We start from the raw sequence: 114,388 nt of genomic DNA on the forward strand, positions 1-114,388 counted from the left end.
CGTACTCCAGCTCGTAGCTCTCGGCGATGGTTTCACGCGGCAGTTTGCGCGGCTTACGCACCGGCACAAAACCCACGCCCATCTCCAGCGCAACCGGTGCGCCAAACAGGAAGCCGCGGGCTTCGGTACCTACTACTTTGGTGATCCCGGCGTTTTTATAACGTTCGACCAGCAGTTCAATGCTGAGCGCGTACGCTTTCGGGTCTTCCAGCAAGCTGGTGACATCACGGAAAAGAATGCCAGGCTTTGGATAGTCCTGGATACTTTTGATGCTATTTTTCAGATATTCAAGCTGCTGTGCAGTTGCGGTCATCGGTTTGTGCCTAAATGAAACAGTGTTACTCACGGCGCGCGACGAGTCGGTCAAAGTAACAGTTGTTTAACCTTTGACCAGGCGCACCTGTGCTCGAAAACGGTCGAATTTACTGGCTGCGCGCCATAATTGCAACCGCCATGATGAGGCTTCAGTGCTTTTGTTGCTTTTCATCAACCACGGGGATCCGCCACATGAAGATCAGCAGGCAGGCCAGGATCGCCAGCAGCAGAATACGCACCCACATCATGTTCACCAGCCATAACGAAATGGCGAAGGTGATCAGGATAAAGGCAATGGCGCGCGGCTTGGCCCCGGGCGGCATGGCCCGGTGTTTTTGCCAGTGCCGCAGGTAGCCGCCAAACCACGAGCGGTACAGCAGCCAGTGGTGAAAACGCGGCGACGAGCGGGCGAAGCACCAGGCGGCCAGCAGGATAAACGGGGTGGTCGGCAGCAAGGGCAAAACCACACCTAGCGTACCCAGCACTACCGCGAGCCAGCCAATGATGATTAAAATAGTACGCTGCATAATGCGAATCGTTATCAAACTGAACGGCTACTTTACCACTGGAGAGCGCATTGAAAACAGCACTGCTTCTTGAGAAGCTGCAAAATCAGCTGATCGCTCTGCGGGCGCAGGCCACGCCGCTGATGGGACACGCCACGCTGAAACCGCGCTTTGACCGGCAGCTTTTCCGCACCCGCAGCACCGTCATTCAGGATTACCTTGCTGAGATGCAGACCAACCTCGATGAGCTTCGCCACGCGGTTGAGAGTGAACAGCAGGAACAGGTGGTGTGGCTTGCGGAGCATCTTACCGAGCAGATCACCGCCCTGCACCGCGAAATCGCCGCCTGGCCGCTACGGGCGTGGGACAGCGCCTCACCTGGGCTGGGAAAATGGCAGCGCAAGCGGCTGGAGAATCAGGAGTTTGAGCGGCGTCTGTTTGAGATGAAGCGCGAGCGCGAAGCCCGCCTGAACAATAGCGAAACGCTGGAAGAGCAGCAGCTATTGATGCGCGAGATTAGCGCGCTGGAAGGCCGCATCGTCCGCTGCCGTCAGGCGCTGGATGAGATTGAACGCGTGATTGCACGCCTGACCCGTTAACTGGAGCCACATCTATGTCACTGGAAAATGCACCCGACGAGGTCAAGCTGGCCGTCGATTTAATTATGCTGCTGGAGAATCATGAGATCCCGGCCGAGACGGTGCTTAAAGCGCTGGAGATTGTGCGGCGGGATTTTGAGGGGAAACTTCCCCCTCACCCTAACCCTCTCCCTGTGGGAGAGGGTAAATAGATTAAGCCGGAGTCGGGTCGTCGCCCTTAATGTCGCGCTTCACTTCCGTATGCTCATCACCTTTCTCATTATGCAGGTGAACCTCAAGCTGGTTGAAGGCGATGTTAATGTTGTTTTCACGGCACAGGCGGTCGATCGCGCGGTTCAGTTCATCAACGGTGTAGCTGCGATCGCGCAGTTCACGCACGTATAAACGCAGCTCGTGATCCAGCGTGCTTGGCCCGAAGGTGGTGAAGAAGACATCTGGCGCAGGATCGTGCATGACTTTTGGATGCGATTTAGCGGCTTTAAGCAATACCTCTTTCACTTTATCCAGATCGGAACCGTAGGCCACGCCGAGGCGAATCACCACGCGCGTGGTGGTATCCGAGAGCGACCAGTTGATCAGACGCTCGGTCACGAACGCTTTGTTCGGGATGATCACCTCTTTACGATCGAAGTCAGTGATGGTGGTCGCACGAATTCGGATCTTGCTGACGGTCCCGGAGAACGTACCGATGGTAACGGTATCGCCGATACGCACCGGACGTTCGAAGAGGATAATCAGGCCGGAGACAAAGTTACCGAAGATCTCCTGCAGGCCAAAACCAAGACCGACCGAGAGGGCCGCCGCCAGCCACTGCAGTTTATCCCACGAGACGCCCAGCGAGCCGAATACCGTCATCGCCCCGACGATGATGATGACGTAATTCAGGATGGTGGTGATGGCGTAAGACGCCCCCTGGCGCAGGTTCAGCCTTGAGAGCACCAGCACTTCCAGCAGACCCGGCAGGTTACGAATCAGCGCCCAGGCCACCACCGACGACACCAGCGCAAACAGCAGGCTGCCCATGGTGACGCTTTTCATCACCGCCGCGCCGGCTTCGGTACCGTTGTACTGCCAGAGGGTAATACTGTCGAGATAGGCGAAGACGGTAATTAAATCAGACCAGATCGCCCAGAACATCACCGCGAACAGCGCGATCATCACCAGCATGGTGATACGCAGCGTCTGCTGGTTAACCTGCTCCAGCGCGATGGTCGGCTCTTCCTGCGGCTCCGCGCCTTCAGCCCCCTCTTTCACCTGATGCTGACGACGCGCAATGGCACGACGGTAAGCAATGCGGCGGGCCGCGACGCTTAAGCCGCGCAGCACGGTCTGATAGAGCAGGTTCCAGACGATCACCAGATAGACCGTCTCGATCCAGCGCCCGGACAGGCGCAGCGTGGTGTAGAAGTAGCCCGTTGCCGTAAGCACCATCAGCGCCAGCGGAATGATCGCCAGCACCGTCACGGTGGCCAGACGGATATTGTGGGACTCTTTATCACGCCAGCTGTCGCGGCACATCGGCCACATCAGGATCGCAATCAGCAGCAGGTTGAGCAGAATGACCAGTTGACCCAGCACATCATCCATCAGATGCAGCGGGGAAAGCTCGGAGACTACCGACCAGAAGTGCAGCGGCAGGAGCGCCAGGCTGACGCGCACAATCTGGCGACGCCAGTGGCTGGTCAGCTGCGCAGGCATGTTGAAGTGACGCACCGCCACGCCGTCTTTTTCGAGCACCTTCCAGCACACGCCAAATACCAGCCAGAACAGCGCCAGTTTTTTACTGAACGCCCAGAGCAGATCGCTGACGTTAAGCTGCATCGTGAGCAGGATCAGGCCCACGGCCAGAATAATCAGGCACACCGGCAGCGCGCGAATGAGATCGATCAGAATCGCTTTTGGCGTATGGAGCTGGCTGTCGTTACGCAGTTGCCCCACTTCCGAGGCCAGCTTCGCCTGGTACTGTTTCAGCCATTTCAAACGCCAGCGGATCAGACCGGCAATCAGCAGCAGCGGTAAGCCCGCCAGGAAAGCAATCATTACCGCAGGCCAGGCTTTCTCCCAGTTCACGGTGATTTTCATGCTCTTAATCTGCGTTTTCAGGGTCTCCGGGAAGGACTTAATCCAGTCCCAGTCCATCGGCTTGTTGCTGTTCACCCAGAAAATCTGCTGCGTCAAAATCTCCTGCAGGCTTTTTGACACGCTGACCAGCTGCTGCTGGTTGATCTGCAGGTTAATTGCCATCATCAGCTGGTTGCCCAGCTGTTTATTGAGCTGGTCCAGCAGTTCACGGCGCATATCCACCACCTGGAGCAGCGCGTCATGCACTTCCGGATTTACGTCACTGGAGTGCCCCTCTTCGATTTTGGCGACGAAAGCATCACTCTGGAAAAGGGCATCGCGCTGCTGGTTGACGTCAAACTGTTCCAGACGTAAATCCGCAATGCGGTTGGTCATGTCCTCCAGCTCGTCGGCAGACGGCAGCGTCTGCTGCTGCTGGTAGAGAATACGCGACAGCAGGAGGCTGCCCTTCAAGACCGCGATCTGCTCTTTGATGTTGCGCTCCGCCTGCAGCGCGCGATCCAGCCAGTTCTTCACTTTGATATTTTGCTGAACCAGCGAGTTGCCGCTTTCCGTCGCCAGTATCAGGCGCTGGCTGAGCTGGTGGTTAGCCTCAAGCTCCTGTTTCACCAGCGGGTTGGCCTGAATGCGGGCAGTTTCGTCCGGCGAGACGGCTTCCTGAGCGGTTTTTTCCGTCAGGGTCAGGCGTTTGCTGTTTACCGCCTCCTGCAACAGCTGAAGCTGATGCTCCAGACGATTAATATTCGCCGTCACGTAATCACGCTGTTTCTGGAGCGTGTCCTGCAGCACCGTATTCCCTTCCAGGCTTTTACGCTGCTGTTCGATTTGCGCATTGAGCAGCGACTGCTGAACCAGCAGCAGGGTTTGCTGGGTCGGGCGCAGTGTGCCCTCCCCTACCGTCGTGCCGTTCAGGCGGTTGCGGATCTGCTGCAGCTGCTGAGACGCGGCGTACATCGCGTTTTGCACGCGCTCGGGCTGGGTTTGCAGGGAGACGAGCTGACTGTTGTAGGTCGCGAGGTCAGACTGTGCGGTTTGCAGATCGTCAAGCAATTGCGCGACGCGCGATTCCAGCTGGCGTAAGGAGAGCGTGGAGAGCGTTTTGCGCGTTTCATCGTCGTTATCGACGTCGCTCAGCGCGCTCAGCGCTTCCGTGGCCTTACGCATGTTCTCCGGAGCCTGCGCCACCTTCTGACGAAGCTGGGTGGTTTCAGCTTTAACGCGCTCAATCTTATCGATGTTTTCCAGCGTTTCCGTCAGATCCTGCTGGGTGAGTTTCTCCTGAGGAGAGAGCTCTTTTTGTTTGTTCAGGGTGTCGAGCTGCGACTGAATTTCACTGCGCGAGGGAATATCAGTGCTGTTGTCTGCGCGGGCCCAGGTAAGCGGCGCGGTGGAGAAGAAAAACAGCATAGCAAAGAGCAATGCAAATACAGGATGTTGCGAGCGATTGATGGGCAGCATAGTTGTGAATGATGTCAGCAGATGACCGAAAATAGTCCGGCGTGAAGAATATCACGCTCGTCGGAAGCAGAATAGCGAGAACGCAAGCCTCTGAGATAAATCCTGGAAGGGCTCAGGCCGTGAGCGAAGGCGCGTCGCTGCGCAGCGTCGGGCAGAGCTGTAGCATTTCCAGTAAAATCGCCACGTAGCTGCGGGCTTCCTCTTTGAGGTCAAAGGATTGCGGCGCAAACAGCCAGTTTTCCATAAGACCTGAAATGTAGCTGCGCATCAGGATGGCCGCCCGGCGGGTGAGTAAATTGGCCGGTAACAGCTTTGCCTGCATACACAGGTTCAGGTTCTGTTCGATACGATCGTAGCTCTCCAGACTGAGGCTGCGCTGCGCCTGTTGCACCACCGCCATTTCGCCCACGAACTCACATTTATGAAAGATAATTTCCATCATTAATCTGCGACGCTCTTCAACTACCGTTGCTTCAAGGATATATACTAATATTTCTCTTAATACTGAGAGTGGATCGTCAGGGAATTTTGCCCGATACTCACTCTCGAGATCGCTAATGCTGGACTCTGAAAGCTCCCAGATTTCACTGAACAGATCTGACTTGTCTTTAAAATGCCAGTAAATCGCTCCCCGCGTCACACCGGCAGCCTGAGCAATTTGCGCCAGCGAGGTAGAAGAAACACCCTGCTGAGAGAACAAACGTATTGCCACATCCAGAATGTGTTGTCGGGTTTCCAGCGCTTGTTGTTTAGTTTTTCGTGCCATAGGTGGGTGAATTTACAGGAGTCAGATTTACATACATTTGTGAATGTATGTACCATAGCATGACGATAATATAAACGCAGCAATGGGTTTTTAGACTCAGGACCCTTGATCAATTTGAAATCGGACACTCGAGGTTTACATATGAACAAAAACAGAGGGTTAACGCCTCTGGCGGTCGTTCTGATGCTCTCAGGCAGCTTAGCGCTTACAGGATGTGACGACAAACCGGCTCAACAAGGAGCTCAGCAGGCGCCAGAAGTCGGCGTTGTGACACTCAAATCTGAACCTCTGCAGATCACCACAGAATTACCAGGCCGTACAAACGCTTACCGCATTGCGGAAGTGCGTCCTCAGGTTAGCGGCATTATCCTGAAACGTAACTTTACCGAAGGCGGCGATGTGAAGGCCGGTGAGTCCCTGTATCAGATTGATCCCGCGACCTATCAGGCTTCTTATGAAAGCGCGAAAGGTGACCTGGCTAAAGCACAAGCGGCGGCGAAAATCGCTCAGCTGACGCTGAACCGCTATCAGAAACTGCTCGGCACGAAGTACATCAGTCAACAGGATTACGATACCGCGCTGGCAGATGCCCAGCAGGCTAACGCGGCCGTGGTAGCAGCCAAAGCGGCTGTCGAAACTGCACGCATTAACCTGGCCTATACCAAAGTGACCTCCCCTATCAGCGGTCGTATTGGTAAATCTTCCGTGACGGAAGGGGCGCTGGTGCAGAACGGGCAGACCACTGCGCTGGCTACCGTGCAGCAGCTTGATCCGATCTACGTTGACGTGACGCAGTCCAGCAACGATTTCCTGCGCCTGAAACAGGAGCTGGCTAACGGCACCCTGAAACAGGAAAACGGCAAAGCCAAAGTGGAGCTGGTTACCAACGACGGTATCAAGTTCCCGCAGGAAGGTACTCTGGAATTCTCTGATGTGACGGTCGACCAGACCACCGGTTCCATCACCTTACGTGCGATTTTCCCGAACCCTGACAAAAATCTGCTGCCAGGTATGTTCGTTCGCGCGCGTCTGGAAGAAGGAACGAATCCAACCGCACTTCTTGTTCCACAGCAGGGTGTGACCCGTACGCCACGCGGCGATGCGAGCGCACTGGTTGTTGGGGCAGATAACAAAGTCGAAACGCGCAATATCACCGCCACGCAGGCGATTGGCGATAAATGGCTGGTGACGGAAGGTCTGAAAGATGGCGATCGCGTGATTGTTACTGGTTTGCAAAAAGTACGTCCTGGCGCGCAGGTAAAAGCACAGGAAGTGACATCTGACGATAAACAACAAGCTTCGGCCGCTGGCCAGTCAGAACAAACCAAGTCTTAACTTAAACAGGAGCCGTTAAGACATGCCTAATTTCTTTATCGATCGCCCCATATTTGCGTGGGTGATCGCCATTATCATCATGCTGGCCGGGGGACTTGCGATCCTGAAGCTGCCTGTGGCGCAATATCCAACGATTGCGCCACCGGCGGTAACGATCTCCGCAACCTACCCGGGGGCTGATGCGAAAACGGTGCAGGATACCGTGACTCAGGTTATCGAACAGAACATGAACGGTATCGATAACCTGATGTACATGTCCTCAAACAGTGACTCCACCGGTACGGTTCAGATCACCCTGACCTTTGAATCCGGTACGGATGCGGACATTGCGCAGGTTCAGGTGCAGAACAAACTGCAGCTGGCAATGCCTCTTCTGCCGCAGGAAGTGCAACAGCAGGGTGTGAGCGTCGAGAAATCGTCCAGCAGCTTCCTGATGGTTGTCGGCGTTATTAACACCAACGGCACCATGACGCAGGAGGATATTTCCGACTACGTGGGCGCCAACATGAAGGACGCCATCAGCCGTACGTCCGGTGTGGGTGACGTTCAGCTGTTCGGTTCCCAGTACGCGATGCGTATCTGGATGGATCCGAACAAACTGAACAACTTCCAGCTGACGCCGGTTGACGTGATTAACGCGATTAAAGCCCAGAACGCCCAGGTGGCAGCCGGTCAGCTAGGCGGTACGCCGCCGGTGAAAGGCCAGCAGCTTAACGCGTCCATTATCGCGCAAACCCGTCTGACCTCCGCCGATGAGTTCAGCAAAATTCTGCTGAAGGTGAACCAGGACGGTTCGCAGGTTCGTCTGCGCGACGTGGCCAGGGTTGAGCTGGGTGGTGAGAACTACGACATCATCGCGAAGTTTAACGGTAAACCGGCGTCCGGTCTGGGTATCAAACTGGCGACAGGCGCGAACGCCCTGGACACCGCGACGGCGATCCGTGCGGAACTGAAGAAGATGGAACCGTTCTTCCCGTCAGGTCTGAAAATCGTTTATCCGTACGACACTACGCCGTTCGTTAAAATTTCGATTCACGAAGTGGTTAAAACGCTGGTAGAAGCGATCATCCTGGTGTTCCTGGTGATGTATCTGTTCCTGCAAAACTTCCGCGCGACGCTGATCCCAACCATCGCCGTGCCGGTCGTTCTGCTGGGGACCTTTGCCATCCTTGCAGCCTTTGGGTTCTCGATAAACACCCTGACGATGTTCGGGATGGTGCTCGCCATCGGCCTGCTGGTGGATGACGCCATCGTAGTAGTAGAGAACGTCGAGCGCGTGATGGCGGAAGAAGGTCTGCCGCCGAAGGAAGCCACCCGTAAATCCATGGGCCAGATCCAGGGCGCACTGGTCGGTATTGCGATGGTGCTGTCCGCGGTATTTATCCCGATGGCCTTCTTCGGAGGCTCTACGGGTGCGATTTACCGCCAGTTCTCCATTACCATCGTCTCCGCGATGGCGCTGTCGGTACTGGTAGCGTTAATCCTGACGCCAGCGCTGTGTGCCACCATGCTGAAGCCGGTTCAGAAAGGTGGTCACGGCGAGCATAAAGGGTTCTTCGGCTGGTTTAACCGCATGTTTGATAAGAGCACACACCACTACACCGACAGCGTGGGCAATATCCTGCGCAGCACCGGTCGTTATCTGCTGCTCTATATCATCATCGTAGTGGGGATGGCGTTCCTGTTCGTTCGTCTGCCAAGCTCGTTCCTGCCAGATGAAGACCAGGGCGTGTTCCTGACGATGGCACAGCTTCCGGCAGGGGCGTCGCAAGAGCGAACCCAGAAGGTGCTGGACGAAGTGACGGACTACTATCTCACCAAAGAGAAAGCGAACGTTGAATCCGTGTTTGCGGTTAACGGCTTTGGCTTTGCGGGTCGTGGTCAGAACACCGGTATCGCCTTCGTTTCTCTGAAAGACTGGGCGGATCGTCCGGGCGATGAGAATAAAGTTGAAGCGATCACGGGCCGTGCCATGGGCACCTTCTCGCAGATTAAAGATGCGATGGTCTTCGCCTTTAACCTGCCAGCGATTGTTGAACTGGGTACGGCGACCGGCTTCGACTTCCAGCTGATCGACCAGGGCGGTCTGGGTCACGAGAAACTGACGCAGGCGCGTAACCAGCTGTTCGGCGAAGTGGCTAAACACCCTGACCTGCTGGTCGGCGTACGTCCAAACGGACTGGAAGATACGCCGCAGTATAAGATCAACATCGATCAGGAAAAAGCGCAGGCGCTGGGCGTGTCCATCAGCGACATCAATACCACGCTGGGTGCGGCCTGGGGCGGTAGCTACGTCAACGACTTCATCGACCGTGGTCGCGTGAAGAAAGTGTACGTCATGTCCGAAGCGCAGTACCGTATGTTGCCGAACGATATTAACAACTGGTACGTTCGCGGCAGCAACGGTCAGATGGTGCCGTTCTCATCCTTCTCAACGTCACACTGGGAATACGGCTCTCCGCGTCTGGAACGTTACAACGGTCTGCCGTCGATGGAAATCCTGGGTCAGGCCGCACCGGGCCGAAGCACCGGTGAAGCCATGAACCTGATGGAAGAGCTGGCCAGCAAACTGCCTGCGGGTATCGGCTATGACTGGACCGGTATGTCCTATCAGGAACGTCTGTCCGGTAACCAGGCCCCTGCCCTGTACGCCATTTCACTGATTGTGGTCTTCCTGTGTCTGGCGGCGCTGTACGAGAGCTGGTCAATTCCGTTCTCCGTTATGCTGGTGGTTCCACTCGGGGTTATTGGTGCGCTGCTTGCGGCAACGTTCCGTGGATTGACCAACGACGTGTACTTCCAGGTAGGCCTGCTGACAACCATTGGCTTGTCGGCGAAGAACGCGATACTTATCGTTGAATTCGCCAAAGATCTGATGGAGAAAGAGGGTAAAGGCCTTATTGAGGCGACGCTGGAAGCGGTGCGTATGCGTCTGCGTCCAATCCTGATGACCTCTCTGGCGTTCATCCTCGGCGTAATGCCGCTGGTTATTAGCTCCGGTGCAGGCTCCGGTGCGCAGAACGCGGTCGGTACAGGTGTAATGGGCGGTATGATCACCGCGACCGTACTGGCTATCTTCTTCGTCCCGGTGTTCTTCGTGGTGGTGCGCCGCCGCTTCAGCCGGAAGAATGAAGATGTTGAGCACAGTCATTCGGTAGAACCTCACTGATACCGGTTTCATATAATAAAAAGGCCGCATTTGCGGCCTTTTTCATTTTCAGAAAAAATCATAAAATAAGCTTATTGAGGTCCTATTTATTTTCTGTCATCTTAAACAGACATATCATATTTAACTGATAACTTAATAGGTGAACTCAGGATTTTTTTAAATCTATTTCCCTGCTTAAGTTGTTAGGAATATTCCTAATTAAAAGTTAAGACAAACGGAACTCCGGATGTGAACTTTTCTTATGGCTGTAAGCTAAGCCAATGAAATGTAAGGAAGCGAAAAAACTATCGTTAATCCTGATAAAAAAGTTCAGTTTCGGATGAACATTTGCGTAGACGCTCGCAGCCTGCGGTTTTATTTGTAATTTTTCGTAATAGCGCGGTGAAATCCAGGAAGGAGTGGCTTATAGTTAGGTTATCAGGAACACAGCGCTCATGTAGCTAAGTCAGATGTATCCATCCCGACAATGATGTTCGGTGAGTAAGAAATCACTCAGAAGGGGATGCGCTATGGACGAGTACTCGCCAAAAAGGCATGATATCGCGCAGTTGAAATTTCTCTGCGAATCCTTGTACCATGACTGCCTTGCCAATCTTGATGAAAGCAACCATGGCTGGGTAAATGACCCAACGTCTGCCATCAATTTACAATTGAATGAGCTGATAGAGCATATCGCTACCTTCGCACTTAATTATAAAATTAAGTACAATGAAGATAATAAGCTCATTGAGCAAATTGATGAATACCTGGACGACACCTTTATGTTGTTCAGCAGTTACGGCATTAACACTCAGGATTTGCAAAAATGGCGTAAATCGGGAAACCGGCTATTCCGCTGTTTCGTCAACGTGAGCAGAGCTAACCCGGTTAGTCTTTCCTGTTAAAATTATTACAATTACTAAGGTGAATTTATGTCTGATAAACCACTCACAAAAATCGATTATTTGATGCGCTTACGACGTTGTCAATCAATTGACACCCTTGAACGCGTCATTGAAAAGAATAAATACGAGCTTTCTGATAATGAACTGGCGGTATTTTATTCAGCCGCTGACCATCGCCTTGCAGAGCTAACGATGAATAAGCTGTATGACAAAATCCCTACTTCTGTATGGAAATTTGTCCGTTAATCTTTGAAGTGTGTCTGTAGAGTTTCTACGCCACGTTATAAGCTGTATTCACCTGTCCCGTTATGCTCCCTGCGCGAAAGCCAGGTCTCCGTGTTAAACGCGCTCATCAGCAACAATGTTGTGACTGTGGTCACATCGGCCTTCCGGGAACGTTCCCCTTAACGCCTGTTGCGATTACCCTTCAGGAATAACATCCAGAGAGGTTTCCGATGAGCATAGAAAAACAGAAGATGATTTCAGGTGAACATTACCGCCCTGGTGATGAGACGTTACGCGCCGACCGGCTTCGGGCGCGCCATCTGCTTCACCGCTATAACCACACCGCGCCTGACGAAAAAACAGAACGCCAGAACATTCTGGCGGAACTGCTGGGACAAAGCGAAGGGGCGTATATTGAGCCGAGCTTCCGCTGTGACTATGGATATAACATTTATCTGGGCAAAGACTTTTACGCCAACTTCGATTGCGTAATGCTGGATGTCTGCCCTGTACATATTGGCGACAACTGCATGCTCGCGCCGGGCGTTCATATTTATACGGCCACCCATCCGCTGGATGCGCAAGAACGTAACAGCGGAGTGGAGTTTGGTAAGCCCGTCACCATTGGCAATAATGTCTGGATTGGTGGACGTGCGGTCATTAACCCAGGCGTCACCATCGGGGATAATGTGGTTGTGGCTTCCGGTGCCGTCGTGACGAAAGACGTGCCGGCTAACGTCGTCGTGGGCGGCAACCCGGCGAAAATCATCAAAACGCTGTAACGATCCGGGGAGCCAACTGTTATGGTCTTTTAGCGCCCGACTGTTACTTTTTTCAGCCGGATGGCTCCCCTAAAATTGGCAGATACCCTGTATTGTCAACTCTCAAAAGGCCAAAAATGACCGAGATACAGCGCCTGCTTACCGCTACAATCGACGATCTTAACCACCGCGAAAAGCGAGACAATCGCCCGCGCTTTAGCATTAGCTTTATCCGCAAACATCCCGGGCTGTTTGTTGCCATGTATGCCGCCTGGCTGGCGACGCTGATTGTCATGCTGAAGTCCGAAACGCTGGTGGACTCCGTCTGGCTGCTGGTGGTGCTGTTTGTCGTGTTTAACGCCTTTTTCTTTTTCGACGTGAATCCCCGCTACCGTTACGAAGATATCGACGTCCTCGATTTCCGGGTCTGCTACAACGGCGAATGGTACAACACGCGTTTTGTGCCAAATGAGCTTATCGACAGCATCCTGCACTCTCCGGCTGTCGAAACCGTGCACAAAGAGAAGCTGCAGAAAATGATCGCAACGAAAGGCCAGCTCTCTTTTTATGATGTTTTTACCCTTTCCCGCCCTGCTGCTGCGTAATTAACGCCTGCAGGCGTCGGATACCCGGCGCAAACTGCGAAGCAGAGGTGTTGCCGTAACCTAAAACCAGGCCGGTTTGCCCCTGCTTCGTCTCCAGGTAATAGCCGCTCAGCGCAGCGGGTGCCAGCTGAAATGCCCTCGCTTTGTCCACCAGCCGCTGGTCGTCGATACCGTCAATCGCCAATGTCAGGTGCATTCCCCCTTCACCGGCAAGAACACGGTGCGGAGTATAAAGCTCTGCGCTCAGCACCTCCCGCAGCTGGCGGTAACGCTTACGATACAGGCGACGCATGGCGGCAAGATGACGGGCATAGTGCCCCTCCTCGATAAACAGCGCCAGGGTGCGCTGTTCTGCGCGATGCCCGCCGCGCAGCAGCGAGCCGATGGCCGGACGCGCCGCTTTCGCCAGCGCTGGCGGTAACACCATGAACCCCATTCGGAGCGACGGAAACAGCGTTTTACTGAACGTCCCCAGATACACAACGGGCGCGTTGTTGACCATGCCCAGCATCGCCGGTACGGGCTCGCCGACATAGCGGAACTCGCTGTCATAATCGTCCTCAATGATCCACGCCTTGTGCTGGCGGGCCAGTTCCAGCAGCGCCAGACGCCGCCGCGCGCTGAGCACGCTCCCGTAAGGAAACTGATGCGACGGCGAAGTGAAAATGAGCGCAGGTGAAGGCGCATGCAGCCCTTCCCAGCACATTCCCTCGTCATCCACCGGTATGCCGGTCATCGCAAGGCCGGTTTTGACGAAGGCGCTTTTGGCCCCGCTGTAGCCGGGATTTTCCACCCAGGCGACATCCCCCGGCTCGCTTAACAGCATCGTGCACAGATTGACGCCCTCCAGCGCCCCTTCGGTTATCACAATCTGGCTGGCGTCGCAGTCAATGCCGCGAGAAAGCGCAAGGTGACGGGCGATGGCTGCCCGCAGCGACGGCTCACCGGCCGGGTCGCCATAGCCCAGCAGAGCGCTCCCCTCCTCCCGCAGGACGCGATCGTACAATCGCCGCCACAGCGGCAAGGGGAAATAGTTGATGGCGGGCGTTCCCGGCGTAAAGGCCATCACCGGGGTGTCGCGCGGCACAGGCGCAGGCAGCTGGACGACACGTTTTGCCAGCCTGACCTCAGGATCGGTCAGAACCCGCGGGCTGGCACGATGGGCGAATTGCGCCACCCGCGTCCCCTGACGGTTACGCAGCAAATAGCCTTCGAGCGTGAGCTGGTCCAGCGCCGCATTGACGGTGTTCCGTGAAACGGAAAGCTGCTGCGCCAGCGTTCGCGAGCCGGACAGCTGGCTGCCGGACCGAAGCCTTCCGCCCAGTATGGCCTCCCGCAAAGCGAGATAGAGCGCGCGCTGGAGCGTCTCTTCCCCACGCGTTTTAAGCGCAGCATGGAGCAAGGTATAAAGTTCATCGCCCGGTATGTTCATCTCATCTCCTTGTGGTACCACCAAAACATAGCCGAGTGGTTCTTTTTAAGGAACCAGTAATTTTCTAATCTGGAACTCTTCTCAACGTCACGGAAATAAAGATGAAGACATTCAATGAGTTTGGACAACCTGTGGGCGAAGCCCTTACCGACTGGCAGCCTCGCCCTCATCCGTCCCGGGTGGTACTGCAGGGGCATTATTGTCGGCTTGAACCGCTGCGCGTGGAGCATGCCGGGGCGCTGTTCTCCGCCTATGCTCTGGCCGGAGACACCCGGAGCTGGACGTGGCTACTGCGTGAACCCGATGCCACGGCCGCTGAGTTTGCCAAATGGGTGGCAAGCGTGTGTGAGTTATCTGACCCGATACACTTTACCGTTATAGATAATCAGACCCAGGCTCCGGTCGGGACGCTGGCCCTGATGCGGATCGATCCTAAAAACGGCGTTGTGGAAGTGGGACACGTTCACTTCTCCGTGCTGTTAAGCCGCACGCCCATGTCAACAGAAGCGCAATATCTGCTGATGCGGTACGCGTTCGATACCCTGGGCTACCGGCGATATGAATGGAAGTGCAACAGCCTGAACGAACCATCACGCAAAGCGGCACTGCGTCTGGGCTTTCAGTTTGAAGGCCGTTTTCGCCAGGCGCTGGTCATAAAAGGCCGTAACCGGGATACCGACTGGTTTTCGATTCTCGACAAAGAGTGGCCGGCGCTGGCGAGCGCCTTTGAAGGCTGGCTTGCCACCGACAATTTTACTGCCGATGGCAAACAGAAAAGATCCCTGGAAAGCTGGCGAGAAACGCGCGTCTAGCGTCTTTTTTTACGTCCCTGCACCGCCTTAAAGCGCGGATTGGATTTGCAAATCACGTATAAGCGTCCCTTGCGTTTGACTATCTGGCAATCCGGGTGACGCTGTTTTGCGCTGCGCAATGAGTTAAGCACCTGCATGGTTAGCCCCGCTTCGCATTAAGAAAACCGCCAAAACGCTTGCGGAAGCGCGCTGCGCTGCCATCCGTGGAAAACGTTTTTTGCTTACCGGTATAAAACGGATGCGATTTTGAAGAAACCTCGATAGTGATGTACGGATACGTTTCACCGTCGAGCTCAATTTCGCGGTCGGTTTTAATGGTTGAACCCACTTTAAAGTATTCATTGGCACTGGTGTCGTGGAATACCACGGTGCGATACGCTGGATGGATGTTTGGTTTCATCATAAACCCTTTGTGTTTTGTTATAACATAACAAAATAATATCCAGGCAAGGTTGAAAAAACAACCCTCTCTCTCCTGAGGATATTTTCTAATTTGCTTTAGATAACATGAAAGCCCTGCCCCCACGTGCTATAACTATTTCATTTCGCGGTAAAATTTTTCTCTTCAGGCAGGAAACTCAGCGTCCGGATTCGGGCATATGAGAAAGGAAACGACAGCATGAAAACCCGACATCTGGTCAGTCTGGTGACTGGCGTACTTATCTTTTCCGTGCTGGTTCCCATTTGCCTCAGCATCTGGCTTGCCCATCGCCAGGCGGAAGAGAAATTTGTTGATGCGCTGGATAGCTATGCTTCCCGGGTGCTGATGCGCACCGACAGGGTCGTGGATCAGGCTAAAGAAGCGTTAAATCACCTGCAGGGATTTAAGGGCGTTCCCTGTAGTCCGCTGCATTTGAGGGAAATACGTCGGGTCGCGTTCTCGTGGCGCTATATCCAGGAGGTGATCTATATCGACAACCTTAAACCCCTCTGCTCTTCGCTTGAGCAGGCGAGTAAATCCGCCGCTTATCCTCCTCCCATGCGTATCACCGAAGATGGCTACAGCGCGTGGCTTACCGCACAGAACGATCTTGGTTTTCACCGCTATATGGCCGTGCTCGGGAAGGGCCATTACCTTGTTCTGGTCGATCCTGCCTCGCTTGTGGATGTGATCCCTTTCGGGGCGATTGCCATTGATGCCGCTCTGGTGGGAAGCGCAACGCATCTTATTTTCGCCAGCAGTAACACGCTTGATCCGCATATCCGCGATCGGATCAACGATCGAGGCGTCTCCAGCGTTCAGTACAAGGGCTCCATGTACGTGATGAAGCCGGTACCTGAGCTTGGATTTACTGTCGTCACGTGGGCGGCGCTCACCCCCCTGGCTGAAAGCTGGCACCGACAGCTGCTTTTCTGGCTGCCGTTTGGCGTCCTGATAAGCCTGCTGGCGGCACTGTTTGTCCTGCGGATCCTGCGACGTATCCAGTCGCCGCGCAATCGCCTGCTGGACGCCATTAACAGCCGCGATTTTGTGGTTCACTATCAGCCCATCGTGGCGCTGTGCAGTGGAAAAATCGTGGGTGCGGAAGCGCTTGCGCGCTGGCCCCAGCCAGACGGAAGCAGTCTCTCGCCTGATATATTTGTGCCGCTTGCCGAGCAAACCGGCCTCATCTCGCAGCTGACGCAGTTAGTTATGGAAAAAGTGTTTGAAGATATGGGCCACTGGCTGCAGCTCCACCCCGATCAGCATATCTCCATCAACCTCGCCCCGGCCGATTTGACCTCCGGTAATCTGCCGCCTTTACTGAGTCAACTCCTGAATAAGTGGCAGATTCATCCCCGACAAATCGCCCTTGAGTTAACCGAGCGTGGCTTTGCCGACCCCAAAATCAGCGCGCCGGCTATCGCCGCGTTTCGCCGTTCGGGCCACCCTGTCTACATTGATGATTTTGGCACGGGCTATTCCAGCCTCAGCTATCTGCAGCATCTCGATGTCGACACGCTAAAAATTGACAAATCGTTCGTGGATGCACTGGAGTACAAAAACGTAACGCCGCACATTATCGAAATGGCGAAGTCGCTGCAGCTGGCAATGGTGGCGGAAGGCGTGGAGACCGAAGGGCAGCTTACCTGGCTGCACCGCCATGGCGTGCAGTATGGGCAGGGGTGGTTCTACAGTAAGGCGCTGCCCAGGACGGAATTTATCCTTTGGGCAGAGAACAACCTCGCCACGCGCTCTACTTAAGATAGGATTTGATCACCTGCAGCACGACGCCAAGATCGGCTTCACGCTGCGCCTCTTCGGGCTCTTTCACGACATGATCGGTAAGATGCCCTTCAATCACCTGCATCATCATGCCATTGACCGCGCCACGGATCGCCGCCAGCTGCTGCAACACCTCGGCACATTCGTGATCGCTGTTGAGCATCTTCTCCAGCGCGGTGCTCTGCCCCTGAATTTTCTTCAGGCGAGTCAATAACATCTTCTTATCGCGAACGGTATGTGACATCTCTGTCTCCCTCAGTTTTGGCTTTTAAAGCATATCACGCTCTACTCCCCCTGAGTATTTTTCTACTGGGGGGTAGTATTAACCTACTGGGGGGGAGTACTATTTGCGCACGCTTTCCATACTGGAAATTTCAATGAACGATTTTGCTTCACTCCTGCAGCAGGGTAATGCCTGGCTGTTTGTTCCCAGCGCTATCCTGCTCGGTGCGCTGCATGGCCTGGAGCCGGGCCACTCAAAAACAATGATGGCTGCCTTTATCGTGGCTATCCGCGGCACGCTGAAGCAGGCGGTATTGCTCGGTCTGGCGGCTACGCTTTCCCATACGGCGGTAGTCTGGATCATTGCCATGGCAGGACTATGGTTTGGCCGCGGCTGGGACGTACATACGTCCGAACCCTGGTTCCAGCTGATCTCCGGGGTGTTGATCGTTGCAATCGGCCTGTGGATGGCTTGGCGAACCTGGAAAGAGGGCCAGCCGCACGATCATCATCATCATCACGATCATGACCACCATCATGATCATCACCATGCACACCCACTGGTTGAAGAGGAGTGGCAGGACGCCCACCAGCGCGCGCACGCGCAGGATATCAACCGGCGTTTTAACGGACAAAACGTGACGACAGGACAGATCGCGATGTTTGGCCTGACCGGCGGGCTTATCCCCTGCCCGGCGTCCATCACCGTTCTGCTGATCTGCCTGCAGCTGAAGCATTTTGCGCTCGGCGCGACGCTGGTATTCAGCTTCAGCATCGGTCTGGCGTTAACGCTGGTCGCTTCCGGCGCGATTGCCGCCTTAAGCCTCAAGCACGCGACAAAACGCTGGCCCGGATTTAGCGAACTTTCCCGCAAAGCGCCGTGGATCTCCGCTGCGTTGATTATCGTGGTAGGGATTTACATGAGCCTGCATGGCCTGAGCGGCATTCTGGCGTAAGCAGGCGGCCACGCCCAGTGGCCGCCTCTCTGGTCAGGTAAGAGTCTGCTGCCAGCTAAAGGTATAACGAAGCTGGCGTGTCTGCAGGATAAATTCCGGCGAAACGCTGGGGCTCCAGGAGTCATCGCCGCCCACCCCCATATGAAACGCATCGAGGTTGAGCCAGCACCCCGGCTCTTCCCGCAGCAGATGATGATGGGTTGTCTCACGCAGTTGCTGCTGGCTATAGCGGCCCACTGAGAAATGGAACGCGCCATTCAGCTGATGCGCCCCCAGCACAAGTTTGCGGGTATCGCAGCGCAAACCATTTTCCGTCGGGAAGATATACGGCGTGTGCATGTCTGCCAGGGGCAGTGTCCAGCGCCCCTGCTGCGCCGCCAGCTTTCTGTCCGGGTAGTTTTCATGCGGCCCCAGCCCCAGCCAGTCAACCTTTTCTGGCGTTTCAGCGAGATGAACGCTCAGGCCAATGCGCGCGGGCTCCGGGATATCAGATGCAATATCGACCTGAATGTCGCCATGCAGAACCCCCTGCTCGTCCAGCCGCCAGATTTTACGGCTCAGGAACAGCGCCCTGCCGCGATGCTCCAGGACATTAAGCGTGGTAACCACCACCTCACGCGCATGCTGCTCTGCCTCACAGTGCAGCATGCGCGAGGTGAGATCGTACATGCCCGCCGCTTTCCAGCGTTCAACCCACGCGTTTGGATCGATGCGCGTCGCTTCGCTCACCCCAATGTCGTTGTCCAGCGGCGCGCGGCTGACGTTATCCGTCACGGGTGAGAACAGCGTTTCAACGCCATTTCGCCACCATTGAGTCAGGTATCCGGATGCGCGATCGAACTGCCATCGCTGTTGACGATGCGTAACCTCCAGGATGCGATCGTTTTGTGTTAAAACCGGCGGCTCGCCCGTAGAGGCTGGTGGTGCAATAAAGAGTGGGGCCGGAAGCGGCCACTGCTCCCACGCGCAGCGATGGCCTGCCGGTGACCACGGCGTTGCCCGCGGCTGGCGAACCTCAACGTTCAGCCAGACTTCCCCCGGCTCGGCTTTCAATTCCGGCAGAGCGATCTCCAGACGCTGAACGCCTTCAGGGGCTATCGCCAGCGTGACCTCGCCCGAAGCCAGTACCTTCCCATCCCGGACAACCGTCCAGCTCAGCACCTCGTTATCGGTAGGGCGGAACAGGTAGCCGCTTTGCACCTCAATCACCAGCGGAGAGGTGCTGACCAGCGTAAAGGTAAAGAACTGCTGGGCGCGCTGCGCCTCGTACAGCGCCGGGTGCGGCGTGCGATCGGGGAAGACCAGGCCATTGAGGCAGAACTGCCGATCGTTCGGCGTATCGCCAAAGTCCCCGCCGTAGGCCCAGAACGCGTTGCCCTTTTCGTCTTTCTTCGTCAACGCCTGATCGACCCAGTCCCAGACAAACCCACCCTGCAGGCGAGGATGGCTGCGAAACGCCTGCCAGTATTTCGCAAACCCGCCGAAGCTGTTTCCCATCGCGTGGGCGTATTCACAGAGGATCAGCGGACGCGTTTCGTCGGGCATGCCGATCCATTTCTTGATTGACCATTTAGGCACCGCCGGGAAAGGCTGATCCCAATCGACCCGGGCGTACATCGGGCAAACAATATCGGTCGCCGCCGTATTCGCCCCGCCGCCTTCGTACTGTACCGGGCGCGTGGGATCGGTGGTTATCAGCCAGCGGTACAGCGCATCATGATTCGCGCCGTGGCCGGACTCGTTACCCAGCGACCAGATGATAATTGAGGGATGATTGCGATCGCGCTGCACCATGCGGGTTACGCGCTCGCTCATGGCGGGCAGCCAGCGCGGATCGTCAGCGAGGCGGCTCATCGGCACCATGCCGTGGGTTTCAATATTGGCTTCGTCAACGACGTACAGCCCGTAGCGATCGCAAAGGCTGTACCACAGCGGATGGTTCGGGTAGTGCGAGCAACGAACGGCGTTGAAGTTATGCTGCTTCATGATTTCGATGTCGCGACGCATGGTCGCCTCGTCCATCACCTGACCGTTTTCCGGGTGATGCTCGTGTCGGTTAACCCCGCGGATCAGCAGCGGCTTACCGTTGAGCTTCAGCAGGCCGTTGCTGATGTCAACGCGGCGGAAGCCCACATCGCACGCCTCAACCTCAAGCACCTCACCCTGCGGGCCGAGAAGCGCCATCGTCAGGCGATACAGTTCCGGCGTTTCAGCACTCCAGAGCGCGGGGCGGTCAATGGGGATCGCCACCGTTAAGCGTTCGTCCCAGCTGCCACGCTCGTCCACAACGGCAGACCCCGGACGCCGGGAAACGCTGGCGCATTTTTCACCCTTGCGCCACAGGGTAAAGACCACCTCGCAGTCTGCAAAGCCCGCCCCTGCCAGCGCGACATCTGCCTTAAGCACCGCGCGGTCCAGCTCCGCATTCAGGTCCGTCACCACGCGATAATCGGCAATCTGCGTTTCGGGTTTATGCAGTAGCGTCACATCGCGGAAAATACCGCTCATGCGCCACATGTCCTGATCTTCCAGATAGCTACCGTCGCACCAGCGCAACACCATGACCGCCAGGCGGTTCTCACCGGGCCGCAGGACCGTCGAGAGATCGAATTCGGCAGGCAGCCTGCTGTCCTGGGAATAGCCCATCCAGCGCCCGTTGCACCACAGATGAAACGCAGAGTTCACGCCGTCAAAGATGATGCGGGTCTGCCCGCTCTGAAGCCACGCGTCATCCACATCAAATGTGAGCGAGTAACAGCCGGTTGGGTTTTCCTGCGGCACAAAAGGCGGATTAACGGGGATAGGATAGGTGACGTTGGTGTAGATGGGCGTGTCAAACCCCTGCATCTGCCAGTTCGACGGCACGGGCATCGCAACGGCATCCGCACAGTCTTCGGTTACCCACGCCTCCGGGATTTGCTCGGGTGCAGGAAAGTAGTTAAATCGCCACACCCCATTGAGGGAGCGTCTGCTGGCGGATGCAGCATCATCCAGGGAAGGCTGTTCAAGACGCCAGCTGTGTAACGGCGCATGTGCCTCCAGACTGTTCCACTGGGTGACACCCGGGTTTTCCCAGTCCCGTCGGGCCAGAATGGCGCTGAGAGTCAGCGATAAAGTGTTGGGCATATTAACCTCTTTGCGAAGCGCTCACAATTTTGGTTAACATGCCCTGGCACCCGGCGACGGTAAAGCACGCAATCGCGGGGTAGCGAGTCCGATCACAAAGTTTTATTTGCGGGCAAGCTGCCCGGCAAGGAGGGCCAGGCTTCTGAGCTGCTGCGCCAGATCCTCGCGTTCGGCCTGCTGCGGGGTACGGCGCGCGCTGGAATGGCGGGTCACCAGCGTTACCGGCAGCTGAACCTGCCAGCATTCCTCCCCCCCGCTGGGGGACAGAAGCCACTCCACGCTGCGCTCGCCAGCCTCGCGAAACGCCTGACGAATGGTCGTCAGCGGCGGAGAAAACCAGGCGCTGTCGGCCGTATCGTCAAACCCGACCACCGATATCTGGCCAGGAACAGCTATCCCTTTTTCCGCACAGGCGCGCATTACCCCAAGCGCCATCTGATCGTTCGCCACCAGAATGGCATCCGGCAGTACCGCCCCCGAGAGCAGCACATGTCCCTTCTCATAGCCGCTGGCCGCGCTCCAGTCGCCGTAGGCCACCGCAGCCGCGTCAAGACCCGCCTGCGCCAGCGTCGATTTCCATCCCGCCAGACGCGCGCGCGCAGAGACAGAGCTTTCCGGCCCGCTCAGCAGGGCAATATGCTGATGCCCCAGCGAAAGCAGATGCTCAACGCCCAGGCGTGCCCCCTCTTCGGCGTTAAACACGAGGCTATTTACCTGCGCTGACGGTGACACGTCGAGGAACAGCACCGGGACGGGCGTCGCCAGCGACCTGAGCGCTTCGGCGTGCGGATCGTCAAGCGGCACATTGACCAGCAGCGCGTCTACCCGCTGCGCCAGCAGCGCCTGAAGCGCCGCCTGACACTGCTGCGGCTGCTCCACCATGGAAATCAGGACGCTCGCCCCCTGCCCTGCAGCCCGGGATTTTACCGCCGAGACAATTTGCGAAGGCGCGTGCAGCGCCAGATCGGTAGTGATGAGCCCCAGCGTACGGGTGCGTTTCCCCGCCAGCTGCTGCGCCCGCAGGTTGGGAACGTAATGCAGCTCCGCCATTGCCTGCTGCACCTTTTCCCGCGTGCGGGCAGAGACGTGCTCCGCGTCGTTAATCACGCGGGAAACGGTCTGATAAGAAACCCCCGCAAGGAGGGCGACATCATAAAGAGTGATTGCTTTCATGCGTTCTGGCATCGCGATTTTCGAAGCGTCTATTCTGGCACAGCGACGCCGTTAAAACATGTGAGCGCTTCGCAAATTAAACAACGCGCTCCGGCTGCGTCATTTTCTCACCGCGCGGCTTCTGGCGGAACCAGGGCAAACAGAGCTGAATAAGCGGGCCAATGGTCAGAGCATACGCCACGGTTCCCACCCCAAACGAGCCACCCAGCACGCACCCAATCAGCAGGACGGACACTTCGATGGAGGTACGCACGCTGCGAATGGACCACCCCAGCCGGGCGTGCATGCCGGTCATCAGGCCGTCGCGCGGACCAGGCCCGAAACCGGCCCCGATGTACATGCTGGTGGCGATCGCGTTCATCACGATGCCCGACACCAGGAAAGCGATGCGCACGGATAACGAACTCAGTTCGGGGATAAGCGCCATGCTGGCGTCCGCCGCCAGACCGATACAAATCACGTTGCTGATCGTGCCAAGACCGGGCATCTGACGCAGTGGGATCCACAGTAAGAGCACCGCAGCACCGGTCAAAATGATCACCGTCCCGATGCTCATCCCCAGCTGTATTCCTACGCCAAGGTGAAACACATCCCACGGATCGACCCCCAGATCCGCACGAATAAACATCGCGGTGGAAAGCCCATACAGCCCTAAACCGACATAAAGTTGTAGCAGACGACGTACCATTTTTATCTTCTCCAGTGAACCCGACTTTCATCCTGACCTAAAATGGCACTAAGATTAATGTCCAGTTTTTAAATAGTGGACTGCTTATGTCATCACGCCGCTTCGGAAGCCAGTCTTTGGTACGCCTTTTAGGGCACTGGCAGCCAACTTCATCCCGCACTCCGCTCTGGCGCCAGCTGGCCGACGCGCTGCGCTTATTAATCCTTGATGGTCGGCTGGCACTGCATACGCGCCTGCCGGGTGAGCGTGAGCTGGCGACGGCGCTGAACGTCAGCCGAACCACCGTCAGCAGCGCCCTCGCCCACCTGCGTGAAGAGGGTTATCTTGAAAGCCGCCACGGCAGCGGGTCGCGCGTCATCCTCCCGGATGCACGCGCCGTTCCCACCCTTTCCGCAGCGAGCGTCGCCCTGGATCTTTCCACTGCCGCCCTCAGCGCCGGGCCGGAGATCCACCAGGCTTACACCCATGCACTTACGGCTATTACTCAACACCTCTCGCTGACGGGCTACGAGCAGCTTGGGCTGCCGGCGCTACGGGAGGCCATCGCTGCACGCTATACCGCGCGAGGTCTTCCAACCCGGGCAGACGAGGTGATGGTGGTCAACGGTGCCGTCAGCGGGTTCGCGCTGGTGCTGCGGATGATGGCCGGACCGGGGGATCGCGTCGTGGTCGATCACCCCACCTATCCGCTGGCGATTGCCGCTATTCAGGGAGCACAGTGTCGGCCAGTAGGAGTGTCGTTACCGGAAACGGGCTGGGATACGGATGGCTTTGCGGCTACGCTTGCCCAGACCGCGCCGCGCCTGGCCTATCTGATGCCCGATTTTCACAACCCAACCGGTCGATGCATGGATATCGCCACCCGTCAGGCAATCGCTGATATAGCAGCCCAGACCCGCACGGCGCTGGTCGTGGATGAAACGATGGTCGATCTCTGGTTTGATTCGCCACCGCCGCCACCGCTGGCATCGTTTAACCCGCAGGCCAGCGTGATTACGCTAGGCTCTGCCGGAAAAAGCTTCTGGGGCGGGCTGCGTCTCGGCTGGATCCGCGCCTCCTCGCGGACTATCGCCACGCTCGCCCAGACGCGCGATACGCTGGATTTAGGCTCGCCGCTGCTAGAGCAGCTGGCAACGCTGTGGCTTATCGACAATAGCGAGCGTTTTCTGCCCGCTCGCCGCAAGATGCTGGCGGAACGGCGCGATCGATGCAGTAACCTGCTGCGAGAACATTTCCCGGAGTGGAAGTTTCATGAGGCGGAGGGCGGACTCTCTTACTGGATCGAACTTCCTGGCATGCTGGCGACACAGCTTGCCGCACGAGCAGAAATCATCGGGATTAACCTGGGAACCGGGACGCGGTTTGGCTTATCGGGGGCGTTTGACCGCTTTTTACGTATGCCCTTTTCGCTGGAGCCAGCGGAGCTGGAAGCGGCATTGCTGCGGATTAAACCGTTATGGCTCGCGCTAAATTCAAATACGCCAGTAGTCAAACGCCGCCTGGTTTAATATTAAAATTTTGAACTGGATCATAAAATAAAAACTGCTGACTGTAATATATGCAGTCAGCAGTTTTCACTGGTCAGGATTTAGTGCTGAGGAGGAATGGGGAAACCTTTCAGGGAAATAACGAAATTATCACCGTCTTTCTTTATTTTTGCACCGGTATCACACCAGTCAGACGCAATACGAAAGAACTCATCGCTTCCAACATTCCAGCCAAGACGTACATGCTTCACGTAGCCTGAACGCAACAGAGCGCAGGCCTCGTTGTAGTCACTGGCAGTTGACAGTTGTTGTTTCATTTTCTCTTCTTCAGAAGTTTACGTAGAGCCTTGATTTCTTTAGGAGTAAAAGGAGAAACACTCTCTTCTTCCGTATGCTGATTATCAATATCCTCTTCCGATACTCCCGCCTCTTCTACTGCTTCAAACGCCAGCAGCAGCAGTTTCTCTGTGGTCACGCTTAAATTTTCGTTATTTACTTCCGCATAGTGGCGGAGTCTTTCTTTTAGCGCTTCGTCAATTTTAACATTTAAAACTGCAGTAGCCATGTTTGTCACTTCCCTTCGGAATAAGTACTTTATTTAATACACGAAGTTATCACTGTTATCCAGATCTATATTTTTTTGAATTTTGACGAAAATAGACGTCCAATTATAAAATGCCAGTCTATTATTACAGGTTTATGACAGTAATATTTCAGAGCAATGAAATATATATTACACGGTATAGGCATTATATTATTGTGGAATAAAGTCTAAAAAGAGATGGGAACAGGAAAGATGGATGAGGCCACAAATGGGTGGGGGCCCTGCCAGCTACATCCCGGCACCCACGTCGTCTGCCCTGGCTGCTTCCTTCCGGACCTGACCTGGTGAACAGAGTAGCGTTGCGGGAGAACCAACAGAGCCCCCATTGAGAGCGTTGATAACCAACGCGCTGGCGCATTATCCCTGTGCGAAGAGCCAATTGCAAGCGACCAGGAACCGGATGCTGGTTTCTTGCGCAAACAGGCGCAGCAATCAGGGCGATCTTCGTTTACCATGACGGTCCAAACATCCCCACAGGTGAAGGTATGGACGAAAACGACTCCTTTCCCCAGCGCGTATGGCAAATCGTGGCCTCGATTCCGGAAGGCTATGTCACCACCTACGGTGATGTGGCAAGGCTGGCAGGCTCTCCACGCGCGGCGCGACAGGTCGGTGGCGTCCTGAAGCGGCTGCCGGAAGGCAGTACGCTGCCCTGGCATCGGGTGGTAAACCGTCATGGCGCTATCTCGCTGACCGGGCCGGATCTCCAGCGTCAGCGTCAGGCATTGCTTTCAGAGGGTGTGCAGGTGTCGGGCGCAGGACAGATTGATTTGCAGAAATACCGCTGGGTGTACTAAACCCTCCCCCGAAGGAGAGGGTAAGAGCAACAGTTACATCTGGGTCGGTGGGGTTGGCAGGGACGGCTGATTGGTCTGTGGAGCAACCGGGACTTCGGTTTGCTGCACCGGCACCAGATTCAGGTCGATTTTGGTTCCACCGTGGTTAATCGCTTCCTGGACCGTATCGGTGATAAAGACCAGCTTGCCGTTAATGGTTACTGCTGCGCTCAGCAGAATACGGGCATTTGGCTGCACGTCTGATGGGTTATACGGCAACACGAAGCTAAACGGAGCCTGCTTACCTTCAGTACGGACCGCGCGCTGAGCCAGCACCTTCGACGGCGCGTCCGCCAGGGAAGCATCAGACAGCGTGACCGTTAATACCGCATCCGGCGGCAGAGCGACTCTCTGTTTAATCCAGATTGTACCGGAAACGTTAGGCTGCTGAATGGATTGCTGTGAAAGGGTATTAATCCCGTTCGGATCTGCAGCTGGTACCGGCACCTGGGCGCTCTTACCGGCACAGGCGGACAACGCCACCGCAATAGCTACACCACTTAGCATGGGCACGAGTTTCATTGAAGTCTCCTTATCATCAATGCACCAGCGGGATCGATCCCATCCGATGTCGTTTCAATCACATAACGTTTTTAAGTGTGGCACAGATCACCGATTAATGCCTAAAAACGTGCCGACATTCAGATTATTCTACCCATCGGACCACTTTCATTTCTGCGTTATACTCTGCCTATCTTTCGCTACGGCGTTTATTGAGGATAATTATGAGTCAGGCACTGAACAATCTGCTGACATTACTGAATCTGGAAAAAATTGAGGAAGGACTCTATCGCGGGCAGAGCGAAGACCTCGGCTTACGTCAGGTTTTCGGCGGCCAGGTCGTTGGACAAGCGCTGTACGCTGCAAAGGAGACCGTCCCTGCAGACCGTCTGGTACACTCATTCCACAGCTATTTCTTACGCCCTGGCGACAGCGCAAAACCGATCGTGTATGACGTTGAAGTCCTGAGAGACGGTAACAGCTTCAGCGCACGCCGCGTGGCGGCCGTTCAGAACGGTAAGCCTATCTTTTATATGACCGCCTCTTTCCAGGCACCGGAACCGGGGTATGAACATCAGAAAGTGATGCCGCCAGCACCGTCGCCGGACGAACTCAAATCAGAGACCGATATCGCCCGCGCGCTGGCGCATCTGCTTCCGCCGCAGGTCAAAGAGAAGTTTCTCTGCGATAAACCGCTGGAGATCCGCCCGGTTGAGTTCCACAACCCCATGAAAGGCCACACCGCCGAGCCGAAACGTCAGGTCTGGATCCGCGCCAATGGCACCGTGCCGGAAGATTTCCGCGTGCATCAGTATCTGCTGGGCTACGCGTCTGACTTTAACTTTCTGCCGGTTGCGCTACAGCCGCACGGCGTTGGTTTCCTTGAAAAAGGGATGCAGGTCGCAACCATCGATCACTCCATGTGGTTCCACCGTCCGTTCAATATGAATGAGTGGCTACTTTACAGCGTGGAGAGTACGTCAGCGTCGAGCGCTCGCGGTTTTGTGCGTGGAGAGTTTTACACCCAGGACGGCGTGCTGGTCGCTTCTACGGTGCAGGAAGGGGTAATGCGTAATCGCGGGTGATGGTGTGCGGCCTGATGCCCTCACCCTGACCCTCTCCCATGGGAGAGGGAATAAACATTAAAAACGGCAACCGAAGTTGTAATGCCGATCAGTTAAGGATCGGTTGACCGATCCAGTGGCTGTGTAAGAATCCGGAAATGTTTACCTTTTTTATGCACATTGGACAGGCTCTTGAGCTGGTATCACGTTACGATTCTCTGCGTAACCCTCTGACTTCTCTGGGCGACTATCTTGACCCGGAACTGATTTCCCGCTGCCTTGAAGAATCCGGCACCGTCACGTTACGCAAACGGCGCCTTCCTCTGGAAATGATGGTCTGGTGCATTATCGGTATGGCCCTTGAGCGTAAGGAGCCGCTTCATCAGATAGTTAACCGGCTGGATATCATGTTACCCGGCAACCGTGCGTTCGTTGCCCCCAGTGCCGTGATCCAGGCCCGTCAGCGGCTGGGAAGCGAAGCCGTCCGCCGCGTGTTCACGCAAACAGCGCAGCTCTGGCATAACGCCACACCGCATCCGCACTGGTGCGGCCTGACACTGCTGGCCATCGATGGCGTGTTCTGGCGCACACCGGATACGCCGGAAAACGATAGCGCCTTTCCCCGCCAGACGCATGGCGGAAACCCGGCACTCTACCCGCAGGTAAAAATGGTCTGCCAGATGGAACTGACCAGCCATCTGCTGACGTCGATGACGGACGCCATGCGCTATCCCGGAGGAGAAATGGCAGACCTGTACAGCCATCGCTGGGAAATAGAGCTGGGGTACAGGGAGATAAAACAAACGATGCAACTGAGCAGGCTGACGCTGAGGAGTAAAAAGCCGGAGCTTGTGGAGCAGGAGTTATGGGGCGTGTTACTGGCGTATAATCTGGTGCGATATCAGATGATTAAAATGGCGGGCCATCTGAAAGGATACTGGCCGAATCAGCTGAGCTTCTCAGAATCATGCGGCATGGTCATGAGAATGCTGATGACGCTGCAGGGCGCTTCACCAGGGCGTATCCCGGAGCTGATGCGTGATCTTGAAAGCATGGCGCAACGGGTAAAGTTGCCGACAAGAAGGGAAAGGGCCTTCCCGAGGGTGGTAAAGGAAAGGCCCTGGAGATACTCCACAGCCCCGAAAAAAAGCCAGTCAGTTGCTTAACTGACTGGCATTACAACCGAAGTTGCCGTTTTGCTTTTATTAGGCGTTATACGCATTCTCGCCGTGGCTGTTGACGTCCAGACCTTCGCGCTCCTGCTCTTCCGGTACGCGCAGCCCAACGGTCATATCCGCCAGCTTATAGCCAATGAAGGCGACAACAGCAGACCACACCACGGTGATAGCGATACTTTCCAGCTGCACCAGCACCTGATGAACCATGGTGACACCTTCTGCGTAGCCCACGCCACCCAGTGATTTCGCGGCGAAGATGCCGGTCATGATACAGCCGACGATGCCGCACACGCCGTGGACGCCGAACACATCGCAAGGGTCATCCACGCGCAGCACGCGTTTCAGTGCGGTGACGCCCCACAGACCTGCCAGACCCGCGACCAGTCCCACCAGCAGCGCACCACCGACACCCACATAGCCACACGCCGGGGTGATACCGACCAGACCGGCAATCGCCCCTGAACAGGCACCCAGCAGGGAAGGTTTACCGCGTACCGCCCACTCGCCGAATACCCAGGAGAGAATTGCACCCGCCGTCGCCACAACGGTGTTCACGAAGGCCAGCGCGGCGATTTCGTTTGCGGCACTTGCGGAGCCGGCGTTGAAGCCGAACCAGCCAAAGTAGAGGATAGCCGTACCGGTAAACACCATCGGCAGGTTATGCGGTTTGAACGCCTCTTTACCGAAGCCCACGCGTTTGCCAATCAGGTATGCGCCCACCAGACCCGCTACCGCGGCGTTGATATGTACAACGGTACCGCCCGCAAAGTCTAGCGCGCCGTGCGTTGCCAGCAGACCACCGCCCCAGACCATGTGCGCAATCGGCACATAGGAGAGGGTCAGCCAGACCACCACGAAGATCAGAACGGCAGAGAAACGGATGCGCTCCGCCAGCGCGCCCACAATCAGCCCGACGGTAATGCAGGCGAACGAGCCCTGGAACGCGACGTGGATGTACTGGTAGAAGCTGCCCATCAGCGCGGTCAGTTCAATATTTTTCAGCATTACCCAGTCGAAGTTACCAAAGAAGGCGTTGCCGGTACCGAAGGCCAGCGAGTAACCGTAAACCACCCACAGCACGCAGACCAGCGCGAACGTCACGGCAACCTGCGTCAGCATGGAGAGAACGTTTTTGCCGCGGATCAGGCCGCCGTAGAACAGCGCAATGCCCGGGATAGACATGAACAGCACCAGCGCGGTGCTGATCATCATAAAGGCGTTATCGGCTTTGTCTGCCACGGCAGGAGCAGCCAGCGCCAGGCCCGGCAGCAGTGCCAGCGAACCCAGACCCGTTTTAAGTGTTGCTATCTTCATTTTCTCGATCCCTATCACTGTGTGCCAGGCGTTATTTACAGTGCCGCTTCGTCAGATTCGCCGGTACGAATGCGAATGACGCGCTGCAGTTCGGCAACGAAAATTTTGCCGTCGCCAATTTTGCCGGTGTAGGCCGCTTTGCTAATCACATCAATCACTTCATCAAGCTGATCGTCAGCAATCGCGACATCAATTTTTACTTTTGGCAGAAAGTTAACGCTGTATTCCGCCCCGCGATAAAGCTCGGCATGACCCTTCTGACGACCAAAGCCTTTCACTTCGGTGACAGTCAGTCCCTGAATACCCATTGAGGACAATGCTTCACGCACGTCTTCCAGTTTGAATGGTTTGATTACCACCGTAACCAGCTTCATAGATCCCCTCCAGTCAGAATTCGGTAATGGCCGCAGCTCACGCAGAAGGTATTGCAAGGGGTGTGCCAGAAATGAAATGGAGGGAGAAAAGCGGTGCGACGAGCGTTATGCCGTCTTCCTTAATGAACCGGCGAAAAAAAACGCACCATGTCGGTGCACGGTGCGTTTCAGTATTGCACCAACAGGAATGACTGTTAGCGCGTTGCTTTGTTTTGGTGCATCAGGCGCTGAGCGACTCTTCCTCGCGCACGCTGGCCGCGAGCTCTTCACCCGCCAGTTGAAGCTGATACATCTGCCAGTAGCGCCCTTTGGCTTCCAGCAATTCACGGTGCGTCCCGCGCTCCACGGCTTGTCCGCGATGCAGCACCAGAATGGTATCGGCATCGACAATGGTGGAAAGGCGATGGGCAATCACCACCAGCGTCGTATGGTCGCGTACCGCGGCCAGCGCCTGCTGGATGGCCTGCTCGGTGCCGGAGTCAATGCTGGCCGTCGCTTCATCCAGAATCAGCACCTGCGGGGTTTCAATCAGCACCCGCGCCAGCGCGAGAAGCTGCTTTTGCCCAACGGAGAGGTTGTTTCCCTGCTCGCCCAGCCGGGTATTAATCCCGTCGCTAAACCCGCGCGCAAGGTCTGCCAGCTGCACTTTTTCCAGCACCTCCCATACCTGCTCCTGAGAGTAGTCTCGCCCCAGGGTCACGTTGGCGTAGAAGGTATCGGCCAGGACGACCGGATCCTGCTGCACCATCGCGACGCCTTTACGCAACACGTTGTGGCTGAGAGACGCGAGCGGGCGTCCGTCGAGGCGGATTTCGCCTTGCGTGACCGGGTAGTAGCCCATCAACAGGCTGGCGAGCGTGCTCTTGCCGCTTCCCGTATGTCCCACCAGCGCCACGAAACCGCGCGACGGGACATCCAGCGTAATGTCCTGCAACACCAGCCGGTCTTCGCGATAGGCAAACGAGACGTTATCAAAGGCAATGGCGCCGCTTTGCAGAGGTCGCTCGTCACGACCGTAGGCCTGGCGCGGCCTGTCCATCAACTCAAACACGCGCTCGCCGGCGACGACCGCCTGCTGCAGCATCGATTGCTGGGTCGTGAGCTCGATCAGCGGCTCGTTAAGGCGCCCCAGATAGCTAATAAAAGCGTACAGCACGCCCACTTCAATCGTACCGCTTGAGCTCAGGCCAAAGAGCATCAGTAAACCGCAAAGCACCAGCGCAGAGAAAAGGCTGAGCAGCGGACGCAGCAGGAAGCCGTCAAGGCGCAGCGTCTGCATACGCGCCATATAGTGCGATCGGCTGGCTTCGCCCATCCGCTCGCCAAAGCGCGCCTGCTGGCGGAACTGCTGGATGACGCTCATGCCGTTAATCACTTCGTTGAAGCCATCGTTAATGTCGGCCAGATAGGCGCGCACCCGACGCACGATTGGCGTGCTGTAGCGCTGGTAGATGATCATCACGATCAGCACCGCCGGGAAGATGGTAATCGCCACCAGCGCCATGCGCCAGTCGAGGCTGAACATCGCCACCAGCATCGCGCCGATCAGCGCCGCGCTGCGTAACACCGTCGCGACCACGGTGACGTACAGGTCGCGGATCACTTCGGTATCGTTGGTCACGCGCGAAATCACCTGCCCGACCGGCTGGATATCAAACTCGCTGAGCGGCTGGCGAAGCGCCGCGTCCATTACATCCGTGCGCAGCTGCTGAACCACGCCCACGGCGGCACGGTTAAACAGCAGCGACTGCGCATAATGCAGCCCTGCCGCCGCCAGCTGCAACCCAACGTAGGCCACACCTAAGCCCGCCACCAGCCCCAGCGGCAGGTAGCTTTTTGCGACCATATTGTCGATGAAGTAGCTGATGAGCAGCGGCCCGCTCACCTCAGCAATCGCCGCTATCCAGAGTAAAAGCACGGCCACGGAGAGCGGTTTGCGCCACGGCGCGCCGTAGGCCAGCAGACGTTTGAGCGTCGGCCACATCGTTCCGAGCTTACGCATTGGTGGCCTCCTGATCCTGTTCCGGCGCATCGTCCAGCGCCGCCTCAAGCTGTTGATAGCGGTACATATCGCGATACCAGCCCGGCTGCTCGGCAAGCGTTTCATGCTGCCCGCGCTGGGCAATGTGTCCGTGCTGTAAGACCAGAATTTCGCTGGCCTCGGTGAGCGCTGACAAACGGTGGGCGCTGATAATCACCGTGCGTCCGTCGCCCCACTGGCGCAGGTTGTGCAGAATCTGATGCTCGGTACGACCATCCACAGCGGAGAGCGCATCATCCAGAATGAGGATTTCAGCATTCAGCAGCAGCGCGCGGGCAATCGAGATTCGCTGTTTCTGCCCGCCGGACAGCATGACGCCACGTTCCCCGACTTCCGTTTCGTAGCCCTGCGGCAGACGCAAAATATCGTCATGTACGCTGGCTAAGCGCGCCACGTGTTCGATCTCTTCCTGCGTCGCCGACGGGTGACCAAGCGCAATGTTATTCGCCACGGTGTCCGAAAATAAAAACGGCGTCTGGCTGACTACCGCCAGACGGCCACGCCACTCGTCCAGCAGCAGGTTCGCCAGGGGGATATCATGGAAACGGATATCGCCCTCGGTGACGTCAAAGTGGCGCTGAAGCAGAGAGAGCACGGTACTTTTTCCGGACCCCGTCGGGCCGCAGATGCCCAGCATCTGGCCCGGCCGCAGCGTAAAGCTAACGTTCTCCAGCACCGGATGTTCCGTTTGCGGATAGACAAATTTGCGAACGTCGACGTTCATAACGCCGCGCCCTTCCGGCACCGCTTCGCTGCCGTCATTGACCACCGGCGCTTCGGCCAGCATGGCGCGGATGCGGCTGTAGGCGGCGCTGCCGCGCTCTACGATATTAAACATCCAGGCCAGCGCCAGCATCGGCCAGATCATCAGCCCCAGATACATCGCAAAGCTGGTCAATTGCCCCAGGGTCAATGTGCCCTGCACCACCATCCAGCTCCCGCCGCCAATCGCAAGCAGGTTTGCCATGCCGATTGCGACATAAATCGTTGGATCAAATCGCGCATCAATACGCGCGACGCGCATGTTTTTCGCCCCCGTGTCTGCCGCATCGGCCGCAAACAGCGCGGACTGCCGATCTTCCAGGCCAAACGCTTTGATCATGCGGATGCTGGTCATGCTCTCCTGGGTGCGATCGTTCAGAGAAGAAAACGCCGCCTGCGCCAGCTTGAAGCGCTCGTGCAGCTGTTCGCCGTAGCGATTGATCGCCAGCGCCATGATCGGCATCGGCAGCAGGGCGAGCAGGGTTAATTGCCAGCTGATCTGCGTGGACATGACGATCAGCACCGCACAGCCCATCACCAGCGAATCCACCAGCGTCAGCACCCCTTCCCCGGCGGCAAAGACCACGCGATCGACGTCGTTCGTCGCGCGGGCAATGAGATCCCCGGTGCGATGACGCAGATAAAATTCGGGATGCTGTCGGCTCAGCTGGCGGTAAAAATCTTCACGCAGCTCAACGGCCAGCTGATAGGACGCACCAAACAGCAGCACGCGCCAGACGTAGCGCAGGAGATAAACAATGACCGCCGTCAGCACCAGCGTGCCGACCCACATCAACACCCGTGCGGTGGTGTAATGCTGTTCAGTGACGCCATCCACGACGTAGCCCACCACCTTCGGCGGGATCAGCTGCAAAATGGCAATGATAATAAGCAGGGCGACTGCACCGAGGTAGCGTTGCCACTCCCGACGAAAGTACCAGCTTAATTGGGCAAATAATCGCACGCGGTTTGTTCCTGAAGGTATTTTACGAAGTTATTCAATGGGTAAGGCTGTGGTGTACTTAATCTGTTCCATGGCGAAGCTTGAGGTGACGTCCGACAAGCCCGGGACGCTGTTCACCAGCCGCTTGTAGAAATCATCATAGCGCTTCATGTCAGCCACCTGGACGCGCATCAGGTAATCGTACTCGCCGGCCATACGCCAGAAGCCGAGCACCTCGGGCATCTCAGACACCTGAGTGACGAAGCGGCAATACCACTCGCTGCTGTGGTGTTGGGTTTTTATCAGCACAAATGCCGTCAGCCCAAGCCCCAGTTTTTCGGGATCGAGTAATGCGACGCGCCCCAGAAGAATGCCGTCATCTTCCAGCTTTTTTAGGCGCTTCCAGCACGGTGTGGTGGTCAGATTAACGGCATCTGCCAGCGCCTGCAAAGAGAGGGTACAGTCACTTTGCAGCAATGAAAGGAGCTTGCGGTCAATTTTATCTAGCATACCCACCTCATAGAGAAAATTTTTCTCCCTTCATTCTATTTTAAAGGCCAGATAGCAACAATTTTTTCTGTGCTTTTCGCTATGCTGGGCACAAAATGACAAACGGATAACTACGATGAATAGCACCTGGGTTAAACATGCCATCAGCGAAATCAATGCCGACTACCAGCGCTCGGCGGATACCCACCTGATTCGCCTCCCCCTGCCGGGATTTGACGGTATTCAGCTCTACCTGAAGGATGAAAGCACCCATCCTACCGGTAGCCTGAAGCATCGCCTGGCGCGCTCTCTGTTTTTATACGGTTTGTGCAACGGCTGGATCAAAGAAGGCACGACCATTATTGAATCCTCATCCGGTTCAACGGCGGTGTCTGAAGCCTATTTCGCTCGTCTGCTGGGCCTGCCGTTTATCGCCGTGATGCCCTCCTGCACCGCAAAACGCAAAATCGAGCAGATCGAATTTTACGGCGGACGCTGCCATTTTGTGGAAAGCGCCTGCGAAATCTACGCTGCCTCTGAAATGCTCGCCCGCGAGCTAAACGGCCACTATATGGACCAGTTCACCTTTGCCGAGCGCGCAACGGACTGGCGCGGCAATAACAACATTGCCGACAGTATTTTCCGCCAGATGACCCACGAACCGCATCCGGTTCCGTCGTACATTGTGATGAGCGCCGGTACGGGCGGCACGTCAGCCACTATCGGACGCTACATTCGCTGTCAGGGCTACGATACCCAGTTGATGGTGGTTGACCCCCAGAACTCCGTGTTCCTCGACTACTGGCAAAGCCGCGATGCCGGCCTGCGCAGTCCGGTGGGCAGTAAAATTGAAGGAATTGGCCGCCCGCGCGTGGAACCGTCGTTCATTCCTGACGTTGTCGACGAAATGCTCCGCGTGCCGGACGCCGCCAGCGTCGCCACCGCGCACTGGCTGGAGACGCAGCTCGGCCGCAAGGTGGGCGCATCAACGGGCACCAACATGTGGGGCGCACTGCAGCTTGCGGCACGCATGCGCGAGGAAGGCCGTACCGGCTCCATCGTCACGCTGCTGTGCGACAGCGGCGAGCGCTACCTTGAGACCTACTACAATGCGGAGTGGGTACAGGCCAACATCGGCGACATCACCCCGTGGAAAGCGCAGATTGCGCAGCTGCTGGAATAAAAAAAGCCAGACCGAAGTCTGGCTTGCTGGAAGGGTCTCACTATTCGGGGGAATATGGGAGGTTGTTGTTGTCCAGCCAATGCGTCAAAAAATGGGACACCGCTTCGTTGCCGCAGTGTCCGATAACCGGTAGATGAGGAAGCTCTGCGATCAGTTGCGGCATCGCATTCCCCATAATCAGGCCGCGCCCCACGCTGCCCAGCATTTCACGGTCATTCATGGCGTCGCCAAACGCCATACACTCCTGCAGCGTTAAGCCCAGGTGGTCGCTGAGCACCGCCAGGGCTGAACCTTTGTTACAGCCCACCGGCAGGACTTCAAGACAATCCACCGCCGAGAAGGTCAGGTGCGCCCGGTCGCCCAGCGCCTCATTTAATTGAATGCGTAAGCGGCAAAGATCGTCGTGATCGCCACAGAAGCAAATCTTGGTCACCGCGTGGGCAGGGATCCGGCGCAGATCGATAAGCTGGTATTTGAAGCCGCTATAAACATGCGCGTGCAACAATTCGGGGATTTCGCTTCCGGTAAACCAGCCTTGATCGTTGAATACGTGGATACTGGCCTGCGTGTCCCACGTGCTGTGCAGAACAATATCCGCCACTTCCGGGTTGAGATCCTGGCGGTGCAGCACCTCTCCTTCAACGGTGTGAATGCGCGTTCCGTTACCCGTGATTAAAAACGCATCCAGGGAAAACGTGCCCAGCAGATGACGCATCTCCAGCACGTGGCGGCCAGTGGCAAACGTCAGGGTGACATCACGCTCGCGCAGACGCTTCAGGGTACTCAGCGTTTTCTCCCCCAGACGGTGATCCGGCATTAACAACGTACCGTCCATATCAAATGCAGCGAGGCGGGCCATGATTACTCCTGAAATGTGATGCGATTAACTTGTGCATCAGTATCGTGTGAGATATACGGAAGTAATAGTGAATAGATGAAAATTATTGTTCCGGGTTTCTTATGCGCCAGCTTAACCGTCTTAACCAGTATCAACGCCTGTGGCAACCTTCCGCTGGCGCTCCACAGCAGGTCACCATAAGTGAGCTTGCCAGCCGCTGTTTTTGTAGCGAGCGGCATGTCCGCACCCTGCTGCGTCAGGCTCAGGAGGCGGGCTGGCTCAGCTGGCACGCGCGGTCTGGTCGCGGCAAGCGCGGTGAGCTGACGTTCCATGCCAGCCCGGAGTCACTGCGCAATGCGATGATGGAAGAGGCGCTGAAGAGCGGGCAGCAGCATAACGCGCTGGAGCTGGCCCAGCTTGCTCCTGAAGCACTGAGATCGTTGTTGCATCCGTTTTTAGGCGGACAGTGGCAAAACGACACGCCGACGCTGCGCATCCCCTACTATCGCTCGCTGGAGCCGCTTCAGCCGGGCTTTTTGCCTGGCCGGGCGGAGCAGCATCTGGCGGGACAGGTATTTTCAGGCTTGACGCGTTTTAACGGTAACAGCAGTGAACCCACGGGCGATCTCGCGCATCACTGGGAGGTCTCTGCTGACGGGCTGCGCTGGCATTTCTACATTCGCTCCACCCTGCACTGGCATAACGGCGATAAAATAGAAACGGCGCAGCTCCAGCGAAGCCTGACGGCACTGTTGACGCTTCCCGCCCTGCGCACCCTGTTCAGGAGCGTTTTACGTCTCGAAACAACGCATCCACAGTGTCTGACATTTATGCTGCATCAACCGGACTATTGGCTGGCGCACAGGCTGGCAACCTACTGCAGCCGTCTGGCGCATCCCGACTATCCTGAACTTGGCTGCGGCCCCTTCCGGCTGGCCGCCTTTGAGCCCGACCTGGTTCGTCTGGAAAGCCATGAGCAATACCACCTGAGCCATCCGCTGCTCAAAGCCATCGAATACTGGATCACCCCCCAGCTGTTTGATTACAGGCTGGGCACCAGCTGTCGTCACCCGGTGCAAATCGCGATTGGCGAGGCCGATGAGCTTGAAACCCTGAGGCTGGTCAGCAGCAGCACCAGCCTGGGCTTCTGTTACCTCACGCTGAAACAGAGCGCGCGTCTGAGTGAGATCCAGGCGAAGCGGCTTATCAATATCATCCATCTCTCCAGGCTTCTGCACACGCTTCCGCTCAACGAAGGACTCATTACGCCCACCGAGGAACTGCTTCCCGGCTGGACAATCCCCGAATGGCCTGACTTAACGGACGTTGCCCTGCCTGAGGCGCTGACGCTGGTTTACCATCTTCCCGTTGAGCTTCACACCATGGCCAGCCAGTTAAAGGCGTACCTGGCGCGACAGGGTTGTGACCTGACCGTCATCTTCCACGACGCCAAGACGTGGGACGGATGCCAGCAGCTTGCCGATGCAGACATCATGATGGGGGACAGGCTGATTGGCGAAGCGCCAGCGTATACGCTTGAGCAGTGGCTGCGCTGCGATGCCCTGTGGCCGCACGTGTTAAGCGCACCGGCCTACGCCCATCTGCAAGCCACGCTGGATGCGGTGCAGTCTCAGGCCGAAGCTCGGGACCGACACGCCGGTCTGCAAGCCATTTTCAACCGCCTGATGGAGAATGCGGTGCTGACGCCGCTTTTTAACTATCAATATCAAATCAGCGCCCCGCCGGGAGTCAACGGCATACGCCTCAACACCCGCGGCTGGTTTGATTTTACCGAAGCCTGGCTTCCCGCCCCCAAATCGTGAAGAAGCTGGTCGCCGCCGTAGCCAGACGGTAACATAACGTTTTTACCGTAACAGTCGAGATGATTTATGAAACGTGCCGTCGTCGTGTTCAGCGGAGGACAAGACTCTACAACCTGCCTGGTTCAGGCCCTTCATCAGTATGATGAAGTTCACTGTGTGACTTTCGATTATGGCCAGCGTCACCGCGCTGAAATCGACGTTGCCCGTGAACTGGCCCTTAAACTGGGGGCACGCGCGCACAAGGTGCTGGACGTTACGCTGTTAAATGAACTGGCCGTCAGCAGCCTCACCCGGGACAGTATTCCTGTACCGGACTACGAACCCGATGCCAGCGGCATTCCGAACACGTTTGTGCCGGGGCGTAATATTCTGTTCCTGACCCTGACGGCGATTTATGCCTATCAGGTAAAAGCCGAAGCGGTAATTACGGGCGTATGCGAGACCGACTTCTCAGGATACCCGGACTGCCGCGATGAGTTTGTCAAAGCGCTCAACCACGCCGTCAATCTGGGGATGGCGAAAGAGACGCGCTTTGAAACCCCGCTCATGTGGCTGGATAAAGCCGAAACCTGGGCGCTGGCCGACTACTGGGGCAAGCTGGATTTGGTTCGCAGCGAAACCCTCACCTGCTATAACGGCATCAAAGGCGACGGTTGCGGGCAGTGCGCCGCCTGTAATCTGCGCGCGAATGGGCTGAACCACTATCTGGCCGATAAAGCCGGCGTGATGGCCGCTATGCAGAAAAAAACCGGGCTTAAATAGGGCTACTTAACCGTGCTGTCGAACAGTTTCACGCCGGCAGCACGGGTGACTTTCATCAGCGTTGTCAGCGTTGGGTTGCCGTTGTCTGATAAGGTTCGGTATAGCTGCTGACGGGACAGACCGGATTTGGCAGCAATTTCACCTATGCCACCGCGGGATTCGATAACACGTCTTAACGCGATTAGGTATGCAGGGATTCCCTGGTCTTCATAAATCTCATCCAACGCAACCTGCAGATATAGCTGAGCGTAGGAAGGGTTTTCGCGAAGCATTTTTACGACGGCTTCATCGTGGCTGACGGAACTAGAGAATTTTCGTTCGCTTTTGCTCATCAGATTTCTCCTTTTGATGGTCATTCCAGTAATCAATTGCCAGTTTCACATCGGTCCTTTGACTCTTTTTGTTACCCCCAATCAGCAACAATAGAATCTCCCGATGTTGTACTGCAAAATAGATTCGATATCCGGGACCACAATCAATTTTCAATTCCCAGATACCTTCTCTGAGATACCGGTAATCGCCGAAATTCCCTTTCTCTGCACGGTCAATTCGCAAAAGAATCCGAAACACTGATTCCGGATCCTTTCGCTTCATCTTCGCTACCCACTCCTCAAACGGCACTTTCCCGTCACGGGTACGGTAACGTTCAACAACGTAGTCCCTGTCCATTATTCTATCCCTGAAAATTCCTTTTGTCTTTTATAAAAGACAAAATATCTAAACGATCATCAACTCCAGCTTTTCGCGCAACTCCCCTTCCAGCGGCAGCGCTTTCTGAGTTTTCAGATCGATACAGACAAAGGTGATCAGTGCATCAGCCACCACCTGCCCTTCTGGATCGAGCGTCACCACCTGGCTTAACACGCCGCTCTTGCCGTTTAGCTGTTGTACCTGGCTGGTCACGGTGAGCACATCGCCCAGCACGGCCGGACGGCGATAGTTAATGTTGATATTGACGACCACGAACGCGATGTTGTGCGCGGTCAGCCACTGAAAGCTTTCGCTGTTTTCCAGCCCGTCCCAGCGCGCTTCTTCAAGAAACTCGAGATAGCGAGCGTTATTGACGTGCTGATAAACATCAAGATGGAAACCGCGTACTTTGATTTTTGTCTGCATAGCGCAATAGCCTTTCATTGTTATAGGATCAGAGGTCATAACTGGTATGACCTCTTTATCCTGGCAAACTTTTGCCGCAGTGCAAGAAATTGCGTTATTACAGTGTCAGGTGTGAGAGGTTGCGCTCAACCAGCGCGCTGCCCATGCCCGGAACCTGTTTGAGATCGTCGACCGTTTTGAATGGGCCGTACTCTTCACGATAGCTGACGATAGCCTGCGCTTTTTTCAGGCCCACGCCATTCATTGCGCGGGCGAGATCCTCTGCCGAGGCCGAGTTAATGCTGACCCGCGTACCGTCATCATCCGCATTTTTACCGACGTCAGCCGCTTTGGTCTGCCCTTGTATCGGCGCGGCCGCGTCAGACTTGCTCTGCGTAGCCTGTGGTTTGGCGGCGGTCGCCGCCGCCTGCGCGCCCGCGCTCATCCCGGTGGTGGCAATAGCCAGCGTAATTAACAGTGCTTTGATTCCACATTTCATGCTGTTATCTCCTTGTTTGTTGACAGCCACGCAACGATAGCCGCCTGTGAAAACAGGCACAAACAGCAGATTGCAGAAATGGAAAAGGCCGCGAAAGCGGCCTTTAGTTTTTGCAGAGCGTTACGAAAATCTGCGAGCAGACACGTAATTACTGCTGCTGGGTCATGACATCGCCCAGCTTGATTTTGGCGTCTTTACGCAGGTTGCTCATCATGGCTTCGAAAGCAATCTGAGCATTGTTCTGAGTAATGCCCTGAACCATCGCCTTCTTCTGCGCTTCTGGCAGAGTGCCGGCTTTCACGTCGTCCAGCGCCAGCAGAACAACGTTACCCTGCATATCGGTGGTGGTACCGAAGCTTGGCTTGTCTTTTGCCGGCAGCGTCAGGCTAAACGCGGCCTGACTGATTGGGTCCTGACCGGTGCGGCTAAGCGTTTTTGCCTCACCGAAGCTCAGACCTGCCGCTTTCAGCGCGTCCTGTTTACCCGCTTTCAGATCGGCCAGAATCTTCTCAGCGTCCAGTTTAGCCTGCTGTTCTGCTTTGTTATGCTTAACCTGAGCGACGACCTGATCCTTCACTTCCGCCAGCGGTTTGACCGCTTCTGGCTTGTGCTCGCTGACGCGCAGAACAAAGGCGCGATCGCCGTCAACGGTAATGATGTCAGAGTTGCTGCCCGGCGTGCCGTTCTCGCCCACCAGACCACCGTTAAAGATGGCATCAGAAACCGGTTTGAAGTTCAGCTCTTCCGGCAGGTTGTCGCGACCAAACCAGCCGGTCTCAACCGCTTTCACACCCGCCGCCTGCTCTGCACCTGCCAGAGATTCGTTGTCGTTGCTGGCAGCATCGCTCACCTTCTGCTGCAGCGCGTAGTAGGCATCCAGGGCTTTTTCCTGTTTCACTTTCGCAGCGATATCATCACGAACCTCAGCCAGCGGCTTGGTTTTCGCCGGGGTGATGTCGTCCAGACGCACGACCAGGAAACCAACGGATGATTTAATCACACCAGACAGCTGGCCTTTCTCTTTCAGACCGGCATTTTTCAGCTCGTCGGGCGTGGTTGCGTCTTCCAGCCAGCCCATATCACCGCCGTTTTTCGCAGAGATAATGTCGGTGGATTTCGCTTTCGCAAGGGTGGCGAAATCAGCGCCTTTGTTCAGCTCATCCAATACCGCCTTAGCATCTGCTTCAGTTTTGGTCTGAATCACGCTGTAGCGGTTACGCTGCGGCTGAGTGAACTGATCCTGATGCTGGTCGTAGTAAGACTGGATCTCGGCATCAGACGCGCTTTCCTGCAGCGCAGCTGCATCCAGCTTGATGTAGCTGACGCGGAACTGCTCCGGAGAAACAAAGGCGTTTTTATTCTGCTCGTAGTAAGCATTAACGTCTGCGTCGCTCACCTGCTGTTTCGCCGCCAGGGCGTTCACATCAATGGTCGCTTCACGGACCACGCGCTGCTGGGCCACCAGCGCGGCCAGTTCGTCGGTTTCACCTTTAAGCATGAAATCGGTACCCACGACAGCGTTAATGAGCTGCTGGGTTGTCAGCTGGTTACGCAGCGCCTGCGCGTACTGATCCGCCGTCATGCCCATCTGGTTAACGATACTGTTGTAACGCGCGTTGTCGAATTTACCGTTAGACTGGAATGCCTGAGTGGCGAAGATCGCTTTTTTGACCTGCTCGTCGCTGATGCCAAGGCCCAGCTTTTTGGCATACTGATCCAGCAGCGCTTCATCGATAAGACGGTTCAGTGTCTGTTGGCGCAGGGTTTTCATGTACCCTTCATTCGCCGCCAGTTCAGAGAATTGGTCGCCCAGCTGTTGCTGCATACGGTTACGCTCACCGGCAAAAGCATTCTCGAACTGACCACGGCTGATTTCCTGGCCATTCACTTTTGCGGCATAGTTCGCGCCACCGCCAATAAGGTAACTGCTCACGCCGGTCAATATGAACGACACGATAATGATACCGAAAATAATCTTGAGCACGAGACTGTTAGCAGCCGTGCGTAAGCTGTCCATCATGGTGTAACAACACTCCGCTGTAGGTGACTGGTTACCTGACGCTGACGGAAAATCCTGCCCGTCGCGCGTGAAGGCGTATTGTGACAAGAAAACGGGGCGATTGTCAGCCCACAACTCGCATAAACTCGCACAAATCAGGTCTGGACAAACAAAAAAGGCACATCAAACGATGCGCCCTTGTACTATCCGGCTTCCCTGAAACGGGAAAGCAATCAGTTTACTGCGTCTTTCAGCGCTTTACCTGCACGGAAACCCGGCACTTTAGCAGCAGCAATGGTGATCTCTTTACCGGTCTGAGGGTTGCGGCCAGTACGGGCAGCACGCTCTTTAACAGCAAAAGTACCGAAGCCTACCAGTGCAACGTCGTCCCCAGCCTGCAGAGATTCAGTAACAGAAGCAATTAATGCATCTAACGCACGTCCAGCTGCAGCTTTAGAAATATCAGCACCAGCAGCAATTTTGTCAATCAGTTGAGATTTATTCACTGTTCTCTTCCTCTCTTTATAATTTATATCGCGCCTGAGTCCTTCACAACGCGACCGCGCAGCAGTTATATCAGGCCTGCCATGACCTTACAACACCCGTTGTTGATGGCTGACCTAATCAGCAATCTAAATTAGCTATACAAAAAAAGGCTGGCAAGTGCGAAATGACTTACCAGCCTTGTTTTTATTGACGCTCTTTGCGCGAGGTCACTATTTTGCGGTTACAACCTGCATTCCGGAGGGTTCATTCTGCAGTGCGAGACTGAGAACTTCCTCAATTCGCTTAACAGGATGGATCTGCAGATCGGCAATCACGTTGTCCGGAATCTCTTCCAGATCGCGTTTATTTTCGTAAGGGATCAATACGGTTTTGATCCCACCGCGGTGTGCCGCCAGCAGTTTTTCTTTTAACCCGCCGATTGGCAGGACCTGACCGCGCAGGGTGATTTCACCGGTCATTGCCACATCGGCACGTACCGGGTTGCCCGTCAGACAGGAAACCAGAGCGGTACACATGGCAATACCCGCGCTTGGGCCATCTTTCGGCGTCGCCCCTTCAGGAACGTGAACGTGAATGTCGCGTTTTTCGTAGAAATCCGGGTTGATACCCAGTTTTTCCGCGCGCGCGCGCACCACGGTCAGCGCAGCCTGAATGGACTCCTGCATCACTTCACCCAGCGAGCCGGTGTAGGTCAGCTTGCCTTTGCCCGGCACACAGGCGGTTTCGATGGTCAGCAGATCGCCGCCCACTTCCGTCCATGCCAGACCGGTCACCTGACCCACGCGGTTTTCGTTATCCGCGCGGCCATAGTCGAAGCGCTGAACGCCCAGGTAGGCATGCAGATTGTCACCATTAATCACGATGTGCTTCAGGCTCTTATCCAGCAGCAGCTGTTTTACCGCCTTACGGCACAGCTTAGATATTTCGCGTTCAAGGCTACGCACGCCCGCTTCACGGGTGTAGTAGCGAATGATGCCGATAATCGCGCTGTCCTCGACGGTCAGCTCGTTGGCTTTCAGCGCGTTACGCTCAATCTGCTTCGGCAGCAGGTGCTGTTTAGCGATGTTCAGCTTTTCGTCTTCGGTATAACCGGAAAGGCGGATCACTTCCATACGGTCCAGCAGCGGTGCCGGTATGTTCATGGAGTTAGAGGTCGCCACGAACATTACATCGCTGAGGTCGTAGTCCACTTCCAGATAGTGATCGCTGAACGCCACGTTCTGTTCTGGATCAAGCACTTCCAGCAGAGCAGACGCCGGGTCGCCGCGCATGTCCGACGACATTTTGTCGATCTCATCAAGCAGGAACAGCGGGTTTTTAACGCCCACTTTCGCCATTTTCTGGATCAGTTTACCCGGCATAGAACCGATGTAGGTACGGCGGTGACCACGGATTTCCGCTTCATCACGCACGCCGCCCAGCGCCATACGGATGTACTTACGTCCGGTCGCTTTGGCGATGGACTGGCCCAGAGAGGTTTTACCCACCCCCGGCGGTCCGACCAGGCACAGAATTGGGCCTTTAATTTTGTTTACACGACTCTGTACCGCGAGGTACTCAAGGATGCGGTCTTTCACGCGTTCCAGGCCGTAGTGGTCAGTATCGAGGATCTCCTGGGCCTGACGCAGGTCTTTCTTGACCTTGCTGCGAGCGTTCCACGGAACCTGCACCATCCACTCAATGTAGCCGCGCACGACGGTTGCTTCAGCCGACATCGGAGACATCATTTTCAGCTTCTGCAGTTCTGCTTCGGCTTTCTCTTTCGCCTCTTTCGGCATCTTCGCCGCGTCGATCTTACGCTTCAGCGCTTCGTTTTCGTCCGGTGCGTCGTCCATCTCGCCCAGCTCTTTCTGAATGGCCTTCATTTGCTCATTCAGATAGTACTCACGCTGAGATTTTTCCATCTGCTTTTTCACGCGGTTACGAATGCGCTTCTCAACCTGCAGCAGATCGATTTCAGACTCCATCATCGCCATCAGGTATTCCAGACGTTCGTTAACGTCGGACATCTCCAGCACGGACTGTTTGTCAGCCAGCTTCAGCGGCATGTGTGCAGCGATGGTGTCCGCCAGACGCGCAGGATCGTCGATGCTGTTCAGCGACGTCAGCACTTCTGGTGGGATTTTCTTGTTCAGCTTGATATAGCCTTCGAACTGGCTAATCGCGGTACGTACCAGCACTTCCTGCTCGCGCTCATCAAGTTCAGGCGAATCAAGGTACTCTGCCTTGGCAGAGAAGTGTTCGCCATCGTCTGACAGCGTGGTAATACGCGCACGCTGCAGGCCTTCGACCAGCACCTTCACGGTGCCGTCCGGCAGCTTCAGCATTTGTAAAATAGAGGCCACGGTCCCGACGGTGAAAAGATCGTTTACACCCGGCTCATCCGTTGATGCTTCTTTCTGGGCCACCAGCATGATTTTTTTATCATGATCCATGGCGGCTTCGAGGCAACGGATAGATTTTTCCCGCCCTACAAATAAGGGTATGACCATGTGCGGATAAACCACCACATCGCGCAACGGCAATACGGGGATTTCAATGCGTTCAGAACGCTCAGGATTCATAGAGCTCTCTCTTAGTTTAGTGTCCGCCAGGTAAGCTGGTCATGTCACAGTGCTTCACATAACCATTAACATGTATCCAGTATATGGGGATGTTTCCCACACATTCAACGCTATGAATACGGAAAAAGTAAAGGGGAGATAAAATCCCCCCTTTTTGATTAACTGCTTGTATGATTTGGTGAATTATTCGCCAGATGCCTGCTGGGCTTCCGGTTTACCGTAAATCAGCAGCGGCTTGGATTGGCCGCCGATCACGGACTCGTCGATAACCACTTTTTCGACGTCTTCCATCGACGGCAAATCATACATGGTGTCGAGCAATGCCGCTTCAACGATAGAGCGCAAACCACGCGCACCGGTTTTACGGGCCATCGCTTTCTTGGCAATCGCGTCCAGCGCTTCGTCGCGGAATTCCAGCTCAACGCCTTCCAGATTGAACAGCGCCTGATACTGCTTGGTCAGCGCATTTTTCGGCTCTTTCAGAATCTGAATCAGCGCGTCTTCGCTCAGCTCATTCAGCGTTGCCACAACCGGCAGACGGCCAATGAATTCAGGGATCAGACCAAATTTGATCAGATCTTCAGGCTCAACCTGCGAAAGCAGTTCACCTTCGTTGGCTTTCTCGGACTTCGCCTTCACCGTTGCGCCAAAACCGATGCCGGAGCCGGTTTCAACACGGTGGGAAATGACTTTATCCAGACCAGCAAACGCGCCGCCGCAAATGAACAGGATCTTGGAGGTATCAACCTGCAGGAACTCCTGCTGCGGATGTTTGCGTCCACCCTGCGGCGGAACGGCCGCAACCGTACCTTCGATCAGCTTCAGCAGGGCCTGCTGCACGCCTTCACCCGACACGTCACGGGTGATGGACGGGTTGTCTGATTTACGGGAGATCTTGTCGATCTCATCAATATAAACAATCCCGCGCTGTGCTTTCTGAACGTCGTAATCGCACTTCTGCAGCAGCTTCTGAATGATGTTCTCAACGTCTTCACCCACATAACCGGCTTCGGTCAGGGTGGTGGCATCCGCCATGGTAAACGGAACATCCAGCAGGCGCGCCAGGGTTTCCGCCAGCAGCGTTTTACCGGAGCCGGTTGGCCCGATCAGCAGAATGTTACTTTTGCCCAGTTCTACACCATTGCTGGTGTCGCCGTTACGCAGACGTTTGTAGTGGTTGTATACCGCCACCGCCAGCACTTTCTTGGCCTGCTCCTGACCGATGACATAGTCGTCAAGGTGATGACGAATCTCATGCGGCGTTGGCAATGCGCTACGCTCACGGTGCGGCGCAACTTCTTTAATCTCTTCGCGAATGATGTCGTTACATAAATCGACGCATTCGTCGCAGATATACACGGACGGCCCGGCAATCAGTTTACGCACTTCATGCTGGCTTTTGCCGCAAAAAGAGCAGTACAGCAGTTTGCCCGAACCATCTTTGCGTTTATCTGTCATGAGTCCAAACCTCTTTTTAAGTTCTTTGTGCCGCACATGACGACGCAAATGCCATTCTAAGACGCGTGTGCTTTAAGCAGCGTGCCGCCCTACCTTAGTATAGCGGCACACTCGCGTCGCGGGCATCAATTACGATGGGTCAATACGGAGTCGACTAAGCCGTACTCAACTGCCTCTGGAGCAGAGAGGAAGCGATCGCGCTCGGTATCGCGCTCGATCTGCTCAAGAGATTGACCTGTATGCTGCGCCATAAGTTCATTCATGCGCGCTTTTACTTTCAGAATTTCGCGGGCGTGGATTTCGATATCCGTCGCCTGCCCCTGGTAACCCCCCAGCGGCTGGTGAATCATCACGCGGGAGTTAGGCAGGCAGAAACGCTTACCTTTCGCCCCTGCGGTTAACAGGAAGGCCCCCATGGATGCAGCCTGCCCCATACAGATAGTGCTGACATCTGGCTTGATGAACTGCATGGTGTCATAAATAGACATGCCCGCCGTAATCACACCGCCAGGCGAGTTGATGTACAGGTAAATGTCTTTTTCCGGGTTTTCCGCTTCCAGGAACAGCATCTGCGCCACGATCAGGTTAGCCATATGGTCTTCTACCTGGCCGGTCAGAAAGATAACGCGTTCCTTGAGCAGACGGGAATAGATATCGAAAGAACGCTCACCGCGTGAGGTCTGTTCAATAACCATTGGCACCAGCGCCATATGGGGTGCAAAGTTATCTCGTTCGCCACTGTATGACATTTCCGTCTCCTGGTTCAAAATTGAAAACACCTGCTGTACTGATTGTAACCTTATGGACGGATTATCAGCCAGTCTCAATCATCGTGATTACATACTTATGGGGTTCGCCACGCCCTATTTCAAGCATAACAACCTTTTGTTGTAACGCTAACACTGAAAGGGCGTTTTAGCACCCTTCCAGAACCCATGCAGCGATAAAAAAAACCCGTCGCCGGAAGGCAACGGGTTTTTTGTTCAAACTTTAAACCGTTAGAGCGAAATTACGCCTGCTGGTTCATCAGTTCGTTGAAAGAGGTCGCTTTTTCGGTCACTTTAGCTTTCGCCAGTACCGCTTCAACAGCCTGCTCTTCCAGTGCGACGTTGCGCATGTTGTCCATCAGCTCTTTGTTCTTACCGTAGAACTCGATCACTTCTGATGGATCTTCGTATGCAGACGCCATCTCTTCGATCAGGCCCTTCACACGTTCTTCGTCAGCTTTCAGCTCGTGGGTGCGAATCACTTCGCCCAGCAGCAGGCCAACAACAACGCGGCGTTTCGCTTGCTCTTCGAACAGCTCGCGCGGCAGTTCCATCGCTTGCTGCTGGTTGCCACCGAAGCGCTGTGCAGCCTGACGGCGCAGCACGTCGATTTCGCTGTCGATCAGGGCAGCAGGAACGTCGATTTCGTTCGCTTTTACCAGACCTTCAATCGCCTGAGATTTCACGCGGTTACGCACAGCACCGTTCAGCTCGCGCTCCATGTTCTTACGCACTTCGGTACGCAGGCCAGCAACAGAACCATCTTCCACGCCGAAACGCTTGATGAACTCTTCAGTCAGTTCTGGCAGTTCGCGCTCTTCAACTTTCTTCAGGTTGATGACGAACTTCGCTGCTTTACCTTTCAGGTTTTCAGCGTGGTACTCTTCAGGGAAGGTCACGTCGATGGTGAACTCTTCGCCCGCTTTGTGGCCTTTGATGCCGTCTTCGAAGCCTGGGATCATACGACCCTGGCCCATTGCCAGTACGAAGTCAGACGCTTTGCCGCCTTCGAACTCTTCGCCGTCTACAGAACCGGTGAAGTCGATGGTTACGCGGTCTTCCGCGTCAACAGCGCCTTCTTTCTCTTTCCAGTTCGCCTGCTGCTTACGCAGGGTGTCCAGCATGCCGTCAACGTCTTCGTCGGTCACGGAAACGATCGGTTTTTCAACTTCGATAGATTCCAGGCCTTTCAGCTCAACTTCCGGGTACACTTCGAACTCTACGGAGTAGGTGAAGTCTTCGCCCAGTTTGTATTCGCCTGGCACGTAGTTTGGCGCGCCGGCTGGATTGATTTTTTCTTTGATGATCGCGTCGATAAAGTTGCGGCTCATCAGTTCACCCAGCACATCCTGACGCACGGAAGCGCCATAACGCTGAGCAACAACATTCATTGGTACTTTGCCCTTACGGAAGCCGTCAATACGTACTTTTTTTGCTACGTTGACCAGCTCGCTTTTCACAGCAGTTTCGATGCTGTCAGCAGCGATAGTAATCGTTACACGGCGGCCAAGGCCTTGAGTGGTTTCAACTGAAACTTGCATCTTGTTACCTCAAAAAAATCACAGTGCTCGGTCAACTCTGAATCTGTCTGTTATACCGGGATGCTCTCTTAGTGCAGATTCACATTCCCTGTCGCCAGAATCATCCCGAAGACATTCAATAAGACGCGGCATTATAGCGGCATCACTTAGGTGAGTCGAGAACGGTTGGAGCATGTTGCTGCGGCTTTTTTCACACTTTAAGGCTATTTTTAGCCTTAAAATCGCACCATCCGCTCAAAACTCAGACAAAACAAAACGGCCCGGAGGCCGTTTTGAGGAAATCTGTAAGCAACATACTGGAAAAGCTCCAGCCGTTGCAAATCCGATTTATCAGGCGATGGTGCCTGCACCGCGACAAGGCGGCGACGCAAAAACCGTATCCTGCAAGCCTTCCCATTCCTTAATGGTGTAGGTATGCAGTGCCAGCGCATGCACGGTCGTGGAGAGTTCTTCCGTCAAGGTGCTGTAGATCAGGCGATGTCGGTTCAGGAAACGTTCTCCCGTGAAGCGATCGCTAACCAGAACCACTTTAAAGTGGCTTTCAGAACCTGCCGGCACGTTATGACGATAGCTTTCGTCGACGACTTCGAGGAACACAGGGTTGAACGCTGCCCTTAATTTTTCTTCTATCTGTTCACGTATCATCATGAAATTACTCCTCCGACAACGCTAAGATGTCACCCATCCCTTTAAATGTTAGCCGCTTTTACCGTTTCCATTACACCTTGACAACAAATATTTAGCTTTCGTCTGATTTTCTCATTCAAATGGATGAAGTTCACTGTGAGACTCATACCTGTCGTCTCTCGCGGGAGGAGAAAAAGGATGAGCTGGTCAGTTTTCAGACAAGACGATGAATTTACATGCGTTGACCACTTCCCCTGGCCGTAGTCGATGATATGATGACGGCAATTTTTCTCTCTTTAATGCTTACGATTCGTTGAGAACCTGAAAATGTTTAAAAAACTCTTCTTTCCGTTGGTAGCCCTTTTTATGCTGGCAGGCTGTGCGACTCCGCCTACCACTATTGATGTCTCACCAAAAATCACCCTGCCTCAGCAGGACCCAAGCCTGATGGGCGTCACCGTGAGCATTAACGGTGCCGATCAGCGTCAGGACCAGGCGCTGGCAAAAGTGACCCGCGACAACCAGCAGGTGACGCTGACCGCGTCCCGCGACCTGCGCTTCCTGCTGCAGGAAGTGCTTGAGAAGCAAATGACCGCTCGCGGCTACATGATTGGCCCAAGCGGCGCGGTTGATCTGCAGATTATCGTCAACAACCTGTACGCAGACGTCTCTCAGGGCAACGTGCGCTACAACATTGCGACCAAAGCGGATATCGCCATCATTGCCACCGCGAAGAACGGCAACAAGATGACCAAAAACTACCGCGCCAGCTACTCTGTTGAAGGCGCGTTCCAGGCCTCTAACAAGAATATTGCTAACGCCGTTAACAGCGTGCTGACGGACACCATCGCCGATATGGCGCAGGACACCAGCATTCACGACTTTATCAAGCAGAACGCACGTTAATCCTGCTCACTGACCCGGTGCTTCACCGGGTCAGTTCATAAGAACATGTCCAGTCACTACTTACGCATTTTCCAGCAACCGAAATCAGCGATTCTGCTGATCCTCGGCTTTGCCTCCGGTTTACCCCTCGCGCTCACCTCCGGCACGCTTCAGGCGTGGATGACGGTTGAGAACATCGATCTCAAAACCATTGGTTTCTTCTCGCTTGTCGGTCAGGCGTATGTCTTTAAGTTCCTGTGGTCGCCGGTGATGGATCGCTATACGCCGCCGTTTCTGGGGCGTCGTCGCGGCTGGTTAGTGATGACACAGGTCCTGCTGCTGCTGGCGATTGCGGCGATGGGCTTTCTTGAGCCGACCACACAGCTCCGCTGGATGGCCGCGCTTGCGGTGGTGATAGCCTTCTGTTCCGCCTCTCAGGATATCGTGTTCGACGCCTGGAAGACGGACGTGTTACCTGCGGAAGAGCGCGGTGCCGGTGCGGCGATCAGCGTGCTGGGCTATCGCCTCGGGATGCTGGTCTCCGGCGGGCTGGCGTTGTGGCTGGCCGACCGTTATCTCGGCTGGCAGGGTATGTACTGGCTGATGGCTGCCCTGCTCATCCCCTGCATTATCGCTACGCTATTTGCACCCGAACCGAGCGACGTCATTCCGGTTCCCCGCTCGCTGGAACAGGCCGTGGCCGAACCGCTGCGTGACTTTTTTGGCCGCAACAATGCCTGGCTGATCCTGCTGCTCATTGTCCTTTATAAGCTTGGCGATGCCTTTGCCATGAGCCTGACCACCACTTTCCTGATCCGCGGCGTCGGTTTTGATGCCGGTGAAGTGGGCGTGGTGAATAAAACGCTGGGGCTGTTTGCGACCATCGTCGGTGCGCTTTATGGCGGCGTATTGATGCAGCGCCTGACGCTGTTCCGCGCGCTGCTGATCTTCGGCATCCTGCAGGGCGCATCTAACGCGGGCTACTGGCTGCTGTCGGTGACTGACAAGCATATGTTCAGCATGGCCGCGGCGGTGTTCTTTGAAAATCTCTGTGGCGGCATGGGAACGGCGGCGTTTGTCGCCCTGCTGATGACCCTGTGCAATAAATCGTTTTCCGCCACGCAGTTTGCGCTGCTCTCGGCGCTCTCGGCCGTTGGGCGCGTGTACGTAGGTCCGATTGCCGGCTGGTTTGTAGAAGCCCACGGCTGGCCAACGTTTTATCTCTTCTCGGTCGCGGCTGCCGTGCCGGGGATTTTATTATTGCTGGTGTGTCGCCAGACGCTGGAATATACCCAGCGGACCGAACACTTTATGCCGCGCATTGAATATCACCGCGCCTACCGACTTGCGTTACGTCTGCTAATGGCGGGCTGCGGCGCGCTGGCGCTATGGCTTGTGGTACTTATCGTTAACGCCAGTACGTCTCTGGCGCTCCCCCTCGAAGCTCTTCTGCTGGACGCAGGAGCCCTGCTGGCCATCGCCGGGATCCTGACGGGCGGTCTGCTCGATTTTATGGCATTGCGTAAAACGCAGATGACCTGAAGAAAAAGTGAAAGGTTATTTCCCGTTGTAATCACTAACCGAAATTATAACGGTGAAATAGCCAACAGCCGCTAAAAAAATATTTGTTGTTTTGTGCGGGATAGGATTTGGAAATTATTGGAGCCAATTCCAAAACGCTATTTTTCATTAAACGATTCAGCATTTGAAAGTTTGATTTTTCGTTTTTTAGATGTCTTTTTATTGATAATTAATTGTTAATTTTTTGTATATTTTTAACAATGGTTATACCAATTGCCCCTTTTAGGGTATGCTTGGGGGTCCTTTCGTTATAAAGCCCATATCATGCGGCTTCGGTCATAAAAACCGACATAATCTGCAACACTTGTGACATGTGCGGCAGAACCCGGTAACACCTTCCTGACACAGGCCTAATGATGTTTACAGTAATGTAACCTTCCCGTAAAATGCCCGCACACTTTAAACGCCACCAGACTCCCGTGGAATTGAGGTCGTTAAATGAGACTCAGGAAATACAATAAAAGTTTGGGATGGTTGTCATTATTCGCAGGTACTGTATTACTCAGTGGCTGTGATTCTGCACTACTAGACCCCAAAGGACAGATTGGACTGGAACAACGTTCACTGATATTGACGGCTTTTGGCCTGATGTTGATTGTGGTTATTCCTGCCATTTTGATGGCTGTTGGTTTCGCCTGGAAGTATCGTGCGAGCAATAAAGATGCGAAGTATAGCCCGAACTGGTCACACTCCAACAAAGTTGAAGCTGTGGTCTGGACGGTACCTATCCTGATCATCCTGTTCCTTGCCGTACTGACCTGGAAAACCACTCACGCACTTGAGCCAAGCAAGCCGCTGGTTCACGATGAAAAACCTATTACCATTGAAGTGGTCTCCATGGACTGGAAATGGTTCTTCATCTATCCAGAGCAGGGCATTGCTACCGTGAATGAAATCGCCTTCCCGGCGAACACTCCGGTTCAGTTCAAAGTGACCTCCAACTCCGTAATGAACTCCTTCTTCATCCCGCGTCTGGGTAGCCAGATTTACGCGATGGCCGGTATGCAGACGAACCTGCATCTGATCGCGAATGAAGCAGGCACCTACGATGGTATCTCCGCCAGCTATAGCGGCCCGGGCTTCTCAGGTATGAAGTTCAAAGCTATTGCGACGCCGGACCGTGCCGCTTTCGACCAGTGGGTTGAAAAAGCGAAGCAGTCTCCAAACACCATGTCTGACATGGCGGCGTTCGAAAAAGTGGCTGCACCTAGCGAATACAACAAGGTGGAGTACTTCTCTAACGTGAAACCAGATTTGTTCAAAGACGTTATTGGCAAATTTATGGATCACGGTAAGAGCATGGACATGACCCAGCCAGAAGGCGAGCACAGCGCGCACGAAGGTATGGAAGGTATGGACATGAGCCACGCGGAAACCGCTCACTAAGGGGCCGAGGAAGAAAATGTTCGGAAAATTGACACTGGATGCAGTGCCCTACCATGAACCGATTATCATGGTTACGGTGGCTGCAATTATCATTGGTGGCGCGGCCTTAGTTGGCCTGATCACTTACTTCGGTAAGTGGAGCTACCTGTGGAATGAGTGGCTGACTTCGGTTGACCACAAAAAACTCGGTATCATGTACTGCATCGTCGGTATCGTCATGTTAATTCGTGGCTTTGCGGATGCAATCATGATGCGTAGCCAGCAGGCACTCGCGTCTGCGGGCGAAGCCGGCTTCCTGCCACCGCACCACTACGATCAGATCTTTACCGCCCACGGCGTTATCATGATCTTCTTCGTGGCGATGCCGCTGGTAATCGGTCTGATGAACGTTGTCGTTCCGCTGCAAATTGGCGCGCGCGACGTAGCGTTCCCGTTCCTGAACAACCTGAGCTTCTGGTTCACGGTTGTCGGTGTAATCCTGGTTAACCTGTCACTGGGCGTGGGCGAATTCGCACAGACCGGCTGGCTGGCTTACCCGCCGCTTTCGGGAATTGAGTACAGTCCGGGTGTAGGCGTTGACTACTGGATTTGGGCGCTTCAGCTCTCCGGTGTCGGTACTACCCTGACCGGTATCAACTTCTTCGTGACCATCCTGAAGATGCGTGCACCAGGTATGACGATGTTCAAGATGCCAGTATTTACCTGGGCATCTCTGTGCGCCAACGTACTGATTATCGCGTCGTTCCCAATTCTGACCGTCACCATCGCGCTGCTGACCCTGGACCGCTACCTGGGCACCCATTTCTTCACGAATGATATGGGTGGCAACATGATGATGTACATCAACCTGATTTGGGCCTGGGGTCACCCGGAAGTGTACATTCTGGTTCTGCCTGTTTTCGGTGTGTTCTCCGAAATCGCGGCAACCTTCTCGCGTAAGCGTCTGTTTGGTTACACCTCTCTGGTGTGGGCAACCGTGTGTATTACCGTTCTGTCGTTCATCGTTTGGCTGCACCACTTCTTTACCATGGGTGCGGGCGCGAACGTAAACGCCTTCTTCGGTATCACCACCATGATTATCGCCATCCCTACCGGGGTGAAGATCTTCAACTGGCTGTTCACCATGTACCAGGGCCGTATCGTGTTCCACTCAGCAATGCTGTGGACCATCGGCTTCATCGTGACCTTCTCCGTAGGTGGGATGACCGGCGTACTGCTGGCGGTGCCAGGTGCTGACTTCGTTCTGCACAACAGCCTGTTCCTGATTGCGCACTTCCATAACGTTATCATCGGCGGCGTAGTCTTCGGCTGCTTCGCAGGTGTGACTTACTGGTGGCCTAAGGCGTTTGGCTTCACGCTGAACGAAACCTGGGGTAAACGCGCGTTCTGGTTCTGGATCATTGGCTTCTTCGTGGCGTTTATGCCGCTGTACGTGCTGGGCTTCATGGGTATGACCCGTCGTCTGAGCCAGCAGATCGATCCGCAGTTCCACCCAATGCTGATGGTTGCAGCGGGCGGTGCAGCGCTGATTGCCTGCGGTATTCTGTGCCAGCTGATTCAGTACTACGTGTCCATCCGCGACCGTAACCTGAACCGCGACCTGACCGGTGCCCCTTGGGGTGGCCGTACGCTGGAGTGGGCAACCTCTTCTCCACCACCGTTCTATAACTTTGCCGTAGTGCCGCACATTCACGAGCGTGACGCATTCTGGGAAATGAAAGAAAAAGGTGAAGCGTACAAGCAACCTGAGCATTACGAAGAGATCCATATGCCGAAAAACAGCGCTGCGGGCATCGTGATTGCCGCTTTCGCAACGGTATTTGGTTTCGCAATGATCTGGCACATCTGGTGGATGGCGATTGTTGGCTTCGCTGGCATCGTAATCAGCTGGATTGTGAAGAGCTTTGACGAGGACGTGGACTACTACGTACCAGTCCGTGAAGTTGAAAAGCTGGAAAATCAGCATTTCGACGAGATTTCTAAAGCGGGGCTGAAAAATGGCAACTGATACTCTGGCGCACTCAACTGCCCACGCGCATGAACATGCGCACCATGATACAGGACCGACCAAAGTCTTCGGTTTCTGGATCTACCTGATGAGCGACTGCATTCTGTTCTGCTGTCTGTTCGCGACCTATGCCGTTCTGGTGAACGGCACAGCGGGCGGCCCGACCGGCAAGGACATTTTTGAACTGCCGTTCGTTCTGGTTGAAACCGCACTGCTGTTATTCAGCTCCATCACCTACGGCATGGCGGCTATCGCCATGTACAAAAACAACAAGAGCCAGGTTGTCTCCTGGCTGGCGTTGACCTGGCTGTTTGGTGCTGGCTTTATCGGGATGGAAATCTATGAATTCCACCACCTGATTATGGAAGGCTTCGGTCCGGATCGCAGTGGCTTCCTGTCCGCGTTCTTCGCGCTGGTGGGTACCCACGGTCTGCACGTGACCTCGGGTCTGATCTGGATGGCAGTACTGATGTTCCAGATCTCCCGCCGCGGCCTGACCAGCACTAACCGTACCCGTATCATGTGCCTGAGCCTGTTCTGGCACTTCCTGGACGTGGTATGGATCTGCGTGTTCTCTGTTGTCTATTTGATGGGGGCGATGTAATGAGTCATTCTAACGATCATGGCGCTTCCCACGGCAGCGTAAAAACCTACATGACAGGTTTCATCCTGTCGATCATCCTGACGGTGATCCCGTTCTGGATGGTGATGAGCGGTTCTGCGTCCAAGCCGGTTATCCTGGGAGCAATCCTGGTGACCGCGGTGATTCAGATTCTGGTGCATCTGGTTTGCTTCCTGCACATGAACACCAAGTCCGATGAAGGCTGGAATATGACTGCCTTTATCTTTACCGTGATTATCATCGCTATCCTGGTAGTCGGTTCCATCTGGATTATGTGGAACCTCAACTACAACATGATGGTTCACTAAGAGCGGCGAGTATGTTTAAGCAATACCTGCAAGTCACGAAACCAGGCATCATCTTTGGCAACCTGATCTCCGTAATCGGAGGGTTCCTGCTGGCCTCTAAAGGCAGCATTGATTACACCCTCTTTATTTACACGCTGGTCGGTGTGTCACTGGTGGTTGCGTCCGGTTGTGTATTTAACAACTACATCGACATGGATATCGACAAGAAGATGGAAAGGACCAAGAATCGGGTGCTGGTTAAAGGCCTGATTGCCCCTTCCGTCTCGCTGGTGTACGCCACCTTGCTGGGTATTGCTGGCTTTATGCTGCTGTGGTTTGGTGCTAACCCGCTGGCCTGCTGGCTGGGGGTGATGGGGTTCGTGGTGTATGTAGGCGTCTACAGCCTGTATATGAAGCGTCACTCCGTCTACGGCACGCTGATTGGTTCTCTCTCCGGCGCTGCGCCGCCGGTGATTGGCTACTGCGCCGTCACGAACGAGTTCGACAGCGGTGCGCTCATCCTGCTGGCTATCTTTAGCCTGTGGCAGATGCCGCACTCCTATGCCATCGCGATTTTCCGCTTCAAGGATTATCAGGCAGCGAATATTCCGGTTCTGCCGGTCGTGAAGGGCATTTCAGTTGCCAAGAACCACATCACGCTCTACATCATCGCTTTTGCCGTGGCAACGCTGATGCTTTCTCTGGGCGGTTACGCCGGATATAAATATCTGGTGGTAGCAGCCGCGGTGAGCGTCTGGTGGCTCGGCATGGCCCTGCGCGGCTACAAGGTGGAAGATGACAAAGTCTGGGCACGCAAGCTGTTTGTGTTCTCGATTGTCGCCATCACCTCCCTGTCCGTGATGATGTCCGTAGACTTCATGGTGCCGGACTCGCAAAACCTGCTGACTTACGTCTGGTAAGTTTATGTGATGATGAAAAGGGTGCTTCGGCACCCTTTTTTATTCACGAAACCTATTAATTACGCATGTAATATTTGTTAAATAAGCCTTTATTTACCCCGCCCCTTCCCCGCACTACACTATGGCCTGCTTTTAAACTGAGGTGGTAATGAACGATTATAAAATGACGCCGGGCGAGCTGCGTGCGACCTGGGGTTTAGGGACTGTTTTCTCGCTGCGGATGCTTGGCATGTTTATGGTCCTGCCCGTTCTGACCACGTACGGCATGGCGTTACAGGGTGCCAGCGAAGCGCTGATTGGTCTGGCGATCGGTATCTACGGCCTGGCGCAGGCAATTTTTCAGATCCCCTTTGGCCTGCTCTCTGATCGGGTGGGCCGCAAGCCGCTGATTGTCGGCGGGCTGCTGGTCTTTGTACTCGGGAGCGTTATTGCCGCCCTCTCCCACTCCATCTGGGGCATTATTTTGGGCCGCGCCCTGCAGGGCTCCGGGGCGATTGCCGCCGCGGTGATGGCGCTACTGTCAGATTTAACCCGCGAGCAAAACCGCACCAAAGCGATGGCGTTCATCGGCGTGAGCTTTGGCGTGACGTTTGCGATTGCGATGGTGCTCGGTCCCATCATTACGCACAAACTGGGTCTGCACGCCCTGTTCTGGATGATTGCGGTGCTGGCGACCATCGGGATCGCACTCACCCTGTGGGTTGTGCCAGACAGTAAAAATCATGTCCTTAACCGTGAATCCGGGATGGTTAAAGGCTGCTTTAGCAAAGTCATCGCCGAGCCGCGTCTGCTAAAGCTTAACTTCGGCATTATGTGCCTGCATATTCTGCTGATGTCCACCTTTGTCGCCCTGCCCGGTCAGCTTGCCGCAGCAGGTTTCCCGGCGGCCGAGCACTGGAAAATTTATCTGGTCACGATGCTGATTTCGTTTGTCTCTGTCGTGCCGTTCATCATCTACGCCGAAGTGAAGCGCAAAATGAAACGCGTCTTCGTGGGCTGCGTGGCGTTACTGCTGATTGCCGAGATTGTGCTCTGGGGCGCTGGCCCGCACTTCTGGGAGCTGATCGCAGGCGTGCAGCTGTTCTTCCTGGCGTTTAATCTGATGGAAGCGCTGCTGCCGTCACTAATCAGCAAAGAGTCCCCCGCTGGTTACAAAGGCACGGCAATGGGCATTTACTCCACCAGCCAGTTCCTCGGCGTGGCGATCGGCGGGTCGCTCGGCGGCTGGGTGGACGGTCTGTTTGATTCACAAACCGTGTTTCTCGCGGGCGCGCTGCTAGCAACAGTCTGGCTGCTGGTTGCCAGCACCATGAAAGAGCCACGCTACGTGAGTAGCCTGCGGGTAGAAATCCCGGATGACGTGGAGATTAGCGACGCGCTGAAGCAGCGTCTGGAAGGAAAAGAAGGGGTCACAGAGGTGCTGATTGTTCCCGAAGAGCGCAGCGCTTATGTCAAAATTGACAGCAAAATGACGAACCGCTTTGAGGTGGAGCAGGCGCTGAAGGCCTGAAAAAAAGCCCGGTTTAACCGGGCTTTTTTGTCTTAATCGCGGAAGTTTTTAAACTGGAAAGGTTGACCCAAATCCCCGCCGCGCACCAGCGCCATCACGGACTGGAGGTCATCGCGAGATTTACCGGTCACGCGAATTTCTTCGCCCTGGATCTGCGCCTGCACCTTCAGCTTGCTGTCTTTGATAAGCTTCACGATCCTCTTCTGCACCGCGCTCTCGATGCCCTGCTTCAGTTTGGCTTCTACAAACCAGTTCTTACCGCTGTGGACAAACTCGTCCGGCACGTCCAGAGACGTTCCTTCGATGCCACGTTTTAACAGCTTGGCGCGCAGAATGTCGAGCAGCTGATTCACCTGGAAATCAGACTCGCTCAGCACCTTAATGGTCTTATTTGCGTCGTTCAGCTCAAACGACGCCTCAACGCCACGAAAATCGAAACGTGACTCAACTTCGCGGGTTGCGTTCTCAACGCCGTTGCGAACTTCCTGGATATCAACTTCGGAAACAATATCGAAAGATGGCATCTTTTCTTCTCCCTTCACTTTTGTTGCGTTGCATAATACCCGCTACGAGGCATAACTCAACAGAAGCTTAGCTGTATAATTAAGCTGTAACACCTGGCGCAGTTGCAGGTGAGGAGGAACAATGAAAATTACGGTGCTCGGATGCGGAGCGCTCGGCCAGCTGTGGCTGACCGCGCTGTGCAAGCACGGACATGAGGTTCAGGGCTGGCTGCGCGTGCCCCAGCCCTATTGCAGTGTCAACCTGATTGGTGAAGACGGAAGCATTTTTAACGAATCCCTCACCGCAAACGATCCTGATTTCCTGGCGCAAAGCGACCTGTTGCTGGTGACGCTCAAGGCGTGGCAGGTCTCAGATGCGGTTAAGACTCTGGCCGCGCAGCTCCCCCCCACGTCCCCCATTCTGCTGCTGCATAACGGTATGGGAACCCTTGATGAGCTGAAAAGCGTCCCGCAGCCTCTGCTAATGGCGACCACCACCCACGCTGCGCGTCGCGACGGGACTATTATCGTGCATGTCGCCAGCGGCGTGACGCACATCGGCCCGGCCAGAACACAGGATGGCGACTACAGCTATCTGGCCGATGTTCTGCAAAAGGTCTTGCCGGACGTCGCCTGGCACAACAACATCCGCCCTCAGCTGTGGCGCAAGCTGGCCGTAAACTGCGTGATCAATCCGCTGACGGCGCTGTGGAACTGCCCGAACGGGGAGCTGAAAAACCATCCGCAGGAGGTGGCGTCCCTGTGTGCAGAAGTCGCGTCGGTCATTGAGCGAGAAGGCCTGCACACCTCAGCAGAGGATTTACGCTGTTATGTCGAGCAGGTTATTGAGAGTACGGCTGAGAATATCTCCTCGATGCTGCAGGACGTTCGGGCATTACGCCATACGGAGATAGATTACATTACCGGCTATCTGCTAAAGCGCGCCCGCTCGCACGGCATCGCCGTGCCGGAAAACGCCCGTCTGTATGACCTGGTTAAACGTAAGGAGAGTGAATATGAGCGCGTCGGCACTGATTTGCCTCGCTCCTGGTAGCGAAGAGATGGAAGCGGTCACCACCATTGATTTACTGGTACGTGGCGGCATTAAGGTAACAACCGCCAGCGTAGCCAGCGACGGCAATCTGGCAATCACCTGTTCACGAGGGGTGAAAATACTGGCAGACGCACCGCTTGTCCAGGTTGCTGACGGCGACTACGACATCATCGTCCTGCCCGGCGGCTTAAAAGGCGCGGAATGTTTCCGCGACAGCCCGCTGCTGGTTGAAACCGTGCGTCAGTTTCATCTGTCGGGTCGTATCGTCGCGGCAATCTGTGCCGCCGCTGGAACAGTTCTGATTCCGCACGACATCTTCCCCATCGGCAATATGACCGGCTTCCCGGGGCTTAAGGATACGATCCCGGAGGAGCATTGGGTGGATAAACGCGTTGTCTGGGATCCGCGCGTCAACCTGCTAACCAGCCAGGGACCCGGCACCGCGATTGATTTTGGCTTAAAGATTATTGATCTGCTGGTCGGGCGGGAGAAGGCCTACGAAGTGGCGTCGTCGCTGGTGATGCCGGCGGGGATTTATAATTACTATGAAGAGTAGTGCATAAAAAAAGCCGGGTGGCGCGAGGTAAAAGCAAAACGGCAACCTTTGGTTGCGCCCTCTCCCTGTGGGCTGAGGGATCCCCACAAAATAATACCTGCACGGACAACCCCCTCTCCCTTTAGGGAGAGGGCTGGGGTGAGAGGGAACATACGGCTCTGGTGGCCATTCCGTTCACTTTATGTTCCTTGCTACTCTGTAAGGACATGGCCGGTGAACGTGCCAGGGCGGCTCAATCGCCGCCGCCCTGGCGACCCGGGCTCCCGGCGGTAAATCGCCGCTTCGCGGTGCCTTCGGCTTATTCCTTTCGGCTTGTCGGGGACGGGCGGAGGTAACGTCCCTGTAAAGCCCGCCCTCTCGGCGCATCCATGCGCCTCGCCCCGGCCTACAGGAAACGCCTCAGCGATTTACAGCCGGACCAGGACATCGCTGTAAGTTATTCATTTCTCTGAAGCAATGTTCATCGCTTCAGGTATAAAATTACTGGGGATTTCTCACCCCTGTGGGAGAGGGTCGGGGTGAGGGCACCAGGCCGCACGCTACGGACGATACACCTTCACATTCGCGAATCCCTGCTCGCGCAGGTACAGCGCCTGCAGGCGGCTCATCACCCCGCGCTCACACCACAGCAGATACGTTTTGCTCTGATCGAGGTCGCCAAACTTAGTGCTCAGCTTGTAGAACGGCAGAGAAACTACCTCCACGCCTTCCACCTTCAGCGGCTTGTCATCCTGCTCGTCAATGGAGCGGATATCCAGAATCGCATCGTTCGCACCGAAACCGCTCACGGTTTCCACTTCAACCACTTCCTGCTCGGTCTGCTGGGCAATCTCGCGGATGTCGATGTTGGACGCTTCTGCCACTACTCTTTCCAGGATGCTGAAATCGAAGTTCTCTTCTTCCGCTTCGATCTTCGCCTTCACTGCCTTGACGGTCGGGCTTTTTGAGATCACGCCGCAGTATTCCGGCATGGTGCGGGCAAAGTCTTCGGTGCCGATTTCGCGCGCCAGGTCGATGATGTGCTCTTTATCGTGGGAGATCAGCGGACGCAGGATCAGCGTGTCTGATACGTTGTCGATCAGACGCAGGTTAGTCAGCGTCTGGCTGGAGACCTGGCCCAGCGCTTCGCCGGTGACCAGCGCCTGCACGCCGTAACGTTCGGCGACTTTGGACGCAGCGCGAACCATCATACGTTTGAGGATCACGCCCATCTGGCCGTCATCCACTTTTTCAAGGATTTCGCCCACTACCGACTCAAAGTTGATCGCCACAAAACGCACGCGGTGGGAACTGCCGAAGCGGTTCCAAAGGTAATGCGCCACCTGACGAACGCCAATTTCATGCGCCGCGCCGCCGAGGTTGAAGAAGCAGTAGTGCACGCGGCAGCCGCGACGCATCAGCATGTAGCTGGAGACGCCGGAGTCGAAGCCGCCTGAGATCAGCGACAGCACATCTTCCTGCGTGCCGATCGGGAAACCGCCAATACCTTCATAACGGCCCTTAACCAGCAGCAGACGATCGTTCTCGATCTCAAGGTTAACGGTGACGTCCGGGTTAGTCAGACGCACGCGCGCCGTCTCAACATGCTGGTTCAAACCGCCGCCAACGTAACGTTCCACTTCAATGGAGCTGAATTCGTGCTTACCGCGACGCTTCACGCGCACGCAAAAGGTTTTGCCTTCGATCTGATCGCGGTACTGAACCAGCGCTTTTTCGAAGATATCGTGCATATCGCTGAACGGGACATCTTCTACCTCCAGGATATGGTGGATCCCCGGAATACGGGTCAGGGCGTCGCGAATATCCTGACGTTTGTTTTCGTCTTTCGCGCGGACTTCAACGTGGTCCCAGTGACGCACCACGGCGAGCGTTTCGTCGTAGTGTTTTAATACGTTACGAATGTTCCCGGTGAGAATTTTAATAAAGCGCAAACGCACAGATTGGCTTTTGATGGTGATTTCAGGGAACAATTTAATGATAAACTTCATGGCGGCAATGTTTCTTAGGCAAGCTTATAAAGGCTTGTAGTGGAAAATGATACAGCAGCCCACACCCGTGGCTGCATCCAGGCGCGCAAGTATACCACCATCGCGCCACTCGCGTTATTTGATAATTGCCCCGAGTCCGTTACCATGTTGGGGCGAAGAATATAAGAGTTAATTCACTATGCCGAAAAAGAACGACGCACCGGCCAGTTTTGAAACTGCGCTGAGTGAGCTTGAGCAGATTGTTACCCGCCTCGAGAGCGGCGATTTACCGCTGGAAGACGCCCTCAACGAATTTGAGCGCGGTGTGCAGCTTGCGCGGCAGGGGCAGGTAAAACTCCAGCAGGCCGAGCAGCGAGTGCAGATCCTGCTTTCCGACAGCGAAGACGCTAAAACCACGCCATTCACACCGGACGCCGAGTAAATGGATTTTACCAACGCGCTTCAGGCGCGCGTCGTTCGCGCCAACGACGCCCTGCGCCGTTTTATTGAGCCGCAGCCTTTTCAGAACACTCCACTGGTTGAAGCCATGCACTATGGCGCACTCTTAGGGGGTAAACGCCTGCGTCCGTTCCTGGTGTATGCCACGGGCAATATGTTTGGCATCAGCGATAATACGCTGGACGCCCCGGCTGCCGCCGTGGAGTGCATCCATGCCTACTCGCTGATCCACGACGATCTCCCGGCGATGGACGACGACGATCTGCGCCGGGGTCAGCCAACCTGCCACATTAAGTTTGGCGAGGCGAATGCCATTCTGGCGGGCGATGCCTTGCAGACGCTGGCGTTCTCGATTCTCAGTGATGCGCCGATGGCGGAAGTGGCCGACCGCGACCGCCTGGCGATGATCTCCGAACTGGCAATGGCCAGCGGCGTGGCCGGCATGTGCGGCGGCCAGGCGCTGGATCTTGAAGCGGAAGGACGTCAGGTTAATCTGGAACAGCTGGAGCGTATTCATCGCCATAAGACGGGCGCGCTTATTCGTTCCGCCGTTCGCCTGGGCGCGCTGAGCGCGGGTGAGCAAGGGCGCAAAGCCCTGCCGATTCTGGACAGATACGCAGAAAGTATCGGTCTGGCATTCCAGGTTCAGGATGACATTCTGGATGTGGTGGGCGATACTGCAACATTGGGTAAACGTCAGGGTGCGGATCAGCAGCTTGGCAAAAGTACCTATCCCGCCCTGCTGGGTCTTGAGCAAGCCCAACGTAAAGCCCGGGATCTGATTGACGATGCCCGCCAGTCGCTGAATGAGCTGGCCGCGCAATCGCTGGATACCTCGGCACTGGAAGCGCTAGCGGACTATATAATCCAGCGTGATAAATAAACTATATATCTCGATGAGCCTTTGATGAGTTTTGATATTGCCAAATACCCGACACTGGCGTTAGTTGACTCCACCCAGGAGTTACGTCTGTTGCCGAAAGAGAGTCTGCCGAAGCTGTGTGACGAGCTGCGTCGTTACCTGCTCGACAGCGTTAGCCGCTCCAGCGGCCACTTCGCCTCCGGGCTTGGCACGGTTGAGCTGACCGTGGCGTTGCATTACGTCTATAACACGCCGTTCGATCAGCTTATCTGGGACGTGGGCCACCAGGCTTATCCGCACAAAATTCTGACCGGACGTCGCGATAAAATTGGCACCATTCGTCAGAAGGGCGGCCTGCACCCGTTCCCGTGGCGCGGTGAGAGCGAGTATGACGTGCTGAGCGTCGGCCACTCCTCAACCTCCATTTCTGCGGGCATCGGTATTGCCGTTGCCGCCGAGAAAGAGAACAAGCAGCGCCGCACCGTCTGCGTGATTGGCGACGGGGCCATCACCGCCGGGATGGCTTTTGAAGCCATGAACCACGCGGGCGATATCAAGCCGGACATGCTGGTTATCCTCAACGATAACGAAATGTCGATCTCCGAGAACGTCGGCGCGCTGAACAACCATCTGGCGCAGCTGCTTTCCGGCAAGCTTTACTCATCGCTGCGGGAAGGCGGGAAAAAAGTTTTCTCCGGCGTGCCGCCGATCAAAGAGCTGCTCAAGCGTACCGAAGAACACATCAAAGGCATGGTCGTGCCGGGCACGCTGTTCGAAGAGCTGGGCTTTAACTATATCGGCCCGGTGGACGGGCACGATGTGCTGGGTCTGGTGACCACACTTAAAAACATGCGCGACCTGAAAGGCCCGCAGTTCCTGCATATCATGACCAAAAAAGGGCGTGGCTACGAACCGGCGGAGAAAGATCCGATCACCTTCCACGCGGTGCCAAAGTTCGACCATACCAGCGGCTGCCTGCCGAAAAGCAGCGGCGGAATGCCAAGCTACTCAAAAATCTTTGGCGACTGGCTGTGCGAGACGGCGGCAAAAGATAACAAGCTGATGGCGGTCACGCCTGCCATGCGTGAAGGCTCCGGCATGGTCGAGTTCTCCAAAAAATACCCGGACCAGTATTTCGACGTCGCCATTGCCGAGCAGCACGCGGTCACCTTCGCGGCGGGCCTGGCGATTGGCGGCTACAAGCCGGTGGTGGCGATTTACTCCACCTTCCTGCAGCGCGCCTACGACCAGGTGATCCATGACGTTGCCATCCAGAAGCTGCCGGTGCTGTTTGCTATCGATCGCGCGGGCATCGTGGGGGCCGACGGCCAGACGCACCAGGGGGCGTTTGATCTCTCCTTCCTGCGCTGCATCCCGGACATGGTCATCATGACGCCAAGCGACGAAAACGAGTGTCGTCAGATGCTGTATACCGGCTACCACTATCAGGACGGCCCCTGCGCGGTACGTTATCCGCGCGGCAATGCCCTTGGCGTTGAACTTCAGCCGCTGGAAAAGCTGGAGATCGGTAAAGGTCTGGTGAAACGTCGCGGCGAAAAAGTGGCGATCCTGAACTTTGGTACGCTGATGCCGGAAGCGGCAAAAGTCGCTGAAACCCTGAACGCGACGCTGGTGGATATGCGCTTTGTGAAGCCGCTCGATGAATCTCTGATTCTGAGCATGGCAGAAAGCCACGACGTGCTGGTCACGCTGGAAGAGAACGCCATCATGGGCGGTGCGGGCAGCGGCGTTAACGAGGTACTGATGGCGAACCGTAAATTGGTTCCGGTGCTGAACCTCGGCCTGCCGGACCACTTCATCCCGCAAGGCACTCAGGACGAGGCGCGTGCCGACATCGGCCTGGACGCCGCCGGTATCGAAGCCAGAATCCGCAGCTGGCTGGCCTGATCCCTCCCCTTTTCTGCTCCTGCTATGCTTAAACGTATTGTTTAAACAGCAGGAGCGGAACCATGCAATACACGACATTAGGAAAAACGGACCTCAGGGTGTCCCGGCTTTGCCTGGGCTGCATGACCTTTGGCGAGCCTGACCGGGGAAACCACGCCTGGACGCTGCCGGAAGAGAGCAGCCGCCCTATCATCAAGCGCGCCATAGACGGCGGCATCAACTTCTTCGATACCGCCAACAGCTACTCTGACGGCAGCAGCGAAGAGATTGTGGGCCGCGCTCTGCGTGATTTTGCTCGTCGGGATGAGATTGTGGTCGCCACCAAGGTGTATTACCCGTCAGGCGATCTGGCTGAAGGCCTCTCTCGCGCGCAGATCCTGCGCTCCATTGATGACAGTCTCAGACGCCTGAACATGGATTACGTCGACCTGCTGCAAATTCACCGCTGGGATTACAACACGCCAATTGAAGAAACCCTTGAAGCGCTGAACGATGTCGTGAAAGCGGGTAAAGCGCGCTATATCGGCGCGTCGTCAATGCACGCATCTCAGTTTGCTCAGGCGCTCGATCTCCAGGCGCAGCACGGCTGGGCACGCTTTGTCACCATGCAGGATCACTACAACCTGATTTACCGGGAAGAAGAACGCGAGATGCTGCCGCTCTGCTACCAGGAAGGCGTGGCGGTGATCCCGTGGAGCCCGCTGGCGCGCGGACGCTTAACCCGTCCGTGGGGAGAAACCACGGCGCGGCTGGTATCGGATGAAGTGGGTAAAAATCTTTATTCCGGTACCGAAGCCAGCGATGCGCTGATTGCCGAACGTTTAGCCGGGATCGCCGACGATATCGGCGCAACGCGCGCGCAGGTGGCGCTGGCGTGGCTACTGGGCAAGCGGGGTGTCGCCGCACCGATTATTGGTACATCGCGGGAAGAACAGCTGGACGAGTTGTTAAGCGCGGTGGATTTATCGCTGACGCCGGAGCAGGTTGCCGAGCTGGAGACGCCGTATCAGCAGCATCCGGTGGTGGGGTTTAAGTAAACACTTGCCGGGTGGCGTACGCTTACCCGGCAATACTGAGCGCACAAACTTACCCGAAGTGATCGTACCCTTTCCAGTCCAGCGTAACGGGCGCACCGTCTTTCACAAACTTCAGCCCTTCACTCTCCGGCATGATCTGACCGATGCAGGTAAACTTTGCGCCAAGATGGGCCAATGCTACGTCCAGCGTTCCACGGTTCAGCTCTGGCACCGTGAAGCACAGCTCGTAGTCTTCCCCACCGGAGAGCGCCCAGCGCAGCGCCTGCTCAGGCTCCACATGGCGAAGCAGTTGCTCCGACAGCGGGAACAGATCCAGGTCAACGCGCGCGCCCACCCCGCTGGCCTTCAGGATATGGCCGAGGTCCGAGATGAGACCGTCAGAGAGATCGATAGCCGAACTGGCTCGCTCGCGCAGCGCCTGACCGTGCAGAATACGCGGTGTCGGGCGCAGATGGCGCTTCACCAGATACGCCGCATCGTCAGCGTCCTTCACGTTTAAGCGATCCTGAAGGATCGCCAGCCCTGCCGCGCTGTCTCCCGGCGTACCGGTCACGTAGATCCAGTCGCCCGGTTTAGCGCCCGAGCGCTTCAGCGCGCGACCGAGCGGCACATAACCGTGGATCGCCAGCGTCATCGACAGCGGCCCGGCAGTCGTATCGCCGCCAATCAGCTGCATATCGTAGTAGTTCAGCTGTTCAAACAGCGCATCGCTGAACGCTTCAAGCCAGGCTTCATCCACCTCCGGCAGCGTCAGGGCCAGCGTCAGCCAGGCCGGGTCGGCACCCATTGCCGCCAGATCGCTGACATTGACCGCCAGCGCTTTATACGCCAGATCGGCAGGATCGATATCAGGTAAGAAATGACGTCCGCACACTAAGGTGTCGGTGCTGATTGCCAGCGTCTGCTTTTCAGGAATATTGAGAAGTGCACAGTCATCGCCAATGCCGGTTTCAACATCAAGACGAGAGGTTCTGACACGGTCGAAATAACGGGCAATCAGGGAGAATTCGCCGCATGCCATACGTTATGCCTCAGCAAATAAAAGAAAAAACCGGAGCCGCACTGCCCGTCAGGCAATGCAGAACTCCGGTTTGCGGATCACTTTTTGTGGGGACGGATCGCAGGTGCGGCTTTATCAAGTACGCCGTTAACGAACTTGTGGCTGTCTTCAGCACCGAAGGTTTTCGCCAGTTCGATCGCTTCGTTGATGGCCACTTTGTACGGCACATCATCACGTTTAGACAGCTCAAACAGCGCGATACGCAACACTGCTTTTTCAACCTGGCCCAGCTCTTCGAGCAGACGGGACAGGTATGGCTTCATCAGGCCATCGAGATACGCGCTATTAGTCGCCACTCCCGACAGCAGTTCACGGAAGTACAGAACGTCAACGTCTTTCACGTCCTGTTCTGACAGGAACTGGTATTCAACATCAGCGATGTCGTTCTGGGACAACTGCCAGGAGTAAAGTGCCTGGACGGCACATTCACGGGCGCGGCGACGAGCAGCAGGTTTCACGGAATTCCCCTTACAAAAAATCAGGCCTTAATGGCTTTCAATACATTGATCATTTCAAGCGCGGTCAGTGCAGCTTCTGCACCTTTGTTACCGGCTTTGGTGCCAGCACGTTCGATGGCTTGTTCAATACTTTCGGTGGTCAGCACGCCGAACGCGACAGGAATTTCAGCATCCTGCGCAACGTGTGCCAGACCGTTGCTTGCACCGCCCGCAACGTATTCGAAGTGCGCAGTGCCGCCACGAATAACGGTACCCAGCGCAATCACCGCGTCGTATTTACCGGTTTTCGCCAGCGCGCCCGCCGCCAGTGGCAGTTCATAAGCGCCTGGAACCCAAACAACGGTAATGTTGTCATCTTTAACCTGGCCGATACGTTTCAGGGCGTCAATCGCACCTTCCAGCAGGCTATCGTTGATGAAGTTGTTGAAACGCGCAATGGTGATGGCGACGCGAGCGTCCGGGGTAGCTACAGCAGCTTCAATAATGTTCATACTCTTCCTTTACGGGTTCATTTGGCCCCGCAGGGGGGCGGATTTTATCATAATACTTTGCGCACTGCTTCCCTATTTCGGGAGCAATTACGCTGTCTTTAAATGGAGGCAGACATCCGGACCCACCGGACGAATCTCGCTGAATGTGAGTTGCGGTGCGTCGGCCAGTTTTTCAAGGCCAGGCAGCACAAACAGGCCGCGCGCATCGTGACCTAAAAGTTTAGGCGCAACGTAGACGAGCAGTTCATCCACCAGCCCCGCCTGTAGCAGCGCGCCCGCGAGCGTCGGACCGGCTTCGACCCAGATACTGTTCACCTGCTGCTTGCCGAGCAACATCATCAGCACCACGAGATCCAGATGTCCGTTATGCTCCGGCACCATAATGCTGCGCACGCCTTCCGGCCATTCGCGCGTATCTTCTTTGGTGCGCGCAATCCAGGTTTCACCCGGCTGCTGCACGATGCGGTGCGCCGGGGTCACGCGGTTCTGGCTATCAATAATAATACGCAGCGGCTGGCGCAGGTTCTCCTGCGGATAAAGCGCCTGGGTATCGGCATTCAGCTCATCCCAGCGCACGGTCATGGCCGGATCGTCAGCCAGAACGGTTTCACTGCTGGTGAGGATAGCATGGCTTTGCGCACGCAGACGTTGCACATCGCGCCTTGCCTGCGGCGAGGTGATCCACTGGCTTTCACCGTTCGCCATTGCCGTACGCCCGTCCAGCGAGGCGCCCAGCTTGAGCTGAATAAACGGGAAGCCGGTGCGCATGCGCTTCAGGAAGCCTTTGTTGATGGCTTCCGCATCTTTCATCATCAGGCCGTGGCTGACGTCGATCCCTTCCTGCTGCAGACGATACAGGCCACGGCCCGCCACCTGCGGGTTAGGATCCTGCATAGCGGCGACCACGCGCGAAACCCCTGCCGCAATCAGCGCTTCACAGCACGGCGGCGTGCGCCCGTGGTGGCTGCATGGCTCCAGCGTCACGTAGGCCGTCGCGCCTCGCGCTTTCTCCCCCGCCATACGCAGGGCATGCACTTCAGCATGCGGCTCGCCTGCGCGATAGTGAAACCCTTCCCCCACGATCTCGCCATCTTTCACGATAACGCACCCGACGTTAGGGTTAGGATGGGTGGTAAAACGACCGCGCTGCGCCAGCTTCATGGCTCGCGCCATGTACTTCTCATCCTGCATGGGCTTAATCCTGTAAGCGGGCGATCTCTTCGCCAAACTCTTTGATATCTTCGAAACTGCGGTAGACAGAGGCGAAGCGGATATAGGCGACCTTATCGAGCTTTTTCAGTTGCTCCATCACCAGGTTGCCGATCATTTTGCTCGGCACTTCACGCTCGCCCAGGCCACGCAGGTAAGATTTAATGTGGTTTAACGCCATTTCGACATCATCCGCGCTGACGGGCCGTTTTTCGAGGGCCTTCAGCATTCCGCTGCGCAGTTTCTCTTCGTTAAACGGCTCGCGCACGTCGTTACTTTTTACCACGCGCGGCATTACCAGCTCTGCAACCTCAAAGGTCGTGAAACGCTCGTTGCACACCAGACACTGCCGACGACGGCGCACAGAAGACCCTTCGCCCACAAGGCGAGAGTCGATGACTTTGGTATCCACAGCGGAGCAGAATGGGCAATGCATACGGTATCCCTGTTATCTGGTTAACTGATTTTCATTTTACCCTGATCTGGCCTGACAACAAAGGAGGAGCTTTTTTGAGACAAAGGATCTATGTCCGGCGGTACGTTGCTGGCTACCATTATGGGGATCCGTCATTTCAAGGAATAAACGCTATGACAAGACGTTACCTGAAAATTTTACTGGTGGGGAGCCTCTTCACCCTTAGTGCCTGTGCACAGCAAACCGAAGTCCGCCAGATGAAACAAAGCGTGAATACGCTCAACACGGCGATGGACAAACTGAACAAAGAAACGGTGAAGATCACCCAGCAAAACGCGCTGAACGCTAAATCCACCAGCGGGGTATATCTGCTGCCAGGAGCGAATACGCCTGCCCTGCTTAACAGCCAGATTGGCACGCTGGAGATGTCTCTGGTGAATGTGGCGGCGAATGCGGATGGTACGCGCGCAACATTACGTATTCACGGTGAGTCCAACGATCCGCTGCCCGCCTTCAGCGGCACCGTAGAGTGGGGCCAGATCCAGGGCACCACGGAGAGCTACCAGGAGGTAAACGTGAAGAACCAGCTGTTCACCGCTCCGGCCAGCGTGTTAGCGCCCAGCGATGTGGATATTCCACTTCAGCTAAGCGGACTTACGCCTGAGCAGTTAGGCTTTATCCGCATTCACGACATCCAACCTGCCGCGCAGTAATCCCTTCCTTTTGAGCGGAGTGAAATGTCACTCCGCTAACATTTACATTTCGTATGGATTGGCAACAGAAATGATTGCCGCTACAATCCCGGCCGTTTAAAGTACGCAAACGTGAACGCAATCGATTACGCGTGTGAGAGATATGTGAAACAACACATATTTTTGTGAGCAGGGATTCCTATAATAGGCACCGCAGAAACACGAAATATTTAGAAACGCAATTCGCGCATTTTTCACTCCCGGAAGGGAATTTCAATCAGTGGCATGATTATGAAAAAAACATTACTCGCAGCCGGTGCAGTTCTGGCACTGTCCTCCTCTTTCACTGTTAACGCAGCGGAAAACGAGAAACCACAATACCTCTCCGACTGGTGGCACCAGAGCGTTAACGTGGTAGGCAGCTACCATACCCGTTTCGGACCGCAGATCCGCAACGATACCTACCTGGAATATGAAGCATTCGCCAAGAAAGACTGGTTTGATTTCTACGGCTATATGGATGCGCCTGTGTTCTTCGGTGGTAACACCGATGCGAAAGGTATCTGGAACCACGGTTCCCCACTGTTCATGGAGATTGAACCGCGCTTCTCCATCGACAAACTGACCGGTACCAGCCTGGCGTTTGGTCCGTTCAAAGAGTGGTACTTCGCGAACAACTACATCTACGACATGGGCCGCAATAAGTCCGGTCGTCAGAGCACCTGGTATATGGGTCTGGGTACTGACATTGACACCGGCCTGCCGATGAGCCTGTCCCTGAACGTGTATGCAAAATACCAGTGGCAGAACTACGGCGCAGCGAATGAAAACGAGTGGGACGGCTACCGTTTCAAAGTGAAATACTTCGTGCCAATTACCCAGCTGTGGGGCGGTAATCTGAGCTACATCGGTTTCACTAACTTTGACTGGGGCTCAGACCTGGGCGACGACGATTTCCGTGACCTGAACGGCAAGAAAGCGCGTACCAACGATTCCATCGCCTCCAGCCACATCCTGGCGCTGAACTACGATCACTGGCACTACTCTGTTGTTGCGCGTTACTGGCACAACGGTGGCCAGTGGAACGACGATGCGAGCCTGAACTTCGGTAACGGCGACTTTAGCGTCCGCTCTACCGGCTGGGGTGGTTACCTGGTCGTGGGTTACAACTTCTAATCAGTGCGGGATTGTGCGGGCTGGTGCCCTCACCCCTTCCCTCTCCCACGGGAGAGGGCGCAAACACAAAAAACGGCAACATCGTTGCCGTTTTGCTTTTACCTCGCCACCCGGCTTTTTACTGCTTCACCTTGCGCAAAAAATCCGCCAAAGACCTGTCCGCACTCTCACTGAACCGCCTCTCCGTCATTACAACATTGAGACACCGGTCGAGCCGGAAACAGCGGTAGTCATCGCGCCGTTCACACCATGCCGCCAGCAGCCAGCGCTCCCCCCAGAAGAACAACCCCAGCGGCTGTACCTCACGTTTTGAGAGCAGCCCGGCTTCATCACGATAATGCAGCGCCAATACGCGCTGAGCGGAAATCGCCTGGTGAATCATGTCAAAATCGCTGCGGGAGTGGCTTTGCATGCAAAAATCCGGGGCGTAGATCCGCGTCTGCTCCGCCTTTCTGCGGCTCTCCTCGGGCAGAATAGCCAGCACCTTCTCCTGGGCCGACTCCAGCTCGCACGACAGCGATTCACCTCCCCAGGTTTTGAGCAGGCGAATCGCGACCATCAGCGCTTCGGATTCCTTATTTGTCAGCATCAGCGGCGGCAGGTCAAAACCCGACATCAGCCGATATCCGCTTCCCGCCTCGCCTTCCACCGGGACGCCGGAAAGCGACAGGTCGCGGATATCGCGGTAGACCGTGCGCTCGGACACGCCAAGCCGGTCCGCCAGATGCGCTGCCGTTGTCAGACGCCTGCCCCGCAGGATCTGCACAATCTGAAACAAACGGTCAGCGCGTCGGGTCATAACGTCATTCGCTCTCAGGCAGGTTGATGAAGGCCGACGCGGTTACCCTCGCTGTCGGTAAACAGTGCGATAGTGCCGATACCATGCGGCAGTTCCAGCGGGCCAAACACGCACTCGCCGCCCGCAGAGGCAATGCGATCGAGCGTGGCCGCCAGATTGTCAGTATGCAGGTAAATAATAGCGCCCTGCAAAGAGGGCGTAACGCCGTCAAATTTTGCCAGCGCTCCTCCGGTGGCGGGATCCTCATGCGGGAAAACCGCCAGCTCGGCACTGTCCATTTTCTCGCGACGCAGCGCAAGCTGCATCACCGGCTCATAAAATTTGATGGCGCGATCCATATCCGAAACCGGAATTTCAAACCAGTTAATTACGCTTTTCATACATCCTCCTGCCTGTTGTTTGGGTTCAGAAGGAGTCTACGGCAGGGCTCCTGACAGCATACTGTCAGGAGTGTTTGTCAGGAGCAGATAAAAAAAATCCCGGCCAACAGACCGGGATTCCGATAACGCGCTAAACGTCGCCTTACGGCAGAATGGACGGCTGATCCGCCCCTTCTTTCTCGACCTTCTGCTGGAGCAGGTGCTCGCGCTTCATGCCAAGTTTCAGTGCCAGAGCGGACGCCACGTAAATAGACGACGCCGTACCGATGGAGACACCGATCAGCATGGTCAGCGAGAAGCCTTCCAGCACCGGGCCACCGAAGAGGAACAGCATCAGGATCACCATCAGGGTAGTACCGGAGGTGATCAAGGTACGATGCAGCGTCTGGGTCAACGACACGTTAAAGATTTCGTACGGCGTGCCGCGACGGATCTTACGGAAGTTTTCACGGATACGGTCAGATACCACGATACTGTCGTTCAGTGAGTAACCGATCACGGACATCAGGGATGCCACGATGGTCAGGTCAATCTCAATGTGGAACAGAGACAGTATGCCCATGGTGATCACCACGTCGTGCGCCAGGGCGATAACCACACCGGCCGCCAGTCGCCACTCGAAGCGGAAACCGACGTACACCAGGATGGAGATCAGCGCCACCAGCAGCGCCATGGCGCCGGTTTGCGCCAGGTCCGCACCCACGCTCGGGCCGACGAACTCAATACGCTTGACCGCCGCGCTCTGGCTGGTGGTCTCGTTAATGACCTGTACGACCTTGCTGCCCAGCTCCTGGCTGCCGTTGGCATCGTGCACCGGCGGCATACGCACCATGATGTCGCGGCTGCTGCCGAAGTTCTGCAGCAGCGGCTCTTCAAAGCCCGCTTTCTGCAGCGATTCGCGCATCTGGTCCATATCGACCGGTTTTTCCAGGGAGATCTCGATGACCGTACCACCGGTGAAATCGAGACCCCAGTTAAAGCCTTTCACGCCCATAATGATGATGGACAGAATCAGCAGTAAACCTGAAATGCCGAAAGCCCAGTAGTCCCAGCGCATAAAGTCCCAGACTTTACGGCCATGGTTCAATTGTTCAACAGTATATTCCTGTGCCACAACGCACTCCTCAGATAGACAGCTTTTTGACGCGCTTGCCGCCGTACAGCAGGTTCACGATGGCACGGGTGCCGACAATAGCGGTAAACATTGACGTTGCGACACCGATACCGGTGGTAATCGCAAAGCCTTTGATCGCGCCAGTACCCACTGCATACAGGATAAGAACCTTAATCAGTGTTGTTACGTTCGCATCGAAGATAGAGCTGAACGCGCCTTTATAACCTTCGTCAATCGCCTGCTGGACAGAGCGACCGTTGCTCAATTCTTCTTTGATACGTTCGTTAATCAGTACGTTGGCGTCGACCGCCACCGCAAGGGTCAGAACGATACCCGCAATCCCCGGCATGGTCAGCGTCGCCCCCGGCAGCAGGGACATAATGCCGATGATCAGCACCAGGTTTGCGATCAGCGCGGAGGTCGCAATCAGACCGAACTTCTTATAGAAGAAGATCATGAAGAGGATAGAGACCGCCAGACCGGCCAGACACGCTTCCAGACCCTGCTGGATGTTTTGCATACCCAGAGTTGGACCAATGGTACGTTCTTCAACAATCTGAATTGGCGCAATCAGCGCACCGGCACGCAGCAGCAGCGAGAGCTGACGCGCTTCGTTCGGGTTGTTAATACCGGTAATACGGAAGCTGTTACCCAGACGAGACTGGATGTTGGCGATGTTAATCACCTCTTCCTCTTTCACCAGCACCGCACGACCATTTGCATCTTTCTTACCGCTGTCTTTGTACTCCACAAACAGGGTCGCCATCGGTTTGCCGATGTTGTCCTTGGTGAAGTTAGACATGATGTTACCACCCGCGCTATCCAGCGAGATGTTAACCTGCGGCTGGTTGTACTCATCCTGGCTTGAAGTGGAGTCGGTGATGTGGTCACCGGTCAGGATCACGCGCTTGTACAGCACAACCGGCTGACCTTCACGGGTCTGTTTCACTTCGGAGTCACCCGGAATACGGCCAGACGCCGCGGCAGACTGATCGACATTGGAGTTCACCAGACGGAATTCCAGCGTCGCGGTCGCACCGAGGATCTCTTTCGCACGCGCGGTATCCTGGATACCCGGCAGTTCAACCACGATACGGTCAGCACCCTGGCGCTGTACCAGCGGCTCAGCCACGCCCAGCTGGTTTACACGGTTACGCAGAATGTTGATGTTCTGCTGAACGGCATATTCACGCGCTTCTTTCAGACGCGCATCGGTCATCACCGCACGCAGCTGGTTGCTGCCCTGCGAGGAGATCACCAGATCACGGTGACGTTGGGTCAGGTAATCTACAGCCTGATCGCGCGCCGCGCTGTCGCGGAACGTGATGCTCATGCCGTAGTTATCTTCTTTACGCACGGTAGTGTATGGGATGCCTTTGTCGCGCAGATCGCTGCGCAGGCTGTCGATATTCTGTTCCTGCAGCTTGCCGAGCGCGGTATCCATATCCACTTCCATCAGGAAGTGAACGCCGCCACGCAGGTCAAGACCCAGCTTCATTGGCTCTGCGTTCAGCGCAGCCAGCCAGCGAGGGGTTGCAGGAGCAAGGTTAAGCGCCACGACATATTTGTCACCCAGCACGCCCATCAGCGCTTCGCGAGCGCGGAGCTGCGTGTCGGTGGTGTCGAAGCGAGCAAGAATTGCACCCTCTTCCAGAGCCACAGACTTAGCGGTAATTTTTTCTTCTTGTAACGTTTTCTGGACCTGGATCAGCGTTTGCTCACTGGCGGCGACACCGCGCGCGCCAGTGATTTGAACGGCCGGATCCTCACCATACAGGTTGGGAAGCGCGTACAGCAGGCCGACGATAATCACGACGACCAGCATGATGTACTTCCACAAAGGATAACGGTTTAACACGGCAGTTCCCTTTGGGAAAAGTTGGGATTACAGCGCCTTCATGGTGCCTTTCGGCAGAACGGCAGCTACGAAGTCACGTTTGATAACCACTTCAGTGGTGTCGTTCAGGGCGATAGCAATGTAGCCGCTTTCAGCCACTTTGGTTACGCGACCGACCAGACCACCGTTGGTCAGCACTTCATCGCCTTTCGCGATGGAGTCCATCAGCTTTTTGTGCTCTTTGGTACGCTTCTGCTGTGGGCGCAGGATCATGAAGTAGAAGATCAGACCGAACACAACCAGCATCAGGATCAGAGACATCGGGCTGCCCTGCGCCGGAGCACCTGTTGCCGCTACCGCATCAGAAATAAAAAAGCTCATTCAAATTCCCTCATTATTAATATTAATCAACGTTCAACGGTGGAACATCCCGCCCCTGACGTTGGTAAAAATCGGTCACGAAGCTCTCTAATTTACCCTCTTCGATAGCCTTGCGTAAACCAGACATTAAGCGCTGATAGTAGCGAAGATTATGAATCGTATTGAGACGCGCGCCCAAAATCTCATTACAACGATCGAGATGATGCAGATACGCGCGAGAATAATTGCGACAGGTATAGCAATCGCACTCGGAATCGAGCGGGCTGGTGTCACTCTTATGCTTCGCGTTACGGATTTTCACCACGCCATCGGTAACGAACAGATGACCGTTACGCGCGTTGCGGGTTGGCATCACGCAGTCGAACATATCAATGCCGCGACGTACGCCTTCCACCAGATCTTCGGGTTTACCCACACCCATCAGGTATCGTGGTTTATCCGCCGGGATTTGCGGGCAGACGTGCTCCAGAATGCGGTGCATGTCTTCCTTCGGCTCACCCACAGCCAAACCGCCGACAGCGTAGCCATCAAAACCTATCTCTACCAGACCTTTAACAGAGATATCGCGTAAATCTTCGTAAACGCTGCCCTGAATGATGCCGAACAGCGCATTTTTGTTCTGCAGGGAGTCAAAACGGTCGCGGCTGCGCTTCGCCCAGCGCAGAGACATCTCCATAGAGCGTTTCGCGTAGTCCCAGTCTGCCGGGTACGGCGTACATTCGTCGAAGATCATCACGATGTCGGAGCCGAGATCGTACTGAATCTCCATCGACTTTTCCGGATCGAGGAAAATCGGATCGCCGTTGATCGGGTTACGGAAGTGTACGCCCTGCTCGGTGATCTTGCGGATATCGCCCAGGCTGAAGACCTGGAAACCGCCGGAGTCGGTCAGGATCGGGCCTTTCCACTGCATAAAATCGTGCAGATCGCCGTGGAGCTTCATGATCTCCTGACCCGGACGCAGCCACAGGTGGAAGGTATTGCCGAGGATAATCTGTGCGCCCGTGGCTTCAACTTCTTCCGGCGTCATCCCTTTTACGGTGCCGTACGTGCCCACAGGCATAAACGCGGGGGTTTCCACCACGCCGCGATCAAACACCAGGCGACCGCGACGCGCGCGGCCATCGGTGGTATCGAGTTCAAATTTCATTTTTTCTCCGACGTCAGAAAAACAGTCCAACGTTGTCATACGGTGCCGCGGACTTATTCCCCGACACGCTCATTCAAAGCCAGCGGATTGTACGTGATAAACATCGCGTCCCCGTAGCTAAAAAAGCGATATTTTTGTTCTACCGCAGACTTGTACGCATTCATCGTATGCTGATAACCCGCAAACGCAGAGACCAGCATAATCAGCGTCGATTCAGGCAGATGGAAGTTGGTCACCAGCGCGTCAATCACCTTGTACTGGTAGCCCGGGTAGATAAAGATCTGCGTATCGCCAAAGAACGGCTCGATAAGACCGTTTTTAGCTGCCTGCGCGGCGCTTTCCAGTGAACGCACGGACGTCGTACCGACGGCCACGACGCGGCTACCGCGCGCTTTCGCCGCCAGCACCGCGTCCACCACATCCTGCGGCACTTCGGCATACTCGGAGTGCATGATGTGGTCTTCAATGCTGTCCACCCGCACCGGCTGGAAGGTGCCCGCGCCGACGTGCAGCGTCACAAACGCCATCTCAACGCCCTTCGCGCGCAGCTTTTCCAGCAGCGGTTCATCAAAGTGCAGACCTGCGGTTGGCGCCGCGACCGCGCCAGGCTTCTGGCTGTAGACGGTCTGGTACAGCTCGCGATCGGCCTCTTCGTCCGGGCGCTCAATGTACGGCGGCAGCGGCATATGGCCGATGGCGTTCAGGATATCGAGCACCGTACGCTCGTCGTCGAACGCCACCTCGAACAGCGCGTCGTGGCGCGCGGTCATGGTCGCCTTGATGCTTTCGTCATCACCCAGCAGCAGCTCCGCGCCCGGCTTCGGCGCTTTGGAAGCGCGAATATGTGCCAGAATACGTTTATCATCGAGCATACGTTCGACCAGCACTTCAATCTTGCCGCCGCTGGCCTTACGGCCAAACAGGCGCGCCGGGATCACGCGGGTATTGTTAAAGACCAGCAGATCGCCAGGGTTGAGCTTGTCGAGCAAATCGGTGAAAGTACCGTGCGTCAGCTCGCCCGTTGGCCCATCCAGTGACAGTAAGCGACAGCTGCTGCGCTCAGGCATGGGATAGTGAGCAATCAGGGATTCAGGTAGTTCAAAGGAGAAATCGGCGACGCGCATGACGTATACTCGTGACTTAAAAACAGGCGGCATAGTCTAGTGCTCACACCCTTTTGCTGCAACAACTAGCCGCCACTGGACAAATAAAACGCATGAATTTTCTCGCTCACCTGCATCTCGCTCACCTCGCTGACAGCTCCCTTTCCGGCAATTTGCTGGCCGATTTCGTGCGCGGCAACCCCGCTGAAGCGTATTCTCCCGAGGTTGTCGACGGGATTTTTATGCACCGCCGCATTGATGTCATCACTGATAATCTGCCCGAGGTGACGGAAGCGAAAGCGTGGTTTCGCCCTGAAACGCGCCGCGTTGCGCCGATCACGCTCGACGTGATGTGGGACCACTTCCTGTCTCGCCACTGGGAACAGCTCTCGCCGGAGATGCCATTGCCGGCGTTTGTGCGCTATGCCCACCAGCAGGTGTCGATCATTCTGCCCGATTCGCCGCCGCGCTTTGTGAATCTGAATAACTACCTGTGGTCGGAACGCTGGCTGGAGCGCTATCGCGAGATGGACTTTATCCAGAATGTCTTGAATGGCATGGCGAGCCGTCGCCCGCGGCTGGATGCGCTGCGCGACTCCTGGTACGACCTGGATGAGCATTACGATGCGCTGGAGAGCCAATTCTGGCAGTTTTATCCGCGCATGATGGCGCAGGCGAAAAACAAGCAGCTCTGACAGCACGATCATTGATAGGTAAAAGCTGGCGGAACGATTGTCACCACCTCTTTGTCTTATCCACGAACACTCTCTATACTGGCTCGCGTTGCGTTCCAAATAACCTTAGTATCTACAGGAGAATCATATGGTTCTGGTAACTCGTCCGGCTCCGGATTTTACAGCTGCAGCAGTTCTGGGCAACGGTGAAATCGTTGAAAACTTCAACTTCAAACAGCACACCAACGGTAAAGCGACCGTTCTGTTCTTCTGGCCAATGGACTTCACTTTCGTTTGCCCGTCTGAGCTGATCGCGTTCGACAAACGTTATGAAGAATTCCAGAAGCGTGGCGTGGAAGTGGTTGGCGTCTCCTTTGACTCTGAATTTGTACACAACGCATGGCGTAACACCCCTGTCGAAAACGGCGGCATCGGTGCGGTGAAATACGCAATGGTTGCGGACATCAAACGCGAAATCCAGCAGGCTTACGGTATCGAACATCCGGACGCTGGCGTTGCGCTGCGCGGTTCCTTCCTCATCGACGCAAACGGCATCGTTCGTCACCAGGTTGTGAACGATCTGCCGCTGGGTCGTAACATCGACGAAATGCTGCGCATGGTTGACGCGCTGCAGTTCCACGAAGAGCACGGCGAAGTGTGCCCGGCTCAGTGGGAAAAAGGTAAAGAAGGTATGGCTGCTTCCCCGGACGGCGTTGCTAAATATCTGTCTGAGAACGTATCCAGCCTGTAATCGGCACGGTTTACGAAGAAGGCCCGCTTATGCGGGCCTTTTTTTATGCTTTACGCTGCGTCTCTCGCCAGATGCGCCAGGCCATTCCCGCCAGCAGAATTACGCCCGCAATTAGCACGCCCCACACCAGCAGCGCGTTCATCCGGCTCTCCCGCTCGGACGCAGAGGTAGCGGTCAGACGCCCCTCGCCGCCTAACGCGACATCATCCAGAATGTCGGCCTGCGGCAGGTGCTCCATATCATAGGTTTTGCGCAGATCGGCTGGGATCAGCATGTCCAGCTCCACGCTGGCAGGCTTTGCAGCGCCATTGCCCCAGGCAAGCACGTAAGGCGCTTTTCCCTGCGCGTTGAACACCAGATCATAGCGGTCACGATGCCCGGTGACGCCCGGCAGGTATTCCGGCAGGCGCGCATTCAGCGTCGTGATTTTCACCGCCTGCACCAGGCCTCCGCTAAGCGAAACCGGTGGAGACGTTTTGCCCTCCAGACGGTAAAGCACCTCTTTTTTCAGGGGGTGCCATGTGTCTTTTTCCGTACTCCGCCACGCTATCTCCACGGGAAGAACGCCGTCGCCATTCAGTAAAATGCTGATAGCACTCAGCGGCTGCGGCCGCGCCCAGTGCCACTGCGCTTCGCTTGTCGATAGCTGCTCCCCTACCCCCTCAAGATCGATCGCGTCCGGCGTCGCCCGCGCAGGAGCGCTAATCGCGTTAACGCCGGTTAAGGTCACCCCCTGGCTCTGAGCATTCAGCACGACCAGGAGATAGCGATTCGTATCGGGAGACAAAACGATATCGGTATCGATCCGATCGAGCTTAAGACGATCCTGCCCGCTCATCACGTCCAGCAGCGGCATATCCTCGAGCAGGGTATACCAGCGCTTAAGATCCTCGCTGTAGTAGACCGACGCCGTTCCCTGCCACGGCGCCTGCGGGGTATTCCAGAGCAGCTGCAGCTGGGACAGGGCAATCTCACCCGTAGCCTGCTCCGGCAGGGTCAGCAGATAATGCTGCCCGGCTGCGGCGGCTTTTTGCCCCTCCAGCACAATCTCTACGCCGTTTCCGGAACGGAGCAGGATCTTATCGCTGCCCTCATCCCCACGCGCAGGCGCAAGCGGTGAGGCGTCCAGAGGAAAGAGGCGCAGCGCCGTGGATTGCGCTGCCACCTGCGGACGCGTCGCGGTGACCAGGCTGAAAGGAACCGGCTCGCCCGACTGGTTAAAGACGCGAACGTCATGCAGATCCGGCGACGTGCTCTGCGTATAGACGGCGAGCGGCAGCGTCACCCGATACCACTGGGAAGGAGCAGACGTATCCAGCGAGCGGCCAAAGGCATAGTCCCGGGGCGATTCCGTTTGTACCTCGTCGCAGAACGCCGGGCCTGCAAGCGCCAGCAGAGCGGTACAAGCTACCGCTTTCATCCATTTCATTTTTCATCTCCTGTTTTGGGCGGTAGCGGCGAGAAATACCCCACGATCAGCACCAGTATTGCCACGCCGATAAACGCCACCGCACGCGACAGACCGCCTCCACCCGCGCTGTCCACCAGCATCAGTTTAACCATCACCACGCCCAGCAGCGCGGCACCGCCAAGCCACTCCTGACGGGAAACCCTACGGGTGGCGTGGACCATGATCACCAGCGAGCTCAGCATCCAGAACAGGGCAAACGTGGTCTGGATCAGCCGCGAATCCCACAGCGACGCCATATTCCAGGCCACGTCGCCGTACCAGGCCAGAGCGCGCATCAGCGCACCGTTAAGCCACCAGAAGCCAAACGCCATAATCGCGACGGCAGGCCACGGACGGGCCTGCAAGAGCTGCGTCGGGTAGTAGCGATCCACCGCCCGGTAAAAGACCACCAGCCCCAGCAGCGCAAACGCCGCGCCTTCTTCAAGCGGGTTCACCAGCGGCAGCCAGGTCTGACGATAAACCACGCCGTCCTGGAAATTGGTTACCACCAGCAATACCAGCAGCGCCACGAGCACGGGGATCGGTGCTATGCACGCGTAGAGCGCGGGCCACTCCCGGAACGGCCACCCGCGACGGCGCACCGCCGCAGAGAGCGCCATAATCACCCCGCCGCCTGCGGCCATCGCCAGCCCGCTGCCCCAGGCCGCCATGCCCCACGGCAGCGACCGGGCAAACCAGTAAAGCTCCGCCGCCAACGCCAGTAATATCATCCAGAACAGCGCCAGATGCAGCCCCATAGAGATGCGCGGCGCTAAACGGGCGCCGTCGCGCCGCAGCAGCATCAGCGCGGCGGGAAGCGCAATACCCCAGGCCAGATTTGACCAGCCGGCGGCAAACATCTGCTGGTGCGAGAGCTGATAGCCCACCATCACCAGCATCAGCGGCCACAGCAGCCATTTGCTGGCATCCAGCTCCCGCCACGCCAGACGAGCGGCAGCCTGCCGCCAGCCCCAGGCCGACGCCGCCGTCAGCGCCAGCACGCCCGCCAGAACAGGCAGTTCCTGCTTCAACACCAGCCGCGACGCGCCAAATAGCGCCACGAGCCAGAACAGCAGCCCGCCTGCCAGCAGCGCCCAGCTAACCGGCAGAAAGAGGTTCCGCCACAGCCAGGCCGCAGCCAGCCAGCAAAGGCTAAGGATGGCGAAGATAAGCAGCAGGCTCAGCGGCGCAACGCCATTCATCTGCGCCCACAGCGCGCTGCCGAGCGCCAGCACCAGCAGCGCCGTCCCGCTATAGCTCATGCGCCGCTGGTGCTGCTGCACGCCCAGCCAGAGGATGCCTAGCCCCTCCAGCGCCCAGGCCATCGCCGTCCACCGCGCGGAGAGCGCGAGCGGAATCGCAAGCGTGGCAAACCCGCCGCCGATCGCCAGCGCCGCCATCACCAGCGGTCGCCCGATGGACGGATAGCGGCGCAGCGCAAGGAAAGCGAGGGCCAGATAAAATGCGCCGTATCCCAAAGCGCTCAGGGCCGGACCATATTCCCAGTGCCGGGTCATACCGTACTGCATCCCAAAGCCTATCAGCGGCGGGGCAAACAGCAGCACGCCGTCAATAATCTGCTTTCCTTTCTCCTGCGCCCGCAGCGACAGCGCCACGCTCAGCACGCCGAATATCAGCGTATTGGCAATCAGGAACAGCTGGCAGATCCAATAGTCTTCAGGCTGGTACTTACTTAGACCCCACAGGCCGCCCACGCCAAAGGTAAAGAGCAGCCCGAGCAGGTTGAGCTCGCGCCAGTGCTGCCAGATACTGATGGCGAGAATGCCGATGGAAAGCAGGAGATAGAAGGAAAACAGCGCCACAAAGTTGCCGCCCCCGGTAGATAGCAGCAGCGGCGCAAGATACCCGCCGAGGCTCGCCAGCATGGCAAGGCTCAGCGCTTTCTGCAGCACGGCCAGCCCAACGCTCGCGGCGCAAATCACCACCAGTAGCGCAAAGGCCAGCGTCATCGGCAGCATCTGCCAGAGCCGGAAGGCGCCGAAGACCGTCAGATAGAGAATGCCCGTCGCCCCGCCCTGTAAGATAAGCGCGTAGATCGGCTGCTTGTGCCGCAGCCGCCACCCAACCGCCAGCAGCACGATGGCAAACAGCGCCGTCGCCACCAGGCGTAGCTCAAGCGGGAACAGGGAGTGTTCAACGGTATAGCGCAGCAGGAAAGAGAGGCCGAGGAAGAGCAGCAGAATGCCAAGCTTCGCCAGGGGATTACCCTGCATAAACCAGCGCGTCAGCGACGTCACAATGCCACCAAAGGCAGAAGGCTGTTTAGCCGCAGGCGCAGGGGCCGGAGCGGGTTTTGCCTCGGCTGTAGGAATGTCGGGACGCCAGGGATCGACAGGCGCGGGCGCGTCCTCAGCCACCGGTGCGGTCACGACAGCCGGAGTGACCGCTTGCACCTGTTCTGTCTCCGGCGCTACCTGAGCTGCACCGCGCTGCTCAAGCACCTCAATGCGCTGGCGTAGCCGGGCGATCTCCTGCTGCGCCGCCGTGCTTCGATTAAACCCGATAACCGCAAGCACGGGCGCAACCAGCAGCGCAAAAACCAGGAATAAACAGCCAAGGATGTAAAGCTCGTCCATGTTTCCACCTTCACCGTAAACGATCCGTTAAGATTGACACAAATAGTTGCATTTGCGCCATCTTAAAAGGGGAAACTTTAGCGCATTAGCTGCCGAGCCAGACCGTCGCGGATACCGCAGGCAGCGCCAGCACGCCATCCTGTATCGTCGCCTTACCCTCTTTGTTCGTCCACGTCGCCACCTTAAGCAGCGGCGAATCATCCAGCACCACCTCGCAGGCCTCGCCCCGGTTAATCGCCACCAGCACGCGCTGCTGATTATAGACGCGGACAAAGACCACCACGTTATCGTGGGCGTACGCCACCTGACAGCCGCCGTAGCGCAGGGCGAGACTCTGTTTGCGCAGCTTCGCCAGCCGCTGATACAGGCTGAACAGCACCTTATCCTGTCTCTCTGCCTCCCACGGGAAGGTTTTGCGGCAGAACGGATCGTTGTTGCCGTCCAGCCCCACTTCGTCTCCGTAGTAAATGCACGGTACGCCCGGCCAGGTGAAGAGCCAGGTGACCGCCAGCGGCAGACGCGCCACATCCTTGCCGAGCAGGGATTTAAAGCGCGCGGTGTCGTGGCTATCGAGCTGGTTAAACATCCGCAGCTGCTGCTGATGCGACAGGCCAGCGCGATAGTTATCCATCCACGCGGCGCAGGTTTCGGCGTCGATATGGTTCGGATCGTAGGAGATATCGGTGTTAGCCAGGAATCCCCACAGCGGGAAGGTAAAGCCGCGATAGTTCATCGCCGCATCTTCGGCATCGTTTTGCAGCCACTGGCGCGCGTCGCCAAAGTGTTCGCCAAAGACAAACGCCTCCGGCTTGGCCGCTTTCGCCGAACGCGCGATCCCGGCCACGTGCTGAAGGTTATTTCGCGCCCCGCCCGCTTCACCAAGCATATGCACCACGTCCAGACGCCAGCCGTCCATATTCCACGGCGCCTTCAGCCAGTGACGCACGATGCTGTCATCACCGCCGTAAATCTCGTTCACCAGAGACGGGGACTGGAAGTCCAGCTTCGGCAGGCTCGGGTAGCCCAGCCAGTCCAGCGCGCGCCCCTCCTCGTTAAAGCTGTACCAGTCGCGCTGCGGCGAATCCGGATTATGGCATGCTCCGCCCATCGACTGGTTATGCCGGTCAAACCACGCGTGCGAATCGCCGCTGTGGTTGAACACGCCGTCCAGGATCAAGCGCATCCCCTCCTTTTGCGTATTCTCACGCAGGCGCAGCAGCGCCTCGTCACCGCCAAACTGCGCGTCAACGTGACGATAATCTTCGGTATCGTATTTATGTACGCTCGGGGCTTTAAACACCGGGTTAAGGTACAGCGCCGTCACGCCGAGTTTTTTCAGGTACGGCAGCTTTTCGCTGATGCCGTCGAGATCGCCGCCGTAGAACGTCGAGCCGCCCGCCTGCGCCGTCACCGGTTCATCCCATTTTTTCAGGATGATGTCGTGACCCGCGGCATGATGGTAATAGACCTTGTCCTGGCCGGCGGTGCGTTTTTCGCTGCGCGCAAAGCGGTCCGGGAAAATCTGATAAAAGACCTGATCGTTAACCCACTGCGGGCCGTTATCTGGGTAATCGACGGCGAACTGCTCCAGCCGGGCCGGTGGGAAACGGCTAAACCCCTGCGGGGTAAACCACAGCTGACGGTTGTTCCATAAAAGCTTAAAGCTATAGCGACGGCGCGGCTGCCCGGTGCGCAAATCGATATTCGCCCGCCACGCCGTAATCCCCGGCTGCGGCTGGCTGCGCAGCTTGTGCATTTTTAGCCCGGTCTCTTCGTTATCAATTTCGGCGCGGAGCGTCACGCGTTCCGGCTGATTTTCACCCGCCAGCCAGAGCGTAATCACAAGGTTGTCTTTGTTTTGCTTAACAAATGGGGCAACCGGAAGGTGCCAGGCGTTTAACATCACGAATCCCCTCTGATGAAATTGACGTCACCTTGCCACAGGGTGGTTAAGGATAGCTCACCATGACGAGATTTATTGGGGGCGGCGGCCGGGGGAGGAGGCAAAAATCCCCTCTCCCGGGAGGGAGGGGGGATAAAAATATTACTGTGCTTCTGCCAGTTGACGGTCACGGCGGCACTTAAACACCCAGCCGATCAGCAGCAGAACGATCCACGCACAGCCCACGTACAGGGAAATGCGGGTATCCGGATGGTAGCCAATCAGGCCAATGATAAACACCAGGAAGATCAGCCCGACCACGGTCGTCGCCACCCCGCCCGGCACCTTAAACTTCAGCGCTTTCGCCTCATCCGGCGACAGACGGCGGCGGAAGGCAATCTGCGACAGCAGGATCATGATCCACACCCACACGGTCGCGAAGGTCGCCAGGGACGCAATCACCAGGAAGACGTTCTCCGGCATGATGTAGTTCAGGTAAACCGAGAACAGCAGCGCTACGGTCATCACCACCACCGTCACCCACGGCGTGCCGCGGCGGGAAGTTTTGGCGAACACCTTCGGCGCGCTGCCCTGCTCTGCCATGCCGTGCAGCATGCGGCCCACGCCAAAGACGTCACTGTTGATGGCCGAAAGCGACGCGGTCAGCACCACAAAGTTCAGAATGCTGGCAGCAAAGGCAATGCCCATATGCTGGAAGGTCAGGACAAACGGGCTACCGTTAGTGCCTACCTGGTTCCACGGGTAGATGGACATAATCACGAACAGCGTACCCACGTAGAACACCAGAATACGCATCGGTACCGAGTTGATGGCGCGGGGAATGGATTTCTCCGGCTCTTTCGCTTCCCCGGCGGTGATGCCGATAATCTCGATGCCGCCGTAGGCGAACATGACCATCTGTAGCGACATCACCATCCCGAGCCAGCCGTTGCTGAAGAAGCCGCCGTTGCTCCAGAGGTTATGGATGCCGGTCGGCTGGCCGCCGTTGCCAATCCCCCAGATGATGATCCCGAAACCCGCCACAATCATGATGATGATGGTCGCGACCTTGAAGAAGGAGAACCAGAACTCCAGCTCGCCGAACACCTTCACGCTCATCAGATTGACGGCGCAAATGAGCAACACCACGCTCAGCACCCAGATCCAGTGCGGCACCGCCGGGAACCAGACGCCCATGTAGATGCCGAATGCGGTTACGTCGGCAATCGCCACAATCAAAATTTCGAAGCAGTAGGTCCAGCCGGTGATAAACCCGGCCAGCGGGCCGAGGTTTTCCTGCGCGTAGCGGGAGAAGGAGCTGGCAGACGGGTTGTGAACCGACATTTCGCCGAGGGCGCGCATGATGATATACGCCGCCACGCCGCCGATGATATAGGCCAGCAGCACGCTTGGACCGGCCATTTTGATGGCATCTGCCGAGCCATAAAAAAGACCGGTGCCAATAGCAGAGCCCAGCGCCATAAAGCGGATGTGGCGCGTGCTCAATCCACGTTTAAGTTTGTTAGTGCTTTCCATTTAAATCTTGCCATTCAACACGAAAAAAACAAAAAACCACGGGGCCTTAAGCCCCGTGGTTAAACAGTTTGTTGCCGTTGATTAATGAGCGTTCGATGTGACCTGACGCCCTGCAGCACGGTCCCAGATAACCGCCAGAACCAGTGCAACAACGGTAGGCATCAGCCAGGCCAGGCCCTGCTCGGACAGCGGCAGACGCTGTGTCCAGGCTGGCAGAATTTCAGCGAACGCTGATGCTTTAATCCCGTCAAGGATACCAAAAATCAGGCTGATAAACATGGCTGGCGCAATAATTCGTGAGGAGTTATGCCACCACGGACGGGTGAAGCTCAGCACCACCAGCACGATGCACGGCGGATAGATCGCCGTCAGCACCGGAATAGAGACCTGAATCAGGTGGCTCAGACCGAGGTTAGACACCGCCATCGAGAAGATACCGAGGATAAACACCAGGGTACGGTAAGAGAGCGGCAGATACTGCGCAAAGAACTCTGCGCAGGCGCAGGTCAGGCCAACCGCGGTTACCAGACACGCCAGGAAGATCAGCGCCGCCAGCAGCATGCTGCCCGCCCCACCGAAGGTGTGCTGAACGTAAGCGTGCAGGATAGCCGCACCGTTCGCGTTCTGATCAACCAGCATCGCGCTGTCAGAGCCCAGGCGGAACAGCGCCAGATACAGCAGCGTCAGGCCCACACCGGCCATCAGGCCAGCCCAGATGGTATAACGGGTCAGCAAACGCGCTTCGGTCACGCCGCGGGAACGCGCGGCGTTAACGATAACGATACCAAACACCATCGCGCCCAGCGTATCCATCGTCAGGTAGCCGTTCACAAAGCCGTTAGAGAACGCGGCGTTTTTATAGGCATCCATCGCGTCGCTAATCGGGCCGGCTGGCCAGATGATGGCCGCCACGGCCAGCACGATCAGCGCTACAATTTTCAGCGGCGCCAGGAAGTTACCTACCGTGTCCAGCAGCTTGCCCGGATAGAGGGAAACCAGAATCACGATGGCGAAATAAATCAGGCTGTAGATGAACAGCGGCATCGCGCCGTCGCCGGTCAGCGGGGCGATGCCCACTTCGAAGGAAACGGTCGCGGTACGCGGGGTGGCAAACAGCGGACCAACGGCCAGATAGCAGACGGTAGCCAGCAGAACGCCAGCCACTTTGCCAATCGGGGTGCTGAGGCTATCCACGCCGCCACCGACTTTCGCCAGTGCGATAACGGTCAGTACCGGCAGGCCCACGGCAGTAATCAGGAAACCGAACGCGGCTGTCCAGACGTGTTCACCCGCCTGTAAGCCAACCATTGGAGGGAAAATGATGTTGCCTGCGCCAACGAACAGCGCAAATGTCATAAAGCCCAGCGCGATGATGTCACGCGATTTTAAGTGATGGGTCATAAAACCTTACTGCCTGTGGATGTGGTGTTGAAAACATTGAGATTTTCGCTGTCCCTGACGGGACGATACAGCCGAAAATTTGCTCAATTTTAGCGGGAAATGCTCCCGTCCTGGCGTGGAGAAGAATAGTTTTTCGATTTACCACGCAAATACAGTCGGTCTGACAGTATCTGGGGGGCAATTTAAACGCTTATAACGTTTAAAGGCAAGGAGGGATCGCAAAACCAGAACAATATGCCAGTATGAAAACGCGCACCAGAACAATGCGCTAATTATAGGAAAAACCCATGGCTAATCATGCGAACAAAAAACAGCCGGCCGTATAAAATTCACACGCGTTTCGCTTGACTGCAAAGCAAACGGGCCAGCGATGGCTGACCCATGGAAAGGTAAAATGACACGCCTGCCGTCAGGCGCTCTTTTTGGCAATTAATCGTTCCGGGATAACGAAACTAAAGCGGGTTCCCTTACCCAGGGTACTCTGGATATCAAGACGGCTTTCATGGTGATTCACCGCGTGTTTCACAATCGCCAGCCCCAGGCCGCTCCCCCCCGTCTGCCGCGATCGCGCTTTATCCACCCGGTAGAAGCGCTCGGTCAGGCGCGGAATATGCTCCGGGGCGATCCCCGGCCCGTTATCCTCAACGCTAAACTCGGCGCCTGCCGGCGTATGCTGCCAGCGCACCAAGATATCCGTTCCTTCCGGCGTATGGTTTACCGCGTTGTACACCAGGTTGGAGATGGCGCTACGCAGTTCATCCTCGCTGCCCAGCACCTTCAGCGTGTTGTCGACGTCAAAGGTCAGCTGATGTTTTTTATGGCTTAACGTCTGCGCTTCACGCTCGACGACGCGCAGCATCATTGGCACATCAATGGTGTCATTCAGCGCAAGAGAAGGCGCCGCTTCAATCTTTGACAGCGTCAGCAACTGCTTCACCAGCCCTTCCATACGGTGCGTTTGCTCGCGCATCGTATGCAGCGCTTTTTCACGCGGCGCGCCTTCCAGGGTTTGCTCCTGCATCATCTCCAGGTAGCCCTGCAGCACGGTCAACGGGGTGCGTAGTTCGTGGCTGACGTTGGCGAAGAAGTTACGACGCGCCCCTTCCAACTGGTGCATCTGGGTGACGTCGCGCGCCACCATCAGCCACTGGCGATCGCTGTAGGGCATCACGCGGATTTCCAGATGGCGACCGTTATTCAGCTTCAGATTGTGGGGACGGGTGAAATCACGCTTTTTCAGATACAGCGTGAACTCGGGATAACGCAGAAGGTTAAGGATGTTCTGACCATTGTCGTCCGGCCAGCGCAGGCCCAGCAGCTGTTGCGCAAGCCCGTTACACCAGAAAATAGTTCCTTCTTCTGTCGTCAGGATCACCGCATCCGGCAGCGACTCTGCGCCGCTGCGAAAGCGTTTGATCAGGCTTCCCAGCTCGCGGCGACGCTTTTTATTACGCATCTGCATCTGGTGCAGGCCGTACAGCAGCGGCTCCCAGCTGCCGCTTCCCGGCGGCGGGGTCATACTGCGGTCCACCCACAGCCACCAGGAGAGACGCAGCAGGTTCCAGAAATGCCAGGCTAAGAGCCCGGTGACCGCCACCAGCAGAAACCACGGCAGATGTCCAAGTAAGGCCCCCAGAAGAAGGGCCGGAATACAGCATAAGATCAGTTCAAAGACGAGCCTTTTCCATGACAGACGTTCCAGCACGCGTCACACTCCTGTCATTGTTCAGAAACGGGTCGAGAAACGATAACCCGTACCGCGGACCGTCTGTACCATGCGATCGTGGCCGCTCAGTTCCAGCGCTTTTCGCAGGCGGCGAATATGTACGTCAACCGTCCGGTCTTCGACATACACGTTAGTTCCCCAGACGTTATTCAGCAACTGCTCGCGGCTGTAAACGCGTTCCGGATGGGTCATAAAGAAGTGCAGGAGTTTAAATTCGGTAGGCCCCATGTCGAGGGGATTTTCGCCGGTCATCACGCGGTGTGACGTTGGGTCAAGGCTGAGGCCCTGCATCTCGATCACCTCTTCGACCGCCATCGGGGAAATACGGCGCATGACGGCCTTAATGCGGGCAACCAGCTCTTTCGGGGAGAAAGGCTTGGTAATGTAATCGTCCGCGCCGGTCTCCAGACCGCGCACGCGATCCTCTTCCTCTCCGCGCGCCGTGAGCATCACCACCGGGATGTCGCGGGTCAGCGCTTCACGCTTCAGATGTTTGATAAACTGCAGTCCGGAGCCGCCGGGCAACATCCAGTCAAGCAGAATCAGATCGGGCCAGGGTTCATTCAGCTGGTTCACCGCGCTGTCATAATCTTCCGCTTCAACCGGCTGGAAGCCATTTTGTTCGAGCACGAAGCACACCATTTCACGAATTGGAGCTTCATCTTCTACGACCAGAATACGTCTCGCCATACTTTGCCCTGTCTTATCTTATTTAAGTTACAAGTTTGTAATGCGGCGCCATTATGCGTCAGATTTATGACAGATTTATGAAAAACAGTACCACTATAAATGGCAAACTGTTGTTTTATTACAGCGGTTATTTTCCCTTCTCTGAACGTTTATAATCCTGCTTTCTCTTTTTTGCCACGGATCAGCTATGCGCATACTTCACACCTCGGACTGGCATCTGGGTCAAAATTTTTACAGCAAAAGCCGTGCGGCTGAACATGAAGCGTTCCTGAACTGGCTGCTGGAAACGGCCCGGACGCATGAGGTGGACGCGATTATCGTGGCGGGAGATATTTTTGATACCGGCTCGCCGCCGAGCTATGCGCGTGAGCTGTACAACCGCTTCGTGGTGAATCTGCAGCAAACCGGCTGTCATCTGGTGATTGTCGCCGGCAACCATGATTCCGTCGCGACGCTCAATGAATCCCGCGACATCCTGGCATTTCTCAATACCACCGTCGTCGCCAGCGCAGGGCACGCCCCGCAGATCCTGAAAAAGCGCGACGGGTCGCCGGGCGCGGTACTGTGTCCGATTCCCTTTTTACGTCCGCGCGACATCGTGCAAAGCCAGGCGGGACTGTCGGGCGCGGAAAAGCAGCGGCATTTATTGCAGGCCATCACCGACTACTATCACCAGCAGCACGCGGAAGCCTGTGCCCTGCGCGGTGAACAGGCCATTCCGATCATTGCCACCGGGCACCTCACCACCGTCGGGGCCAGCAAAAGTGACGCGGTCCGCGAGATCTATATCGGTACGCTGGACGCCTTTCCGGCGCAAAACTTCCCGCCCGCGGACTACATCGCGCTCGGGCACATTCACCGCGCCCAGGTCATCGGCGGCTGCGAGCATATCCGCTACTGTGGCTCCCCTATTTCGCTCAGCTTCGATGAAACCGGAAAAGCCAAATCCGTGCATCTGGTGAGCTTTGATGAGGGCAAACTCAGCGCCGTCGAGACGCTGGAAGTGCCGGTCACCCAGCCGCTGGCGGTGCTGAAGGGCGATCTGGCTGCCATCACCGCCCAGCTTGAGCAGTGGCGCGGCGCTGAGCTTAACCCGCCCGTCTGGCTGGATATTGAAATCACCACCGATGACTACCTGCACGATATGCAGCGGAAAATTCAGGCGCTGACCGAAGAGTTGCCGGTTGAGGTGCTGCTGGTGCGCCGCAGCCGCGAGCAGCGCGAGAAAATTCTGCTCGGCGCCCAGCGCGAAACGCTTAGCGAATTGCGCGTAGAAGAGGTATTCGAGCGCCGACTGTCGCAGGAAGAGCTCGATGATGCGAAGCGCGTCAGGCTCAACGAGCTGTTCAGCCATACTCTGCACGCCCTCAATGACGAGGAAGAAAACGCATGAAAATTCTGAGCCTGCGCCTGAAAAATCTCAACTCCCTCAAGGGCGAGTGGAAAATTGACTTCACCGCGGAGCCTTTTGCCAGCAACGGCCTGTTTGCCATCACTGGCGCAACCGGCGCAGGTAAAACCACCCTGCTCGATGCCATCTGCCTGGCGCTCTACCACGAAACCCCGCGCCTGAATAAGGTCTCTCAGGCGCAAAACGATCTGATGACGCGCGATACCGCCGAGTGCCTGGCGGAAGTGGAGTTTGAGGTGAAAGGCGTTGCCTATCGCGCCTTCTGGAGCCAGAACCGGGCGCGCAACCAGCCGGACGGGAATTTGCAGGCACCGCGCGTGGAGCTGGCCCGCTGCGAGGATGGCAAGATTCTGGCCGATAAGGTGTCGGATAAACTGGAGCAAACCGCGGCGCTCACCGGGCTGGACTACGGCCGTTTTACCCGCTCAATGCTGCTCTCGCAGGGGCAATTTGCCGCCTTCCTCAATGCCAAACCGGCCGACCGAGCAGAACTGCTGGAAGAACTCACCGGCACCGAAATCTACGGCCAGATTTCCGCGATGGTGTTTGAGAAACACAAAGCCGCCCGCAGCGTGCTGGAAAAATGCGAGGCGCAGGCGGCGGGCGTCGTGCTGCTCAGCGAAGAACAACAGCAGCAGTTGCAGCAAAGTTTGCAGGCACTTACTGACGAAGAGAAAACCCTGCTGGCCCAGCAGCAAAGCCAACAGAAAGATTTTCAGTGGCTTACGCGTCATGACGAGCTCGTGCGGGAGCAGCAGCGCGTTACCGCCCTGCAGCAGCAGGCGCAACAGGCGCAGGCGAACGCGGCGCCGGAACTGGCAAAACTCCAGCTTGCCCAGCCCGCCGCCCAGCTTCGTCCGCTCTGGGAGCATCAGCAGGAGCAAACCGCACGTCTGACGCAAACCCAGCAGCGAATTAACGAAGTAAATACTCGCTTACAGACCAAAACTGCACTGCGCGCGCGGATCCGCAATACCGCCCTGCGTACCCATGAGCAGCTACAGGCCGAACTGACGGCGCTGGGACAGTGGCTGGCGGAGAATGAGCGTTATCGCCTGCTGGGCCAGGAAATTGCCGGCTGGCGCGCCCAGTTCTCACAGCTAAATCGTGACAAAAGTCAGCTCGTCGCGCTTGCTGCGCGGATGACTGAGCTACGTCAGAAGCTGGCTGAGATGCCGGAAAATACGCTGACGCTGACGGCGGATGAGGTCTGCGCGGCCATGGAGCAGCAGTCCCGGTCCCGCACGCTGCGCCAGCAGCTGACGTCGCTGCATGCCCGCTATCAGCCGCTGCAAAAGCGCCTGAGCCAGAACGGTGAAAGCGTGCAGAAAGCCCAGGCGGAGCAGAGCAAGCTCAATGAAACCCTGGCGCTGCGCCGCCAGCAGTACAAAGAGAAACACCAGCACTATCTGGACCTGAAAGCCCTATGCGAACGCGAAGCGACGATTAAAAATCTGGAAAGCTATCGCTCACAGCTTGAGGCAGGCAAACCCTGCCCGCTGTGCGGCTCCCACGAGCATCCTGCCGTGGAGACCTACCGGTCGCTTGAGCTGACGGATAACCAGCGTCGCCGTGATGCGCTCGAAAAAGAGGTCGCCGCGCTTAAAGAGGAAGGCCTGCTGGTGCTGGGACAGGTTAATGCCCTGGCTCAACAGATCCAGCGTGAGACAGACGAAGCGCAGACGCTTTCTCAGGAAGAGCAAGCACTCACTAAAGCGTGGCTGGAGGCGTGCGCGTCTTTGAATATCGCATTGAATATTCAGGAGGATATCGCTCCATGGATGAACGAGCAGGAACACTACGAGCGCCAGCTTTACCAGCTCAGCCAGCGTCTGACCCTGCAAAACCAGCTGAACGAGCAGGAAGCGCAGGAACGCCAGTATCAGCAGCAGCGCACGGCAACGCGCCAGGCGCTGGAACATACTCTTCTCGCGCTCTCGCTTAGCGTTCCCGAAGAGGGCAATGAAGCCGACTGGCTGCACGCCCGCGAAGCGGAATTTGCCCACTGGCAGGAGAAGCAAACGCAGCACGGCGTGCTTCAGGAACGCGTGAGCGCGCTGAAGCCGCTGCTCGACACGCTTCCGGCAACACACGGTGAAGAGGCTGAACCGGCCATTCCTGATGACTGGCGCGACATCCACAATGAATGCGTGTCGCTGCAAAGCCAGCTCGCCGCCCTGCAGCAGCAGGAGGCGCTGGAGCGCGAGCGCCTGCAGCAATCGCAGACGCAGTTCACCGCGGCGCTCTCCGCAAGCTGTTTTGCCGATCGGGACGCGTTCCTTGCCGCGCTGCTGGATGACGATACTATTCGCCGCCTCGAACAGCTGAAACAGTCGCTGGAAAACCAGATCCAGCAGGCCGCGGCGCTGTGCGGGCAAGCGAACCAGCAGCTGCAGTCTCATCTGGCGCTGCGCCCGGAAGGGCTCGACGCCGATGCTGCCACGCTGCAAAGCCAGCTGCAGCAGCTGGCGCAGCGGCTTCGCGAGAACACGACGCATCAGGGCGAGATCCGCCAGCAGCTTAAGCAGGACAGCGATAACCGGCAGCACCAGCTGGCGTTGATGCAGCAAATTGAAGAGGCCGCGCGCCAGGCGGATGACTGGGGGTACCTGAACGCGCTGATCGGCTCCAGCACCGGCGACAAGTTCCGTAAGTTCGCCCAGGGGCTGACGCTGGACAATCTTGTCTGGCTTGCTAACCAGCAGCTTAACCGTTTACACGGGCGTTATTTATTGCAGCGTAAGGCCAGCGACGCGCTGGAGCTGGAAGTGGTGGATACGTGGCAGGCGGATGCGGTTCGCGATACCCGCACCCTCTCCGGCGGCGAGAGCTTCCTGGTCAGCCTGGCGCTGGCGCTGGCGCTTTCCGATCTGGTGAGTCATAAGACGCGGATCGATTCCCTGTTCCTGGATGAAGGGTTCGGCACGCTCGACAGTGAGACGCTGGATACGGCGCTGGATGCGCTCGACGCGCTGAACGCCACCGGGAAAACCATCGGGGTGATTAGCCACGTCGAGGCGATGAAAGAGCGCATTCCGGTGCAGATCAAGGTGAAGAAGATCAACGGACTGGGGTATAGCAGGCTGGACAGGGAGTTTGCGGTGGGGTGAGTGTTGGGTCGATTCGATCTGGTGCCCTCTCCCTGGCCCTCTAAACATCAAAAACGGCAACGCACGTTGCCGTTTTGCGTTTACTCCGGCCATAACCACGCCGCGCCGCGCACGCCGCTGGAGTCGCCGTGGACGGCTTTGCGGATCGGGGTTTCGCACTCGCCGCCGAAGACCCACTGTTTCACCAGATTTGGTACCGTGGCGTACAGCCGGTCAACGTTGCTCATGCCACCGCCGAGCACAATCACGTCCGGATCGAGAATGTTCACTACGTGCGCCAGCGATTTCGCCAGACGCATTTCGTAGCGGCTGAGCGCCAGTTCGGCCACCGGATCCTGTTCTTCCACCAAACGCATAATCTCGTTCCCCTTGAGGGGCTGGCCGCTCAGGCGGTGGTAGTCGGTCGCAAAACCGGTGCCGGAAATAAAGGTCTCGATACAGCCCTGCTTGCCGCAGTAGCACGGCACCTCGGCGCAGTATTTGAGTTCATCTTCATCCATCCACGGCAGCGGGTTGTGCCCCCACTCACCCGCCGTGCCGTTGCCGCCGATATGTGAACGTCCGCCAAAGGCCACGCCCGCGCCGCAGCCGGTACCGATAATCACCGCAAACACGGTCTGCGCTCCTGCGGCTGCACCATCAACGGCCTCTGAGACCGCCAGGCAGTTAGCGTCATTCGCCAGACGCACTTCCCGGTTCAGACGCTGGCTCAAATCCTTATCAAACGGCTGACCGTTGAGCCAGGTAGAGTTGGCATTTTTCACCACACCCGTATAAGGCGAAATGGAGCCGGGGATCCCCATCCCGACCGTGCCCCTCTCGCCCGTCGCCTGCTCGGCCATATCAACCAGCCGGGCAATCGTCTCGATCGTCTGGTGATAATCATCGCGCGGCGTCGGCAGACGGTGGCGGAACAGCTGTTCCCCCTGCTCGCTTAATGCGATGACTTCTGTTTTGGTGCCGCCCAAATCAATCCCAATACGCACAAGACTCTCCTCATTATTTTGATTATCAACAGAGTAGAAGCACGCTTCCCGATTAGCAATGCAAGCGATGCGACAATTCGTTATCATGCCCGCTGATTTAACGACAAGGCCGTGGAAATTATCATGCTGTGGTTCAAAAATTTGATGGTTTACCGTCTCAGCCGCGACGTTTCGCTGCGCGCAGAAGAGATGGAAAAACAGTTAGCCGCTTATAGCTTTTCCCCTTGCGGTAGCCAGGATATGGCGAAAACCGGTTGGGTTCCGCCAATGGGTTCACAAAGCGATGCACTGACCCACGCCAGCAGCACGGGTCAAATCATCGTCTGCGCCCGCAAAGAAGAGAAAATTCTGCCCACGCCGGTGGTTAAGCAGGCGCTTGAAGCAAAAATTTTCAAGCTGGAAGCCGAGCAGGGCCGCAAGCTGAAAAAAACCGAAAAAGACTCGCTGAAAGATGAAGTGCTGCACTCTCTGCTGCCGCGCGCCTTCAGCCGCTTCAGCCAGACGATGATGTGGATCGATACCGTTAACGGGCTGATCATGGTGGACTGCGCCAGCGCCAAAAAAGCGGAAGATACGCTGGCCCTGCTGCGTAAAAGCATCGGCTCTTTACCGGTCGTACCGCTGGCGCTGGAAACGCCGATTGAGCTGACCCTGACCGAGTGGGTTCGCAGCGGTACCGCGGCGCAAGGTTTCCAGATCCTGGACGAAGCCGAGCTGAAAGCCCTGCTGGAAGATGGCGGCGTGATCCGCGCGAAAAAGCAGGATCTGGTGAGCGACGAGATCGCCGTACACATTGAAGCGGGCAAAGTGGTCACCAAACTGGCGCTCGACTGGCAGCAGCGCATTCAGTTCGTGATGTGCGACGACGGTTCCGTGAAGCGTCTGAAGTTCTGCGACGAGCTGCGCGATCAAAACGAAGATATCGACCGGGAAGATTACGCCCAGCGCTTTGACGCGGACTTTATCCTGATGACCGGCGAACTGGCCGCGTTAATTCAGAATCTGGTGGAAGGTCTCGGCGGCGAAGCGCAGAGATAATTTCCCCTCACCCTGATCCTCTCCCCAAAGGGGAGAGGAAAGACGATTATTTCAGGTAGCGGCACAGATAAGAGGTCGGTTCAGCGACCTGCAAATGAAATTCGCTGTGGCCAGGGACGTTGAAAACTTGTCCGGCAGCGTAAACTTTCCATTCCGTTTCACCCGGCAGTAAGACGTTCAGCGCGCCGCTGACCACCGTCATCTCTTCCGCTTCTGCCGTGCCAAAGGTGTATTCCCCTTCAGCCATAACGCCCACACTGGCGCGGCCAGTGCTGCTGCTGGTAAAACCGATGGATTTCACTTTACCGGAAAAGTATTCGTTACTTTGAAGCATGAACTGGCCCTTATATTCAGAGATAAAAATTCACTATAGGGGCCATGCTCATCACCTGTCACGCAAAATCATTACGTCAGAAGTTCTGAGGCCAGGCGAGCCATCAGAACGTTGGATAACAGCACCGGCACGTCCAGCGCCTTTTGCAGTAAATCCCGGTGATGCTGGTGAAAACCAAGACAGTCCAGAATCAATACATCCGCCCCTCTCTCCAGCAGCTCCTTCCCGGCAGCAATGAGTTTAGCCTCGCTGTCCCAGAAGGGGTTTGCCAGCGCATACAGGGGCGTTTTTTCGAGCACGTGCCACTTTGCTTCCTGGTTGTCCATAAGCTCCTCGATGGGCACAATGACCCCCACCTGATGCCCGTCAACAATGGAGGCTACCAGCGGAGGAATAATGCGCATCGGCTCAAGCAAAATCGCATTGCGCGCGATGAGCCCCTTAATGGGGGCGGTGCTCATCAGCAAAATTACGTCATATTGCTGATTATCGAGTACTTCTATTACTGCCTGCAGCGAACGCTCTATTTTCTGCCGAGAAACATGCGCCAGTTTACCGTCGCTTAATAACGTCGCCAGGGGATCCTCCCCCGCCTCTACAGCGTAGTCTTCCATGACCTCTTCCCGGCTCATCTTACCCAGCAGGCTGAGATGCGTGATCTGTTGTTCAGATACATGCTCGGTTAAGAGCGGTAACACTTCGCTTACAGGGACCACACCAATGGTGAGGATCGCCAACGTTGCCTTCATCTTCTTCGCCTTCCATCACTACAAATACGTATACACAGGTACAGGCTCTCTACGCTGTACAGTTCGTTTTTTCAACAAAACAGCACCAAGCGTAGCAGGCGATCTCTACCCCGAAATGTAAAGATCGCCTGCCGGTAACGGAGCTACCTGTAATAACTAAATATTAACTCCTGCTTAACATTTACGATGAGTAAAAAGTGTGATTCAGGCACGGTATTGGAGCGTTTAGGAAAACATTCACGACTTTTCGGGATCTTCGTAGCGCCGTTTGGCATCCAGCGCTTCCTGTTCAGTCTCATGTTCACTGATCAGCGAGTCCGGTTTGGGGTGATCGGCACGCAGCTGGTACCAGGTGACGGTCTGGTCGCCATTGCCTTTTTCAACGGTAACAATACGTGCTTCGCGCGGATAGGGAGGTCTGGTTGGCATAGCTCATCCTTTTTTTATGTCTGAGCTATCAGTATAGACGGCGGTTAGCTGGCACACGCCAGACGCAGGGCGGTAATAATCTGAATTACCACATCTTCCGGGGCCGCAGAGGCATCCACGACATGGTGTGCCGCTTCACGGTAGAGGGCATCACGCTCGGCCAGCACTTCGCTCACCTCTTCGCTGAGCGGTCGTGAGGTCAGCGCCGGGCGTTGTCCCTCTTCAGGAAATGCTTCAAGTCGCCCTACCAGAGCCGCCACCGGCGCGCAGAGATAGATCACAATGCCTTTTTCGCGCATAAAGTGACGATTACATTCGGCCAGAACAATACCGCCTCCCGTCGCAATGACGGCTGACGGCGTGGTGACCGCTTTCAGCGCGGCCGTTTCGCGGGCGCGAAAGCTTTCCCATCCCTCTTGCTCCACGATGTCTGCGATGGTTTTGCCGGCCTCGGTCTGCAGCCAGTGGTCGGTATCAACAAACTGACGATGACATGCGCGTGCCAGTTCCACGCCAACGGTGGTTTTCCCACAGCCGCGGGGGCCAACTAAAAAGATGGGTTGGGTCATAGCCAGGTGTTCCCCTTGATGCCGAATGGCTGAAGAGTGTAAAGAAATAATTGCAGAAGATGTGTCGAATACTTTACTGCAAAGCGGTACGGGATGACAACCCTGTGGAGGCTACACTGTACCACATATTGACAATAATTATCATTACGCCGTACGGCGCTTCACTTCCAGCAGCCATTTATCCAGTTCGGCAGCAAACTGCTGGCGATCGCGCTGGGACAGGCTGTCCGGTCCACCGGTCTGCACGCCGCTGGCCCGCATCGTATCCATAAAATCACGCATAGTGAGTTTTTCCCGGATGGTTGAAGGCGAATAACGCTCGCCGCGAGGATTGAGCGCCGCCGCCCCTTTCTCCAGCACTTCCGCCGCCAGCGGAATATCGGCGGTGATGACCAGATCTTCCGCGCTGCACAGACGAACAATTTCATTATCCGCCACGTCGAACCCGGCCGGCACGCGGAGGGAGCGAATGAACCGCGAAGGCGGGACGCGAATATTCTGGTTCGCTACCAGCGTCAGCGGCATCTGAACGCGCTCGGCGGCGCGGAATAAAATCTCTTTAATCACATTCGGACACGCGTCCGCATCAACCCAAATCGCCATGTTGTCTCCCCATAATGACTCTGCCGACTATTGTCGCCTGCATTTCGTTGTTAAGCTATCAATCAGAGAAAACAACGCATAATGACGGAGAATCATGATGGACAAGAAAATCGGGTTTATCGGCTGCGGTAACATGGGCAAAGCCATCCTGGGCGGCCTGATCGCCAGCGGGCAGGTTCTGCCGGGTCAGATTTGGGTTTATACGCCGTCACCGGATAACGTCGCCGCGCTGCGCGATCAATACGGGATCAACGCCGCCGAAAGCGCGCAGGAGGTGGCCCAGGTTGCCGATATCGTCTTTGGTGCCGTTAAGCCGAACATCATGATCAAAGTGTTAAGCGACATCACCTCCAGCCTGAATAAAGAGACGCTGGTCGTGTCGATTGCCGCAGGCGTGACGCTCGATCAGCTGGCGCGCGCGCTGGGCCACGATCGTAAAATCGTCCGCGCGATGCCGAATACCCCCTCACTGGTCAACGCCGGTATGACCTCCGTCACCCCTAACGCGCTGGTGACTTCAGAAGAGGTGGCGGACGTGCTAAACATTTTCCGCTGCTTCGGCGAGGCGGAAGTGATTGCAGAATCCATGATCCATCCAGTGGTCGGCGTGAGCGGTTCAGCCCCCGCGTACGTTTTCATGTTTTTAGAAGCGATGGCGGACGCCGCCGTGCTTGGCGGTATGCCGCGCGCGCAGGCGTATAAATTCGCCGCGCAGGCAGTGATGGGCTCCGCCAAAATGGTGCTGGAGACCGGTAAACACCCGGGTGAACTGAAGGATATGGTCTGCTCCCCGGCCGGTACCACCATCGAAGCGGTGCGGGTGCTGGAAGAACGCGGGTTCCGTTCTGCGGTTATCGAAGCGATGGCAAAATGCATGGAAAAATCAGAGAAGCTGAGTAAATCCTGATGTCTGGCCGGGCGTCAGGCGGCCACTTCGGTGCGGCCGCGCCCGGCATTTTTCGCCTTATACAGCGCCACATCTGCCGCCTTCAACCATTCCCGATAGTGTACAAACTGCGGCCCCCAGGGGGCCACGCCCACGCTGATGCGCAGAGGCTCCTTCGGCGCGCAGGGTAACGACAGCGTTTCCAGCCGCGCGTGAACCCGCGACATGACGGCGATGGCGCTTTCAGCGGCCGTCTGGGACATAATCACCGCGAACTCATCCCCGCCAAACCGGCCTATCGCATCGCCTGACCGTACCGACATCTGAAGCTGGCGGGTAATGGCCACGATGGCCTTGTCGCCTGCGTCGTGCCCCCAGGTATCGTTGATGTTTTTAAAGTGGTCGATATCAATCAGCAATATCGTGGCGGTGCAGTGGCTCCGGCGACAGCGCTCAAATTCATTGCGCAGCAGCATTTCCCAATGTCGGCGGTTAAAGACCCCGGTCATACCGTCACGGGTGCTCATCATTTCCAGCCGCCGCTTATGTTCCGCCAGCCTGACGGCCATTCGATGGCTAAGCCAGGCAAACAGCATGGGATAAAGCATAAGGACAGGAAGCGTTAAGCCCCACTCCAGCGCCCCCGGATTAAAGGGCTGCGCTCTGCCAGCAAGCGGTAACGTAAGCAGCGCAGTAAGCAGGGTGAGCACGATCCCCGCGATAAAAAGGCGGCAGCCGCCAGAGCCCATCATATTCATCCCCACCATCATCACCAGCGCCGCAGTGGGTAATACATACATCCCCATCACGCCGATCCAGACCCCGGCGATAACGGCATCCATCTTGAGGTTAAAAATTTCCTGCTGATGAGGTGAAGCGGCGCGGCAGGATAACTGCCAGGCAAAGTGCGGCCAGATGAATGCCCACCCCACCAGCAACAACCACCAGCTGCCGGGTAAAAAATGGCTGACCAGAATTTCCGCCACCGGGAAAAACATCGCCGCCAGCCCGACAACGCGCGCCAGCCGGGCTCGCCTGGCAAACTGGATGCCGGTACGGTGAGGGTCATCCTGAGAAAGGGTTAAACTCCACTCTTCCCGAATGCGCTTTTTGTAGTAATAAATGTCATCATTCATCATTTTTGGGAATATTCTGAAACATTTTCCCAAATTATAGAGAGGGGATCTGCGGGGAAAGTATGAAATTTCGGGTGAGCCGCCGGAGCCGCTCACCCGTTAGAACTACACTTTTTTCTTCAGGCAGGCACTCATGAACTTGCTGCGATCGTCGCCCTTGAGGGACTGTTCGGTTGCTTTCGCATTACACTCGCGCATTTTTTGCTGCTGCGGCGTCAGGCTTTTTTCGCCGGGTTTCGCGGCGCCGTTTTTCAGGCAGTCGCTCATGTAGGTTTTACGTGCATCCCCCTTCAGACTCTGGGACGTCGCCTGTTGATTACAGGTGGTCATGCGTTGCTGTTGCGGCGTTAATGTTTTTTCTTCCGCGTTCGCCGAGGAGATCAGGAACAGGCCGGAGAGCAGAGTAACCAGTAATGTTGTTTTCATTGCACCATCCTTTTGTGAACATTCCCTGTAAGTCTGGTTCGTGACAGGAAAAAAACCACCCGGCAGATGTGATTTCGGCCGGGAATTTATCATTTCAGTTCCAGCGCGCAGGAATTGACGGTATCAGCATAACTGGCAGGGGTAATTAACAGGGAATGTAACGCGCTAAAAAGCGCGCTCTGTTTCAATTTATTTTCTTCATGTACAAATACAAAAATAAAACAGAGCGACTCCAGGCATCCTGCATGACAATCCTATGACATGTCAGTAACGGCTTAACTGCGCGGATGCCTCAACAGCTTCTTTACGTATTGCTGCAGCAACTCGGCATCCTCTGGCGGAACCTGCGTATCGGGCCGCGCCTTATCCAGCGCTCCTTCAATGCTTTCAATTAACGCCTGCTGATCCGATGTTGCCATCTGCCGCAGCAGCGCGGTGACAACTATTTCCAGCGCTTCGACCTGGGCGACCAGCTCTTTCGACTCCTCTTCCTTTTGTGCAAGCTTAACCAGCAACTCAGCAATGAGATTTTTCATCGTGCTATTTCCTTATGGGATTTCCTCTGAAATTAACACCAGGAATGAAATATGCAAAGCGGAGAAAAGTATTATCTTATGCAAAAGTGACATTGCCGCCAAATTAGCGCAGCGATCTTTTCAGCGAAACGTTTTCCTATAAAAAAACGCCGCATTTTGTTATATAAAAATGCGGCTACCATAAGAATATATAATACATCTGCGAAAAGGTTATTTCGCTGATTTCGCTTCCGCTATTTGTCTGCGGCGACGCAGGGCAATAGCCAGCTGGATAATATTGATTAAAACGACAATCGCCGTCGCGGCAAATACCCAGCGAAAACCCGCCATTGCAGATACGGACGCACCAATAAGCGGACCGGCGACGTTGCCTAAATACATAAACGACTGGTTATAGCCAAAAATACGCCCCGTGACCTGGTCGCTGGAATATTTGACCAGCAATGTCTGTACGGCGGGCAACATAGCGCCATCCGCAAAGCCGAGTAAAAACCGCAGCACGCCCAGCTGAAGCGGAGAGGTAACAAACGACATGGCGAAAAAGAGCACCACCGCAAAAATCAGCGTCGCCATCAGGATGCGCGCCGTGCCGATCCTGTCGCCCAGTTTTCCCAGACGCGGGGCAGAGATCAGCGCGGAGACGCCCGGCACGGCGGCAATCATGCCGCTGAGAAAGGCGATATTGTTGCTGTCCGGCTCCATCGACTTGATAAACAGCGCCAGAATCGGGCCGACCGAACCGTTGCAGAGCTGGATCACCATGGTGGTGACAAACAGGCTAATCACGAGTCCCGGGTATGGCAGCGAGGCGAAGACGGCCTTGCCGCTCAGGCGCTCAGATTTACTGATAACGGGGCGGCCCCCCTCTTTGATAAGAAAGAGCGTAACCAGAAAGCTGATCACCAGCAGGATTGCGGTGATGATGAATACCGCGCGCAGACCGACATGGTCAGCCAGAAAACCTCCCAGCAGCGGGCCGCCGATAACGCCGCTGATCTGGGCGGTGGAGAGCGTACTCAGCGCCCAGCCGCTGCGCTCGCGCGGCACCTGAGAGGCAACCAGCGCCATGGCGTTGGGAATATACCCGGACGTCAGCCCCATCACCGCCCGCAGGAAAAACAGCTGCCAGACGTTGGTGGCGAAGGCCTGGAGCAGAATAGCAATCGCCATCCCGAGGGAGGCGCGCAGCAGCATCAGCTTGCGCCCTTTCCGATCCGCCAGGCTGCCCCACATCGGTGACACAATGGCGGAGACCAGAAACGTGACGCTGAACGTCAGCCCGGACCACATGGACAGCGCTTCGTGGGAGCTGACCCCCAGCTGTGACACGTACAGCGGCAGGAACGGCAGGATCTGGCTGATGGCAAGCCCGGTGAAGAAGCAGCCGAACCAGACCGAGATGAGATTAACTTTCCAGGATTCCATACAGAAATAGTCTTCATTTTTAGGCGAATTCGCCGTCAGATTAGCAAGTTACGCGCCTTAACGTCGCACCAGAGATGCGGCCTCGCTGACTTTGGTGTTTTATCTTCCCAGTCATCATATTTGTGAAATAAGTCACAATTCATCCATTTTCTGGCGGAAGATTATGCTTCAGCGGCAGAGACCAAAGCCGCGCATTCCCAGATGAAAATGGCTGGCGTGCGCCGCGTTATATTCCGGCCCAAGACCGTTTCCGTAGTAACCGCAGCTTGCCGCCAGCAGAGCCTTCAGCCAGGGCTGCGTTTTTGCCGATTTCCAGCCGTTAAGTACCGTAACGCGCTCTCCGTTCGCCAGCCGAAAAGCGGCGATATCCAGCGCCTCTGCCGTGGCATGTTCGCTGCGCCGCGCATCGGGCCGGTGGTAGATATTGCGGCAGGCAAAGCTGCCGAGGTGCTCAATGCGCGTCAGTTCACTGCCGGTAAAGCGTTTAGTCAGGGGCCGTGCCTGCTGGCTGACAAACAGGGCTGAGCTGAGCGCCAGCGGACAGCTGGCAAGAAAACTGCCGTTCAGGCTCACCGGGCCAAAGTCACGCACGCGCACGACGTTGTTCAGCGGGCATTCCCCGCCGCTGTCAGCGACCGCCTGCGTGCGGATCAGGTTTTTTTGATTAGCCTGCGCTAACAGACTCGCGCAGGCTTCGGGCGTTAAGCGTCGCAGCTTATACTGGGTAATGCGGCCAGGCGGGTCGTCCAGGTTCAGCGGCGTGAAAGGGTTGTAGTAAGACGGCAGCCAGCGATAGCCCGCCATTGCGATTGCCCCAAGGATGAAAATGGTCAGCAGCGTTTTTCCTTTCACTCTCCCCCCTCACTGTTCCCCAAAACATTATGGCAGAAGGCCGCGAAACCCGCAGGGCATCGTGGTATGTTATTGGCTTTTCGTCAGACTGGAAGAGAGTGAGATGGCAAAGCAGCGCGTAGGTATTGTCTTTGGGGGAAAATCAGCGGAGCACGAGGTTTCATTGCAATCGGCTAAAAATATCGTCGATGCGATCGATAAAAGCCGTTTCGACGTGGTGCTGTTGGGCATTGATAAACAGGGCCAGTGGCATGTTAACGATGCCAGCCAGTATCTGCTGAATGCCAACGATCCGGCACACATCGCCCTTAATCCTTCGGAAATTAGCGTCGCCACCGTACCCGGCGTCGTGAAAGGTCAGCTCATCGACGCAGGCAACGCGCAGGCTCTCGCCCAGATCGACGTGGTCTTCCCCATCGTGCACGGCACCCTCGGCGAAGACGGTTCCCTGCAGGGAATGTTACGCATGGCCAACCTGCCGTTCGTGGGCTCGGACGTGCTGGGCTCCGCCGCCTGCATGGACAAAGACGTCACCAAACGCCTGCTGCGCGATGCCGGGCTGAATATCGCGCCGTTCGTGACGCTCACCCGCGCCAACCGCGACAAACACAGCTTCGCGCAAATTAGCGCTGAACTGGGTCTGCCGCTGTTTGTGAAGCCAGCTAACCAGGGCTCCTCTGTGGGCGTCAGCAAAGTCACCACCGAAGCAGAGTTCACGCAAGCCGTCCGTCTGGCGTTCGAGTTCGACCATAAAGTGGTGGTTGAGCAGGGGATCAAAGGCCGCGAAATTGAGTGCGCGGTGCTGGGCAACGATTTCCCACAGGCCAGCACCTGCGGTGAAGTGGTCTTAAACAGCGACTTCTACTCGTACGACACCAAATATATTGATGATAAAGGCGCCCAGGTTGTTGTTCCTGCGGATATCGATCCGGCCATTAACGATAAGATCCGGGCGATCGCCATTGAGGCCTATCAGACGCTCGGCTGCAGCGGCATGGCGCGCGTGGACGTGTTCCTGACGCCGGAGAACGAGGTGGTGATCAATGAAATCAACACGCTGCCGGGTTTCACCAATATCAGCATGTATCCAAAACTGTGGCAGGCCAGCGGGCTTGGCTACTCTGAGCTGATCACCCGCCTGATCGAGCTGGCGCTGGAGCGTCATGCCGCCGACAGCGCCCTGAAAAGTTCCGTTAACGGCTAATCGGCACCCTTAGCCGTCTCCTCCGCTGTCGTCTCTTCCGGACGGCGGCGGATTATCAGCCCTGCCAGCCAGAAACTGATTACCCAGGTCACCAGGCCCACGGCATAGGTTTGCCAGCCTTTCGCTTCAAATCCCAACAGCCCCACGACGCCGTTAAGAATAAAGATCAGCCCGATAGCAAAGGCGTAGTAGTGCCAGTCACGGCGAAGTTTGGACGTGAGTTTCATAACAACTCCGGCAGAAAAAAAGACATCCTCTCACAGTTTCACCGCCAGGTCTGTGGCAGATGCGGAAATTCTGAAATGCGGTGCAGTTTCATTTAAGTTAACAAATTGTGACATGCTGCAGAAATCAACAATCCAGGAGAAATCCTGAGCGAAAATTACCACGATTCTGATATTGACAAATGCGATGACCTGTCAAACTCACCCCGTAAGACGCGTATTAAAACAGAGTGATATTTCGGGAGGTCAACATGGCTGACTTTACATTGTCGAAACCGATTTTTGGCGGCAAACCAAAAACCTCCACGGCGGGTAATATCGCGTATGCCCTGTTTGTCCTGTTCTGCTTCTGGGCTGGCTCCCAGCTGCTTAATATGCTGGTGCACGCGCCGGGCGTTTATGAACACCTGATGCAGGTGCAGGATAACGGACGCCCGCGGGTTGAAATCGGGTTTGGCGTGAGCACGCTGTTTGGCCTCGTTCCCTTCCTCGCGGGGTGTATGATTTTAGGCGTGGTCGCGCTCGTCCTGCGCTTTCGTCGTCGCCATTAAAGCCCCATACAGCGAGCCCGGCGATCGTCCACGCGTTTTGCGAACCATGCGGTGGTCAGGTTACGCGTGATCTTCGGGCTTTCCAGCTGAATCCCCGGCAGAATTGCCCTCGGCAACGTTTTCCCACTCTTCTTATCGGCAAGCGCAAACACTTTCTTGTAGAGATCCGTTTTCTCAAACGCCAGGCTGTCGCCTTTCTCAAGCTGACGGCGAATGTCGCTGTTGCTCATATCAAGCGTTGTCGATAATTTCCGGATCGCCCGCTCGGTGCTTCCCGCCTCACTGCTGCCGTAGGCGATAAGATCGCCGTCCAGCGCCAGCTTGACGCCGCTTGCGCGGCTAACCGCGCTCTGAAACGCCGCGTTACGGCTGGCATACCAGCCCGCGTTAAAGTCTGCAAAGCGGTACAAGGGCTCGCTGTAGTTCGCCGGATAGTTCAGCAGATGATACGTGCCGAACCACAGCCCGCCGCGCAGGGAGAAGACCTCCTGACGCACCGTACCGTCAATTTCCCACGGGTAGCCGTCGGTATGCTTCTCGGCAAACGCAATGCTCACCTGCATCGGGCCGCCGGTGTGAACCGGGTTCAGTGAGCCAAACAGTTTCTGCCCCATCGGCACCATGTTAATGAAATCATCAAAGATGGCGCTGAGCTGTTTTTCGGTTTTCACCGTGTCCAGCCGCTCGCTGTAGCTTTTGCCGTTTGGCGAAGTGATTTTCAGCGCGGTATGCACGAGGAATACCGGGATATGCATCGATTCCGCGCGGCGGTCGATCTCTTTCCAGGCAATTTTGTTGAGACCCGGCACCACCGGGTCTGACTGGTACATCGACTCCTGCTGCGCCACCGCCAGCACCGAGCAGATATTCTCCTCGGTTGGGGCAATCTTCTGGCTTTCAAAGGTTTTTGCCAGCGCATCCGCCCACGCATTGCGATCCTTCACGCTGGCGGGCATTTTTTGCCGCACAACGCTTGCGACATCCACGGGCTTCTCGCCCTTTTTAAGCGGAGCGGCCCCTTTTTCGGCACAGCCCGCCAGAACGAGGGCAGCCAGCAAGGACAGCGGTAACGCACGCGGTACGGCAAAAGACATAGCAACTCCCTGTATTAGCTAAATGTGTTGGTGACTTCCTGCAGGTCCCGATCGTCCAGCTCATGTTCAAAGCTGCGCAGACGTTTGTAGATGGACATCAGCTCCACCAGCGTGGTCCAGGAGTTGATCAGATACTGGAACGAGTTTCTGACCTGATCGAACACGTTGGTAATCTGGGTCAGTAAGCCCAGCGTGATTGTTCCCGCAACAATAGATGGGAACAACAGGAATAGTCCAAAAACAGTATCGACCTGCAGATAGAAAATACGGGCAATATTGAAATACATATAGTGGAAATAGAGCCGGAAATAGTTGAAACGGACGTTGCGGAACAGCTCTTTTATCGTCGGGGGCGCAGCGCGCGTTGGGTCGTCCTCTCCGTAGACCAGCTCCTTACGATAGGCCGCTTCAACACGCTGATTCTTAAACTCTAAGCCCGGCAGCTTAATCCCGACGACGGCAAGCAGGCCAGTGCCCATAAGCGACCAAATCAGCGCCGGGATGAGCAGGCCGTACGGTAAATGTCCGACAATCGGCAATGCTGAAATATGCGGAGAAAGCGCGACCAGAATCGGTAAGAACGCAAACAGTTTCAGGATGGCATTAAGCAGGCTGACGCCCATATCCTCAAGCGTTGACGCAAAACGCATGGTGTCTTCCTGAACACGCTGAGCAGCACCTTCAATATGGCGCAGACGCTCCCAGTGGGTCATGTAGAATTCGTTCATCGCCGTACGCCAGCGGAAGACGTAATGGCTGACGAAGAAATTATTCAGCACCGCCACGGTGACAGCGATCATCGCAATGCCCATAAAAATTTTTAACTGATTATAAAGCTCGCCAATTGGCACCCTGTTAGGGGCGCTCAGCGCTTTCTGGATGAGATCGTAGAACGGGGCATACCACGCGTTAATGGCTACGCTCACTTCGACCAGAAACCAGGTGACAAAAATAATCAGCGACGTTCCGAGAATGGACCACGTCTGCCAGCGATGAGGGGAATAATTAAACCAGAACAGCGCAAACAGCCCGACGCACAGCGCGTAATAGGCATAAAACAGCAGATAGCTGAACGACCAGAAGCGCGCCGCGCTAATCGGCACCTCGCCTGTCGCCCCCACGATGCGTGTCAGCCATGCACCGCCGCCCGCCAGCCAGAACACGACTGCGATCAGTGCCCAAATAAATGCCGACAGGAAAAAAGGCCCCGGCTTTGGGAAAAAAGACTTAAACATGATACTTCCTTCTTGTTGTTATGGTTGTTGCTGTGCTCAACACATTACCACACGAATACCTTGCCCGAGCCGGACCCCGGCTCGGGCAAAAAGGTCAGACCCGTGGGTTGATTATTAGTTCGCTTTCCAGTTTTCGAGAATTGTTTCGGTGCGTTTCACCGCGACAGGGTTCGCTGGCGCAATGAAGTTTCGCCAGACGTCGTTGTGGTGGTGAATCAGGATCTGTGCTTCGGCAGCCGGGCGGTTGGCGGTGGTGTGGGCATCTTCCGCCACGGTAATGTGGTAACCCCGGCTGACGCCATTCTTGACCGTGGCGTCAACGCAGTAATCGGTGGCGCAGCCGCAGATGACAAACTCGCGAATGCCCTGCTCGCGTAACAGCGCCTCAAGCCCGGTGTTATAGAAGGCATCGCAGGCAGTTTTGGTCACGTACAGCGCGCCAGCAGGTTGATGGAGTTCAGGCAGCAACGCAAACCCGTCACTTCCCTCTTCCAGCCCCCCGGCCTCGGCATGCTGAATAAAAACCACCGTGTCGGCAGCCTGCGTAAGCTGGTTGATCAGAGAGACACACGTCTCGCGCTGATGACGCGGGGTTTCAAACACCCCGTTCTGCATATCAACCACCATTACCACACGCTTTTCAGACATACCGTTCTCCGCAAGATTAAGTAACACTGGTGCCTATCATAAGCCCGATGTCACAAAATGGGAGAGCGCTCGCAGGGAAATTCTTCATATTTACCCATGGTTACGTTTTTCTCGCTATGGTTATGCTATTCGGGGCATTGCACGGTGCCGATTAGTAGTATAAATACCCATTACTTTCCTCATTCACTTCATGGATGCTTTTCGTTGAAACGTTGTCTGCTCTCTTTTGCCGCGCTGTGTGCGGTGAGCTTCTCCACCGCCCAGGCAGCCCAGCCGCTGACGGCGCCCGTTTTGGCTTCCGATATTGCCGATCGCTACGCGAACCTTATCTATTACGGCAGCGTCGCGACAGGAATGGCATTGGTGGTCATCGACGGCAACCAGCGCGTTTTCCGCAGCTTTGGTGAAACGCGTCCAGGTAATAACGTTCGTCCGCAGCTGGATTCCGTTGTGCGCGTCGCGTCCTTAACCAAGCTGATGACCAGCGAAATGCTGGTGAAGTTGCTCGACCAGGGCGTGGTAAAGCTCGACGATCCGCTCAGCAAATACGCCCCGCCGGGTGCCCGCGTGCCGACGTATCAGGGCACGCCAATTCGCCTGGTGAACCTCGCGACGCACACCAGCGCTCTGCCGCGCGAGCAGCCGGGCGGCGCGGCGCACCGCGACGTTTTTGTCTGGCCAACGCGCCAACAGCGCTGGAACTACCTGAGCACCGCCACGCTGAAATCCGCCCCGGGCTCGCAGGCCTCTTACTCGAACCTGGCGTTCGATCTGCTGGCGGATGCGCTTTCAACGGCGGCGGGCAAACCTTACCCGCAGCTGTTTGAAGAGCAGATCACGCGTCCGCTGGGCATGAAAGACACCACCTTTACCCCTTCCCCGGACCAGTGCAAACGCCTGATGGTGGCAGAGAAAGGCGCAAGCCCCTGTAACAACACGCTGGCGGCCGTGGGCAGCGGCGGGGTCTATTCCACCCCTGGCGACATGATGCGCTGGATGCAGCAGTTCCTTTCTTCGGATTTTTACTCCCGCAGCAGCCAGGCCGATCGTATGCAGACCCTTATCTATCAGCGTACTCAGCTGCATCGCGTCATCGGGATGGACGTGCCGGGTAAAGCCGATGCGCTCGGCCTGGGCTGGGTCTATATGGCGCCGAAAAATGGCCGTCCGGGCATCATTCAGAAAACCGGCGGCGGTGGCGGATTCATTACCTACATGGCAATGATTCCGCAGTCCAACGTGGGCGCGTTTGTGGTAGTCACCCGTTCTCCGAACACGCGCTTCGTTAATATGAGTGACGGCATCAATAACCTGGTGGCCGAACTGAGCGCCAATAAAGCCCAGGTGCTTACTGCGTCTAACTGATCTTAATATTCCGTGGGCAAGCGGTTGATGCTGACCAGCTTGCCCCGGCTCATATTGATGTAGTTCCCCTGACGCAGCGCAGCCAGGACTTCTGCAACGACCGAACGTGAAATACGTGTGCTACGCTGAATATGATTCATAACGACAATTTTTGAGCGCAGCGAGTCATCCCACTCGGCCATATTGATCAACATCGCCCGGATCTGACTATAAGAGTTATTTCCCACCAGCTGCAGGTCACGCTTGCCCAGAATATGGTTAATCCATGACACCCAGCAGAAAGCATCCTGCCAGAGATGATTTTGCTGAATAAGTTGACGCGTGGCAGAGACCGGTAAATAAAATCCAGAACAGGTTGTGTGTGTCATCATGGAATATTCCAGATAACTATCATTTATCCATGCATTCAAACCATAGATAAAAGGTGCCTGCGCAATGCCCATCAGAAGTTCATCAGATTTACGATGGATAGCGGTAAGACCAG

Annotated in this window: 110 protein-coding genes, 1 other RNA gene and 1 pseudogene (2 of these 112 only partly in view); 43 read left to right on the forward strand and 69 right to left on the reverse strand. The window is 56.1% G+C overall.

Annotation, left to right across the window (positions count from 1 at the left end; all coding sequences use genetic code 11):
* Both apt and IM314_RS10550 read right to left on the reverse strand, forming a co-directional pair.
* A protein-coding gene (gene apt, locus IM314_RS10545) for an adenine phosphoribosyltransferase (RefSeq protein ID WP_012016353.1) crosses the window boundary here: on the reverse strand, window positions 1-313 show its 5' portion. Its footprint begins 239 nt before the window's first position; the window shows 313 of its 552 coding nt (coding positions 1-313); the start codon lies at window positions 311-313; its stop codon lies off the left edge, out of view.
* A 151-nt stretch (window positions 314-464) separates the two neighbouring features.
* Window positions 465-842 carry a DUF454 family protein gene (locus tag IM314_RS10550; RefSeq protein ID WP_041911057.1) on the reverse strand — a complete coding sequence of 126 codons (378 nt, stop codon included), beginning with the start codon at window positions 840-842 and terminating at the stop codon, window positions 465-467.
* Between the two features lie 50 nt (window positions 843-892).
* Here IM314_RS10550 and priC point away from each other — a divergent pair, with 50 nt between their 5' ends.
* Both priC and rsmS read left to right on the forward strand, forming a co-directional pair.
* Window positions 893-1,420: a primosomal replication protein N'' gene (gene priC / locus IM314_RS10555; RefSeq protein WP_041911058.1), complete on the forward strand. Its 528-nt coding sequence runs from the start codon at window positions 893-895 to the stop codon at window positions 1,418-1,420.
* A 14-nt stretch (window positions 1,421-1,434) separates the two neighbouring features.
* Window positions 1,435-1,611, forward strand: coding sequence for a pleiotropic regulatory protein RsmS (rsmS, locus tag IM314_RS10560; protein WP_045631461.1), 177 nt, complete (start codon window positions 1,435-1,437; stop codon window positions 1,609-1,611).
* Window position 1,612: 1 nt separating this feature from the next.
* Here rsmS and mscK read toward each other — a convergent pair whose 3' ends face one another.
* Both mscK and acrR read right to left on the reverse strand, forming a co-directional pair.
* The gene (gene mscK / locus IM314_RS10565) at window positions 1,613-4,960 is read right to left on the reverse strand and encodes a mechanosensitive channel MscK (RefSeq protein ID WP_048957834.1); all 3,348 of its coding nucleotides are present in this window, start codon (window positions 4,958-4,960) and stop codon (window positions 1,613-1,615) included.
* 112 nt (window positions 4,961-5,072) lie between these two features.
* A complete protein-coding gene (gene acrR, locus IM314_RS10570) occupies window positions 5,073-5,726 on the reverse strand; it encodes a multidrug efflux transporter transcriptional repressor AcrR (RefSeq protein ID WP_023310602.1) in 654 nt (217 codons plus the stop codon).
* Between the two features lie 141 nt (window positions 5,727-5,867).
* On the opposite strand from acrR, the gene acrA reads away from it, so the two are divergent.
* The 6 genes from acrA (at window position 5,868) to IM314_RS10600 (ending at window position 12,705) form a co-directional block, all read left to right on the forward strand.
* Complete coding sequence (acrA, locus tag IM314_RS10575; RefSeq protein ID WP_041911060.1) at window positions 5,868-7,061, forward strand: multidrug efflux RND transporter periplasmic adaptor subunit AcrA; 1,194 nt, start codon at window positions 5,868-5,870, stop codon at window positions 7,059-7,061.
* 22 nt (window positions 7,062-7,083) lie between these two features.
* Complete coding sequence (gene acrB, locus IM314_RS10580; RefSeq protein WP_041911061.1) at window positions 7,084-10,230, forward strand: multidrug efflux RND transporter permease subunit AcrB; 3,147 nt, start codon at window positions 7,084-7,086, stop codon at window positions 10,228-10,230.
* Window positions 10,231-10,739: 509 nt separating this feature from the next.
* A complete protein-coding gene (gene tomB, locus IM314_RS10585; RefSeq protein ID WP_028012188.1) occupies window positions 10,740-11,114 on the forward strand; it encodes an Hha toxicity modulator TomB in 375 nt (124 codons plus the stop codon).
* A gap of 27 nt (window positions 11,115-11,141) precedes the next feature.
* Window positions 11,142-11,360 (forward strand): HHA domain-containing protein, encoded by a 219-nt coding sequence (locus IM314_RS10590; RefSeq protein WP_008499287.1) that lies wholly within the window; start codon window positions 11,142-11,144, stop codon window positions 11,358-11,360.
* A 209-nt stretch (window positions 11,361-11,569) separates the two neighbouring features.
* Window positions 11,570-12,121, forward strand: a complete 552-nt coding sequence (gene maa / locus IM314_RS10595) for a maltose O-acetyltransferase (protein ID WP_028012187.1) — start codon at window positions 11,570-11,572, stop codon at window positions 12,119-12,121.
* Window positions 12,122-12,237: 116 nt separating this feature from the next.
* Window positions 12,238-12,705, forward strand: coding sequence for a YlaC family protein (locus IM314_RS10600; protein ID WP_041911063.1), 468 nt, complete (start codon window positions 12,238-12,240; stop codon window positions 12,703-12,705).
* On the opposite strand, the gene IM314_RS10605 is transcribed toward IM314_RS10600, so the two are convergent.
* Complete coding sequence (locus IM314_RS10605; protein WP_060573168.1) at window positions 12,677-14,137, reverse strand: PLP-dependent aminotransferase family protein; 1,461 nt, start codon at window positions 14,135-14,137, stop codon at window positions 12,677-12,679. The genes IM314_RS10600 and IM314_RS10605 overlap by 29 nt on opposite strands.
* Before the next feature lie 101 nt (window positions 14,138-14,238).
* Here IM314_RS10605 and IM314_RS10610 point away from each other — a divergent pair, with 101 nt between their 5' ends.
* Entirely contained in the window at window positions 14,239-14,949 is a 711-nt protein-coding gene (locus IM314_RS10610) for a GNAT family N-acetyltransferase (RefSeq protein WP_041911065.1), read from the forward strand.
* Here the strand turns inward: IM314_RS10610 and ykgO are convergent.
* Window positions 14,946-15,086, reverse strand: coding sequence for a type B 50S ribosomal protein L36 (gene ykgO / locus IM314_RS10615; RefSeq protein ID WP_003859006.1), 141 nt, complete (start codon window positions 15,084-15,086; stop codon window positions 14,946-14,948). The two genes, IM314_RS10610 and ykgO, sit on opposite strands and share 4 nt — an antisense overlap.
* A 2-nt stretch (window positions 15,087-15,088) precedes the next feature.
* Complete coding sequence (locus IM314_RS10620; RefSeq protein ID WP_006176933.1) at window positions 15,089-15,349, reverse strand: type B 50S ribosomal protein L31; 261 nt, start codon at window positions 15,347-15,349, stop codon at window positions 15,089-15,091.
* Window positions 15,350-15,568: 219 nt separating this feature from the next.
* On the opposite strand from IM314_RS10620, the gene IM314_RS10625 reads away from it, so the two are divergent.
* Window positions 15,569-17,134 (forward strand): EAL domain-containing protein, encoded by a 1,566-nt coding sequence (locus tag IM314_RS10625; RefSeq protein WP_088205224.1) that lies wholly within the window; start codon window positions 15,569-15,571, stop codon window positions 17,132-17,134.
* On the opposite strand, the gene IM314_RS10630 is transcribed toward IM314_RS10625, so the two are convergent.
* Complete coding sequence (locus IM314_RS10630) at window positions 17,127-17,399, reverse strand: metal/formaldehyde-sensitive transcriptional repressor (protein ID WP_028012182.1); 273 nt, start codon at window positions 17,397-17,399, stop codon at window positions 17,127-17,129. The genes IM314_RS10625 and IM314_RS10630 overlap by 8 nt on opposite strands.
* 133 nt (window positions 17,400-17,532) lie before the next feature.
* On the opposite strand from IM314_RS10630, the gene IM314_RS10635 reads away from it, so the two are divergent.
* On the forward strand, window positions 17,533-18,333 hold the full coding sequence (locus IM314_RS10635) for a nickel/cobalt efflux protein RcnA (protein WP_193358885.1): 801 nt from the start codon (window positions 17,533-17,535) through the stop codon (window positions 18,331-18,333).
* Between the two features lie 33 nt (window positions 18,334-18,366).
* Here the strand turns inward: IM314_RS10635 and IM314_RS10640 are convergent, their stop codons facing one another.
* The 3 genes from IM314_RS10640 to IM314_RS10650 all read right to left on the reverse strand — a co-directional run bounded on the left by IM314_RS10640 (window position 18,367) and on the right by IM314_RS10650 (window position 23,320).
* Window positions 18,367-21,459, reverse strand: a complete 3,093-nt coding sequence (locus IM314_RS10640; RefSeq protein ID WP_193358884.1) for a beta-galactosidase — start codon at window positions 21,457-21,459, stop codon at window positions 18,367-18,369.
* Window positions 21,460-21,561: 102 nt separating this feature from the next.
* Complete coding sequence (locus IM314_RS10645; RefSeq protein ID WP_193358883.1) at window positions 21,562-22,632, reverse strand: LacI family DNA-binding transcriptional regulator; 1,071 nt, start codon at window positions 22,630-22,632, stop codon at window positions 21,562-21,564.
* Between the two features lie 76 nt (window positions 22,633-22,708).
* Window positions 22,709-23,320 carry a YitT family protein gene (locus IM314_RS10650; RefSeq protein ID WP_193358882.1) on the reverse strand — a complete coding sequence of 204 codons (612 nt, stop codon included), beginning with the start codon at window positions 23,318-23,320 and terminating at the stop codon, window positions 22,709-22,711.
* Between the two features lie 86 nt (window positions 23,321-23,406).
* Here IM314_RS10650 and IM314_RS10655 point away from each other — a divergent pair, with 86 nt between their 5' ends.
* Window positions 23,407-24,828, forward strand: coding sequence for a PLP-dependent aminotransferase family protein (locus IM314_RS10655; RefSeq protein ID WP_193358881.1), 1,422 nt, complete (start codon window positions 23,407-23,409; stop codon window positions 24,826-24,828).
* Window positions 24,829-24,908: 80 nt separating this feature from the next.
* Here the strand turns inward: IM314_RS10655 and IM314_RS10660 are convergent, their stop codons facing one another.
* From IM314_RS10660 to ffs, 3 genes are all read right to left on the reverse strand, one after another.
* On the reverse strand, window positions 24,909-25,124 hold the full coding sequence (locus IM314_RS10660) for a hypothetical protein (protein ID WP_028012176.1): 216 nt from the start codon (window positions 25,122-25,124) through the stop codon (window positions 24,909-24,911).
* Window positions 25,121-25,372 carry a hypothetical protein gene (locus IM314_RS10665; protein ID WP_006176926.1) on the reverse strand — a complete coding sequence of 84 codons (252 nt, stop codon included), beginning with the start codon at window positions 25,370-25,372 and terminating at the stop codon, window positions 25,121-25,123. Before IM314_RS10665 ends, IM314_RS10660 begins: the two co-directional genes overlap by 4 nt.
* Window positions 25,373-25,630: 258 nt before the next feature.
* Window positions 25,631-25,727: signal recognition particle sRNA small type (gene ffs / locus IM314_RS10670), an RNA gene on the reverse strand.
* 84 nt (window positions 25,728-25,811) lie between these two features.
* Here ffs and IM314_RS10675 point away from each other — a divergent pair.
* A pseudogene (locus tag IM314_RS10675) lies at window positions 25,812-26,208 on the forward strand (MGMT family protein).
* A gap of 33 nt (window positions 26,209-26,241) precedes the next feature.
* Here the strand turns inward: IM314_RS10675 and IM314_RS10680 are convergent.
* A complete protein-coding gene (locus tag IM314_RS10680) occupies window positions 26,242-26,769 on the reverse strand; it encodes a YbaY family lipoprotein (protein ID WP_028012173.1) in 528 nt (175 codons plus the stop codon).
* Window positions 26,770-26,972: 203 nt separating this feature from the next.
* On the opposite strand from IM314_RS10680, the gene tesB reads away from it, so the two are divergent.
* Window positions 26,973-27,833 (forward strand): acyl-CoA thioesterase II, encoded by an 861-nt coding sequence (tesB, locus tag IM314_RS10685; protein WP_028012172.1) that lies wholly within the window; start codon window positions 26,973-26,975, stop codon window positions 27,831-27,833.
* A 152-nt stretch (window positions 27,834-27,985) separates the two neighbouring features.
* Window positions 27,986-28,978 carry an IS4 family transposase gene (locus IM314_RS10690; RefSeq protein ID WP_370529581.1) on the forward strand — a complete coding sequence of 331 codons (993 nt, stop codon included), beginning with the start codon at window positions 27,986-27,988 and terminating at the stop codon, window positions 28,976-28,978.
* Window positions 28,979-29,017: 39 nt separating this feature from the next.
* On the opposite strand, the gene amtB is transcribed toward IM314_RS10690, so the two are convergent.
* The 5 genes from amtB to IM314_RS10715 form a co-directional block, all read right to left on the reverse strand.
* A complete protein-coding gene (amtB, locus tag IM314_RS10695) occupies window positions 29,018-30,304 on the reverse strand; it encodes an ammonium transporter AmtB (protein ID WP_014882787.1) in 1,287 nt (428 codons plus the stop codon).
* 35 nt (window positions 30,305-30,339) lie between these two features.
* Complete coding sequence (glnK, locus tag IM314_RS10700) at window positions 30,340-30,678, reverse strand: P-II family nitrogen regulator (RefSeq protein ID WP_008503304.1); 339 nt, start codon at window positions 30,676-30,678, stop codon at window positions 30,340-30,342.
* A 220-nt stretch (window positions 30,679-30,898) separates the two neighbouring features.
* Window positions 30,899-32,680: a SmdB family multidrug efflux ABC transporter permease/ATP-binding protein gene (locus IM314_RS10705; RefSeq protein ID WP_045631410.1), complete on the reverse strand. Its 1,782-nt coding sequence runs from the start codon at window positions 32,678-32,680 to the stop codon at window positions 30,899-30,901.
* Window positions 32,673-34,445: a SmdA family multidrug ABC transporter permease/ATP-binding protein gene (locus IM314_RS10710; protein ID WP_045259904.1), complete on the reverse strand. Its 1,773-nt coding sequence runs from the start codon at window positions 34,443-34,445 to the stop codon at window positions 32,673-32,675. The genes IM314_RS10705 and IM314_RS10710 overlap by 8 nt, the downstream gene beginning before the upstream one ends.
* A 30-nt stretch (window positions 34,446-34,475) precedes the next feature.
* Window positions 34,476-34,934, reverse strand: a complete 459-nt coding sequence (locus tag IM314_RS10715) for an Lrp/AsnC family transcriptional regulator (protein WP_008503307.1) — start codon at window positions 34,932-34,934, stop codon at window positions 34,476-34,478.
* Window positions 34,935-35,049: 115 nt separating this feature from the next.
* On the opposite strand from IM314_RS10715, the gene IM314_RS10720 reads away from it, so the two are divergent.
* Entirely contained in the window at window positions 35,050-36,096 is a 1,047-nt protein-coding gene (locus tag IM314_RS10720) for a PLP-dependent cysteine synthase family protein (protein WP_041911077.1), read from the forward strand.
* A gap of 40 nt (window positions 36,097-36,136) precedes the next feature.
* Here IM314_RS10720 and cof read toward each other — a convergent pair whose 3' ends face one another.
* Window positions 36,137-36,955, reverse strand: coding sequence for an HMP-PP phosphatase (gene cof, locus IM314_RS10725; protein ID WP_028012168.1), 819 nt, complete (start codon window positions 36,953-36,955; stop codon window positions 36,137-36,139).
* Window positions 36,956-37,056: 101 nt separating this feature from the next.
* Between cof and IM314_RS10730 the strand changes: the two genes are divergently transcribed.
* Both IM314_RS10730 and queC read left to right on the forward strand, forming a co-directional pair.
* A complete protein-coding gene (locus IM314_RS10730) occupies window positions 37,057-38,757 on the forward strand; it encodes an SgrR family transcriptional regulator (protein ID WP_193358879.1) in 1,701 nt (566 codons plus the stop codon).
* 66 nt (window positions 38,758-38,823) lie between these two features.
* The gene (queC, locus tag IM314_RS10735; RefSeq protein WP_008503311.1) at window positions 38,824-39,519 is read left to right on the forward strand and encodes a 7-cyano-7-deazaguanine synthase QueC; all 696 of its coding nucleotides are present in this window, start codon (window positions 38,824-38,826) and stop codon (window positions 39,517-39,519) included.
* A gap of 2 nt (window positions 39,520-39,521) precedes the next feature.
* Here queC and IM314_RS10740 read toward each other — a convergent pair whose 3' ends face one another.
* From IM314_RS10740 to bolA, 11 genes are all read right to left on the reverse strand, one after another.
* Window positions 39,522-39,851: an addiction module antidote protein gene (locus IM314_RS10740; RefSeq protein ID WP_014882780.1), complete on the reverse strand. Its 330-nt coding sequence runs from the start codon at window positions 39,849-39,851 to the stop codon at window positions 39,522-39,524.
* Window positions 39,823-40,188 (reverse strand): type II toxin-antitoxin system RelE/ParE family toxin, encoded by a 366-nt coding sequence (locus IM314_RS10745; RefSeq protein ID WP_059353996.1) that lies wholly within the window; start codon window positions 40,186-40,188, stop codon window positions 39,823-39,825. The genes IM314_RS10740 and IM314_RS10745 overlap by 29 nt, the downstream gene beginning before the upstream one ends.
* Window positions 40,189-40,236: 48 nt before the next feature.
* Window positions 40,237-40,635, reverse strand: a complete 399-nt coding sequence (locus IM314_RS10750; RefSeq protein ID WP_014830880.1) for a YbgC/FadM family acyl-CoA thioesterase — start codon at window positions 40,633-40,635, stop codon at window positions 40,237-40,239.
* A 97-nt stretch (window positions 40,636-40,732) separates the two neighbouring features.
* Window positions 40,733-41,113 carry a helix-hairpin-helix domain-containing protein gene (locus IM314_RS10755; protein ID WP_193358878.1) on the reverse strand — a complete coding sequence of 127 codons (381 nt, stop codon included), beginning with the start codon at window positions 41,111-41,113 and terminating at the stop codon, window positions 40,733-40,735.
* A gap of 148 nt (window positions 41,114-41,261) precedes the next feature.
* A complete protein-coding gene (gene ppiD, locus IM314_RS10760) occupies window positions 41,262-43,133 on the reverse strand; it encodes a peptidylprolyl isomerase (protein ID WP_028012162.1) in 1,872 nt (623 codons plus the stop codon).
* A gap of 212 nt (window positions 43,134-43,345) precedes the next feature.
* Window positions 43,346-43,618, reverse strand: a complete 273-nt coding sequence (gene hupB, locus IM314_RS10765; protein ID WP_002444653.1) for a nucleoid-associated protein HU-beta — start codon at window positions 43,616-43,618, stop codon at window positions 43,346-43,348.
* A 210-nt stretch (window positions 43,619-43,828) separates the two neighbouring features.
* Complete coding sequence (lon, locus tag IM314_RS10770) at window positions 43,829-46,183, reverse strand: endopeptidase La (RefSeq protein ID WP_023334706.1); 2,355 nt, start codon at window positions 46,181-46,183, stop codon at window positions 43,829-43,831.
* Window positions 46,184-46,366: 183 nt separating this feature from the next.
* A complete protein-coding gene (gene clpX / locus IM314_RS10775) occupies window positions 46,367-47,641 on the reverse strand; it encodes an ATP-dependent protease ATP-binding subunit ClpX (RefSeq protein WP_028012161.1) in 1,275 nt (424 codons plus the stop codon).
* A gap of 125 nt (window positions 47,642-47,766) precedes the next feature.
* Window positions 47,767-48,390 (reverse strand): ATP-dependent Clp endopeptidase proteolytic subunit ClpP, encoded by a 624-nt coding sequence (gene clpP / locus IM314_RS10780; RefSeq protein ID WP_014069126.1) that lies wholly within the window; start codon window positions 48,388-48,390, stop codon window positions 47,767-47,769.
* Window positions 48,391-48,650: 260 nt separating this feature from the next.
* Window positions 48,651-49,949 carry a trigger factor gene (gene tig, locus IM314_RS10785; protein ID WP_008503318.1) on the reverse strand — a complete coding sequence of 433 codons (1,299 nt, stop codon included), beginning with the start codon at window positions 49,947-49,949 and terminating at the stop codon, window positions 48,651-48,653.
* Window positions 49,950-50,279: 330 nt separating this feature from the next.
* Window positions 50,280-50,597 (reverse strand): transcriptional regulator BolA, encoded by a 318-nt coding sequence (gene bolA, locus IM314_RS10790; protein ID WP_003859051.1) that lies wholly within the window; start codon window positions 50,595-50,597, stop codon window positions 50,280-50,282.
* Between the two features lie 306 nt (window positions 50,598-50,903).
* Between bolA and IM314_RS10795 the strand changes: the two genes are divergently transcribed.
* From IM314_RS10795 to IM314_RS10830, 8 genes are all read left to right on the forward strand, one after another.
* Window positions 50,904-51,482: a lipoprotein gene (locus IM314_RS10795; RefSeq protein ID WP_028012160.1), complete on the forward strand. Its 579-nt coding sequence runs from the start codon at window positions 50,904-50,906 to the stop codon at window positions 51,480-51,482.
* Between the two features lie 45 nt (window positions 51,483-51,527).
* Window positions 51,528-53,003 (forward strand): muropeptide MFS transporter AmpG, encoded by a 1,476-nt coding sequence (gene ampG / locus IM314_RS10800; RefSeq protein ID WP_193358877.1) that lies wholly within the window; start codon window positions 51,528-51,530, stop codon window positions 53,001-53,003.
* Window positions 53,004-53,480: 477 nt separating this feature from the next.
* Window positions 53,481-54,428 carry a cytochrome o ubiquinol oxidase subunit II gene (gene cyoA, locus IM314_RS10805; protein WP_008503322.1) on the forward strand — a complete coding sequence of 316 codons (948 nt, stop codon included), beginning with the start codon at window positions 53,481-53,483 and terminating at the stop codon, window positions 54,426-54,428.
* A 16-nt stretch (window positions 54,429-54,444) separates the two neighbouring features.
* Complete coding sequence (gene cyoB / locus IM314_RS10810; protein WP_193358876.1) at window positions 54,445-56,436, forward strand: cytochrome o ubiquinol oxidase subunit I; 1,992 nt, start codon at window positions 54,445-54,447, stop codon at window positions 56,434-56,436.
* Window positions 56,426-57,040 carry a cytochrome o ubiquinol oxidase subunit III gene (locus tag IM314_RS10815; protein WP_003859057.1) on the forward strand — a complete coding sequence of 205 codons (615 nt, stop codon included), beginning with the start codon at window positions 56,426-56,428 and terminating at the stop codon, window positions 57,038-57,040. The genes cyoB and IM314_RS10815 overlap by 11 nt, the downstream gene beginning before the upstream one ends.
* On the forward strand, window positions 57,040-57,366 hold the full coding sequence (locus IM314_RS10820) for a cytochrome o ubiquinol oxidase subunit IV (RefSeq protein ID WP_006176899.1): 327 nt from the start codon (window positions 57,040-57,042) through the stop codon (window positions 57,364-57,366). The genes IM314_RS10815 and IM314_RS10820 overlap by 1 nt, the downstream gene beginning before the upstream one ends.
* 11 nt (window positions 57,367-57,377) lie before the next feature.
* The gene (gene cyoE, locus IM314_RS10825) at window positions 57,378-58,265 is read left to right on the forward strand and encodes a heme o synthase (protein ID WP_003859062.1); all 888 of its coding nucleotides are present in this window, start codon (window positions 57,378-57,380) and stop codon (window positions 58,263-58,265) included.
* A 148-nt stretch (window positions 58,266-58,413) separates the two neighbouring features.
* Complete coding sequence (locus IM314_RS10830) at window positions 58,414-59,775, forward strand: MFS transporter (RefSeq protein WP_193358875.1); 1,362 nt, start codon at window positions 58,414-58,416, stop codon at window positions 59,773-59,775.
* A 32-nt stretch (window positions 59,776-59,807) separates the two neighbouring features.
* Here the strand turns inward: IM314_RS10830 and IM314_RS10835 are convergent, their stop codons facing one another.
* Window positions 59,808-60,299 (reverse strand): YajQ family cyclic di-GMP-binding protein, encoded by a 492-nt coding sequence (locus IM314_RS10835; protein WP_193358874.1) that lies wholly within the window; start codon window positions 60,297-60,299, stop codon window positions 59,808-59,810.
* Between the two features lie 121 nt (window positions 60,300-60,420).
* On the opposite strand from IM314_RS10835, the gene panE reads away from it, so the two are divergent.
* Entirely contained in the window at window positions 60,421-61,332 is a 912-nt protein-coding gene (panE, locus tag IM314_RS10840; RefSeq protein ID WP_041911083.1) for a 2-dehydropantoate 2-reductase, read from the forward strand.
* Complete coding sequence (yajL, locus tag IM314_RS10845) at window positions 61,295-61,888, forward strand: protein deglycase YajL (protein WP_045259897.1); 594 nt, start codon at window positions 61,295-61,297, stop codon at window positions 61,886-61,888. Before panE ends, yajL begins: the two co-directional genes overlap by 38 nt.
* A gap of 539 nt (window positions 61,889-62,427) precedes the next feature.
* On the opposite strand, the gene thiI is transcribed toward yajL, so the two are convergent.
* A complete protein-coding gene (gene thiI / locus IM314_RS10850) occupies window positions 62,428-63,876 on the reverse strand; it encodes a tRNA uracil 4-sulfurtransferase ThiI (protein ID WP_193358873.1) in 1,449 nt (482 codons plus the stop codon).
* Window positions 63,877-64,054: 178 nt separating this feature from the next.
* Here thiI and xseB point away from each other — a divergent pair, with 178 nt between their 5' ends.
* The 4 genes from xseB (at window position 64,055) to IM314_RS10870 (ending at window position 68,121) form a co-directional block, all read left to right on the forward strand.
* Entirely contained in the window at window positions 64,055-64,297 is a 243-nt protein-coding gene (gene xseB / locus IM314_RS10855; RefSeq protein ID WP_003859094.1) for an exodeoxyribonuclease VII small subunit, read from the forward strand.
* Window positions 64,298-65,197 carry a (2E,6E)-farnesyl diphosphate synthase gene (gene ispA / locus IM314_RS10860; RefSeq protein ID WP_028012152.1) on the forward strand — a complete coding sequence of 300 codons (900 nt, stop codon included), beginning with the start codon at window positions 64,298-64,300 and terminating at the stop codon, window positions 65,195-65,197.
* A gap of 24 nt (window positions 65,198-65,221) precedes the next feature.
* A complete protein-coding gene (dxs, locus tag IM314_RS10865; protein WP_047367605.1) occupies window positions 65,222-67,084 on the forward strand; it encodes a 1-deoxy-D-xylulose-5-phosphate synthase in 1,863 nt (620 codons plus the stop codon).
* 62 nt (window positions 67,085-67,146) lie between these two features.
* Complete coding sequence (locus tag IM314_RS10870; RefSeq protein ID WP_028012150.1) at window positions 67,147-68,121, forward strand: aldo/keto reductase; 975 nt, start codon at window positions 67,147-67,149, stop codon at window positions 68,119-68,121.
* A gap of 49 nt (window positions 68,122-68,170) precedes the next feature.
* On the opposite strand, the gene thiL is transcribed toward IM314_RS10870, so the two are convergent.
* The 5 genes from thiL to nrdR form a co-directional block, all read right to left on the reverse strand.
* On the reverse strand, window positions 68,171-69,142 hold the full coding sequence (thiL, locus tag IM314_RS10875) for a thiamine-phosphate kinase (protein WP_041911088.1): 972 nt from the start codon (window positions 69,140-69,142) through the stop codon (window positions 68,171-68,173).
* A gap of 77 nt (window positions 69,143-69,219) precedes the next feature.
* Window positions 69,220-69,639, reverse strand: a complete 420-nt coding sequence (gene nusB, locus IM314_RS10880) for a transcription antitermination factor NusB (protein ID WP_006809908.1) — start codon at window positions 69,637-69,639, stop codon at window positions 69,220-69,222.
* 20 nt (window positions 69,640-69,659) lie between these two features.
* Window positions 69,660-70,130, reverse strand: coding sequence for a 6,7-dimethyl-8-ribityllumazine synthase (ribE, locus tag IM314_RS10885; protein ID WP_006176874.1), 471 nt, complete (start codon window positions 70,128-70,130; stop codon window positions 69,660-69,662).
* Window positions 70,131-70,217: 87 nt separating this feature from the next.
* A complete protein-coding gene (gene ribD, locus IM314_RS10890) occupies window positions 70,218-71,321 on the reverse strand; it encodes a bifunctional diaminohydroxyphosphoribosylaminopyrimidine deaminase/5-amino-6-(5-phosphoribosylamino)uracil reductase RibD (RefSeq protein WP_193358872.1) in 1,104 nt (367 codons plus the stop codon).
* 4 nt (window positions 71,322-71,325) lie between these two features.
* A complete protein-coding gene (gene nrdR, locus IM314_RS10895) occupies window positions 71,326-71,775 on the reverse strand; it encodes a transcriptional regulator NrdR (RefSeq protein WP_008503337.1) in 450 nt (149 codons plus the stop codon).
* Between the two features lie 152 nt (window positions 71,776-71,927).
* Here nrdR and IM314_RS10900 point away from each other — a divergent pair, with 152 nt between their 5' ends.
* Both IM314_RS10900 and IM314_RS10905 read left to right on the forward strand, forming a co-directional pair.
* Window positions 71,928-72,467, forward strand: coding sequence for a DUF3251 domain-containing protein (locus IM314_RS10900; protein ID WP_193358871.1), 540 nt, complete (start codon window positions 71,928-71,930; stop codon window positions 72,465-72,467).
* Between the two features lie 270 nt (window positions 72,468-72,737).
* Entirely contained in the window at window positions 72,738-73,622 is an 885-nt protein-coding gene (locus IM314_RS10905) for a nucleoside-specific channel-forming protein Tsx (protein WP_028012146.1), read from the forward strand.
* Window positions 73,623-73,740: 118 nt separating this feature from the next.
* On the opposite strand, the gene IM314_RS10910 is transcribed toward IM314_RS10905, so the two are convergent.
* From IM314_RS10910 to queA, 7 genes are all read right to left on the reverse strand, one after another.
* A complete protein-coding gene (locus IM314_RS10910; RefSeq protein WP_193358870.1) occupies window positions 73,741-74,421 on the reverse strand; it encodes a YafY family protein in 681 nt (226 codons plus the stop codon).
* A 14-nt stretch (window positions 74,422-74,435) separates the two neighbouring features.
* Window positions 74,436-74,801 (reverse strand): VOC family protein, encoded by a 366-nt coding sequence (locus IM314_RS10915; RefSeq protein WP_193358869.1) that lies wholly within the window; start codon window positions 74,799-74,801, stop codon window positions 74,436-74,438.
* A gap of 142 nt (window positions 74,802-74,943) precedes the next feature.
* Entirely contained in the window at window positions 74,944-75,915 is a 972-nt protein-coding gene (secF, locus tag IM314_RS10920; RefSeq protein ID WP_041911092.1) for a protein translocase subunit SecF, read from the reverse strand.
* A gap of 10 nt (window positions 75,916-75,925) precedes the next feature.
* Window positions 75,926-77,773 carry a protein translocase subunit SecD gene (gene secD, locus IM314_RS10925; protein WP_062935949.1) on the reverse strand — a complete coding sequence of 616 codons (1,848 nt, stop codon included), beginning with the start codon at window positions 77,771-77,773 and terminating at the stop codon, window positions 75,926-75,928.
* A gap of 27 nt (window positions 77,774-77,800) precedes the next feature.
* Window positions 77,801-78,133 (reverse strand): preprotein translocase subunit YajC, encoded by a 333-nt coding sequence (gene yajC, locus IM314_RS10930; protein WP_000007630.1) that lies wholly within the window; start codon window positions 78,131-78,133, stop codon window positions 77,801-77,803.
* Window positions 78,134-78,155: 22 nt separating this feature from the next.
* The gene (tgt, locus tag IM314_RS10935; protein ID WP_045259930.1) at window positions 78,156-79,283 is read right to left on the reverse strand and encodes a tRNA guanosine(34) transglycosylase Tgt; all 1,128 of its coding nucleotides are present in this window, start codon (window positions 79,281-79,283) and stop codon (window positions 78,156-78,158) included.
* A 53-nt stretch (window positions 79,284-79,336) separates the two neighbouring features.
* On the reverse strand, window positions 79,337-80,407 hold the full coding sequence (queA, locus tag IM314_RS10940) for a tRNA preQ1(34) S-adenosylmethionine ribosyltransferase-isomerase QueA (RefSeq protein ID WP_028012140.1): 1,071 nt from the start codon (window positions 80,405-80,407) through the stop codon (window positions 79,337-79,339).
* A 92-nt stretch (window positions 80,408-80,499) separates the two neighbouring features.
* Here queA and acpH point away from each other — a divergent pair, with 92 nt between their 5' ends.
* Both acpH and IM314_RS10950 read left to right on the forward strand, forming a co-directional pair.
* A complete protein-coding gene (gene acpH, locus IM314_RS10945) occupies window positions 80,500-81,081 on the forward strand; it encodes an ACP phosphodiesterase (protein WP_041911095.1) in 582 nt (193 codons plus the stop codon).
* Window positions 81,082-81,208: 127 nt separating this feature from the next.
* On the forward strand, window positions 81,209-81,811 hold the full coding sequence (locus IM314_RS10950; protein WP_003859113.1) for a peroxiredoxin C: 603 nt from the start codon (window positions 81,209-81,211) through the stop codon (window positions 81,809-81,811).
* Between the two features lie 43 nt (window positions 81,812-81,854).
* Here the strand turns inward: IM314_RS10950 and IM314_RS10955 are convergent, their stop codons facing one another.
* The 7 genes from IM314_RS10955 to phoB all read right to left on the reverse strand — a co-directional run bounded on the left by IM314_RS10955 (window position 81,855) and on the right by phoB (window position 93,093).
* Complete coding sequence (locus IM314_RS10955; protein ID WP_193358868.1) at window positions 81,855-83,240, reverse strand: DUF3999 domain-containing protein; 1,386 nt, start codon at window positions 83,238-83,240, stop codon at window positions 81,855-81,857.
* Window positions 83,237-85,858 carry a DUF2339 domain-containing protein gene (locus IM314_RS10960; protein WP_193358867.1) on the reverse strand — a complete coding sequence of 874 codons (2,622 nt, stop codon included), beginning with the start codon at window positions 85,856-85,858 and terminating at the stop codon, window positions 83,237-83,239. The genes IM314_RS10955 and IM314_RS10960 overlap by 4 nt, the downstream gene beginning before the upstream one ends.
* Before the next feature lie 85 nt (window positions 85,859-85,943).
* Window positions 85,944-87,761, reverse strand: coding sequence for a maltodextrin glucosidase (malZ, locus tag IM314_RS10965; protein WP_193358866.1), 1,818 nt, complete (start codon window positions 87,759-87,761; stop codon window positions 85,944-85,946).
* 141 nt (window positions 87,762-87,902) lie between these two features.
* Entirely contained in the window at window positions 87,903-89,276 is a 1,374-nt protein-coding gene (proY, locus tag IM314_RS10970) for a proline-specific permease ProY (protein ID WP_193358865.1), read from the reverse strand.
* Between the two features lie 81 nt (window positions 89,277-89,357).
* On the reverse strand, window positions 89,358-90,677 hold the full coding sequence (gene brnQ, locus IM314_RS10975; protein WP_028012134.1) for a branched-chain amino acid transporter carrier protein BrnQ: 1,320 nt from the start codon (window positions 90,675-90,677) through the stop codon (window positions 89,358-89,360).
* Window positions 90,678-91,086: 409 nt separating this feature from the next.
* Window positions 91,087-92,382, reverse strand: a complete 1,296-nt coding sequence (gene phoR, locus IM314_RS10980; RefSeq protein ID WP_193358864.1) for a phosphate regulon sensor histidine kinase PhoR — start codon at window positions 92,380-92,382, stop codon at window positions 91,087-91,089.
* A gap of 21 nt (window positions 92,383-92,403) precedes the next feature.
* Complete coding sequence (phoB, locus tag IM314_RS10985) at window positions 92,404-93,093, reverse strand: phosphate response regulator transcription factor PhoB (protein WP_008503265.1); 690 nt, start codon at window positions 93,091-93,093, stop codon at window positions 92,404-92,406.
* Between the two features lie 187 nt (window positions 93,094-93,280).
* On the opposite strand from phoB, the gene sbcD reads away from it, so the two are divergent.
* Both sbcD and sbcC read left to right on the forward strand, forming a co-directional pair.
* Entirely contained in the window at window positions 93,281-94,486 is a 1,206-nt protein-coding gene (gene sbcD, locus IM314_RS10990) for an exonuclease subunit SbcD (protein ID WP_193358863.1), read from the forward strand.
* Window positions 94,483-97,614 carry an exonuclease subunit SbcC gene (sbcC, locus tag IM314_RS10995; RefSeq protein WP_193358862.1) on the forward strand — a complete coding sequence of 1,044 codons (3,132 nt, stop codon included), beginning with the start codon at window positions 94,483-94,485 and terminating at the stop codon, window positions 97,612-97,614. The genes sbcD and sbcC overlap by 4 nt, the downstream gene beginning before the upstream one ends.
* Before the next feature lie 80 nt (window positions 97,615-97,694).
* On the opposite strand, the gene mak is transcribed toward sbcC, so the two are convergent.
* Window positions 97,695-98,600: a fructokinase gene (gene mak, locus IM314_RS11000; RefSeq protein WP_047363937.1), complete on the reverse strand. Its 906-nt coding sequence runs from the start codon at window positions 98,598-98,600 to the stop codon at window positions 97,695-97,697.
* Window positions 98,601-98,723: 123 nt separating this feature from the next.
* Here mak and rdgC point away from each other — a divergent pair, with 123 nt between their 5' ends.
* A complete protein-coding gene (rdgC, locus tag IM314_RS11005) occupies window positions 98,724-99,638 on the forward strand; it encodes a recombination-associated protein RdgC (RefSeq protein ID WP_014882739.1) in 915 nt (304 codons plus the stop codon).
* A 46-nt stretch (window positions 99,639-99,684) separates the two neighbouring features.
* Here rdgC and ppnP read toward each other — a convergent pair whose 3' ends face one another.
* The 5 genes from ppnP to IM314_RS11030 all read right to left on the reverse strand — a co-directional run bounded on the left by ppnP (window position 99,685) and on the right by IM314_RS11030 (window position 102,322).
* Window positions 99,685-99,972, reverse strand: a complete 288-nt coding sequence (gene ppnP, locus IM314_RS11010; protein ID WP_008503270.1) for a pyrimidine/purine nucleoside phosphorylase — start codon at window positions 99,970-99,972, stop codon at window positions 99,685-99,687.
* A 71-nt stretch (window positions 99,973-100,043) separates the two neighbouring features.
* Window positions 100,044-100,721: an AroM family protein gene (locus IM314_RS11015; protein ID WP_028012129.1), complete on the reverse strand. Its 678-nt coding sequence runs from the start codon at window positions 100,719-100,721 to the stop codon at window positions 100,044-100,046.
* 237 nt (window positions 100,722-100,958) lie between these two features.
* Window positions 100,959-101,150 (reverse strand): protein YaiA, encoded by a 192-nt coding sequence (yaiA, locus tag IM314_RS11020; RefSeq protein WP_003859135.1) that lies wholly within the window; start codon window positions 101,148-101,150, stop codon window positions 100,959-100,961.
* Between the two features lie 44 nt (window positions 101,151-101,194).
* Complete coding sequence (aroL, locus tag IM314_RS11025) at window positions 101,195-101,719, reverse strand: shikimate kinase AroL (RefSeq protein WP_028012127.1); 525 nt, start codon at window positions 101,717-101,719, stop codon at window positions 101,195-101,197.
* A 144-nt stretch (window positions 101,720-101,863) separates the two neighbouring features.
* Entirely contained in the window at window positions 101,864-102,322 is a 459-nt protein-coding gene (locus IM314_RS11030; RefSeq protein ID WP_010428006.1) for a YaiI/YqxD family protein, read from the reverse strand.
* A gap of 97 nt (window positions 102,323-102,419) precedes the next feature.
* Between IM314_RS11030 and proC the strand changes: the two genes are divergently transcribed.
* Window positions 102,420-103,229 (forward strand): pyrroline-5-carboxylate reductase, encoded by an 810-nt coding sequence (proC, locus tag IM314_RS11035; RefSeq protein ID WP_041911103.1) that lies wholly within the window; start codon window positions 102,420-102,422, stop codon window positions 103,227-103,229.
* A gap of 14 nt (window positions 103,230-103,243) precedes the next feature.
* Here proC and adrA read toward each other — a convergent pair whose 3' ends face one another.
* From adrA to IM314_RS11060, 5 genes are all read right to left on the reverse strand, one after another.
* Complete coding sequence (gene adrA / locus IM314_RS11040) at window positions 103,244-104,347, reverse strand: diguanylate cyclase AdrA (RefSeq protein WP_193358861.1); 1,104 nt, start codon at window positions 104,345-104,347, stop codon at window positions 103,244-103,246.
* A gap of 102 nt (window positions 104,348-104,449) precedes the next feature.
* Complete coding sequence (psiF, locus tag IM314_RS11045) at window positions 104,450-104,770, reverse strand: phosphate starvation-inducible protein PsiF (RefSeq protein ID WP_041911105.1); 321 nt, start codon at window positions 104,768-104,770, stop codon at window positions 104,450-104,452.
* Window positions 104,771-105,045: 275 nt separating this feature from the next.
* Complete coding sequence (iraP, locus tag IM314_RS11050) at window positions 105,046-105,306, reverse strand: anti-adapter protein IraP (protein WP_028012123.1); 261 nt, start codon at window positions 105,304-105,306, stop codon at window positions 105,046-105,048.
* Window positions 105,307-105,516: 210 nt separating this feature from the next.
* Window positions 105,517-106,731: a multidrug efflux MFS transporter gene (locus IM314_RS11055; protein ID WP_041911106.1), complete on the reverse strand. Its 1,215-nt coding sequence runs from the start codon at window positions 106,729-106,731 to the stop codon at window positions 105,517-105,519.
* A 168-nt stretch (window positions 106,732-106,899) separates the two neighbouring features.
* Window positions 106,900-107,583 (reverse strand): extensin family protein, encoded by a 684-nt coding sequence (locus IM314_RS11060; RefSeq protein WP_047363931.1) that lies wholly within the window; start codon window positions 107,581-107,583, stop codon window positions 106,900-106,902.
* 103 nt (window positions 107,584-107,686) lie between these two features.
* Between IM314_RS11060 and ddlA the strand changes: the two genes are divergently transcribed.
* Window positions 107,687-108,787, forward strand: coding sequence for a D-alanine--D-alanine ligase (gene ddlA / locus IM314_RS11065; RefSeq protein WP_193358860.1), 1,101 nt, complete (start codon window positions 107,687-107,689; stop codon window positions 108,785-108,787).
* On the opposite strand, the gene IM314_RS11070 is transcribed toward ddlA, so the two are convergent.
* Window positions 108,784-109,014: a DUF2754 domain-containing protein gene (locus IM314_RS11070; protein ID WP_028012119.1), complete on the reverse strand. Its 231-nt coding sequence runs from the start codon at window positions 109,012-109,014 to the stop codon at window positions 108,784-108,786. The two genes, ddlA and IM314_RS11070, sit on opposite strands and share 4 nt — an antisense overlap.
* Window positions 109,015-109,262: 248 nt before the next feature.
* Between IM314_RS11070 and IM314_RS11075 the strand changes: the two genes are divergently transcribed.
* The gene (locus IM314_RS11075) at window positions 109,263-109,562 is read left to right on the forward strand and encodes a DUF2755 family protein (RefSeq protein ID WP_014882725.1); all 300 of its coding nucleotides are present in this window, start codon (window positions 109,263-109,265) and stop codon (window positions 109,560-109,562) included.
* On the opposite strand, the gene IM314_RS11080 is transcribed toward IM314_RS11075, so the two are convergent.
* From IM314_RS11080 to IM314_RS11090, 3 genes are all read right to left on the reverse strand, one after another.
* Window positions 109,559-110,656, reverse strand: a complete 1,098-nt coding sequence (locus IM314_RS11080; protein ID WP_045259878.1) for a DUF1615 domain-containing protein — start codon at window positions 110,654-110,656, stop codon at window positions 109,559-109,561. The two genes, IM314_RS11075 and IM314_RS11080, sit on opposite strands and share 4 nt — an antisense overlap.
* A 14-nt stretch (window positions 110,657-110,670) precedes the next feature.
* A complete protein-coding gene (sbmA, locus tag IM314_RS11085) occupies window positions 110,671-111,891 on the reverse strand; it encodes a peptide antibiotic transporter SbmA (RefSeq protein ID WP_028012117.1) in 1,221 nt (406 codons plus the stop codon).
* Between the two features lie 114 nt (window positions 111,892-112,005).
* Entirely contained in the window at window positions 112,006-112,539 is a 534-nt protein-coding gene (locus tag IM314_RS11090; RefSeq protein ID WP_045630657.1) for an isochorismatase family protein, read from the reverse strand.
* A gap of 204 nt (window positions 112,540-112,743) precedes the next feature.
* Here IM314_RS11090 and ampH point away from each other — a divergent pair, with 204 nt between their 5' ends.
* Window positions 112,744-113,904 (forward strand): D-alanyl-D-alanine-carboxypeptidase/endopeptidase AmpH, encoded by a 1,161-nt coding sequence (gene ampH, locus IM314_RS11095; protein WP_193358859.1) that lies wholly within the window; start codon window positions 112,744-112,746, stop codon window positions 113,902-113,904.
* A 2-nt stretch (window positions 113,905-113,906) separates the two neighbouring features.
* Here the strand turns inward: ampH and IM314_RS11100 are convergent, their stop codons facing one another.
* Window positions 113,907-114,388: the 3' portion of a helix-turn-helix domain-containing protein gene (locus IM314_RS11100; RefSeq protein ID WP_193358858.1), read on the reverse strand. The gene runs 145 nt beyond the window's last position; 482 of the gene's 627 nt are visible here — the last part of the coding sequence; its start codon lies beyond the right edge, outside the window; the stop codon is at window positions 113,907-113,909.

The organism is Enterobacter cloacae complex sp. P42RS, assembly GCF_014930595.1.
In the GTDB taxonomy this organism is placed as follows: domain Bacteria; phylum Pseudomonadota; class Gammaproteobacteria; order Enterobacterales; family Enterobacteriaceae; genus Enterobacter; species Enterobacter bugandensis.

Bases quoted from the DNA above. Each gene is read 5' to 3' on its own strand.
- IM314_RS10550 (WP_041911057.1), bottom strand. From the start codon at position 842: ATGCAGCGTACTATTTTAATCATCATTGGCTGGCTCGCGGTAGTGCTG.
- rsmS (WP_045631461.1), top strand. From the start codon at position 1,435: ATGTCACTGGAAAATGCACCCGACGAGGTCAAGCTGGCCGTCGATTTA.
- mscK (WP_048957834.1), bottom strand. From the start codon at position 4,960: ATGCTGCCCATCAATCGCTCGCAACATCCTGTATTTGCATTGCTCTTT.
- acrR (WP_023310602.1), bottom strand. From the start codon at position 5,726: ATGGCACGAAAAACTAAACAACAAGCGCTGGAAACCCGACAACACATT.
- acrA (WP_041911060.1), top strand. From the start codon at position 5,868: ATGAACAAAAACAGAGGGTTAACGCCTCTGGCGGTCGTTCTGATGCTC.
- acrB (WP_041911061.1), top strand. From the start codon at position 7,084: ATGCCTAATTTCTTTATCGATCGCCCCATATTTGCGTGGGTGATCGCC.
- tomB (WP_028012188.1), top strand. From the start codon at position 10,740: ATGGACGAGTACTCGCCAAAAAGGCATGATATCGCGCAGTTGAAATTT.
- IM314_RS10590 (WP_008499287.1), top strand. From the start codon at position 11,142: ATGTCTGATAAACCACTCACAAAAATCGATTATTTGATGCGCTTACGA.
- maa (WP_028012187.1), top strand. From the start codon at position 11,570: ATGAGCATAGAAAAACAGAAGATGATTTCAGGTGAACATTACCGCCCT.
- IM314_RS10600 (WP_041911063.1), top strand. From the start codon at position 12,238: ATGACCGAGATACAGCGCCTGCTTACCGCTACAATCGACGATCTTAAC.
- IM314_RS10605 (WP_060573168.1), bottom strand. From the start codon at position 14,137: ATGAACATACCGGGCGATGAACTTTATACCTTGCTCCATGCTGCGCTT.
- IM314_RS10610 (WP_041911065.1), top strand. From the start codon at position 14,239: ATGAAGACATTCAATGAGTTTGGACAACCTGTGGGCGAAGCCCTTACC.
- ykgO (WP_003859006.1), bottom strand. From the start codon at position 15,086: ATGCAGGTGCTTAACTCATTGCGCAGCGCAAAACAGCGTCACCCGGAT.
- IM314_RS10620 (WP_006176933.1), bottom strand. From the start codon at position 15,349: ATGAAACCAAACATCCATCCAGCGTATCGCACCGTGGTATTCCACGAC.
- IM314_RS10625 (WP_088205224.1), top strand. From the start codon at position 15,569: ATGAAAACCCGACATCTGGTCAGTCTGGTGACTGGCGTACTTATCTTT.
- IM314_RS10630 (WP_028012182.1), bottom strand. From the start codon at position 17,399: ATGTCACATACCGTTCGCGATAAGAAGATGTTATTGACTCGCCTGAAG.
- IM314_RS10635 (WP_193358885.1), top strand. From the start codon at position 17,533: ATGAACGATTTTGCTTCACTCCTGCAGCAGGGTAATGCCTGGCTGTTT.
- IM314_RS10640 (WP_193358884.1), bottom strand. From the start codon at position 21,459: ATGCCCAACACTTTATCGCTGACTCTCAGCGCCATTCTGGCCCGACGG.
- IM314_RS10645 (WP_193358883.1), bottom strand. From the start codon at position 22,632: ATGAAAGCAATCACTCTTTATGATGTCGCCCTCCTTGCGGGGGTTTCT.
- IM314_RS10650 (WP_193358882.1), bottom strand. From the start codon at position 23,320: ATGGTACGTCGTCTGCTACAACTTTATGTCGGTTTAGGGCTGTATGGG.
- IM314_RS10655 (WP_193358881.1), top strand. From the start codon at position 23,407: ATGTCATCACGCCGCTTCGGAAGCCAGTCTTTGGTACGCCTTTTAGGG.
- IM314_RS10660 (WP_028012176.1), bottom strand. From the start codon at position 25,124: ATGAAACAACAACTGTCAACTGCCAGTGACTACAACGAGGCCTGCGCT.
- IM314_RS10665 (WP_006176926.1), bottom strand. From the start codon at position 25,372: ATGGCTACTGCAGTTTTAAATGTTAAAATTGACGAAGCGCTAAAAGAA.
- IM314_RS10680 (WP_028012173.1), bottom strand. From the start codon at position 26,769: ATGAAACTCGTGCCCATGCTAAGTGGTGTAGCTATTGCGGTGGCGTTG.
- tesB (WP_028012172.1), top strand. From the start codon at position 26,973: ATGAGTCAGGCACTGAACAATCTGCTGACATTACTGAATCTGGAAAAA.
- IM314_RS10690 (WP_370529581.1), top strand. From the start codon at position 27,986: ATGCACATTGGACAGGCTCTTGAGCTGGTATCACGTTACGATTCTCTG.
- amtB (WP_014882787.1), bottom strand. From the start codon at position 30,304: ATGAAGATAGCAACACTTAAAACGGGTCTGGGTTCGCTGGCACTGCTG.
- glnK (WP_008503304.1), bottom strand. From the start codon at position 30,678: ATGAAGCTGGTTACGGTGGTAATCAAACCATTCAAACTGGAAGACGTG.
- IM314_RS10705 (WP_045631410.1), bottom strand. From the start codon at position 32,680: ATGCGTAAGCTCGGAACGATGTGGCCGACGCTCAAACGTCTGCTGGCC.
- IM314_RS10715 (WP_008503307.1), bottom strand. From the start codon at position 34,934: ATGCTAGATAAAATTGACCGCAAGCTCCTTTCATTGCTGCAAAGTGAC.
- IM314_RS10720 (WP_041911077.1), top strand. From the start codon at position 35,050: ATGAATAGCACCTGGGTTAAACATGCCATCAGCGAAATCAATGCCGAC.
- cof (WP_028012168.1), bottom strand. From the start codon at position 36,955: ATGGCCCGCCTCGCTGCATTTGATATGGACGGTACGTTGTTAATGCCG.
- IM314_RS10730 (WP_193358879.1), top strand. From the start codon at position 37,057: ATGCGCCAGCTTAACCGTCTTAACCAGTATCAACGCCTGTGGCAACCT.
- queC (WP_008503311.1), top strand. From the start codon at position 38,824: ATGAAACGTGCCGTCGTCGTGTTCAGCGGAGGACAAGACTCTACAACC.
- IM314_RS10740 (WP_014882780.1), bottom strand. From the start codon at position 39,851: ATGAGCAAAAGCGAACGAAAATTCTCTAGTTCCGTCAGCCACGATGAA.
- IM314_RS10745 (WP_059353996.1), bottom strand. From the start codon at position 40,188: ATGGACAGGGACTACGTTGTTGAACGTTACCGTACCCGTGACGGGAAA.
- IM314_RS10750 (WP_014830880.1), bottom strand. From the start codon at position 40,635: ATGCAGACAAAAATCAAAGTACGCGGTTTCCATCTTGATGTTTATCAG.
- IM314_RS10755 (WP_193358878.1), bottom strand. From the start codon at position 41,113: ATGAAATGTGGAATCAAAGCACTGTTAATTACGCTGGCTATTGCCACC.
- ppiD (WP_028012162.1), bottom strand. From the start codon at position 43,133: ATGATGGACAGCTTACGCACGGCTGCTAACAGTCTCGTGCTCAAGATT.
- lon (WP_023334706.1), bottom strand. From the start codon at position 46,183: ATGAATCCTGAGCGTTCTGAACGCATTGAAATCCCCGTATTGCCGTTG.
- clpX (WP_028012161.1), bottom strand. From the start codon at position 47,641: ATGACAGATAAACGCAAAGATGGTTCGGGCAAACTGCTGTACTGCTCT.
- clpP (WP_014069126.1), bottom strand. From the start codon at position 48,390: ATGTCATACAGTGGCGAACGAGATAACTTTGCACCCCATATGGCGCTG.
- tig (WP_008503318.1), bottom strand. From the start codon at position 49,949: ATGCAAGTTTCAGTTGAAACCACTCAAGGCCTTGGCCGCCGTGTAACG.
- bolA (WP_003859051.1), bottom strand. From the start codon at position 50,597: ATGATGATACGTGAACAGATAGAAGAAAAATTAAGGGCAGCGTTCAAC.
- IM314_RS10795 (WP_028012160.1), top strand. From the start codon at position 50,904: ATGTTTAAAAAACTCTTCTTTCCGTTGGTAGCCCTTTTTATGCTGGCA.
- ampG (WP_193358877.1), top strand. From the start codon at position 51,528: ATGTCCAGTCACTACTTACGCATTTTCCAGCAACCGAAATCAGCGATT.
- cyoA (WP_008503322.1), top strand. From the start codon at position 53,481: ATGAGACTCAGGAAATACAATAAAAGTTTGGGATGGTTGTCATTATTC.
- cyoB (WP_193358876.1), top strand. From the start codon at position 54,445: ATGTTCGGAAAATTGACACTGGATGCAGTGCCCTACCATGAACCGATT.
- IM314_RS10815 (WP_003859057.1), top strand. From the start codon at position 56,426: ATGGCAACTGATACTCTGGCGCACTCAACTGCCCACGCGCATGAACAT.
- IM314_RS10820 (WP_006176899.1), top strand. From the start codon at position 57,040: ATGAGTCATTCTAACGATCATGGCGCTTCCCACGGCAGCGTAAAAACC.
- cyoE (WP_003859062.1), top strand. From the start codon at position 57,378: ATGTTTAAGCAATACCTGCAAGTCACGAAACCAGGCATCATCTTTGGC.
- IM314_RS10830 (WP_193358875.1), top strand. From the start codon at position 58,414: ATGAACGATTATAAAATGACGCCGGGCGAGCTGCGTGCGACCTGGGGT.
- IM314_RS10835 (WP_193358874.1), bottom strand. From the start codon at position 60,299: ATGCCATCTTTCGATATTGTTTCCGAAGTTGATATCCAGGAAGTTCGC.
- panE (WP_041911083.1), top strand. From the start codon at position 60,421: ATGAAAATTACGGTGCTCGGATGCGGAGCGCTCGGCCAGCTGTGGCTG.
- yajL (WP_045259897.1), top strand. From the start codon at position 61,295: ATGAGCGCGTCGGCACTGATTTGCCTCGCTCCTGGTAGCGAAGAGATG.
- thiI (WP_193358873.1), bottom strand. From the start codon at position 63,876: ATGAAGTTTATCATTAAATTGTTCCCTGAAATCACCATCAAAAGCCAA.
- xseB (WP_003859094.1), top strand. From the start codon at position 64,055: ATGCCGAAAAAGAACGACGCACCGGCCAGTTTTGAAACTGCGCTGAGT.
- ispA (WP_028012152.1), top strand. From the start codon at position 64,298: ATGGATTTTACCAACGCGCTTCAGGCGCGCGTCGTTCGCGCCAACGAC.
- dxs (WP_047367605.1), top strand. From the start codon at position 65,222: ATGAGTTTTGATATTGCCAAATACCCGACACTGGCGTTAGTTGACTCC.
- IM314_RS10870 (WP_028012150.1), top strand. From the start codon at position 67,147: ATGCAATACACGACATTAGGAAAAACGGACCTCAGGGTGTCCCGGCTT.
- thiL (WP_041911088.1), bottom strand. From the start codon at position 69,142: ATGGCATGCGGCGAATTCTCCCTGATTGCCCGTTATTTCGACCGTGTC.
- ribE (WP_006176874.1), bottom strand. From the start codon at position 70,130: ATGAACATTATTGAAGCTGCTGTAGCTACCCCGGACGCTCGCGTCGCC.
- ribD (WP_193358872.1), bottom strand. From the start codon at position 71,321: ATGCAGGATGAGAAGTACATGGCGCGAGCCATGAAGCTGGCGCAGCGC.
- nrdR (WP_008503337.1), bottom strand. From the start codon at position 71,775: ATGCATTGCCCATTCTGCTCCGCTGTGGATACCAAAGTCATCGACTCT.
- IM314_RS10900 (WP_193358871.1), top strand. From the start codon at position 71,928: ATGACAAGACGTTACCTGAAAATTTTACTGGTGGGGAGCCTCTTCACC.
- IM314_RS10905 (WP_028012146.1), top strand. From the start codon at position 72,738: ATGAAAAAAACATTACTCGCAGCCGGTGCAGTTCTGGCACTGTCCTCC.
- IM314_RS10910 (WP_193358870.1), bottom strand. From the start codon at position 74,421: ATGACCCGACGCGCTGACCGTTTGTTTCAGATTGTGCAGATCCTGCGG.
- IM314_RS10915 (WP_193358869.1), bottom strand. From the start codon at position 74,801: ATGAAAAGCGTAATTAACTGGTTTGAAATTCCGGTTTCGGATATGGAT.
- yajC (WP_000007630.1), bottom strand. From the start codon at position 78,133: ATGAGCTTTTTTATTTCTGATGCGGTAGCGGCAACAGGTGCTCCGGCG.
- tgt (WP_045259930.1), bottom strand. From the start codon at position 79,283: ATGAAATTTGAACTCGATACCACCGATGGCCGCGCGCGTCGCGGTCGC.
- queA (WP_028012140.1), bottom strand. From the start codon at position 80,407: ATGCGCGTCGCCGATTTCTCCTTTGAACTACCTGAATCCCTGATTGCT.
- acpH (WP_041911095.1), top strand. From the start codon at position 80,500: ATGAATTTTCTCGCTCACCTGCATCTCGCTCACCTCGCTGACAGCTCC.
- IM314_RS10950 (WP_003859113.1), top strand. From the start codon at position 81,209: ATGGTTCTGGTAACTCGTCCGGCTCCGGATTTTACAGCTGCAGCAGTT.
- IM314_RS10955 (WP_193358868.1), bottom strand. From the start codon at position 83,240: ATGAAATGGATGAAAGCGGTAGCTTGTACCGCTCTGCTGGCGCTTGCA.
- IM314_RS10960 (WP_193358867.1), bottom strand. From the start codon at position 85,858: ATGGACGAGCTTTACATCCTTGGCTGTTTATTCCTGGTTTTTGCGCTG.
- malZ (WP_193358866.1), bottom strand. From the start codon at position 87,761: ATGTTAAACGCCTGGCACCTTCCGGTTGCCCCATTTGTTAAGCAAAAC.
- proY (WP_193358865.1), bottom strand. From the start codon at position 89,276: ATGGAAAGCACTAACAAACTTAAACGTGGATTGAGCACGCGCCACATC.
- brnQ (WP_028012134.1), bottom strand. From the start codon at position 90,677: ATGACCCATCACTTAAAATCGCGTGACATCATCGCGCTGGGCTTTATG.
- phoB (WP_008503265.1), bottom strand. From the start codon at position 93,093: ATGGCGAGACGTATTCTGGTCGTAGAAGATGAAGCTCCAATTCGTGAA.
- sbcD (WP_193358863.1), top strand. From the start codon at position 93,281: ATGCGCATACTTCACACCTCGGACTGGCATCTGGGTCAAAATTTTTAC.
- sbcC (WP_193358862.1), top strand. From the start codon at position 94,483: ATGAAAATTCTGAGCCTGCGCCTGAAAAATCTCAACTCCCTCAAGGGC.
- rdgC (WP_014882739.1), top strand. From the start codon at position 98,724: ATGCTGTGGTTCAAAAATTTGATGGTTTACCGTCTCAGCCGCGACGTT.
- ppnP (WP_008503270.1), bottom strand. From the start codon at position 99,972: ATGCTTCAAAGTAACGAATACTTTTCCGGTAAAGTGAAATCCATCGGT.
- IM314_RS11015 (WP_028012129.1), bottom strand. From the start codon at position 100,721: ATGAAGGCAACGTTGGCGATCCTCACCATTGGTGTGGTCCCTGTAAGC.
- yaiA (WP_003859135.1), bottom strand. From the start codon at position 101,150: ATGCCAACCAGACCTCCCTATCCGCGCGAAGCACGTATTGTTACCGTT.
- aroL (WP_028012127.1), bottom strand. From the start codon at position 101,719: ATGACCCAACCCATCTTTTTAGTTGGCCCCCGCGGCTGTGGGAAAACC.
- IM314_RS11030 (WP_010428006.1), bottom strand. From the start codon at position 102,322: ATGGCGATTTGGGTTGATGCGGACGCGTGTCCGAATGTGATTAAAGAG.
- proC (WP_041911103.1), top strand. From the start codon at position 102,420: ATGGACAAGAAAATCGGGTTTATCGGCTGCGGTAACATGGGCAAAGCC.
- adrA (WP_193358861.1), bottom strand. From the start codon at position 104,347: ATGATGAATGATGACATTTATTACTACAAAAAGCGCATTCGGGAAGAG.
- psiF (WP_041911105.1), bottom strand. From the start codon at position 104,770: ATGAAAACAACATTACTGGTTACTCTGCTCTCCGGCCTGTTCCTGATC.
- iraP (WP_028012123.1), bottom strand. From the start codon at position 105,306: ATGAAAAATCTCATTGCTGAGTTGCTGGTTAAGCTTGCACAAAAGGAA.
- IM314_RS11055 (WP_041911106.1), bottom strand. From the start codon at position 106,731: ATGGAATCCTGGAAAGTTAATCTCATCTCGGTCTGGTTCGGCTGCTTC.
- ddlA (WP_193358860.1), top strand. From the start codon at position 107,687: ATGGCAAAGCAGCGCGTAGGTATTGTCTTTGGGGGAAAATCAGCGGAG.
- IM314_RS11070 (WP_028012119.1), bottom strand. From the start codon at position 109,014: ATGAAACTCACGTCCAAACTTCGCCGTGACTGGCACTACTACGCCTTT.
- IM314_RS11075 (WP_014882725.1), top strand. From the start codon at position 109,263: ATGGCTGACTTTACATTGTCGAAACCGATTTTTGGCGGCAAACCAAAA.
- IM314_RS11080 (WP_045259878.1), bottom strand. From the start codon at position 110,656: ATGTCTTTTGCCGTACCGCGTGCGTTACCGCTGTCCTTGCTGGCTGCC.
- sbmA (WP_028012117.1), bottom strand. From the start codon at position 111,891: ATGTTTAAGTCTTTTTTCCCAAAGCCGGGGCCTTTTTTCCTGTCGGCA.
- IM314_RS11090 (WP_045630657.1), bottom strand. From the start codon at position 112,539: ATGTCTGAAAAGCGTGTGGTAATGGTGGTTGATATGCAGAACGGGGTG.